General features: G+C 64.0%; 109 protein-coding genes and 1 pseudogene (2 of these 110 cut by a window edge). 60 read left to right on the top strand and 50 right to left on the bottom strand.

Annotated elements, in window-relative coordinates:
- The 9 genes from N551_RS0130915 to urtA all read right to left on the bottom strand — a co-directional run.
- Positions 1-48 carry the 5' portion of an HD domain-containing protein gene (locus tag N551_RS0130915; RefSeq protein WP_027570213.1) on the bottom strand. The gene continues 492 nt to the left of window position 1, outside the view, so only the first 48 of its 540 coding nucleotides appear in the window; it begins with the start codon at positions 46-48; its stop codon lies off the left edge, out of view.
- A gap of 57 nt (positions 49-105) precedes the next feature.
- Positions 106-411 carry an urease subunit beta gene (locus tag N551_RS0130910; protein WP_007599812.1) on the bottom strand — a complete coding sequence of 102 codons (306 nt, stop codon included), beginning with the start codon at positions 409-411 and terminating at the stop codon, positions 106-108.
- Between the two features lie 9 nt (positions 412-420).
- A complete protein-coding gene (locus N551_RS0130905; RefSeq protein ID WP_027570212.1) occupies positions 421-723 on the bottom strand; it encodes an urease subunit gamma in 303 nt (100 codons plus the stop codon).
- 33 nt (positions 724-756) lie between these two features.
- Positions 757-1587: an urease accessory protein UreD gene (locus tag N551_RS0130900; RefSeq protein WP_027570211.1), complete on the bottom strand. Its 831-nt coding sequence runs from the start codon at positions 1585-1587 to the stop codon at positions 757-759.
- Between the two features lie 31 nt (positions 1588-1618).
- Positions 1619-2314, bottom strand: a complete 696-nt coding sequence (gene urtE, locus N551_RS0130895) for an urea ABC transporter ATP-binding subunit UrtE (RefSeq protein ID WP_007599806.1) — start codon at positions 2312-2314, stop codon at positions 1619-1621.
- A gap of 3 nt (positions 2315-2317) precedes the next feature.
- On the bottom strand, positions 2318-3079 hold the full coding sequence (gene urtD, locus N551_RS0130890; protein WP_027515450.1) for an urea ABC transporter ATP-binding protein UrtD: 762 nt from the start codon (positions 3077-3079) through the stop codon (positions 2318-2320).
- The gene (gene urtC, locus N551_RS0130885; RefSeq protein WP_027570210.1) at positions 3076-4254 is read right to left on the bottom strand and encodes an urea ABC transporter permease subunit UrtC; all 1179 of its coding nucleotides are present in this window, start codon (positions 4252-4254) and stop codon (positions 3076-3078) included. The genes urtD and urtC overlap by 4 nt, the downstream gene beginning before the upstream one ends.
- On the bottom strand, positions 4251-5858 hold the full coding sequence (gene urtB, locus N551_RS0130880) for an urea ABC transporter permease subunit UrtB (RefSeq protein ID WP_027570209.1): 1608 nt from the start codon (positions 5856-5858) through the stop codon (positions 4251-4253). Before urtB ends, urtC begins: the two co-directional genes overlap by 4 nt.
- An 84-nt stretch (positions 5859-5942) precedes the next feature.
- Entirely contained in the window at positions 5943-7265 is a 1323-nt protein-coding gene (gene urtA, locus N551_RS0130875) for an urea ABC transporter substrate-binding protein (protein ID WP_027570208.1), read from the bottom strand.
- Between the two features lie 479 nt (positions 7266-7744).
- Here urtA and N551_RS0130870 point away from each other — a divergent pair, with 479 nt between their 5' ends.
- From N551_RS0130870 to N551_RS0130860, 3 genes are all read left to right on the top strand, one after another.
- Positions 7745-9340 carry a DEAD/DEAH box helicase gene (locus tag N551_RS0130870; protein WP_051462975.1) on the top strand — a complete coding sequence of 532 codons (1596 nt, stop codon included), beginning with the start codon at positions 7745-7747 and terminating at the stop codon, positions 9338-9340.
- Between the two features lie 23 nt (positions 9341-9363).
- Positions 9364-9651 carry a translation initiation factor IF-1 gene (infA, locus tag N551_RS0130865; RefSeq protein WP_007599789.1) on the top strand — a complete coding sequence of 96 codons (288 nt, stop codon included), beginning with the start codon at positions 9364-9366 and terminating at the stop codon, positions 9649-9651.
- 270 nt (positions 9652-9921) lie between these two features.
- Positions 9922-10134: a cold-shock protein gene (locus tag N551_RS0130860; RefSeq protein WP_007599788.1), complete on the top strand. Its 213-nt coding sequence runs from the start codon at positions 9922-9924 to the stop codon at positions 10132-10134.
- 77 nt (positions 10135-10211) lie between these two features.
- Here the strand turns inward: N551_RS0130860 and N551_RS0130855 are convergent, their stop codons facing one another.
- From N551_RS0130855 to N551_RS0130840, 4 genes are all read right to left on the bottom strand, one after another.
- Positions 10212-10862 carry a TadE/TadG family type IV pilus assembly protein gene (locus N551_RS0130855; RefSeq protein ID WP_027570206.1) on the bottom strand — a complete coding sequence of 217 codons (651 nt, stop codon included), beginning with the start codon at positions 10860-10862 and terminating at the stop codon, positions 10212-10214.
- 5 nt (positions 10863-10867) lie between these two features.
- Positions 10868-11440 (bottom strand): TadE/TadG family type IV pilus assembly protein, encoded by a 573-nt coding sequence (locus tag N551_RS0130850; RefSeq protein WP_027570205.1) that lies wholly within the window; start codon positions 11438-11440, stop codon positions 10868-10870.
- 261 nt (positions 11441-11701) lie between these two features.
- Positions 11702-12199: a pilus assembly protein N-terminal domain-containing protein gene (locus tag N551_RS0130845; RefSeq protein ID WP_027570204.1), complete on the bottom strand. Its 498-nt coding sequence runs from the start codon at positions 12197-12199 to the stop codon at positions 11702-11704.
- A 152-nt stretch (positions 12200-12351) separates the two neighbouring features.
- The gene (locus N551_RS0130840; RefSeq protein WP_027570203.1) at positions 12352-13179 is read right to left on the bottom strand and encodes a sterol desaturase family protein; all 828 of its coding nucleotides are present in this window, start codon (positions 13177-13179) and stop codon (positions 12352-12354) included.
- 260 nt (positions 13180-13439) lie between these two features.
- Between N551_RS0130840 and N551_RS0130835 the strand changes: the two genes are divergently transcribed.
- From N551_RS0130835 to N551_RS0130790, 10 genes are all read left to right on the top strand, one after another.
- Positions 13440-13604, top strand: a complete 165-nt coding sequence (locus tag N551_RS0130835; RefSeq protein ID WP_007599783.1) for a Flp family type IVb pilin — start codon at positions 13440-13442, stop codon at positions 13602-13604.
- A 73-nt stretch (positions 13605-13677) separates the two neighbouring features.
- Positions 13678-13818, top strand: a complete 141-nt coding sequence (locus N551_RS39110) for a hypothetical protein (RefSeq protein ID WP_197031224.1) — start codon at positions 13678-13680, stop codon at positions 13816-13818.
- Positions 13819-13940: 122 nt separating this feature from the next.
- Positions 13941-14465, top strand: coding sequence for a prepilin peptidase (locus tag N551_RS0130825; protein ID WP_027570202.1), 525 nt, complete (start codon positions 13941-13943; stop codon positions 14463-14465).
- A gap of 127 nt (positions 14466-14592) precedes the next feature.
- A complete protein-coding gene (gene cpaB, locus N551_RS0130820; protein ID WP_027570201.1) occupies positions 14593-15390 on the top strand; it encodes a Flp pilus assembly protein CpaB in 798 nt (265 codons plus the stop codon).
- An 11-nt stretch (positions 15391-15401) separates the two neighbouring features.
- Positions 15402-16877, top strand: coding sequence for a type II and III secretion system protein family protein (locus N551_RS0130815; RefSeq protein WP_027570200.1), 1476 nt, complete (start codon positions 15402-15404; stop codon positions 16875-16877).
- Between the two features lie 17 nt (positions 16878-16894).
- Positions 16895-17632: a CpaD family pilus assembly protein gene (locus N551_RS0130810; RefSeq protein WP_027570199.1), complete on the top strand. Its 738-nt coding sequence runs from the start codon at positions 16895-16897 to the stop codon at positions 17630-17632.
- Positions 17629-18897, top strand: a complete 1269-nt coding sequence (locus N551_RS0130805; protein WP_027570198.1) for an AAA family ATPase — start codon at positions 17629-17631, stop codon at positions 18895-18897. Before N551_RS0130810 ends, N551_RS0130805 begins: the two co-directional genes overlap by 4 nt.
- A gap of 21 nt (positions 18898-18918) precedes the next feature.
- Entirely contained in the window at positions 18919-20382 is a 1464-nt protein-coding gene (locus N551_RS0130800; RefSeq protein ID WP_027570197.1) for a CpaF family protein, read from the top strand.
- Positions 20383-20398: 16 nt separating this feature from the next.
- Positions 20399-21376, top strand: coding sequence for a type II secretion system F family protein (locus tag N551_RS0130795; protein WP_027570196.1), 978 nt, complete (start codon positions 20399-20401; stop codon positions 21374-21376).
- Positions 21377-21385: 9 nt separating this feature from the next.
- Positions 21386-22360 (top strand): type II secretion system F family protein, encoded by a 975-nt coding sequence (locus N551_RS0130790; protein ID WP_027570195.1) that lies wholly within the window; start codon positions 21386-21388, stop codon positions 22358-22360.
- 60 nt (positions 22361-22420) lie between these two features.
- On the opposite strand, the gene N551_RS0130785 is transcribed toward N551_RS0130790, so the two are convergent.
- The 3 genes from N551_RS0130785 to N551_RS39800 all read right to left on the bottom strand — a co-directional run bounded on the left by N551_RS0130785 (position 22421) and on the right by N551_RS39800 (position 25361).
- Positions 22421-23278, bottom strand: coding sequence for a tetratricopeptide repeat protein (locus N551_RS0130785; RefSeq protein WP_051462989.1), 858 nt, complete (start codon positions 23276-23278; stop codon positions 22421-22423).
- Between the two features lie 91 nt (positions 23279-23369).
- Positions 23370-24872, bottom strand: a complete 1503-nt coding sequence (locus N551_RS0130780) for a metallophosphoesterase (RefSeq protein ID WP_027570193.1) — start codon at positions 24870-24872, stop codon at positions 23370-23372.
- A gap of 285 nt (positions 24873-25157) precedes the next feature.
- Positions 25158-25361 carry a hypothetical protein gene (locus tag N551_RS39800; protein ID WP_018454690.1) on the bottom strand — a complete coding sequence of 68 codons (204 nt, stop codon included), beginning with the start codon at positions 25359-25361 and terminating at the stop codon, positions 25158-25160.
- A 203-nt stretch (positions 25362-25564) separates the two neighbouring features.
- Here N551_RS39800 and N551_RS0130770 point away from each other — a divergent pair, with 203 nt between their 5' ends.
- Positions 25565-26938, top strand: coding sequence for a M17 family metallopeptidase (locus tag N551_RS0130770; RefSeq protein WP_027570192.1), 1374 nt, complete (start codon positions 25565-25567; stop codon positions 26936-26938).
- Positions 26931-27785, top strand: a complete 855-nt coding sequence (locus tag N551_RS0130765) for a C40 family peptidase (RefSeq protein WP_027570191.1) — start codon at positions 26931-26933, stop codon at positions 27783-27785. The genes N551_RS0130770 and N551_RS0130765 overlap by 8 nt, the downstream gene beginning before the upstream one ends.
- Positions 27786-27791: 6 nt before the next feature.
- Here N551_RS0130765 and N551_RS0130760 read toward each other — a convergent pair whose 3' ends face one another.
- The 6 genes from N551_RS0130760 to N551_RS0130735 form a co-directional block, all read right to left on the bottom strand.
- Positions 27792-29429, bottom strand: coding sequence for an ABC transporter ATP-binding protein (locus N551_RS0130760; protein WP_027570190.1), 1638 nt, complete (start codon positions 29427-29429; stop codon positions 27792-27794).
- 4 nt (positions 29430-29433) lie between these two features.
- Positions 29434-30615: an ABC transporter permease gene (locus N551_RS0130755; protein ID WP_027570189.1), complete on the bottom strand. Its 1182-nt coding sequence runs from the start codon at positions 30613-30615 to the stop codon at positions 29434-29436.
- Positions 30615-31724 (bottom strand): microcin C ABC transporter permease YejB, encoded by a 1110-nt coding sequence (locus N551_RS0130750; RefSeq protein WP_007605353.1) that lies wholly within the window; start codon positions 31722-31724, stop codon positions 30615-30617. Before N551_RS0130750 ends, N551_RS0130755 begins: the two co-directional genes overlap by 1 nt.
- Positions 31721-33601 carry an extracellular solute-binding protein gene (locus N551_RS0130745; RefSeq protein WP_027570188.1) on the bottom strand — a complete coding sequence of 627 codons (1881 nt, stop codon included), beginning with the start codon at positions 33599-33601 and terminating at the stop codon, positions 31721-31723. The genes N551_RS0130750 and N551_RS0130745 overlap by 4 nt, the downstream gene beginning before the upstream one ends.
- A gap of 14 nt (positions 33602-33615) precedes the next feature.
- Entirely contained in the window at positions 33616-35517 is a 1902-nt protein-coding gene (locus N551_RS0130740) for an extracellular solute-binding protein (protein WP_027570187.1), read from the bottom strand.
- Between the two features lie 208 nt (positions 35518-35725).
- Positions 35726-36280 (bottom strand): cytochrome c family protein, encoded by a 555-nt coding sequence (locus N551_RS0130735; protein WP_027570186.1) that lies wholly within the window; start codon positions 36278-36280, stop codon positions 35726-35728.
- 219 nt (positions 36281-36499) lie between these two features.
- On the opposite strand from N551_RS0130735, the gene N551_RS0130730 reads away from it, so the two are divergent.
- Together N551_RS0130730 and N551_RS0130725 are read left to right on the top strand one after the other, a co-directional pair.
- Complete coding sequence (locus N551_RS0130730) at positions 36500-37240, top strand: 3-deoxy-manno-octulosonate cytidylyltransferase (RefSeq protein WP_027515424.1); 741 nt, start codon at positions 36500-36502, stop codon at positions 37238-37240.
- A 21-nt stretch (positions 37241-37261) separates the two neighbouring features.
- Positions 37262-38107, top strand: a complete 846-nt coding sequence (locus N551_RS0130725) for a prephenate dehydratase (protein WP_027570185.1) — start codon at positions 37262-37264, stop codon at positions 38105-38107.
- A gap of 45 nt (positions 38108-38152) precedes the next feature.
- On the opposite strand, the gene N551_RS0130720 is transcribed toward N551_RS0130725, so the two are convergent.
- Positions 38153-39166, bottom strand: coding sequence for an LLM class flavin-dependent oxidoreductase (locus N551_RS0130720; RefSeq protein ID WP_027570184.1), 1014 nt, complete (start codon positions 39164-39166; stop codon positions 38153-38155).
- A 395-nt stretch (positions 39167-39561) separates the two neighbouring features.
- Here N551_RS0130720 and metF point away from each other — a divergent pair, with 395 nt between their 5' ends.
- The 6 genes from metF (at position 39562) to N551_RS0130695 (ending at position 46838) form a co-directional block, all read left to right on the top strand.
- The gene (metF, locus tag N551_RS0130715) at positions 39562-40482 is read left to right on the top strand and encodes a methylenetetrahydrofolate reductase [NAD(P)H] (protein WP_027570183.1); all 921 of its coding nucleotides are present in this window, start codon (positions 39562-39564) and stop codon (positions 40480-40482) included.
- Between the two features lie 6 nt (positions 40483-40488).
- Positions 40489-44352 (top strand): methionine synthase, encoded by a 3864-nt coding sequence (gene metH, locus N551_RS0130710; RefSeq protein ID WP_027570182.1) that lies wholly within the window; start codon positions 40489-40491, stop codon positions 44350-44352.
- A gap of 53 nt (positions 44353-44405) precedes the next feature.
- The gene (locus N551_RS38485; protein WP_155810035.1) at positions 44406-44654 is read left to right on the top strand and encodes a hypothetical protein; all 249 of its coding nucleotides are present in this window, start codon (positions 44406-44408) and stop codon (positions 44652-44654) included.
- A 212-nt stretch (positions 44655-44866) separates the two neighbouring features.
- Positions 44867-44998: a hypothetical protein gene (locus N551_RS39610; protein ID WP_256379063.1), complete on the top strand. Its 132-nt coding sequence runs from the start codon at positions 44867-44869 to the stop codon at positions 44996-44998.
- Positions 44999-45054: 56 nt separating this feature from the next.
- Positions 45055-45747: a hypothetical protein gene (locus tag N551_RS0130700; RefSeq protein WP_245287899.1), complete on the top strand. Its 693-nt coding sequence runs from the start codon at positions 45055-45057 to the stop codon at positions 45745-45747.
- Positions 45748-45830: 83 nt separating this feature from the next.
- Positions 45831-46838, top strand: coding sequence for a DUF3592 domain-containing protein (locus N551_RS0130695; protein ID WP_155810034.1), 1008 nt, complete (start codon positions 45831-45833; stop codon positions 46836-46838).
- A 197-nt stretch (positions 46839-47035) separates the two neighbouring features.
- Here N551_RS0130695 and N551_RS0130690 read toward each other — a convergent pair whose 3' ends face one another.
- On the bottom strand, positions 47036-47665 hold the full coding sequence (locus N551_RS0130690; RefSeq protein WP_027570179.1) for a glutathione S-transferase family protein: 630 nt from the start codon (positions 47663-47665) through the stop codon (positions 47036-47038).
- Positions 47666-47822: 157 nt separating this feature from the next.
- On the opposite strand from N551_RS0130690, the gene N551_RS0130685 reads away from it, so the two are divergent.
- Together N551_RS0130685 and N551_RS0130680 are read left to right on the top strand one after the other, a co-directional pair.
- On the top strand, positions 47823-48770 hold the full coding sequence (locus N551_RS0130685; protein ID WP_051462987.1) for a threonine/serine dehydratase: 948 nt from the start codon (positions 47823-47825) through the stop codon (positions 48768-48770).
- Between the two features lie 10 nt (positions 48771-48780).
- On the top strand, positions 48781-49218 hold the full coding sequence (locus N551_RS0130680) for a DUF6636 domain-containing protein (protein ID WP_035963334.1): 438 nt from the start codon (positions 48781-48783) through the stop codon (positions 49216-49218).
- Between the two features lie 139 nt (positions 49219-49357).
- On the opposite strand, the gene N551_RS0130675 is transcribed toward N551_RS0130680, so the two are convergent.
- From N551_RS0130675 to N551_RS0130635, 9 genes are all read right to left on the bottom strand, one after another.
- Positions 49358-49951: an N-acetyltransferase gene (locus tag N551_RS0130675; RefSeq protein WP_027570176.1), complete on the bottom strand. Its 594-nt coding sequence runs from the start codon at positions 49949-49951 to the stop codon at positions 49358-49360.
- 191 nt (positions 49952-50142) lie between these two features.
- Positions 50143-52590, bottom strand: coding sequence for a penicillin acylase family protein (locus N551_RS0130670; RefSeq protein WP_027570175.1), 2448 nt, complete (start codon positions 52588-52590; stop codon positions 50143-50145).
- Positions 52591-52708: 118 nt separating this feature from the next.
- Positions 52709-54214: a glycerol kinase GlpK gene (glpK, locus tag N551_RS0130665; RefSeq protein ID WP_027570174.1), complete on the bottom strand. Its 1506-nt coding sequence runs from the start codon at positions 54212-54214 to the stop codon at positions 52709-52711.
- A gap of 250 nt (positions 54215-54464) precedes the next feature.
- Positions 54465-55238, bottom strand: a complete 774-nt coding sequence (locus tag N551_RS0130660; protein ID WP_027570173.1) for an SDR family NAD(P)-dependent oxidoreductase — start codon at positions 55236-55238, stop codon at positions 54465-54467.
- 126 nt (positions 55239-55364) lie between these two features.
- Positions 55365-56507, bottom strand: a complete 1143-nt coding sequence (gene pimD, locus N551_RS0130655; protein ID WP_027570172.1) for a pimeloyl-CoA dehydrogenase small subunit — start codon at positions 56505-56507, stop codon at positions 55365-55367.
- A 132-nt stretch (positions 56508-56639) separates the two neighbouring features.
- Positions 56640-57830 (bottom strand): pimeloyl-CoA dehydrogenase large subunit, encoded by a 1191-nt coding sequence (gene pimC, locus N551_RS0130650; protein ID WP_027570171.1) that lies wholly within the window; start codon positions 57828-57830, stop codon positions 56640-56642.
- 155 nt (positions 57831-57985) lie between these two features.
- Positions 57986-59173, bottom strand: a complete 1188-nt coding sequence (locus N551_RS0130645; RefSeq protein WP_027570170.1) for an acetyl-CoA C-acyltransferase — start codon at positions 59171-59173, stop codon at positions 57986-57988.
- On the bottom strand, positions 59170-60864 hold the full coding sequence (pimA, locus tag N551_RS0130640) for a dicarboxylate--CoA ligase PimA (RefSeq protein WP_027570169.1): 1695 nt from the start codon (positions 60862-60864) through the stop codon (positions 59170-59172). Before pimA ends, N551_RS0130645 begins: the two co-directional genes overlap by 4 nt.
- 206 nt (positions 60865-61070) lie before the next feature.
- On the bottom strand, positions 61071-63167 hold the full coding sequence (locus N551_RS0130635) for a 3-hydroxyacyl-CoA dehydrogenase NAD-binding domain-containing protein (protein WP_027570168.1): 2097 nt from the start codon (positions 63165-63167) through the stop codon (positions 61071-61073).
- A 128-nt stretch (positions 63168-63295) separates the two neighbouring features.
- Here N551_RS0130635 and N551_RS0130630 point away from each other — a divergent pair, with 128 nt between their 5' ends.
- The 10 genes from N551_RS0130630 (at position 63296) to N551_RS0130585 (ending at position 75526) form a co-directional block, all read left to right on the top strand.
- Positions 63296-64162, top strand: coding sequence for an IclR family transcriptional regulator (locus tag N551_RS0130630; RefSeq protein ID WP_007599713.1), 867 nt, complete (start codon positions 63296-63298; stop codon positions 64160-64162).
- Between the two features lie 66 nt (positions 64163-64228).
- The gene (locus tag N551_RS0130625; RefSeq protein WP_007599710.1) at positions 64229-65026 is read left to right on the top strand and encodes an ABC transporter ATP-binding protein; all 798 of its coding nucleotides are present in this window, start codon (positions 64229-64231) and stop codon (positions 65024-65026) included.
- Positions 65023-65736 (top strand): ABC transporter ATP-binding protein, encoded by a 714-nt coding sequence (locus N551_RS0130620; RefSeq protein WP_007599709.1) that lies wholly within the window; start codon positions 65023-65025, stop codon positions 65734-65736. The genes N551_RS0130625 and N551_RS0130620 overlap by 4 nt, the downstream gene beginning before the upstream one ends.
- Positions 65737-65748: 12 nt before the next feature.
- Positions 65749-66627, top strand: coding sequence for a branched-chain amino acid ABC transporter permease (locus N551_RS0130615; protein ID WP_007599708.1), 879 nt, complete (start codon positions 65749-65751; stop codon positions 66625-66627).
- A 2-nt stretch (positions 66628-66629) separates the two neighbouring features.
- Positions 66630-67646: a branched-chain amino acid ABC transporter permease gene (locus N551_RS0130610; RefSeq protein WP_026233593.1), complete on the top strand. Its 1017-nt coding sequence runs from the start codon at positions 66630-66632 to the stop codon at positions 67644-67646.
- Positions 67647-67677: 31 nt separating this feature from the next.
- Positions 67678-68913 carry an ABC transporter substrate-binding protein gene (locus N551_RS0130605; protein ID WP_027570167.1) on the top strand — a complete coding sequence of 412 codons (1236 nt, stop codon included), beginning with the start codon at positions 67678-67680 and terminating at the stop codon, positions 68911-68913.
- Between the two features lie 120 nt (positions 68914-69033).
- The gene (locus N551_RS0130600) at positions 69034-70260 is read left to right on the top strand and encodes an ABC transporter substrate-binding protein (protein WP_027570166.1); all 1227 of its coding nucleotides are present in this window, start codon (positions 69034-69036) and stop codon (positions 70258-70260) included.
- 239 nt (positions 70261-70499) lie between these two features.
- Positions 70500-71729: an ABC transporter substrate-binding protein gene (locus tag N551_RS0130595; RefSeq protein WP_027570165.1), complete on the top strand. Its 1230-nt coding sequence runs from the start codon at positions 70500-70502 to the stop codon at positions 71727-71729.
- Between the two features lie 194 nt (positions 71730-71923).
- Complete coding sequence (locus N551_RS0130590; RefSeq protein ID WP_027570164.1) at positions 71924-73207, top strand: glycerate kinase; 1284 nt, start codon at positions 71924-71926, stop codon at positions 73205-73207.
- A gap of 222 nt (positions 73208-73429) precedes the next feature.
- A complete protein-coding gene (locus N551_RS0130585) occupies positions 73430-75526 on the top strand; it encodes a bifunctional diguanylate cyclase/phosphodiesterase (RefSeq protein ID WP_027570163.1) in 2097 nt (698 codons plus the stop codon).
- A gap of 58 nt (positions 75527-75584) precedes the next feature.
- On the opposite strand, the gene N551_RS0130580 is transcribed toward N551_RS0130585, so the two are convergent.
- Positions 75585-76106, bottom strand: coding sequence for a MarR family winged helix-turn-helix transcriptional regulator (locus N551_RS0130580; RefSeq protein ID WP_027570162.1), 522 nt, complete (start codon positions 76104-76106; stop codon positions 75585-75587).
- Between the two features lie 176 nt (positions 76107-76282).
- Here N551_RS0130580 and N551_RS0130575 point away from each other — a divergent pair, with 176 nt between their 5' ends.
- The 3 genes from N551_RS0130575 to N551_RS0130565 are packed head-to-tail and all read left to right on the top strand — an operon-like array spanning position 76283 to position 79828.
- Positions 76283-77323 carry a branched-chain amino acid ABC transporter permease gene (locus N551_RS0130575; RefSeq protein ID WP_027570161.1) on the top strand — a complete coding sequence of 347 codons (1041 nt, stop codon included), beginning with the start codon at positions 76283-76285 and terminating at the stop codon, positions 77321-77323.
- Between the two features lie 7 nt (positions 77324-77330).
- Positions 77331-79100, top strand: coding sequence for an ATP-binding cassette domain-containing protein (locus tag N551_RS0130570; RefSeq protein ID WP_051462974.1), 1770 nt, complete (start codon positions 77331-77333; stop codon positions 79098-79100).
- A complete protein-coding gene (locus N551_RS0130565) occupies positions 79097-79828 on the top strand; it encodes an ABC transporter ATP-binding protein (RefSeq protein ID WP_027570159.1) in 732 nt (243 codons plus the stop codon). Before N551_RS0130570 ends, N551_RS0130565 begins: the two co-directional genes overlap by 4 nt.
- Before the next feature lie 131 nt (positions 79829-79959).
- Here the strand turns inward: N551_RS0130565 and N551_RS0130560 are convergent, their stop codons facing one another.
- Positions 79960-80595 carry a pyridoxamine 5'-phosphate oxidase family protein gene (locus N551_RS0130560; protein WP_027570158.1) on the bottom strand — a complete coding sequence of 212 codons (636 nt, stop codon included), beginning with the start codon at positions 80593-80595 and terminating at the stop codon, positions 79960-79962.
- Positions 80596-80714: 119 nt separating this feature from the next.
- Between N551_RS0130560 and N551_RS0130555 the strand changes: the two genes are divergently transcribed.
- On the top strand, positions 80715-81599 hold the full coding sequence (locus N551_RS0130555) for a LysR family transcriptional regulator (protein WP_027570157.1): 885 nt from the start codon (positions 80715-80717) through the stop codon (positions 81597-81599).
- A gap of 5 nt (positions 81600-81604) precedes the next feature.
- On the opposite strand, the gene N551_RS0130550 is transcribed toward N551_RS0130555, so the two are convergent.
- Both N551_RS0130550 and pobA read right to left on the bottom strand, forming a co-directional pair.
- On the bottom strand, positions 81605-82024 hold the full coding sequence (locus tag N551_RS0130550) for a PaaI family thioesterase (protein WP_007599679.1): 420 nt from the start codon (positions 82022-82024) through the stop codon (positions 81605-81607).
- Positions 82025-82261: 237 nt separating this feature from the next.
- On the bottom strand, positions 82262-83431 hold the full coding sequence (gene pobA, locus N551_RS0130545) for a 4-hydroxybenzoate 3-monooxygenase (protein ID WP_027570156.1): 1170 nt from the start codon (positions 83429-83431) through the stop codon (positions 82262-82264).
- Positions 83432-83645: 214 nt separating this feature from the next.
- Here pobA and N551_RS0130540 point away from each other — a divergent pair, with 214 nt between their 5' ends.
- From N551_RS0130540 to N551_RS0130490, 11 genes and pseudogenes are all read left to right on the top strand, one after another.
- On the top strand, positions 83646-84662 hold the full coding sequence (locus N551_RS0130540; protein WP_027570155.1) for a TRAP transporter substrate-binding protein: 1017 nt from the start codon (positions 83646-83648) through the stop codon (positions 84660-84662).
- A gap of 126 nt (positions 84663-84788) precedes the next feature.
- Positions 84789-85298, top strand: coding sequence for a TRAP transporter small permease (locus N551_RS0130535; protein ID WP_007599673.1), 510 nt, complete (start codon positions 84789-84791; stop codon positions 85296-85298).
- Positions 85299-85300: 2 nt separating this feature from the next.
- A complete protein-coding gene (locus N551_RS0130530; protein WP_027515392.1) occupies positions 85301-86620 on the top strand; it encodes a TRAP transporter large permease in 1320 nt (439 codons plus the stop codon).
- Between the two features lie 11 nt (positions 86621-86631).
- Positions 86632-87093, top strand: a complete 462-nt coding sequence (locus N551_RS0130525) for a DUF3237 domain-containing protein (protein ID WP_027570154.1) — start codon at positions 86632-86634, stop codon at positions 87091-87093.
- Positions 87094-87167: 74 nt separating this feature from the next.
- A pseudogene (locus N551_RS37550) lies at positions 87168-87452 on the top strand (type II toxin-antitoxin system RelE/ParE family toxin).
- Positions 87453-87455: 3 nt separating this feature from the next.
- The gene (locus tag N551_RS0130515; protein ID WP_027570153.1) at positions 87456-87755 is read left to right on the top strand and encodes an addiction module antidote protein; all 300 of its coding nucleotides are present in this window, start codon (positions 87456-87458) and stop codon (positions 87753-87755) included.
- A gap of 181 nt (positions 87756-87936) precedes the next feature.
- Positions 87937-88746, top strand: coding sequence for a crotonase/enoyl-CoA hydratase family protein (locus N551_RS0130510; RefSeq protein ID WP_027570152.1), 810 nt, complete (start codon positions 87937-87939; stop codon positions 88744-88746).
- On the top strand, positions 88743-90629 hold the full coding sequence (locus N551_RS0130505; RefSeq protein ID WP_027570151.1) for a feruloyl-CoA synthase: 1887 nt from the start codon (positions 88743-88745) through the stop codon (positions 90627-90629). Before N551_RS0130510 ends, N551_RS0130505 begins: the two co-directional genes overlap by 4 nt.
- A 25-nt stretch (positions 90630-90654) precedes the next feature.
- The gene (locus tag N551_RS0130500) at positions 90655-91416 is read left to right on the top strand and encodes an SDR family NAD(P)-dependent oxidoreductase (protein ID WP_027570150.1); all 762 of its coding nucleotides are present in this window, start codon (positions 90655-90657) and stop codon (positions 91414-91416) included.
- A 10-nt stretch (positions 91417-91426) separates the two neighbouring features.
- Positions 91427-91858 (top strand): thioesterase family protein, encoded by a 432-nt coding sequence (locus tag N551_RS0130495; protein ID WP_027570149.1) that lies wholly within the window; start codon positions 91427-91429, stop codon positions 91856-91858.
- Positions 91859-91936: 78 nt separating this feature from the next.
- The gene (locus N551_RS0130490; RefSeq protein ID WP_027570148.1) at positions 91937-93088 is read left to right on the top strand and encodes an ABC transporter substrate-binding protein; all 1152 of its coding nucleotides are present in this window, start codon (positions 91937-91939) and stop codon (positions 93086-93088) included.
- Between the two features lie 216 nt (positions 93089-93304).
- On the opposite strand, the gene N551_RS0130485 is transcribed toward N551_RS0130490, so the two are convergent.
- Both N551_RS0130485 and N551_RS0130480 read right to left on the bottom strand, forming a co-directional pair.
- Positions 93305-94033, bottom strand: coding sequence for a glutathione S-transferase family protein (locus N551_RS0130485; protein ID WP_027570147.1), 729 nt, complete (start codon positions 94031-94033; stop codon positions 93305-93307).
- A 38-nt stretch (positions 94034-94071) separates the two neighbouring features.
- Positions 94072-94377 (bottom strand): hypothetical protein, encoded by a 306-nt coding sequence (locus tag N551_RS0130480; protein ID WP_027570146.1) that lies wholly within the window; start codon positions 94375-94377, stop codon positions 94072-94074.
- Between the two features lie 112 nt (positions 94378-94489).
- Between N551_RS0130480 and N551_RS0130475 the strand changes: the two genes are divergently transcribed.
- A complete protein-coding gene (locus tag N551_RS0130475) occupies positions 94490-95188 on the top strand; it encodes a YafY family protein (protein ID WP_027570145.1) in 699 nt (232 codons plus the stop codon).
- Between the two features lie 13 nt (positions 95189-95201).
- Positions 95202-95525 carry a YkgJ family cysteine cluster protein gene (locus tag N551_RS0130470; RefSeq protein ID WP_027570144.1) on the top strand — a complete coding sequence of 108 codons (324 nt, stop codon included), beginning with the start codon at positions 95202-95204 and terminating at the stop codon, positions 95523-95525.
- On the opposite strand, the gene N551_RS0130465 is transcribed toward N551_RS0130470, so the two are convergent.
- Both N551_RS0130465 and N551_RS0130460 read right to left on the bottom strand, forming a co-directional pair.
- Positions 95522-95920 (bottom strand): hypothetical protein, encoded by a 399-nt coding sequence (locus N551_RS0130465; protein ID WP_007599645.1) that lies wholly within the window; start codon positions 95918-95920, stop codon positions 95522-95524. The two genes, N551_RS0130470 and N551_RS0130465, sit on opposite strands and share 4 nt — an antisense overlap.
- A gap of 276 nt (positions 95921-96196) precedes the next feature.
- Positions 96197-96544, bottom strand: a complete 348-nt coding sequence (locus N551_RS0130460; protein WP_018458457.1) for a DUF3307 domain-containing protein — start codon at positions 96542-96544, stop codon at positions 96197-96199.
- 401 nt (positions 96545-96945) lie between these two features.
- Between N551_RS0130460 and N551_RS0130455 the strand changes: the two genes are divergently transcribed.
- From N551_RS0130455 to N551_RS0130440, 4 genes are all read left to right on the top strand, one after another.
- On the top strand, positions 96946-98391 hold the full coding sequence (locus N551_RS0130455) for a TAXI family TRAP transporter solute-binding subunit (RefSeq protein ID WP_027570142.1): 1446 nt from the start codon (positions 96946-96948) through the stop codon (positions 98389-98391).
- 122 nt (positions 98392-98513) lie between these two features.
- Positions 98514-98732 carry a hypothetical protein gene (locus N551_RS0130450; protein ID WP_007605264.1) on the top strand — a complete coding sequence of 73 codons (219 nt, stop codon included), beginning with the start codon at positions 98514-98516 and terminating at the stop codon, positions 98730-98732.
- Positions 98733-98844: 112 nt separating this feature from the next.
- A complete protein-coding gene (locus N551_RS0130445; protein ID WP_027570141.1) occupies positions 98845-99954 on the top strand; it encodes a cyclic nucleotide-gated ion channel in 1110 nt (369 codons plus the stop codon).
- 30 nt (positions 99955-99984) lie between these two features.
- Positions 99985-100770: an enoyl-CoA hydratase/isomerase family protein gene (locus N551_RS0130440; protein ID WP_027570140.1), complete on the top strand. Its 786-nt coding sequence runs from the start codon at positions 99985-99987 to the stop codon at positions 100768-100770.
- On the opposite strand, the gene N551_RS0130435 is transcribed toward N551_RS0130440, so the two are convergent.
- Positions 100771-101205 carry a DUF6157 family protein gene (locus N551_RS0130435; RefSeq protein WP_027570139.1) on the bottom strand — a complete coding sequence of 145 codons (435 nt, stop codon included), beginning with the start codon at positions 101203-101205 and terminating at the stop codon, positions 100771-100773.
- Between the two features lie 17 nt (positions 101206-101222).
- Positions 101223-101867, bottom strand: a complete 645-nt coding sequence (locus N551_RS0130430) for a glutathione S-transferase family protein (RefSeq protein WP_027570138.1) — start codon at positions 101865-101867, stop codon at positions 101223-101225.
- An 83-nt stretch (positions 101868-101950) separates the two neighbouring features.
- Between N551_RS0130430 and N551_RS0130425 the strand changes: the two genes are divergently transcribed.
- Positions 101951-102970 carry a YafY family protein gene (locus N551_RS0130425; RefSeq protein WP_027570137.1) on the top strand — a complete coding sequence of 340 codons (1020 nt, stop codon included), beginning with the start codon at positions 101951-101953 and terminating at the stop codon, positions 102968-102970.
- A gap of 99 nt (positions 102971-103069) precedes the next feature.
- Entirely contained in the window at positions 103070-103303 is a 234-nt protein-coding gene (locus N551_RS0130420) for a hypothetical protein (RefSeq protein ID WP_027570136.1), read from the top strand.
- A 77-nt stretch (positions 103304-103380) separates the two neighbouring features.
- Here the strand turns inward: N551_RS0130420 and N551_RS0130415 are convergent, their stop codons facing one another.
- The 3 genes from N551_RS0130415 to N551_RS0130405 form a co-directional block, all read right to left on the bottom strand.
- Entirely contained in the window at positions 103381-104319 is a 939-nt protein-coding gene (locus N551_RS0130415) for a fatty acid desaturase (RefSeq protein WP_027570135.1), read from the bottom strand.
- Positions 104320-104334: 15 nt separating this feature from the next.
- Positions 104335-105351 (bottom strand): alpha/beta fold hydrolase, encoded by a 1017-nt coding sequence (locus tag N551_RS0130410; protein ID WP_027570134.1) that lies wholly within the window; start codon positions 105349-105351, stop codon positions 104335-104337.
- Between the two features lie 153 nt (positions 105352-105504).
- Positions 105505-106305 carry an MBL fold metallo-hydrolase gene (locus N551_RS0130405; protein ID WP_027570133.1) on the bottom strand — a complete coding sequence of 267 codons (801 nt, stop codon included), beginning with the start codon at positions 106303-106305 and terminating at the stop codon, positions 105505-105507.
- 192 nt (positions 106306-106497) lie between these two features.
- Between N551_RS0130405 and N551_RS0130400 the strand changes: the two genes are divergently transcribed.
- Positions 106498-107700 (top strand): MFS transporter, encoded by a 1203-nt coding sequence (locus N551_RS0130400; RefSeq protein WP_027570132.1) that lies wholly within the window; start codon positions 106498-106500, stop codon positions 107698-107700.
- Positions 107701-107844: 144 nt separating this feature from the next.
- On the opposite strand, the gene N551_RS0130395 is transcribed toward N551_RS0130400, so the two are convergent.
- Positions 107845-108852 carry an NAD(P)-dependent alcohol dehydrogenase gene (locus N551_RS0130395; RefSeq protein ID WP_027570131.1) on the bottom strand — a complete coding sequence of 336 codons (1008 nt, stop codon included), beginning with the start codon at positions 108850-108852 and terminating at the stop codon, positions 107845-107847.
- Between the two features lie 16 nt (positions 108853-108868).
- Positions 108869-110482: an acyl-CoA synthetase gene (locus tag N551_RS0130390; protein ID WP_027570130.1), complete on the bottom strand. Its 1614-nt coding sequence runs from the start codon at positions 110480-110482 to the stop codon at positions 108869-108871.
- A 212-nt stretch (positions 110483-110694) separates the two neighbouring features.
- On the opposite strand from N551_RS0130390, the gene N551_RS0130385 reads away from it, so the two are divergent.
- The gene (locus N551_RS0130385; protein WP_027570129.1) at positions 110695-111897 is read left to right on the top strand and encodes an ABC transporter substrate-binding protein; all 1203 of its coding nucleotides are present in this window, start codon (positions 110695-110697) and stop codon (positions 111895-111897) included.
- A 49-nt stretch (positions 111898-111946) separates the two neighbouring features.
- On the opposite strand, the gene N551_RS0130380 is transcribed toward N551_RS0130385, so the two are convergent.
- Positions 111947-112435 carry a DUF2059 domain-containing protein gene (locus tag N551_RS0130380; protein WP_027570128.1) on the bottom strand — a complete coding sequence of 163 codons (489 nt, stop codon included), beginning with the start codon at positions 112433-112435 and terminating at the stop codon, positions 111947-111949.
- Positions 112436-112481: 46 nt separating this feature from the next.
- On the bottom strand, positions 112482-113605 hold the 3' portion of the coding sequence (locus N551_RS0130375; RefSeq protein ID WP_027570127.1) for an OpgC domain-containing protein. Its footprint extends 94 nt past the window's final position; 1124 of the gene's 1218 nt are visible here — the last part of the coding sequence; the start codon falls outside the window, past its right edge; it ends in the stop codon at positions 112482-112484.

The raw sequence follows: 113605 nt of genomic DNA, 5'->3' as shown, positions 1-113605 counted from the left end.
CGCGGCGAGTTCGGCGGCTTCGGAGATGAGGCGGACAGGTGACAGCATGGCAAAGTCCTCCGTTTTCGCCTCAACCGTGGCGCGCCACGCTCGTTCCTGTGGATTTCACAGCTTCCCCATCACGTCGCCGCGGAAGCCGTAGATGGTCTTCTTACCGGCCACCGCGACGAGCTGAACGTCGCGGGTCTGGCCCGGCTCGAAGCGAACGGCGGTGCCGGCGGCGATGTCGAGGCGCATGCCGCGGGCTTTCTTGCGATCGAACTTCAGCGCCGGGTTGGTCTCGAAGAAATGATAGTGCGAGCCGACCTGGATCGGGCGGTCGCCGGTGTTGGCGACCGTCAGCGTCACGGTCTTGCGGCCGGCATTGAGCTCGATCTCGCCGTCCTGGATGAAGAGTTCGCCGGGAATCATGCTTCTCTCCTACCTGATCGGTTCGTGCACGGTGACGAGCTTGGTGCCGTCCGGAAAGGTCGCCTCGACCTGGATGTCGTGGATCATCTCAGGGATTCCCGGCATCACCTGCTCGCGGGTGAGGACCTGCGCGCCCGCCTGCATCAGCTCGGCGACGGTGCGGCCATCGCGCGCGCCCTCGAGGATGAAATCGGAGATGAGCGCGATCGCCTCCGGATGGTTGAGCTTGACGCCGCGATCCAGCCGGCGGCGGGCCACGATCGCCGCCATCGAGATCAGAAGCTTGTCCTTTTCGCGGGGAGACAGGTTCATGCGAAATCTCTTCCGTTCAACACTTTCAGCCGATCAATTGAGCCAGAGCCGCGGCAACGCCGCACCGGTGCGCGCCAATACGGCCATCATGTCCGCGCGCAGCCGCGCCGCATCTTGGGCACAGAACCGTGCCATTGCAAAGCCATTCCAGGCGGATATCCCGACCTCGCCGGCGAAGGATTCCGAGGCCTCGCGGAGACGCTCGATCAGGGGCTCGTCGCCGGGCACGATCAGCGCCGTGCCGATCGCAGCGCCGCCCTTGGCCACCGCCGATCGCGCAAGCTTTGCGCCGATATTGCCGTCGAGCCTGACGGTCTCGGCAAACACTAGCTTGCCGCCGCGACGCAGCCGCCAGTGGTCGACGAACTCGCCTTGCTCCATTCGTTCGCCCATGGCGGTACGGCCGAACACCACGATCTCGCACAGCAGAAGCGAGGCAGTCGCATCGAGGTCAATGTCGAAGCGGCGCCGCACGCGCGCCCGGTCGAACAGGATCGTCTCCTGCGGCAGCCAGCCGAGATGGGCGCCCGCGGCAACCTTCAGCGCTATATTGAGCTCCGCCGCCCGCCCTGGCGCGCGGTAGACCTTTTCCGCGGCTGCCGTCGTCAGCGTCAGCTTCGAGCCATCTGCGGCCGCGATCTCGATGTCGAAGCGATCGCCGCCCGCAACGCCGCCGGCCGTGTTGACGAACACGCCGGAGAGACCCTCGTCCTCCGGCGAAGGGAAGCGCACGCGCAGCGAGCCGGACTCATGCAAGATCCCGCGACGTGTCACACCGTCGCGCACGTGGACGTCGAAGCGCACCGCGCCGCGGGCACGGTTGGCGTCGAACACCGAAGATGTCGCTAAAACGTCGCTGCGCATCCGCCTCCCCAGCCGGTCGCGGCAGAATGGCCTACAGCGCCATCTGGCGGCTGATTTCGCTCGCGTCGAGATTGGAGCGGTCGCAGGTGAACTTCACCGCGCCGCGATCCATCACCGCAAAACTGTCGCCGAGTTCGCAGGCAAAGTCGAGATATTGTTCGACCAGCACGATGGCGATGTTGCCGAGATTGCGCAGATACGAGATGGCTCGGCCGATGTCCTTGATGATCGAGGGCTGGATGCCCTCGGTCGGCTCGTCGAGCAGCAGCAGCTTTGGCCGCATCACCAGCGCGCGCCCGATCGCGAGCTGTTGCTGCTGGCCGCCGGAGAGATCGCCGCCGCGCCGGCCGAGCATGGATTGCAGCACCGGGAACAGCGAGTACACGTCGTCCGGAATGTGCTTGTCCTCGCGCCTGAGCGGGCCGAAGCCGGTCTTGAGATTTTCCTCGACCGTCAGAAGCGGAAATATCTCGCGCCCCTGCGGCACGAAGCCGATGCCCTTGCGCGCGCGCTCATAGGGCTTCAGGCCCGTGATATCGTTGCCGTCGAGCACGATCGCGCCCGAGGAAATCGGGTACTGCCCGACCATGGCGCGCAGGAGCGAGGTCTTGCCGACGCCGTTGCGCCCGAGCACGCAAGTGACCTTGCCGGGCTCGGCCGCGATCGAGACACCGCGCAGCGCCTGCGCCGCGCCGTAGAACAGGTTGATGTCCTTGACCTCAAGCATCGCTCACCGCCCCAGATAGACTTCGATGACCCGCTCGTTGGACGAGACCTGGTCGATGGTGCCTTCCGCGAGCACGGTCCCCTCGTGCAGGCAAGTGACCTTGACGCCCAGCTCGCGCACGAACGTCATGTCGTGCTCGACCACCATCACGGTGTGGGTCTTGTTGATTTCCTTGAGCAGCTCGGCGGTGAGATGCGTCTCGACGTCGGTCATGCCAGCGACGGGCTCGTCGACGAGAAGCAGTTTCGGATCCTGTGCGAGCAGCATGCCGATCTCGAGCCACTGCTTCTGGCCGTGGCTGAGGCTGCCGGCGAGACGGTTGCGGGCATCGGTGAGGCGGATCGTCTCCAGCACCTTGTCAATCTGCTCGGACTCCGCCCGGCTGCCGCGCCAGAACAGCGTACCCTTGACGCTGTGGTCGACATTGAGCGCGAGCAACAGATTGTCCTGCACGGTCTGGCTCTCGAACACGGTCGGCTTCTGGAATTTGCGGCCGATGCCGAGCTCGGCGATGCGGGTTTCGTCCAGCCGCGTCAGGTCGGTGACGCCGTCGAACAGCACGGTGCCTTCGTCAGGTTTGGTCTTGCCGGTGATGATGTCCATCATCGTGGTCTTGCCGGCGCCGTTCGGGCCGATGATGGCGCGCATCTCGCCGGGCTCGAGCGTCAGCGAGAGGTTGTTGATGGCGTGGAAGCCGTCGAACGAGACGTGCACGCCGTCGAGATAAAGCATTGCGGAGGTGGCGCGGGTGTCCATGACGTTCATTGAGCTTCCTCCGCCATTTTAGGTTCGGTGACGCCGTCTTCGGCCGCGGCGCTCGCAATGATCGCGGCGTCGCGCCTTTCCTTCGACGAGTCCCACCAGGCGTTGAAAGTGCCCACGATGCCCTTGGGCAGCAGCAGCGTCACCAGGATGAACATGGCGCCCAGCATGAACAGCCAGTAAGGCGCGAGCATGCCGGAGGTGAAGAACGTCTTTGCGTAGTTGACGACGACGGCGCCAAGCGCAGCGCCGACCAGCGTACCGCGGCCGCCGACGGCGACCCAGATCACTGCCTCGATCGAATTGCCCGGCGCGAATTCGCTTGGGTTGATGATGCCGACCTGCGGCACATAGAGCGCGCCGGCGACGCCGGCCATGCAGGCCGACACCGTGAACACGAACAGCTTGTAGGATTCGACGCGATAGCCGAGGAAGCGCGTGCGCGATTCCGCATCGCGCACGGCGATCAGTACTTTGCCGAGCTTGGACGAGACGATGGCGCGGCAGATCAGGAAGCCGGCGATCAGCGCCAGGCAGCTCAGCGCGAACAGCGCAGCACGCGTGCCCTCGGCCTGCACGTTGAAGCCCAAAATGTCCTTGAAGTCGGTCATGCCGTTGTTGCCGCCGAAGCCGAAATCGTTGCGGAAGAAGGCGAGCAGCAGTGCATAGGTCATCGCCTGCGTGATGATCGACAGATACACGCCCGTGACGCGGGAGCGGAAGGCGAGCCAGCCGAAGCAAAAGGCGAGCAGCCCCGGCACGATCAGCACCATCAGCGCGGCAAACCAGAACATGTCGAAGCCGTGCCAGTACCAGGGCAGCTTCGAATAGTTCAGGAACACCATGAAGTCCGGCAGGATAGGGTTGCCGTAGACGCCGCGGCTGCCGATCTGCCGCATCAGGTACATGCCCATCGCGTAGCCGCCGAGCGCGAAGAAGGCGCCGTGGCCGAGCGAGAGGATGCCGCAATAGCCCCAGATCAGGTCGATCGAGAGCGCCAGGATGGCGTAGCAGACATATTTGCCCCAGAGCGCGACCAGATAGGTCGGCACTTGCAGGAACGAGCCCGCGGGCAGCAGCAGGTTGGAGAGCGGGATGAGGATGCCGCAGGCCACGACGACGGCAAGGAAGATCGTCGCGCCGCGGTCCAGCGATCGCGTCAGCATGTGAGGGGTCATGCTTCCACCGCACGGCCCTTGAGCGCGAACAGGCCGCGCGGCCGCTTTTGAATGAATAGGATGATGAGAACGAGGATGGCGATCTTGCCGAGCACGGCGCCGGCGACCGGCTCCAGGAATTTATTGGCGATGCCGAGCGTGAAGGCGCCGACCAGCGTGCCCCAGAGATTGCCGACGCCGCCGAACACCACGACCATGAAGCTGTCGATGATGTAGCTCTGGCCGAGATTGGGGCTGACATTGTCGATCTGAGACAGCGCCACGCCGGCGATGCCGGCAATGCCCGAGCCGAGGCCGAAGGTCAGCGCATCGACACGCGAGGTCGCGATGCCCATCGAAGCCGCCATGCGGCGGTTCTGCGTGACCGCGCGCATCTCGAGCCCGAGTGCGGTGTAGCGCAGCATCGCGAGCAGAATGACGAACACCGCGAGCGTGAAGACAAGGATCCAGAGCCGGTTATAGGTAATCGTGATCTGGCCGAGCTCGAACGCGCCGCTCATCCAGGAGGGGTTGCCGACCTCGCGGTTGGTCGGGCCGAACATGGTGCGCACGGCCTGCTGCAGCACCAGCGACAGGCCCCACGTCGCCAGCAGCGTCTCCAGCGGACGGCCATAGAGAAAGCGGATGATGCTGCGCTCGATCACGACGCCGAGCGCGCCCGCCACCAGGAAGGCGAGCGGTACCGCGATCAGCAGCGAATAGTCGAACAGGCCGGGATAGCGGGTGCGGATCACCTCCTGCACCACGAAGGTGGTGTAGGCTCCGATCATCACCATCTCGCCATGGGCCATGTTGATGACGCCCATCACGCCGAACGTGATGGCAAGCCCGATCGCGGCAAGCAGCAGCACCGAACCGAGCGAGAGGCCGTACCAGGCATTCTGCACCATCGACCAGACCGCGAGCGAACTCTGGATCGAGCCGATTGCGCTCGCGGCAGCCTTGGTCACCGAGGCCGGCTGGTCGCCCATGCCGGTGAGCAGCGCCATCGCCTCCTGGTCGCCGCGCGCCTTGATGGTGGCAACGGCTTCGAGCTTCTCGACCTCGGTGGCATCAGGCTTGAACAACAGGATCGCCGCGCGGGCGTCGCCCAGCGCGGCCTTGACGGATCGGTTGGTTTCCTTGGCGAGCGCGCCGTCGACGGCTTCGAGCGACGTCTCCTCATGCGACTTGAAGACGGATTGCGCCGCCTGGAGCCGCGCTCCGATGTCGGGTGACTGCAGCGTCAGACTACCGATCGCGGCATCGACGCTGCGGCGCAGGCGGTTGTTGAGGCGGACCGCGCTTGCACTGTCGGGCACACTGGCCACGGCCTGACCGGTCGCAGCATCGATCGACTTGCCGTCGGCGCCGGTAACGTAAACTTTCTTGCTGTCCGGATCGGCCATCAGCCGGCCGTCCTGGAGCGCGCTGATGATCGGAAAGGCCAGCGTATTGCCGCTGCTCGCGACCACGCCGATCGCCTCTTCCGTGTCGGAATAATCGTCGTTGGCGAATTTGGCGACCGCATCTTCGAACGGACCAGCCAAGGCCGGCAGTGCGAACGCGATCAGGAACAACGAGAGCAGGAGCGAACAGAGGCGGGCGGACAAATTGGCTGGCACTGTGAAAGACCCCGGCAGAAAAGGGTGGAGAAGGCGGCCGGATCGCCGCCTTCTCCGATCATGCAATGAAGTGTCAGATTCGGATCAGGAACCCGAACCGAGGCACTTGTTGCTCTTGGTGTTGAAGTTGCCGCACTTCTTGCCGACCCAGTCGCCGACCAGGTCCTTGGAGCCGTCGAGCTCCTTCGACCAGGCGTCGCCCGCGACAAGACCCGGGGTCTTCCACACCACGTCGAACTGGCCGTTGGCTTTGATTTCGCCAATGAACACCGGCTTGGTGATGTGATGGTTCGGAAGCATCTTTGAGGTGCCGCCGGTCAGGTTCTTGGCTTCGATGCCCGGGAGCGCGTCGATCACCTTGTCCGGATCGGTCGACTTCACCTTCTCGACCGCCTTGACCCACATGTCGAAGCCGATCACGTGCGCTTCCATCGGATCGTTGGTCACGCGCTTCGGATTCTTGGTGTAGGTCTGCCACGCCTTGATGAACTTCTCGTTCTCCGGCGACTTGATCGACTGGAAGTAGTTCCAGGCCGCGAGATGGCCGAGCAGCGGCTTGGTGTCGATGCCGGCGAGTTCTTCCTCACCCACCGAGAACGCGACGACCGGGATGTCCTTCGCCTTGATGCCCTGGTTGCCGAGCTCCTTGTAGAAAGGAACGTTGGCGTCGCCGTTGATGGTCGAGACCACGGCGGTCTTCTTGCCGGCCGAGCCAAACTTCTTGATGTCGGCCACGATCGTCTGCCAGTCGGAATGACCGAACGGCGTGTAGTTGATCATGATGTCTTCCTGGGCGACACCCTTGGACTTCAGATAGGCTTCCAGGATCTTGTTGGTGGTGCGCGGATAGACGTAGTCGGTGCCCGCGAGCACCCAGCGCTTCACCTTCTCGTCCTTCATCAGATAGTCGACGGCGGGGATCGCCTGCTGGTTCGGCGCGGCACCGGTGTAGAACACGTTGCGCTCGCTCTCCTCGCCCTCGTACTGCACGGGGTAGAACAGGATGCTGTTCAGCTCCTTGAACACCGGGAGCACCGACTTGCGCGACACCGAGGTCCAGCAGCCGAACACGACCGAGACCTTGTCCTTGGTGATCAACTCGCGCGCCTTCTCGGCGAACAGCGGCCAGTTCGAAGCGGGATCGACGACGACGGCTTCGAGCTTCTTGCCGTTGACGCCGCCCTTCTTGTTCTGCTCGTCGATCAGGAAGAGGATGGTGTCCTTCAGCGTGGTCTCGCTGATGGCCATGGTGCCGGAGAGAGAATGAAGCACGCCGACCTTGATGGTGTCGTCCGCGGCTTTCGCACCGGAAATGGAAGCCAGACCAAGCATCAGTCCGGCGGTCGCGGCGAGAACGCCACGGCGGCTAAATGGCGCCGCTATATCGTGAGTGGATTTGCTATGCATGAGTGTCTCATCTCCCTGACGCAGACGTGAAAAACGCTGCGAAACGGCCCCAACGGCCGCCTGCGATTAACGGATTCGCAAGAACCGTGCCATGGATTAGACACATATTATGCCGTTGATTTTGCTGGCGAAATCGACAGAAAAGCAAGCATCGCCATAGCCGCGTCGCCTAAACATTGAGCAATTCAAATGTATGCGAATGCGGCAGGCAGGCTATTTTCTAAGCAAATTTCCCGCTCTGGCTAAATTTCCGGCATAACTATTTCTGCACCGCGATCGCCATTTGTGGTGCGCCTGCCTTGAAAGCGCCGCCTCAATGTTCCATATGGGGGGCGAGGTCTCTTGCGAATCAGAGACCGTTGCGAGCCGCGTGTTCTTAAGCCCTTACGGGCGTCTGGCTTGCCCCATCCCATCAAGCCATCCGACACCCCAAACACGCAGGTGTCCCTCTCGACACCCTTTTGCGCGCGCCGCGCCGAATGCGCCGGGCGCCCGCTTTTGACATGGAAAGAACCCACCTTTTGACTTCGTTTCAGGATTTCGGCCTCGCCGAACCCATCGCTCGTGCTCTCACCGAAGAGAACTACGTCACCCCCACCCCCATCCAGACCCAGACGATTCCGACCGCGCTGACCGGCCGCGACGTCGTCGGCATCGCCCAGACCGGAACCGGCAAGACCGCGTCCTTCGCGCTGCCGATCCTGCACCGCCTGCTCGAGAATCGCATCAAGCCGCAGCCGAAGACGACCCGCGTCCTGGTGCTGTCGCCGACCCGCGAACTGTCCGGCCAGATCCTCGACAGCTTCAACGCCTATGGCCGCCACATCCGCCTGTCCTCGACCCTCGCCATCGGCGGCGTGCCGATGGGCCGTCAGGTCCGCTCGCTGATGCAGGGCGTCGAGGTGCTGGTCGCCACCCCCGGCCGTTTGCTCGACCTCGTGCAGAGCAACGGACTGAAGCTTGGAAGCGTCGAATTCCTCGTGCTCGACGAAGCCGACCGCATGCTCGACATGGGCTTCATCAACGACATCCGCAAAATCGTCGCCAAGCTGCCGATCAAGCGGCAGACGCTGTTCTTCTCGGCCACCATGCCGAAGGACATCGCCGAGCTGGCCGACGCCATGCTGCGCGACCCTGCCCGCGTCGCGGTGACCCCGGTCTCCTCGACCGTGGAGCGCATCCAGCAGCGCATCATCCAGGTCGACTTCTCCGCCAAGCCGGCGTTCCTCGCCCAGCTGTTGAAGCAGGAGCAGGTCAACCGAGCCCTGGTCTTCACGCGCACCAAGCACGGCGCCGACAAGGTCGTTAAGACACTCGAGAAGGCGGGGATCCCCGCCAGCGCCATCCACGGTAACAAGTCGCAGAACCATCGCGAACGGACGCTTGCCCAGTTCCGCACCGGTGAAATCCGCACGCTGGTCGCCACCGATATCGCCGCCCGCGGCATCGATGTCGACGGCATCACCCACGTCATCAATTTCGACCTGCCCAACGTGCCGGAGACCTATGTGCATCGCATCGGTCGCACCGCGCGCGCGGGTGCCGAGGGTACCGCGATCTCACTGGTCGCAGGCGGCGAGGAGCTGAGCTATCTCCGCGATATCGAGCGGCTGATCAAAGTGGCGCTGCCGCGTGAGGATCGCCGCACCGACGCCGGCCGCCGGGATGCGGGCCCTCCCCCGCAGCAGCAACGACAGGGTCGGCCGGGCCGCCCGGGCCAGCGTCCGCAAGGCGCAAGGTCTGGTGAGGGACGCCACGGTGACGGTCGCCGTGCCGACGAAAGGCATGCGGACGGGCGCCACCACAGTGCCGCCAAGCAGGGCGACGGAAGACCCGGCGAGGGACGGCATGGCGACGCCAGGCGTGCTGACGCACGGCCCGGCAGTGGCCCGAAGGCTTCGAAGGCTCCTCGTCGCGACCACACCGGCGGCAAGGTGCATTCTTCGCCAAACGGCCGTCCGGAACAGCGTTCCGCGCATAGCGCCGGGGCGTCTGATGGGATACAAGGCGTTGCCTTTTTGCGCCGCGAGAGTCGGCCGAACGGCCAACCGAACCGCAAACCCCATTCGCACTAGCCGTCCACGACCTGGAGAAATTCATGGCTAAGGAAGAGCTGATCCAGTTCGAAGGACTGGTCACAGAAATCCTCCCCGACGCGCGCTACCGCGTGCAGCTCGACGCCGGACACGAGATCGTCGCCTACACTGCCGGCAAGATGAAGAAGAACCGCATCAAGACTCTGGCGGGCGACCGCGTGACGGTTGAGATGTCGCCCTATGACCTCGAAAAGGGCCGGCTGATTTTCCGCCACAAGGACGAACGTCCGAGCGGGATGGGCGGACCTCCGCGCCCCGGGCAGCGCGGCGGCCAGTTCCGCCGCCGCTAGTCGGGGTCTCAGCGCGCGAGCGCGGACCTGAAGTTCCGACCTGTATGCTGATCCGCCGTGAACATCACGGCGGATCAAAAAATCGTGCACGTCAGCATTGTTTTGAGGTTCTGTTTCCAATAAAATGAGTTAATCGATTTTCGGCCGGACGACATTAGCATCCACCGGTACAGCCGGTTCAGACACGCTGACGACCCTTCCAAAAATTCGATCTAACCTGTCCGCGCGAGCGGGCTCTGACATTGTGTTATCTGAGAAGGGACTACCCCCATGAGCATGGGAACCGTGAAGTGGTTTAACGCGACCAAAGGCTTCGGCTTCATCCAGCCCGACGATGGCGGCCAGGACGTGTTTGTCCACATCAGCGCTGTGGAGCGTGCAGGCTTGGGCACGCTGCGCGAAGGTCAGAAGATCTCCTACGAGATCGTGGCCGACCGCCGTTCCGGCAAGTCGGCAGCGGACAACCTCCGTTCCGCCGGTTGAGCCTACCGCTTACGGCCCCGATCGGCTCGAGCGAACAAGTTAAAAGAAAAGGCCGGGCACAATGCCCGGCCTTTTTTCTAGTTCAGGGGGCACGGCAGCGACGGTACGCCGTTGTAAGGAACGCAGGTGACCTGGCGCGGCCGCGTGTAGGAGACATCGCTCAGCGTGATGCCCGACTTCAGAACAAATTTGACAGAAGGCGTGTAGAGGTAACTCGCCTCGCTGTAAATGAGGTAGGTCTTCGGGATCAAGAGCGTCGACGGAATCATCGAGGTGACCGTGGTACCAGCAACCAGAGCCGAGGGCGGTGCCGTCAGCGTGGCCTGCGTCGCACCGTTGGCAATGGTGGCGGACTGACTCCATTTAATTTTGGCGACGCTGCTCGAGTCGATATAGATCTGAAGAACCGTGCCGTTCACGAGCGTAGCGTCGTAAGGCATGATCATCGAAATGCTTGCCGTGAACGTGTCCTGCAAGTCGCCAGGGTCGAGCGACGTTGACTGCGACGTCAAATCGGACAGTGTCCGTGCAATCATTGTGACTTTGCGATCAATCGCCACGGCCGATGAAAATTCGACGGTACCGAAGAACATCACCAGCATCAGCGGCACGATGACCGCGAATTCGGTCGCCGCGAGCGCGCGCTTGTCGGCGACGAAGTCACGCACGAATTGACCGGTATTCCTCCAGATATGCGCAATCGGCTGCATCGGCTTGCTCGAATCCATCTGTCTCAAAAAGGTTCGTTCTTGAAGGCCGCGGTCGCGACCAGCAGCCGTTTGTTGCTGCAGCCCATGTTGAAGCCAAGGCCGGTGACGATGAGCGGCCACTGATAGAACAGGCGCACCACGACGACCTGGCCGGCGGCCCCGGCATTGTACTGCACGCCGGCCGGGTTGAAGCTGCAGGAATTGCCGTAGCTGGTGAGGCTTAGTGCTCCGAACGAGTTCGTACTCACAACGTCGATGTAGAGCTTGGTGCAATCAAAGAGCGCTGGGATCTGGCTGCAGACGTAAGCCTTGAACGTCGTTTGCGAGCAGGGCGTGCTCACGCCGGACACCGCGCAGGCCGCCACCGAACCGGATTGCGCCTGCCCCGTCAGCAACACCCGCGCGGAATTCTGGCTGGCGCTCTCGAGCACCTGGGTCGCCAAGAACATCAGCGCCGTCTCGATGATGGCGAACAGCAGCGCGAAGAACATCGGTGCGACCAGCGCGAACTCGACGGCTGCGGAGCCGCGGCGACTGCCGCGAAACCGGCGCAGCATGGCGAGGAGCGTGAACCTCGTAGGTGCAGGCGAAGGCATCAAATTCCCCAGCAGCAGCAGCAATCATCTGCCATGTTCAATAGCGGAAACTGATTGTTTAAGTGTTTCAGGCGATCCGCACCCGGCGACCCGGGCCATTAGGGGCGCGTTAACCGTGAACGACCCAGGCCAAGGAGACGAGAGCATTGAGACGAGCATACGGAGAGAGAAACTCATGCGCCCGCATCGGCCCGGGGCGATCCTTGCCCCGGCAAACCCGCCAATCAAACTCGCTGGTTGGTCTTACTTAGTTGGTCTTACTCAGTTCGTCTTGGCGCCCGCACCAGCATTGCCGCTGGCCGTGCTGCTCAACGAACCGGCCTGACTCATCGTGTTGTTGAAATAGGTGTCGCTGTCGCCGAGCGTCACGCGACGCTGGCAAACCGGCATGCAGCTGTAGGACTCGCGCTCGATCCCGCGATAGACGGTGACGAGCCGATCGCTCGGACCTTCAACCTGGATCTGGCGATCGACCAGGATCTCGCCGCCTCGGTCGAGCGCGATGAAATTGGTGGCGCCATAGCCCTTGCCGGTCACGACGATCATGCCACCGGGCTGGAGCGTGACGTCGGCAATCATGGGATTGCCGACCACGATGGTCGCCACCTTGCCAGGCAACCGCACCAGCTTGGCCTGATCGACATTCACGGCTATGGCATCTGCGGTCGGCTCAGCAAGGCCAGCAGCCGGCGATGCCAGCACCGCGGCCGCAACCAGAAGACAGACGCGCGCATGACGGCGCAGCAGTTGTTTACGCATACTCTTACCCCCGGGACGTCACAAACCGGCAGAAGCAATCAGATAACAGCCGAGCCGGTGCCCGACCCGGCTAACCTGCCCTCAATTCGTGAACGTTCCGCAAATTCGCCGACTATTGTTTGAACGGACTGGCATTTCGCGGCCCCGAGAACCTAGCGGCGGAACGGATAGGCAAGCTGCCCTCCGATCTCCTTCGGCATGGTGGCTTCATCCTTGCCGTAATCCTGCGGCAATTGCCCCTCGGGCATCCGGAAAGTGCCGAACAGCACATCCCAGATCGGGAACGTGCCGGCAAAATTGGTGTCGCCGCCCTCTGCGAGCGAGGTGTGGTGCCAGCGATGGAACACCGGCGTCGCCAGCACATATTTGAACGGCCCGAAGGTCCAGTTGAGGTTGGCGTGCACGAAGGCCGAATGGAAGGTCGTGAACGGGGCGAGCCAGACCATGGCATTCGGCGAAATGCCGGCCATCAGCAGCACGACGTCGACCGCGATCGTACCGAGCACGAGATTGACGGGATGGAAGCGGGCCGCGGAAATCCAGCTGATCTCCTCCGAGGAGTGATGGATCGCGTGGTACTTCCAGAACCCGCCGCCGTGGAACAGCCGGTGCAGCCAGTACAGCATGAAATCGGACAGGACCAGGAACAGCACGGCCTGGACCCAGAGCGGCAATAGCGACAGCGGGCCGTGGCCATTGTCGTAGAAGGCGATGAGTTCGTCGGCATCATGGATGTTGAAGACGAAGCTCGCACCGACGATCAGAAGGCTGATCCGCATGACGCGTGCGAACACCGGAACGACAAACCAGTAGCAGATGTCCGTGACGATCTCCCGCTTGCGCCACCAGGGCACGCCGGGATTGCAGGCCCAGACGTGCTCGAGCACGGTGAAGACCACCGCGAGCGCGAAAGTCGTGGGGATCACCTTCGCGATGGTCTCGCCGAGCATCAGGGCGATTTCCATGGGCAGGCTCGACATTGTCGCCTCTCTTGCGAATTGCTGGTCCCGCCTACGCGTACTCCCTCAAATTTAAGGGACGGTGAAGCCGGAACTGCGCTTGCTGCACATCCGGAACTGGAACGATTGCAGCTGGCTGCCTTAAGGCGAAATTCACTCTGGCCAGCGGCAGGCGGGTTTGCCCGATCGAATTAACTCTCCCGAAAGAGCTCGGATCTCATGGTCATTGGGTCAAGCACAACGCCGAACGAGGCGATCCCACCCCAGATGGAGTTTTGTTCATGAAGAACCTGATTGCGCGTTTCGCGAAAGATGAATCCGGCGCCACCGCCATCGAATACGGCCTGATCGCCGCCGGCATCGCGCTGGCCATCATCACCGTCGTCAACAATCTCGGCACCACGCTGAACGCCAAGTTCACCTCGATCAGCAGCTCGCTGAAGTAAGCGATCGACGAACGACGGCAAAAGCCCCGGGCCTCCGGGGCCTTTGTTTTTCAGACGGCGAGTTCCAGTGGCGTTGAGCAAGTACAGAACCGATGCCGCGGTCGCGGCAAACGCGGCGGAGGCCGCGCAGACCGGCTCGCCGGCTTACTGGGTCTGCCTGGCCCTGCTGCTTGCGACCGTCGCGCTCGCCGCACGCATCGCCTCCCTCTGGTGAGCACGCCTTCGGCTGGCTCCGCCCATCGAAACGGCTGCCGCCGTTTTCGGTTTGTTTAGCACTGCCGGCTAGAATCCGGCGACGCCAGCTCCGCGGCAAACCCAGGCCTCAAGACGCAACCCATGATCCTCGACCTTGCGCGCCTTCTGCTCTTCCCTGCCCTGATGGCGTTTGCCGCCGCGAGCGATCTCTTCACGATGACGATCTCTAACCGCGTATCGCTGGCGCTGGTCGCCGGCTTTTTCGCGCTCGCTCTCGCCGGTGGCATGGCACCTTACGAGATGCTGAGCCATGTCGGCTCAGGTGCGCTCGTCCTGGTCGTGGCTTTCACCTGTTTTGCGATGGGCTGGGTCGGCGGTGGCGATGCCAAGGTCGCGGCCTCCGTCGCACTCTGGTTCGGGTTCGCACAGCTGATGAACTTCCTGCTCTACGCCTCGCTGTTCGGCGGGGCGCTGACGCTGCTCCTGCTCCAGTTCCGGCAGTGGCCGCTGCCTTATGGGCTGGCGGGCCAGGCCTGGCTCGCGCGGCTGCACGCCAAGGAGAGCGGCATTCCCTACGGCATCGCGCTCGCAATGAGTGCGCTGATGGTCTACCCGGAGACCGAATGGGTGAAGGCGATCGACCTCGCTCACCTCGCATTGCGCTGAACGCATCGGGTCAACCCGGCGTTAAGGCGATTTAGATACGCCTCATTAACCATGCTTTGACGAATAGCTGGTCAACTGCCGATTACGGCGGCGTCAGCGTCGCGGCGTTTGTTGGAAAGTGAAGCGTATGAATAGGGCACGCATTGTCGTCCTGACGGTCGCCATCTGCGCCGGCGGTGTCGCCGCGTATCTGGCGAGCGGCTCGGACAATTCTGCGCCGCCTCCGGCTCCGGTCGCGCAGCTTCCCACCGTCGACGTCCTGGTCGCCAAGAACGACATCGGCCTCGGCCAGACCGTCAAGCCGGAAGACGTGCAATGGCAGACCTGGCCGTCCGCGACCGCCAGCACCACCTTCATCCGCCGCAACGAGCGCCCCGAGGGGGTAACCCAGGTCACCGGCTCGATCGCACGATCTCCCTTCATCCAGGGTGAGCCGATCCGCGACCAGAAGCTGGTCAAGGCCGAAGGCTCCGGCTTCATGGCGGCAATCCTGCCCACCGGCATGCGGGCGATTTCGACCGAGATCTCGCCGGAAACCGGCGCAGGCGGCTTCATCCTCCCCAACGACCGCGTTGACGTGCTTCTGACGCGCCGTCTCAAGAATCCGGACCAGAGCAGCGGCGCCCCTGATGTGATCACGTCCGAGATCATCCTGGCCAATATCCGCGTCCTGGCCATCGACCAGGCGCCGAAGGAGAAGGACGGGCAGAACGCGGTGGTCGGCAAGACCGTCACCCTCGAGCTCAATCCTGCGCAGACTGCGACGCTCTCCTCCGCACGCCAGAGCGGCACGCTGTCGCTGGCGTTGCGCAGCATCGTCGACGTCAAGCTCAGCGAGATCACGCTCGATGATTCCGCGCAGAAGCGCGATGGCATTTCGATCATTCGGTACGGTATCCCAAGCTCGACGGCGAAGGCACGATGAGGACTGTCGATATGAAATGCAGGGCGAACTTGGCGACGATGCGAACCTCTGTGGTCCGCGCCCTGTCGTTTTCGGCCACCGTCGCGCTCGCGCTCAACCCGGTGCTGACCCCTGTGGTTGCCGCCGACTATCGCCCTGTGGCGCAGGCTGCGGCCGACGGTCAGATGAACGCGCGATTCCTCTCGCTCGGCATCGGCAAGTCGATCGTGATCGACCTTCCGCGTGACATCAAGGACGTGCTCGTCGCCGATCCCAAGATCGCCAATGCGGTCGTCCGCTCGGCGCAGCGCGCCTACATCATCGGCGCCGCGATCGGCCAGACCAACATCGTGTTCTTCGATTCCGCCGGCCAGCAGATTGCGGCCTATGACATCGCCGTCAAGCGCGACCTCAACGGCGTGCGGGCCGCGCTGAAGCAGGTCCTGCCGAACTCAGACATCCAGATCGACGGGCTAGGCGACGGCATCATCCTGACCGGCTCGGCCGCGAATCCCGCCGAAGCCCAGCAGGCCAACGACCTCGCCGTGCGCCTCGCGGGCGGCCCCGAGAAGGTCGTGAACTCGATCGTGGTCCGCGGCCGCGACCAGGTCATGCTCAAGGTGACCGTCGCCGAAGTGCAGCGCAGCATCATCAAGCAGCTCGGAATCGACCTCACCGCCAACCTCAGCTACGGCACCTCGGTCGTCAGCTTCAGCAACTCCAATCCGTTCACGGCTCTCGGCAAGAACCTCGTCGACGGCAACAACCTGACCACCAAGTTCGGCGGGGCCCCGTCGGTGCAGGCCACCCTGCGTGCGATGGAAACCGCGGGTGTGATCCGAACGCTGGCCGAACCGAATCTGACCGCGATCTCCGGTGAATCGGCAACATTCATCGCCGGCGGTGAATTCCCGGTGCCTGCCGGCTACGCGTGCGACCCTACCACGCACGTTTGTACTACCCAGATCAGCTTCAAAAAGTTCGGCATCTCGCTCAACTTCACCCCCGTCGTTCTCACCGAGGGAAAGATCAGCCTGCGGGTGATGACCGAGGTCTCTGAGCTCTCCAACGAAAACGCGATCACGCTGTCCCAGGCCGTGACCTCGACCTCGGTCAACTCGCTCACGGTGCCCTCGATCAAGACCCGCCGCGCAGAAACCTCCCTGGAAATTCCCTCCGGAGGTGCGATGGCTATGGCCGGCCTGATCCAGCAGCAGACCAAGCAGGCCGTCAGCGGACTGCCGGGCCTGATGCAGCTCCCGGTCCTCGGCACGCTGTTCCGCAGCCGCGACTTCGTCAACAACGCGACCGAGCTGGTCGTGATCGTGACGCCCTATATCGTTCGCGCAGTTGCGCAAAAGGATCTGTCGCGGCCGGATGATGGCTTCTCCGCGCCTGCGGATCCGCAGGCCGAACTGCTCGGCAACATCAACCGCATCTACGGCGTGCCCGGCCGGACCGAACCGGCCAAGAACTACCGCGGCACCTACGGCTTCATCACCGATTGAGGCGGAACGGGGACTTCATGAAGATCACTAGACCACCCCAGATTCGCAGGCGCGCCATCCACCTCGGCGGCGCGCTCGTCGGCATGGCGCTCGCCCTTGGCGGCTGCCAGCATGACGAAGCGGTCACCGCCTCCATTCCCGACAACTACAAGCAGCGCCATCCGATCGCCATCGAGGAGCAGAATCGCTCCATCGTCGTCTTCGTCGGCCATGCCCGCGGCGGCTTGACCGCCGCCCAGCGCGCCGACGTGATGGGCGTCGCGTCGGCCTGGATGCACGAAGGCACCGGCGCGATCCAGATCGACGTGCCGTCCGGCACGCCCAACGCGCGTCCGGTCGCGGACACCATGCGTGAAATCCAGGCGATCCTGTCAGCGGCAGGCGTTCCGCCGCGCGGCGTCAGCGCCCGTTCTTACCAGCCGGAAGACAAGCGCTTCCTGCCGCCGATCCGGCTCACCTATTCCAAGATCGCCGCGGTCGCGGGTCCCTGCGGCCTGTGGCCGGAAGACATCGGCCCTTCGATGAAGAACAAGAGCTGGTTCGAGAACAAGGAATATTACAATTACGGCTGCGCTTATCAGCGCAACCTCGCGGCGATGGTCGACAATCCGTCAGATCTCGAGCAGCCGCGGCCCGAAACGCCGTCCTACACGCCGCGGCGCACCGCCGCGTTCGAGAAGTATCGCAAGGGAATGCCGACGGCGGTCGCCTATCCTGAGGCCGACAAGGCCAAACTCAGCGACACCGGCAAATGATCAGCTACGCTCGCCAGCCCCAAGAAGAGCAGTCCGAGGCATCGCTCCCGCCGGCCGAGGAGCATATTGCGCCTGCGCCCCGCGTTTCCGTCCAGGCTTTCTGCGAGACCGTGGAAACGGCCGCTGCCGTGCAGTCGGCCGGCGAAGATCGCCGTCTCGGCAAGGCCCATCTGAAGATCCAGATGGGCGGTATGGCGGCTGCGGTCGAAGCCTACCGCTCGGCACCCACGCCGAACGTGATCGTGCTCGAAAGCGACGGCCGCAACGACCTCCTGGGCGGGCTCGATCATCTCGCAACCGTCTGTGACGCCGGCACCCGCGTGGTCGTGATCGGCCGCATCAACGACGTCATGCTCTACCGCGAGCTGGTGCGCCGCGGCGTCAGCGACTACGTGCTCGCGCCGGTCGGCGCGATCGACGTCGTGCGCTCGATCTGCAACCTGTTCTCGGCGCCGGAAGCCAAGGCCGTCGGCCGTATCATCGCCGTGGTCGGCGCCAAGGGCGGCGTCGGCGCGTCAACCATCTCCCACAACGTCGCCTGGGCGATCGCCCGCGATCTCGCGATGGATGCGGTCGTCGCCGACCTCGACCTCGCCTTCGGCACTGCTGGGCTCGACTATAACCAGGATCCGCCGCAGGGTATTGCCGACGCCGTGTTCTCGCCCGATCGCGTCGATACCGCCTTCATCGACCGCCTGCTGTCGAAATGCACCGACCACCTCAGCCTGCTGGCGGCGCCGGCGACGCTCGACCGGGTCTATGATTTCGGCGCCGACGCCTTCGATGCCGTGTTCGACACGCTGCGCTCCACCATGCCCTGCATCGTGCTCGACGTTCCGCACCAATGGTCGGGCTGGACAAAACGCGCCCTGATCGGAGCGGACGACATCCTGATCGTGGCGGCACCCGACCTCGCCAATTTGCGCAACACCAAGAACCTGTTCGATCTCCTGAAGGCCGCGCGCCCGAACGACCGTCCGCCGCTCTATTGCCTGAACCAGGTCGGCGTGCCGAAACGGCCCGAAATCGCCGCGGCGGAGTTCGCCAAGGCGATCGAGAGCCAGCCAGTCGTCTCGATCCCGTTCGAGCCGCAGATCTTCGGCTCGGCGGCCAATAACGGCCAGATGATCGCGGAGATCTCGGCCAATCACAAATCAATCGAGATGTTCCTTCAGATCGCCCAGCGCCTGACCGGCCGCAGCGAAACGAAAAAGCAAAAGTCGTCCCTGCTTTCACCCCTGATTGAGAAGTTGCGGGGAAAATAGGTCGCCGCATGGAGTTTTTAAGTGTTCGGTAAGCGTAGCGGAACAGACACCGACCCTCGGGCCTCGAAGCCCGGTGCCGTGTCGTCAGAGCCTGCCCAGGCTTCGGCGCCCGCTGTGTCGCGCGTGCCGCCGCCGCCGGCCGTCACCTCTCCGCCGCTTGCCCCGGCGAAGCCTGCGCCGACCATGGAAGCCCGCCGCTCGGACAATTATTACGAGGTCAAGGCGACCATTTTCGGCGCGTTGATCGAGGCCATCGACCTCGCCCAGCTCGCCAAGCTCGATTCGGAGTCCGCGCGCGAGGAAATCCGGGACATCGTCAACGAGATCATCGCGATCAAGAACATCGTGATGTCGATCGCCGAGCAGGAAGAGCTGCTCGACGACATCTGCAATGACGTCCTCGGCTACGGTCCGCTGGAGCCGCTGTTGTCGCGCGACGACATTGCCGACATCATGGTCAACGGCGCCGACACTGTCTACATCGAGGTCGCCGGCAAGATCCAACGCACCGGTATCCGCTTCCGCGACAACCAGCAGCTCCTCAACATCTGCCAGCGTATCGTCAGCCAGGTCGGCCGGCGCGTCGATGAATCCTCGCCGATCTGCGACGCGCGCCTGGCCGATGGCTCCCGCGTCAACGCCATCGTGCCCCCGCTGTCGATCGACGGCCCCACGCTCACCATCCGCAAGTTCAAGAAGGACAAGCTGACGCTCGATCAGCTCGTCAAGTTCGGCGCAATCTCGCCGGAGGGCGCGGAAATCCTCCAGATCATCGGCCGCGTCCGCTGCAACGTGCTGATCTCCGGCGGTACCGGCTCGGGCAAAACCACGTTGCTCAACTGCCTGACCAACTACATCGAGCACGACGAGCGTGTCATCACCTGCGAAGACGCCGCCGAACTCCAGCTCCAGCAACCGCACGTGGTCCGACTGGAAACCCGCCCGCCCAACATCGAGGGCGAGGGCCAGGTCACCATGCGCGAGCTGGTACGCAACTGCCTGCGTATGCGTCCCGAGCGGATCATCGTCGGCGAAGTCCGCGGACCCGAAGCGTTCGACCTGCTCCAGGCCATGAACACCGGCCATGACGGCTCGATGGGCACGCTGCACGCCAACAATCCTCGCGAGGCGCTATCGCGCTGCGAATCGATGATCACGATGGGCGGCTTCTCCCTGCCTTCACGCACCATCCGCGAGATGATCTGCGCCTCGATCGACGTCATCGTCCAGGCCGCGCGCCTGCGCGACGGTTCGCGCCGCATCACCCACATCACCGAGGTGATGGGCATGGAAGGCGACACCATCATCACCCAGGACGTCTTCCTCTACGACATGGTCGGCGAGGACGCCAACGGCAAGATCATCGGCCGGCATCGGTCGACCGGAATCGGCCGTCCGAAGTTCTGGGAACGCGCCCGCTATTACGGCGAAGAGAAGCGCCTTGCCGCGGCGCTCGACGCCGCAGAAGTGGCGCCCACGACGTGAGCAGGTCAGCGCAGCCATGAACATGCAAGTCCTTGCCCTCGCCTTCCTTGCCACCGCCGCCGTCGGCGGCCTCGCCTGGGTCTTCCTTTATCCTATGCTCTCCGGAGAACGGAAGGCCGAGAGCCGCCGCGCCTCGATCTCGCGGGCAGAGGCGCCCACGGCCCGCGCGGCCGAGAAGACGCAGCGCTCGCGCCGCGAGCAGGTCGAAACTTCGCTCAAGGATCTCGAGGCGCGGCGCCAGCAGGAGAAGAGCGTACCGCTCAGTGTTCGCCTGTCGCAGGCCGGCCTCGACTGGGCGCCGCAGAAATTCTGGATCGTGTCCGCCGTCGTGGCGGGCGTGCTGTTCGCACTCGCCTTGTTCATCGGCGGCGGCCTGCTCGGTGCCGCCGGACTCGCTTTTGCCGGCGGCTTCGGTCTGCCACGCTGGGCGCTGGGCTTCCTGAAGAGGCGCCGCGAAGCCAAATTCCTGAAGGCGCTGCCCGACGCGGTCGACGTGATCGTCCGCGGCATCAAGGCGGGCCTGCCGCTGTTCGAATCGATCAAGGTCGTCGCCGCCGACGCGCCAGAGCCGCTACGCTCGGAGTTTCTGTCCATCATCGAAACGCAGGCGATCGGCATGCCGCTCGGCGAGGCCTGCACGCGACTTTACGATCGGATGCCGCTGCCCGAGGCCAATTTCTTCGGCATCGTCATCTCGATCCAGCAGAAATCGGGCGGCAACCTCTCCGAAGCACTCGGCAACCTCTCCAAGGTGCTGCGCGACCGCAAGAAGATGAAAGAGAAGATCCAGGCGATGTCGATGGAAGCCAAGGCCTCGGCCGGCATCATCGGCTCGCTGCCGCCGATCGTGATGTTCCTCGTCTATCTCACAACGCCGGGATACATCTCGATGCTTTGGACTCATCCCACCGGCCAGCTCATGCTGGTCGGCTGCGTCGTCTGGATGTCGATTGGCATCATGGTGATGAAGAAGATGATCAATTTCGACTTCTGATGGTGCCTTATGGTAGAGTTCCTCGTTGCGAAACTTCACGACGTCCACTTCATGACGATGCTGCTGGCCGCCGTTGCCGCCAGCGCCACAGTCTATACGCTGGTGATGCCGCTGTTCGCTGGCGAAGGCCTTTCCAAGCGCATGAAGGCGGTAGCGAACGAACGTGAGCGCATCCGGCAGCGCGAGCGCGAGCGCCTCCACAAGAGCGAAAAAGTCTCGCTGCGCCAGACGCCGAAGCAGCTCGTCTCGAAGGTCGTCGATGACTTCAACCTGACCAAATGGCTCGCGCAGGAAGCTGCGCGGGACAAGCTCATCATGGCGGGCTATCGGGGCCAGGCGCCCTACATCACCTTCCTGTTTGCCCGCCTGGTTGCCCCGATCGTGCTGTTCGTCGGTTCGGTCGTCTACGTGTTCCTGATCGCGCATATGCAGCAGTCGATGCCGATCAAGATCGGCATCTGCGTCGGCGCGGCCTATCTCGGACTCCAAGCGCCGATGCTGTTCCTCAGGAACGCGATCTCCAAGCGCCAACTCTCGATCAAGCGCGCCTTTCCCGACGCGCTCGACTTGCTCCTGATTTGCATCGAATCCGGCATGTCGATCGAGATGGCGTTCCGGAAGGTCGCGGTCGAAATCGTGGGCCAATCGATCGCGCTGTCGGAGGAGTTCACCCTGACCACGGCCGAGCTGTCCTATTTGCAGGATCGCAAGGTCGCCTACGAGAACCTCGCGCGGCGCACCGGGCTCGAGGGCGTCAAGTCGGTATGTCTCGCGCTCCAGCAGGCGGAGCGTTACGGCACCCCGCTCGGCCAATCCTTGCGGGTGATGGCGCAGGAAAACCGCGACATGCGCATGAACGAGGCCGAGAAAAAGGCCGCGGCACTGCCGCCGAAGCTGACGGTACCAATGATCCTGTTCTTCCTGCCGGTGCTGTTCGTCGTCATTCTCGGACCGACGGGCATCAAGGTCACCGAGATGCAATGACGTTAGACGCGGACCGCGCAAGGTCCGCGGCTGCCTTCAAGATTGGACGATCACGTCTGATCAGTCGGGCTGGCCGAGCGAGGCGACCGGAGTCCGCTTCGGCGCCCCCCGCTTGACGTCGCTGCGGGTCAGCATTTCCTTGAGATAGGCGACATTGGCCGCAGCCTGGTCCGGCGGCAGGTCCGCCTTCACGATGGTCTCCGCTTCGGCGAAGCGGCCCTGGAGACCGACGACCAGACCGAGATTTTGCCGCACCCGCGCGTTTGCGCGCGGCGAGGCATAGGCTTGCCGCAGCGCGTCTTCGGCCTTCGGCAGATCTCGCGACAACATGTAGGACAGGCCGAGATTGGAGAGCACGCCGGGATCGCCAGGCGCAATCTTGAGCGCGCTCGCGTAATAGGAACGCGCTTCCTCGTGACGGCCCATCTGATCGAGCGCGGTCCCCTGCACCGAGAGCAGCCGCCAATCCGGGTTGTCGGGCGAATGCGCCTTCGTCAGCACGTCGAAGGCTTGCTGGAAATTGCCGTTGTCGGAGAGCGCGCGGCCGTATTGGGCCATCAGCGCCCTGTTGCCGGGATTGGCGATGGTCGCCTGCTCGAGCACGGCGGCGGCCTGGGCGTGCTGGCCGTTGGCGCGCAGGGCCTGGCCGTAGGCGAGCGCCGCGTCGGCGTCCTTGGGATTGGCACGATAGCGCTCGCCATAGACTTCGGCAGCGCGCGCGGGATCGGTGGGAGCGGCTTCCGCCCGCGACCCGACCGAGCCCGTGACGTCGGAGAGTTTCGACATTGCCGTGCAGCCGCCGAGGCCCATGGCCACCGCCGCGACCAGCGAGGTGGACGCAAGAAGCCGGGCAAGACTGAGCCGTCCAAGATTGAGCCGTCCAAGACTGAACCGTTCAAGACCGAACCGTTGACGCATGACGCTTTGACTCTCGAGCCGATTGATCGAGCCGAACACGCCAGCAATAGACTGTTAACCCTAACGGCCGGTTAATTCCCTGCCGCGTCCCTCACCGCGGCGCCTGCGGCGGCACCTCGCCGCCGAGGCCCAGATCGAGGCCCAGCGCCTTCACCTGCTCGTTCAGGTCTCGCAGCAATTGCAGTCGTTGCCGCGTTTCGATCTCGACATCGATGCCCGGCCGCGCCACCCTCGGCAATTCGCGCCGAAGATCGTCACGATTGACCAGACGCCTCGCGCGGAGCTCGTCGAGCTGAACGTCGTCGATGCCGAGCACATTTGCAGATTGCTCGACCAACCGACGCAGCAGCGATGTCACCACGGCCACTGCGTCGAGGTCATGCTTGCGTGCGGATCTCGAGAACTTGCTGTCGAGATCGGCCCAGGCGTGAGAGGTCACGAGATAGACGTGGAGCAAATCAGCCCAATCCACCTCGCCGTCGGCATAGAAGGCGCGGCGCAACAGGAGCCGGCGGGCGAATGCCGCGACCCGATCCCGTTTCAGCGTCGTGCATGCGTCGATCTCGATGCCCGACTGGACGGCCGGATCTCGGGAAAACTCGCGCCCGGCCGGCAGCCTGACGACGCCGTGCGGCAGGTTGGAATCGAGCGGCCTGAAGACACCATCCTTGCGCGGACGTGAGTAGCGGGCGATCGCGAAGCGATACTCGGTGCGGTCGCCATGGGACATCGGGCCGAAATGGATGACGTTGAAGCCGGCATCGTCACCGGCCTGCCCGGTCGATGATGGACAGGACAGGACGTAGATCGTGCGCCAGAATGCTTCATCGCTCTCACTCGACGTAGCGCGCGGATCGGGAATCGAATAGCGCGTCAAGCCTTCGACATGCCGGTGTCCGTGCAGAACCAGATCGACGTTGAGCGATGTCGCCGCTTCGAGGAAGGTCGCGGGCGCGGCGAGATACATCAGCGGCTCGTCGGGCACGCCGAGAAACCGCTTTCCTTCTCCGGTCGCCTGCGGCAGTGGATGATGGTGCAGCGCCAGCACGCGCACCAGGTTTTCAACCGGCTCGGCATAATCGGCGCGGCCGCCCGACCCGAGGCTGCCCGCGAGTTCGACGCTCAGCCGCGAGGAATCCGAGACCAGGGCGTGATAGGCGCTCTGGTCGACGTTGCCGCTCGCGAGCGTCGTGAGGCTCGCGCGGTTCGAATCCAGCAGCAGCAGATCGAGACCGGCCTGACGGTAGTAGACGCTCTTCGAGGTCCGCGGCAAATGCAGGTAATCATAGACGTCGTGGCGGCCTGCACGCTGGCTCGGGCGCTTGACGTCGTGATTGCCGGCAATTGCCTGAATGTCGGTGAACAGCCCGGTCTGCCGGAAGGACGTAATGACGGCGAGCGCTTCGTCGAGCGCAGGCGGCGTCGGGTCGTCGACGATATCGCCGGTGATCAACAGGATGCGATCGGGAACATCCGCGAAGTCCGCCATCCTCTCGCGAATTGCGGCATTGAGCGTCTCGATCGTCGCAAGCAGCCGACCAGACCCGTCCAGATGCAGGTCGGAAATCTGTACGATGACGAACGATCTATCCATTTTGCGTCGCTTATTTGCGAATGCCGCGCCGCGCAAACGATAAGAGAAATGCCTTCGACGATCAGGTTCCGTTCGGTATCAGCCCGAGCCATGATGAGCCGGGGTAAGTAGCGACCGCATGCCTCGTTGTTGCGCTCGCCACGTGCAGAACCGCACGACACAATCTAAAATATTGGCCAATAATGCCACAACCGCAGCGCTAGTAAAGCCCTGCGGCCGCTCGCGTGAACGGCGGTCCTCGGCATGAGATACGGGGCCCGCCCGATGGTGGTTTCGTTCACCAGATCAATATTCGATGGCGAGCCGCTTGCGGATTTCGTCAATGCGCTTGTCCAGTGCATCGAACCGCGCGTGAACGGAGCGGTCGTGGAGATAGAAGACGTAACCACCGGCGAGGAACGCGAATATCCAATGATGATGCTCGACATAGCCAAAAATCGCCTCGACCGCCTGGCCGATGAATGTGACCACGCTCCACACAAATTCCATTGCATTTCCTCCCGGCCGGCTTTGTCGTCGGCCGCCGGAGATCTCCGCACCTGACGGCCCGTTGCCGGAACCTAGCATGGCCCCCTTGCTGCGAGTAGCGGATCGCTCAACGATGGCAGCAAAGCTGATTGCAGCGGCGGCGAAACTCTGCGAAATCTCGTCCGTTCGTATGACCCGCTCGATCTGACGATCCGGACCCGCCAATGCCTTCTGTCTTCGAGACGTCGCCTACCGCCATTCCGATCACCTTCGTCACCAAGTCGAGCTGGGATCAGGTCGCCGAGCGGCTACCGGCGGCGCAACGCCAGTTCGCCACTGCGAGCGCCTTTACCGCAAAGCCGGGCGGCTATCTCGCGCTGCCCGCGCCCGATGGCGCGATCGCGCAAGTGCTGTTCGGGCTCGAGGACGAAGGTGCAACATCGCTCGACCTGTTCCGACCGGGCGCCCTGCCCGGCCTGCTGCCGCCGGGCGTCTATCGCTTCGCCAATGCACCGCACGATGCACGGCTCGCCGCACTCGCCTTCGCACTCGGCAGCTACCGCTTTGCCCGGTACCGCAAGGCGGATCGCCCCGACGTCCGTCTCGTGCCACCCGACGGCGTCGACGCGACCGAGATCAACCGCATGGCGGACGCCGCAATGCTGGCGCGCGACCTCATCAACACGCCGGCCAACGACATGGGGCCGGAGGAGCTTGCCGCAGCCGCGCAGGATCTCGCCGCCGAATTCGGTGCAAGCTTTGCCTGCACCATCGGTGATGAGCTGAAGACGAATTTTCCGCTGATCCACGCCGTCGGCATGGCCTCAGACCGCGCGCCGCGGCTGATCGACATCGGCTGGGGCGACCCGGCGCATCCCAAGGTGACGCTGGTCGGCAAGGGCGTCTGCTTCGACACCGGCGGGCTCGACCTGAAGCCTTCGAGCGGCATGCTGATCATGAAGAAGGACATGGGGGGCGCCGCCAACGTGCTGGCGCTGGCGCGCATGGTGATGGATGCGAAGCTGAAGGTGCGGCTGCGCGTACTGATTCCGGCCGTGGAGAACGCGGTGGCGGGCAATGCCTTCCGCCCGCTCGACATCTTCACCTCGCGCAAGGGCATCACGGTCGAGATCGGCAATACGGACGCGGAGGGACGGCTGGTGCTCGCCGACGCGCTGGCGCTGGCGGACGAGGAAAAGCCGGACCTGCTGATCGATCTCGGCACGCTGACGGGAGCGGCACGCGTCGCGCTGGGGCCGGATTTGCCGCCGTTTTACACCAACGATGAGATGCTTGCCGCCGACGTCGCACGATGCGCGGTGAAGGAGAACGATCCGCTGTGGCGCATGCCGCTGTGGCCGCCTTACGATGCGTGGCTGGACTCCAAGACCGCCACCATCACCAACGCACCATCAGGCGGCTTTGCCGGCTCGATCATCTGCGCACTGTTCCTGCAACGCTTCGTCGAACACGCCAGGAGCTGGCTGCATGTCGACATCTATGGCTGGACACCGTCGGCGAAGCCCGCACGCCCCGAGGGCGGCGAATGCCAGGCCGCGCGCGCGATCTACACATTGTTGAGCGAGCGTTATGCGTGATCCTGGGCGAGATCCAAGGCTGACACCCGCGCGCGGCGACCTCGCCGCAAAATACCTCGAAGGCAAGGTGCAGGCGGATCGTTTCGTCACGGGCGAGGAATTCGAGACAGTCGAGGCGATCGCGCCCGTGCGCGAACAGCCGTCGTCGAACGCAATGCTGATGACACAAGCGTTGCGCGGCGAGCGCGTCACGGTCTACGACCGCAACGGCGAAGGCTGGGCGTGGGGTCAGCTCTCCAGTGACGGCTATGTCGGATGGCTGCCGGATGCAGCGCTGATGAAGCCCTCGGCCGCCCCGACCCATATGGTCAGCGCGCTACGAACCTTTGCCTTCCCCGGTCCCGCGATCAAGCTGCCGCCCGTAGACACCCTGGTGATGGGATCGAAGATCGCGGTTGCACGCGAGGACGGCAGCTTCGCCGTGACGCACGACGGACACTATCTGCCCAAGACCCATCTCGTCCCGCTCGGTCATCGCGAGCCGGATTTCGTCGCCGTCGCCGAGCGTTTCGTCGGCACGCCCTATCTCTGGGGTGGCAAGAGCAGCCTTGGCGTCGATTGCTCCGGCCTCGTCCAGATCTCGCTGACATCGGCGGGCATCGGCTGCCCACGCGACAGCGACATGCAGCAGGCCGGCCTCGGCCGCGCGCTGGAGCCGCATGAGCAGAGCAAGCCACAACGCGGCGATCTCATCTTCTGGAAGGGGCATGTCGCGATCGTCCGCGATGGCGGCACCATGGTTCACGCCAATGCGCATCACATGGCAACGGTGATCGAGCCGATCGAGCCGGCCATCGCACGGATCAAGCAAGCCGGCAGCGAGGTCACCGCGATCAAGCGGCTCTGACGGACGCTACGTCGCCGCCGAACCGTTCCCGGCCGTCTCCAGCCGGAACGCCGCCGCAAACAGCGCGCGCGTGTAATCCGTCTTCGGATTCTTGAAGAGCTCGGCGGCCTGGCCTTCCTCGACCACCTTGCCGCCACGCATCACGATCAGATGGCTCGCGAGCGAGGCGACGACGCGTAGGTCGTGCGAGATGAACATGTAAGTGAGATCGCGACGGCGCTGCAATTCACGTAGCAGATCGACCATCTGCGCCTGAATCAGCATATCGAGCGCACTGGTCGGCTCGTCCAGCACGACGAAATCCGGCTCCAGCACCACCGCCCGCGCGATGCTGATGCGCTGGCGCTGGCCGCCGGAGAATTCGTGCGGATAACGGTTGCGGGTATCCGGCTTCAATCCGACGTCCTCGAGCGCCTTGACGACGCGCTCCTCACGCTCGCCGCGCGAGAGCTGCGGCTGATGCACGGTGAGGCCTTCCGCGACGATGTCGGCGACCGACATGCGCGGGCTGAGCGAGCCGAACGGATCCTGAAACACGATCTGCATGTCGCGCCGGAACGGCCGCATCTCCTTGAAGCGGAGACCCTGGATATCTTTTCCCAGGAACACGATACGTCCGTTCGAGGAGATCAGCCGCAGCAATGCGAGCCCCAGCGTGGTCTTGCCCGAGCCGGACTCGCCGACGACGCCGAGCGTCTCGCCTTTGCGCACGGCGATGCTGACGCCGTCCACCGCCTTGATGTGGCCGACCGTCTTGCGCATCAACCCGCGCTTGATCGGAAACCAGACTTTCAGATCGTCGGCCGACATCACCACCGGCGCATCTGGCTGCGGCGGCGCGGGATCCGGCTTCGGCTCCGCGGCGAGCAGGTCGCGCGTATAGGGATGCTTCGGGCTCTTGAAGACCTGCCCGACCGGCCCCTGCTCCACGATCTCGCCGCCCTTCATGACGCAGACCTGGTCGGCGATGCGGCGCACGATGCCGAGATCGTGGGTGATGAAGAGCAGGCTCATGCCGAGCCGGCCGCGGATCTCTGCGAGCAGCGTCAGGATTTGCGCCTGCACGGTGACGTCGAGCGCCGTGGTCGGCTCGTCCGCGATCAGCAGGTCCGGCTCGTTGGCGAGCGCCATCGCGATCATCACGCGCTGGCGCTGGCCGCCGGAGAGCTGGTGCGGATAGCTCTTCAGCCGCGTTTCTGGCTCGGGAATGCCAACCTGCGTCAGCAATTCCAGCGTCCGCCTGCGCGCCTCGGCATTGCTGGTCGGATTGTGCAGCTGGATGATCTCGCCGATCTGCGCCTCGATCGTGTGCAGTGGGTTGAGCGAGGTCATCGGCTCCTGGAAGATGATCGAGATGTCGCTGCCGCGAATCTCCCGCATCTCCTGCTCCGACCGGTCGATCAGTTCCTGGCCCTTGAAGTGGATGCTGCCCGAAGGATGCGAGGCGTTCGGATATGGCAACAGCTTGAGAATCGAGAGCGCGCTGACCGACTTGCCGGAGCCGGACTCGCCGACCAGCGCCAGGCACTCGCCGCGCCTGATCTGGAACGAGACCTTGTCGACCGCGAGCGTGGTGGCGCCGCCCTGGTGGAAAGCCACCGAGAGGTCGCGCACGCTGAGCAGAGGCTGGTTGATCGCGTCCATTGGCTTACCTGAACGTCTTGCGCGGATCGAACGCGTCGCGCACGGCCTCGCCGATGAAAATCAAGAGCGACAGCATGATCGCGACCGAGAAGAAGCCGGAGAAACCGAGCCAGGGCGCCTGCACGTTGGACTTGCCCTGCGACAGCAGCTCGCCGAGCGACGGCGAGCCGGGCGGCAGTCCGAACCCCAGGAAGTCGAGCGCCGTCAGCGTCATCACCGAACTCGACACGATGAACGGCAGGAATGTCATGGTCGCGACCATCGCATTCGGCAACAGATGCCTGAACATGATGACCTTGTTCGACACGCCGAGCGCCCGCGCCGCCTGGATGTACTCGAAATTGCGCCCGCGCAGGAATTCCGCGCGCACAAGCCCGACCAGCGATACCCAGGAAAACAACAGCAGGATGCCGAGAAGCACGAAGAAACCGGGCACCAGCACCGACGACAGGATCAGCAGCAGATAGAGCGAAGGGATCGCGGTCCATATCTCGATGAACCGCTGGAACAACAGGTCGATCCAGCCGCCGAAATAGCCCTGCACCGCGCCGGCCGCGATGCCGACGACGGAGGAGACGATGGTCAGGCAGAGGCCGAACAGCACCGAGATGCGGAAGCCGTAGATCAGCCGCGCCACCACGTCGCGGCCCTGGTCGTCGGTGCCGAGCCAGTTGTATTCGAGATCGCGGCAGCTCTTGAGGCCCTTCTTCTCGACGACGGGCTTGCACTGCGCTTCCGTCAACATCCAGGTCGGCCGCGACGGCGCCGGCGTCGGCAGATCGAGATTGTGGGTGTCGTAGGAATAGCGGATCAGCGGCCAGACGATGCTGCCGCCCTTCTCCCTAATCAGCTTCTGCAAGTAGGGATCGCGATAGTCGGCCGCCGTTTCGAAGTCGCCGCCGAAAGTGGTTTCCGAATAGGTGACGACGGACGGCCAATAGAGGTGGCCATCATATTTGATCAGGAACGGCCGATCATTGGCGATCAGCTCGGCGAATAGCGACACCACAAACAGGATCAGGAAGATCCAGAAGGACCAATAGCCGCGCCGGTTCGCCTTGAAATTCTGCCACCGGCGCCTGTTGAGCGGCGATGGCACGAACGGTTTGCGCGTGATCGGCACGGCACTGCCGAGCGGCGACTTCGCAGTGGTTTCGATCGGCGTGGTGGGGGCGGCCAGTGTCATCAGACCTCCCGCGCCTCGAAATCGATCCGCGGATCAATCCACATATAGGTCAGGTCAGAGATCAGGTTAATCACGAGGCCGACAAGCGAGAAGATGAAGAGCGTGCCGAACACCACGGGGTAGTCGCGGTTGAGAACGCTTTCGAAACTGAGTAGTCCCAGTCCGTCCAGCGAGAAGATGGTCTCGATCAGAAGCGAGCCCGAGAAGAAGGCGTGGATAAAGGTGCTGGGAAAGCCGGCGATGACGATCAGCATCGCGTTGCGGAAGACGTGACCGTAAAGCACCCGGTTCTCGCTGCAGCCCTTCGCGCGCGCGGTCATCACATACTGCTTGCGGATCTCGTCCAGAAAGGAGTTCTTGGTCAGGAACGTCATGGTGGTGAACGCACCGAGCCCCATGGCGATCAGCGGCAGTGTCAAATGCCAGAAGTAGTCGATGATCTTCCAGTACCACGGAAACTGCGACCAACCGTCCGACGTCAGTCCGCGCAGCGGGAACCAGTTGAAGAACGAACCGCCGGCAAACAGGATGATCAGGAGGATCGCAAACAGGAAGCCGGGTATGGCATAGCCGAGCACGAGCACGCTCGATGTCCAGGTGTCGAAGCGCGTCCCATCCCTGACCGCCTTGCGGATGCCGAGCGGAATCGAGATCAGGTAAGTGAGCAACGTCAGCCAAATGCCGAGCGAGATCGAGACCGGCAACTTCTCCTTGACGAGCTGGAGCACGCTGACATCGCGAAAATAGCTCTTGCCGAAATCGAAGCGGGCGAAATTCCAGACCATCAGCGCGAAGCGCTCAGGGGCCGGCTTGTCGAAGCCGAACTGCACTTCCAGCTTTTTGATGAAGTCGGGATCGAGGCCTTGCGCGCCGCGATATTTCGAATTGATGGCGTCGCCGCCGGCCCCCAACTGCCCCGGGGCGCGCTGCGCAAAGTCGCTGCCGCCCGAAATGCGCGAGGTCCCGCCGGTGTCGGCGCCCGAGAGCTGCGCGATCACGCGCTCGACCGGCCCGCCCGGCGCGAACTGTACGACAATGAAGGAGACGAAGAGGATCCCGAGCAAGGTCGGGATCATCAGCAGGATGCGGCGGGCGATATAGGCGCTCATGGCTGTTTCGCCTGCTCGAGCTTGGCAGCCTTGCCGCCGTCGTGCCACCAAATATCGGGGGCGCCAACGCCGTTGGCATAACGCGGCGGCTTCTGCGGATGGCCGAATTGGTCCCAATAAGCAAGCCGGTGCGTCTTGTTATACCATTGCGGCACCCAATAACGGCCGGCGCGAAACAGGCGATCGAAGGCGCGGCAAGCTATGGTCAAGTCCTCGCGGCTGTCGGCCGCCATGATCTTCTCGATCATGGCATCGATGGCCGGGCTGGCGACGCCCGCGAGATTGTACGAGCCCTTCGTTGCCGCGACCTGCGACGAGAAGAACGCGCGCATGGCGTCGCCCGGCGTTGCGGACATGCTGAAGCGTTGGATCGTCATATCGAAGTCGAAATCTTCCTGGCGCGCCTTATGTTGTACGGCATCGACGAGGCGCACGCTCGCTTCGATGCCGAGCGTCGCGAGATTCTTGATGTAGGGCCCATGGTGCGGCTGGAACGAAGCCTCGTCCAACAGGAATTCGATCCTGAAGACCTCACCGTTCGGCAGCATCCGCTTGCCGTCCTTGATCGGCAAGCCGGCATCGCTGAGCAGTTGCTGCGCCTTTCGCAAGAGGCTGCGATCCTGCCCGGAGCCGTCCGAGACTGGCGGCGTGAACGGTGCGGCGAACACCTCGTCGGGAACCTGGCCGCGAAACGGCTCCAGCAGCTTCAGCTCTTCCGGCGGCGGAGGCCCATCGCTCGCCATGAGGTCCGAGTTCTGAAATGGCGATACCGTGCGGGTATAAGCACCGTACATGATGGTCTTGTTGGTCCACTCGAAGTCGAAGGCGTCGATCAGTGCCTCACGCACGCGAGGATCCCTGAATTTTTCGCGCCGCGTGTTGATGAACCATCCTTGCGCGCCGGACGGCGTGTCGTCGGGCACGACCTCCATCTTGACCCGACCGTCCTTGACCGCGGGGAAGTCATAGCGGGTCGCCCAGATACGAGCAGTGAACTCTTCGCGGTAGAGATAGTTCTTGCCGGTGAAACCTTCAAAAGCGACATCGCGGTCGCGGTAGAATTCGTAGCGCACGACGTCAAAATTGTAGCTGCCGCGACAGGGGGGCAGATCGGCAGCCCACCAATCCTTGACGCGCTCGTATTCGATGTAGCGGTTGACCTCGAACTTGCCGACCTTGTACGGCCCCGAACCCAACGGGATCTCCAGAGACGTTTCGTCGAACGGACGGGAGGCATAGTAGGCTTTCGAGAAGATCGGCAGACTCGCCACATAGAGCGGCACGTCACGCGCGCGTCCCTTGGCGAAGGTCACGACCAGCGTCACCTCGTCGATCGCTTCCGCGCTGACCATGTCGCGCATCTGCACGATGATGAGCGGATGGCCCTTGGCCTTCAGCGACGTCAGCGAAAACGCCGCGTCGTGCGCGGTCAGCTTGGTGCCGTCGTGGAATTTCGCCTCGGGCCGCATCGTGAAGCGATAGACCAGCTTGTCTGCCGATATATTTACAGACTTGGCGGCAAGCCCGTACATCCCGTCCGGTTCGTCATTGGCGCGCAGCATCAGCGGCGCAAAGGTCATGTCCATGCCCTGCGCGCCATCGCCTTTGAGGATGAAGGCATTGAGCGAGTTGAAGGTCTGGTAGGACTGGTTGTAGGCGCGCACCGACGGGATCAGCGAGAAGGTGCCGCCCTTGGGCGCGTCGACATTGACGTAGTCGAAGTGATGGAAGTCGGCGGGATATTTGAGGTCGCCGAAGGCCGACATGCCGTGGGCCTCTGCAGGCATCTCGGACGCTGTCGCGCCCCGGAGCCAAGCGGCGCTGAACGCGCCACCGGCACCCAAGGCCAGCACATGCCGGCGTGAAAGCTGCGCCATGCGAGAAATGCCCTTCACGACTTCTTTGCGATCCGCGCCGCTTTGTCTGCGTCGTACCACCAGACGAACGGGAAGCCGGACAGACCGTATTTGGGCAATTCCGCCGGCCGGCCGAAGCGGTCCCAGCGCGCGGTGCGCACCTTTGGATAATTCCACTGGGGCACGACGTAGTGATTCCACAGCAGCACCCGATCCAGCGCCTTGGTCGCCGCAACCAGATCGTCGCGACCCTTGGCGTAGATCACGCGCTCGATCAGCTTGTCGACCGCCGGGTTCTTGATGCCGGTAATATTGCGCGAACCCGCAATGTCGGCCGTCTTCGATGACCAGAACTCGCGCTGCTCGTTGCCCGGCGACTGCGACTCGGGCCAGGGGTTGGTGACGATGTCGAAATCCCACTCCCGCGTCCTGTTCTCGTACTGGGTGGGATCCACCGTCCGCACGCTGACGGCAATGCCGAGCCGTTCCAGCGACGGCTTGTAGAACAGCGTGATCCGCTCGAAGCTTGGATCTGAGTTCAGCAATTCCAGGGAGAACTGGGCGCCGGTCTTGATGTCGATCAGCTTGCGCTCGCGCACCTCGTAGCCGGCTTCCTTGAACAGGCGCAGCGCCTCGCGCAGATTGTCGCGAACGGCTTCCGGACTGCCGCCGACCGGGTTGGTGTAGGCCGTCGTGAAGACTTCGGGCGGGACCTCGGCGCGGACTGTCTCGAGTATCTCGAGCTCCTTGCCCTGCGGCAGCCCGGTCGCCATCAGCTCATCAATGCCATCGAAATAACTGCTGATGCGCTTGTACTGGCCGTAGAAGATCTGCTTGTTCATCTCCTCGAAGTCGAAGGCGTAATTGAGCGCGCGTCGCACGCGCGGATCCTTAAACTTGGCGCGGCGCAGGTTCGGCACGAAGGCCTGCATGACGCCCGAGCTGCGATTGGCGAACTCCTCGAGGATCACGCGCTTTTCGGTGACGGCCGGGAAGTCGTAGGCTGTCGCCCAATTCTTTGCGCTGTTCTCGGTGCGCCAATCCACCTGATCGGCCTTGAAAGCCTCGATCGCCACGGTGGCGTCGCGGAAATACTCATAGCGCAGCTCGTCGAAATTATTTCGGCCCACATTGGCGGCGAGATCGCGCCCCCAATAATCCTTGACGCGCTCCAGCGCGATCGACCGCCCGGCAACGAATTCCTTGACCCGGTAGGGGCCCGAACCCAGCGGCACTTCGAGCGTGGTGGCGGAGACATCGCGCTTGCGGCCCTGCGCGTCGGTGCCCTCCCACCAATGCTTCGGCAGGACCGTGAGCTGCCCAACGATCTGCGGCAATTCGCGGTTGCCCGGCGCGTCGAACACGAACTTTACCTCACGCTCGCCGACCTTCTCGGCTTTCACCACATGGCTGTAATAGGCCGAGTACTGCGGGTGGTGCTTCTTGAAGGAATCGAGCGAGAAGATCACGTCGTCCGCGGTAACCGGCTTGCCGTCGTGCCATTTGGCTTGCGGCCGCAAGCGGTAAGTCACGAAGGAGAAATCATCCGGATGGCTGACGGCCTCGGCCAGCGCGCCGTATTCGGTCGAGACTTCGTCGAGCGAGGCCGTCGTGAGGGATTCGTAGATGAATGCCACGGCACCGGCGACTTGCCCCTTCACACCGGAGACGACGATATTGAAATTGTCGAATGTCCCGACGGCGATCTGGCGCGCGACGCCGCCTTTTGGCGCTTCCGGATTGACGTAGTCGAAGCGCTTGAAGTCCGCAGGGTATTTGACCTGTCCGAACAGCGACAGCGCGTGCCGCCAAGTCGGCTCGCTGGCGGATTGCGCGTGTGCCACGCCGACGCCGGAAAGGCCCCCTACGGAACCAAGGGCGGGGAGCGTTGCGGCAGCGGTGCCAGTGAGCAGGAGATCGCGTCGGGTAATGGCCAAATCAACATTCCTGTCTTGAAGGAGGCTACTCCTTTAAGGTCCCAATATAGGCGAGGTTTCGACGGAATATGTTGCTTTTTCCTCATCTTGGAAGCCCGGCTGGCCGATCGCTGCGGCCAAACGCCCCGATAACAACGCCGCGAGGCCCGGATAAGCAAACGGCCGGGCTTTGAGCCCGGCCGCGTACCAAGATCGAAATCGACAGGCCTTACTTCGCCGCGGTCGGCAGCGGCTTCGGGCTGTCGGAGAGACTGTTCAGGTAAGCGATCACGTCGGCGCGCTCGCTATCCTTCGGGATGCCGGCAAAGCCCATCGCGGTGCCCGGGACAGCCGCCTTGGGATTGGCGATGAACTTGTTGAGCGCATCGAAGTCCCAGGTGCCGCCCTTGGCCTTCATCGCAGCCGAGAAGTTGAAGCCGCCGCGGCCTTCGCCAACATGGTCGCCGACGACGCCGTAGAGGTTCGGACCGACACGGTTCGGGCCGCCCTTCTCGAACGTGTGGCAGGCGCCGCACTTCTTGGCGGCGGAGGCGCCCTTCTCGACCGAGGCGGTCTGGAGCAGCTTTTCGATCGGTTCGGCGGCCGCGGGGGCAGCGCCGCCTTCCTTGCCGTGACCGGCGTCTTCCTTCACCGCGATCTCGAAGCCCGGCTTTTCCGGCATCTTAGGCGAGAACAGCGCACTCGCGGTGAAGCTCGTCACCAGCAGAAGGAGACAGGTGCCGAGCACGGCACCGAGAATCTTGTTCAGTTCGAAAGAGTCCATTGCCGGCCAGGCCCCACACCGCAAGAAGGATCGAGCGGCCCAATGCGGCCGCCAGGACGAGCCTCGGAGAATCAACGTTCCTTTATTGTTTCCCCGAGTTTTGCCATTGAGATATCGGTTTGCCCGGGGTCTGGCAACCCGTATAAGCGAGCGGGCTTCACGCCCGTCCCCACCCCATTTCTCGGCGCGGAAAACGCCCCGTTTCCAGGCCCTTGAACCATGATCGATCCCCGCATCCTGGTGCTGATTCCAGCCCGCATGGCCGCCACCCGCCTGCCCGGCAAGCCGCTCGCCGATATCGCGGGGCAGCCGATGATCGTGCACGTGATGCGCCGCGCCGAGGCCGCCGGGATAGGCCGGGTCGCGGTCGCAACCGACACCGCGGAGATCGCGTCCGTCGTGACCGCCCATGGCGGCGAGGCCGTGATGACCCGCCCGGAGCACCCGTCCGGCTCCGACCGCATCCACGAGGCCATGCAGAAGCTCGATCCGGACGGCAAAGCCGAGATCGTGGTCAATCTCCAGGGCGATTTCCCGACCATCACGATCGACAACATCCGCGAGGTGCTGCCGCCGCTGCAAGACCCTGTCGTGGACATCGCAACGCTGGCTTCGCAGATCCACACCGAGGAGGAGGACCTCGCGCCCAGCGTCGTGAAGGCGATCGGGACCTCGCTCGGCGGCAGACGCATGCGCGCACTTTATTTCACCCGCGCCACCGCGCCGACCGGCGACGGGCCGCGCTACCACCATATCGGCCTCTACGCCTATCGCCGCGCCGCGCTGGAGCGCTACGTCTCACTGCCGCCTTCGCCGCTGGAATTGCAGGAGAAGCTCGAGCAGCTCCGGGCGCTTGAGGCCGGAATGCGCATCGACTTCACCATTGTCGATACCGTGCCCCGCGGGGTCGACACGCCGGCGGACCTGGAAACCGCCCGCAGCATCCTTTCCAAATCCTGAGCCGCTGTTACAAGGCCGAGCATGAGCAAGCTGAAAATCGCATTCCAGGGCGAGCCTGGCGCCAATTCCCACATCGCCATCGTCGAGGCCTATCCCGATGCCGAGCCGATGCCCTGCGCCACCTTCGAGGACGCCTTGTCGGCGATCGCGTCGGGCGAAGCCGATCTCGGCATGATCCCGATCGAGAATTCGGTCGCAGGCCGCGTCGCCGACATCCATCATTTGCTGCCGGCCTCCGGCCTCTTCATCATCGGCGAATGGTTTCTGCCGGTCCGGCATCAGCTGATGGCGGTGAAGGGGACCAGGCTCGAGGACATCAAGAGCGTCGAGAGCCACGTGCACGCGCTCGGCCAATGCCGGCGCATCATTCGCAAGCTTGGCATCAAGCCGATCGTGCACGCCGATACCGCCGGCAGCGCCCGCGACATTTCCGAGCGCAACGACAAGACCGTCGCCGCGATCGCCTCGCGCCTGGCCGCAAAGATTTACGGCCTCGACATTTTGGCCGAGGACATCGAGGACGAGGCCCACAACACCACGCGCTTCGTGGTGCTCGCGCGCGAACCGAAATGGGCCGCACAGGGCTCCGGTCCGCTGGTCACGACTTTTGTGTTCCGGGTGCGCAATTTGCCGGCCGCGCTCTACAAGGCGCTCGGTGGCTTTGCCACCAACGGCGTCAACATGACCAAGCTCGAGAGCTACATGGTCGACGGCAATTTCTTCGCCACCCAGTTTTACGCCGACGTCGACGGCCACCCTGATGACAAGGGCCTCGCTTTCGCGATCGAGGAGCTGAAATTCTTCTCGCGCGAATTCCGCATCGTCGGCGTGTATCCAGGCCACCCGTTCCGCGCGACGATGGAATAGTCTCGTGTCCCGGACGCGCGAAGCGCGAGCCGGAGCACGAGAGCCTTATCCGACCGCCTTAAGCCCGAACGCCTCCGCCAGCAGCGAATACGATTTCTTTCGCGCCTCGTGATCATAGACGGCGGTGATCACCATCAACTCGTCCGGCTTGCTTGCATCGATCAGTGGCTGAAGCGTCCTCTGCACCGTCGCCGGGTTACCGACGAACAGGCGCGAGCGGTTGCGCCGGATCGAGGTGCGCTCCGAGTCGGTATAGGGATAGGCCAGCGCCTCTTCGACGCTCGGCAACGGAAGATACTGGCCGCGGTCGCGGCGCAGGCGGTTGAGGTCGAAAGATGCGGCGAGCTTTTCGGCTTCGTCATCCGTGTCGGCTGTGATGACGGCGACCGCGAGGATCGCGCGCGGGCTCGAACTCCAGGCCGAGGGCTGAAAACGATTGCGATAATGCACCATCGCATCGATCGCATCGTGGGATGCAAAATGATGGGCGAATGCGAAGCCCATGCCGACCTGCGCGGCGAGCTCGGACGAATAATCGCTGGAGCCGAGCAGCCAGATCGGCGGCAACGGCGTATCGTCGGGCATCGCGACAACGTCGTGGTAGGGATGGCCCGAGGGGAATTCCCGGGTCTGCCACAGGATCAATTCGTGCAGCCGCTCGAGGAAATCGTCGCCTTCGCGGCGATCGAGCCGACTGCGCAGCGCATAGGCTGTGGCACCGTCGGTGCCGGGGGCGCGGCCGAGGCCGAGATCGATGCGACCCGGAAACAGCGCCTCCAGCATCTTGAAGCGCTCGGCCACGACCAGCGGCGCGTGATTGGGCAGCATCACGCCACCCGAGCCGACACGGATGTGCTTCGTCACCGCCGCGATCTGCCCGATCATCACGTCGGGCGCCGGGCTCGCGACGGAGGCGAGGTTGTGATGCTCGGCAAGCCAGTAGCGGACATAGCCGAGCCCGTCGGCATGGCGCGCCAGGTCGATGCTGTTGCGCAGTGCCGCGGCCGGCTTTGTGCCTGTTGTGACGACGGAGAGGTCGAGAACTGAGAGCGGGATCATGGCGCGTTAACGTAATGGAGAGCGGCGCAGCGGCAATGGGCAGGGCGCGCAGGTCTGACGTGCAGGCCGCGGGCTCGCGCGCCGGACCGCGCCACAGTGTTGGGACGAACACTAGTCTGATAACATGTCCTTCACACTGCCCACTTCAGAAATTTGCGCCAAATGGCCACTGATTCTGATTATATAACTGATATTACTATCGTTATAGCTGAATACCATCGTCCCACCTCGACTTCAAAGGCATCACACCAGCTACAATATTAACAAAAGTGGGCTACTTCCCATCTGCGATGGGCTGTCGTGCGCGGCCGCTTTGGCTTATCTTGACCTCTCCCAATGTAGACCTGACCGCCGGCCGCCAACGACCCGGCGCGCCCTTGGAGTGAGTGGTGCCCATGACTGACGCGACGATGCCTGCCCACACCGACGGGCAAGACGGGTACCTGAAGCGGCCTGCGATTTCCTTCGAGTTCTTTCCGCCCAAGACGGAAGATATGGAGCGCAATCTCTGGGACACCATCAACCGGCTGGCCCCGCTCGACCCGAAATTCGTCTCGGTGACCTATGGCGCCGGCGGCTCGACCCGTGAGCGCACCCACGCGACCATCTCGCGCATCCTGAAAGAAACCGCGCTGCTGCCGGCCGCGCATCTGACCTGCGTCGGCGCCTCGCGGGGCGAGATCGATGAGATCGTCGACCGCTACCACGAGGTCGGCGTCCGCCACATCGTGGCCTTGCGCGGCGATCCCGCGGGCGGCATCGGCACGGCCTATTCCAGCCATCCCGACGGCTACCAGAGCTCCGCCGACCTCGTCGCCGGCATCAAGAAGCGGCACGGCGATATCGAGGTATCGGTCTCGGCGTACCCCGAGAAGCACCCGGAGGCGCGCGACTTCGACGATGACATCGACACGCTGCAGGCCAAGGTGGATGCGGGTGCGACCCGCGCGATCACGCAGGTGTTCTTCGATAACGACCTCTATTTCCGCTATCTCGACCGCGTGCAAGCGCGCGGGATCAACATCCCGATCGTGCCGGGCATCATGCCCATGCATAATTTCAAGCAGGCTCGCAATTTCGTCACCCGCAACGGCACCTCCGTGCCGGACTGGATCGCCGCGAAGTTCGAGGGCCTCGATGAAGACGCCGAGACCCGCAAGCTGGTGGCGGCCACCGTCGCCGCCGGCCAGGTGCAGAAGCTGGCGAAGCACGGCGTCGACACCTTCCATTTCTACACCATGAACCGCGCCGATCTCGTGTTCGCGATCAGCCATTTGCTCGGCATCCGCGCCAAGAGCGCGCAGAAGGCGGCTTAAGACAGCATGACCGTATCCACCTCTCCCAAGCGAACCGCCCTGCTCAACGCCGCGCGCGAGCGCATTCTCGTGCTCGATGGCGCCATGGGCACGATGATCCAGAACCTCCAGTTCGACGAAGCCGCCTTCCGCGGCGAGCGCTTCAAGACCTTCCATCGCGATTTGCGCGGGAACAACGATCTCCTGATCCTGACCCAGCCGCAGGCGATCGAGGACATCCACGCCGCCTATTTGCGTGCCGGTGCCGACATCGTCGCCACCAACACCTTCTCCACGACCTCGATCGCGCAGGCCGATTACGATCTCGCCGACATCGTCTACGAGATGGCGCGCGAAGGCGCCCGCCTCGCCGGCAACGCCGCACGCCGCGTCGAGGCCGAGGACGGCAAGCCGCGCTTCGTCGCCGGCGCCATCGGACCGACCAACCGCACCGCCTCGATCTCGCCCGACGTGTCCAATCCCGGCTACCGCGCCGTCACGTTCGACGATCTGCGCAAATCCTATGGCGAGCAGATCAACGGCATGCTCGACGGCGGCGTCGATCTGCTGCTGGTCGAGACGATCTTCGACACGCTCAACGCAAAGGCGGCGCTGTACGCGATCGCCGAGATCACGGAAGAACGCGGCATGGACATGCCGGTGATGGTGTCGGGCACCATCACCGACAAGTCCGGCCGTCTGCTGTCCGGCCAGTTGCCGGAAGCGTTCTGGCATTCGGTGCAACACGCCAAGCCCATCACCATCGGCTTCAACTGCGCGCTCGGCGCGGAAGATCTGCGCGCGCATATCGCCGATATCGGCCGCGTCGCCGACACGCTCGTTTGTGCCTATCCCAATGCAGGCCTGCCCAACGAGTTCGGCCAGTATGACGAGACCCCGGAATACATGGCGCGCCTGGTCGGCGAGTTCGCGCGTGACGGCCTCGTCAATATCGTCGGCGGCTGCTGCGGCACCACGCCGGACCATATCGCTGCGATTGCGGCTGCGGTCGCGCCGCACAAGCCGCGCATCGTGCCGGAGATCGAACCTCGCTTGCGGCTCTCCGGCCTCGAGCCGTTCATCCTGACCGACGCCATTCCTTTCGTGAACGTCGGCGAGCGCACCAACGTCACCGGCTCCGCCCGCTTCCGCAAGCTGGTCACCGCCGGCGACTACACCGCCGCGCTGCAGGTGGCGCGCGACCAGGTAGAGAACGGCGCGCAGATCATCGACGTCAACATGGACGAGGGCCTTCTGGACTCGGAAGCCGCGATGGTGACCTTCCTCAACCTCGTCGCCGCCGAGCCCGACATTGCCCGCGTCCCCGTGATGGTCGACAGCTCGAAGTTCTCGGTGATCGAGGCCGGCCTGAAATGCGTGCAGGGCAAGCCGGTCGTCAACTCGATCTCGATGAAGGAAGGCGAGGACAAGTTCATTCACGAGGCCAAGATCGCCCGCCGCCACGGCGCGGCCGTCGTGGTGATGGCGTTCGACGAGGTCGGCCAGGCCGATACGTTCGCCCGCAAGACCGAGATCTGCAAGCGCGCCTACGACATTCTCGTGAACCGCGTCGGCTTCCCGCCGGAAGACATCATCTTCGATCCGAATATTTTCGCGATCGCAACCGGCATCGAGGAACACAACAATTACGGCGTCGACTTCATCGAGGCGACGCGCTGGATCCGCAAGAATCTGCCGGGCGCGCATATCTCGGGCGGCGTGTCCAATTTGTCGTTCTCGTTCCGCGGCAACGAACCGGTGCGCGAGGCCATGCACTCGGTGTTCCTGTATCACGCCATCAAGGCCGGCATGGACATGGGCATCGTCAATGCCGGGCAGATGATCGTCTATGACGACATCGATCCCGAATTGCGCCAGGTGTGCGAGGACGTCATCCTCAACCGCGACCCCGGTGCGTCCGAGCGTCTGCTGGCGCTCGCGGAAAGATTCCGCGGCAACAAGACCCAGACCAAGGAAGCCGATCTCGCCTGGCGCGAATGGCCGGTGGCGAAGCGGCTGTCGCATTCGCTGGTCCACGGGATCACCGAGTTCATCGAGCAGGATACCGAGGAGGCCCGCAAGGCCTCGAAGCGCCCGCTCGACGTGATCGAGGGTCCGCTGATGGCGGGCATGAACGTGGTCGGCGATCTCTTCGGCGACGGCAAGATGTTCCTGCCGCAGGTGGTGAAGTCGGCCCGCGTGATGAAGCAGGCTGTCGCCTGGCTGATGCCGTTCATGGAAGAAGAGAAGGCACGCAATCTCGCCAACGGCATCGGTACGGAAGGCTCCTCGTCCGCCGGCAAGATCGTGCTCGCGACCGTCAAGGGCGACGTCCACGATATCGGCAAGAACATCGTCGGCATCGTGCTCCAGTGCAACAATTACGAGGTCATCGACCTCGGCGTGATGGTGCCCGCGGCCAAGATCGTCGAGACGGTGAAGGCGGAGAAGGCCGACATCGTCGGGCTGTCCGGCCTGATCACGCCCTCGCTCGACGAGATGGCGTTCTTCGCCGCCGAATTGCAGCGCGAAGGCCTCAAGCTGCCGCTCTTGATCGGCGGCGCCACCACGAGCCGCGTGCATACGGCGGTGAAGATCGACCCGAGCTATCGCGCCGGCCCCGTGGTGCATGTCAACGACGCCAGCCGCGCGGTTGGTGTTGCGTCTGCTCTGCTGTCGCCCGAGAGGCGCGAGGCCTATGCCGCCGAAGTCCGCGCTGAATACGCAAAAATCTCGGACGCGCATATGCGCGCCCAGGCCGACAAGAAGCGGCTGAAGCTGGCGACCGCCCGCGCCAACCGCGTGCCGGTCGACTTTGCCGCGAACAAGCCGGTGAAGCCGACCTTCCTCGGCACCAGGAGCTTCGACGACTACGATCTCGCCGAGCTGGTGCCCTATATCGACTGGACGCCGTTCTTCCAGACCTGGGAGCTCGCCGGGCGCTTCCCCGCCATCCTCGACGATGCCAAGGTCGGCGAGGTCGCGCGCTCGCTCTACGACGATGCGCGCAAGATGCTCGACCTGATCGTCAAGGAGAAATGGTTCCGCGCGCGCGCCACCGTCGGCTTCTGGCCGGCCAATGCGCAGGGCGACGACATCGTGCTCTATGCCGACGAGAGCCGAACCAGGACGATCGCGACGCTGCACACGCTGCGCCAGCAGCTCGAGAAGCGCGAGGGCCGTTTCAACGCGGCGCTGTCCGACTTCGTCGCGCCCGCCATCACCGGCGTGCCCGATTATGTCGGCGGCTTCGTCGTCACCGCCGGCATCGGCGAGGATGTGGTCGCCGACCGCTTCAAGATGGCCAATGACGACTACTCGTCGATCCTGTGCAAGGCGCTGGCCGATCGCCTCGCCGAAGCCTTCGCGGAGCGCATGCATGCCCGCGTCCGCCGCGAGTTCTGGGCCTATGCGCCGGACGAGACGCTCTCGACTGACGAGTTGATCCTCGAAAAGTACCAGGGCATCCGTCCCGCTCCCGGCTATCCCGCGCAGCCCGATCACACCGAGAAGGCCACGCTGTTCGAGCTGCTCGACGCCGAAAACACCGCCGGCGTGAAGCTGACCGAGAGCTTTGCGATGTGGCCGGGCTCCTCCGTGTCGGGGCTCTATCTCGCCAATCCCGAGAGCTACTATTTCGGCGTCGGCAAGATCGAGCGCGATCAGGTCGAGGATTATGCTGCGCGCAAGGGCATGAGCGTCGCCGAGACCGAGCGCTGGCTCGCGCCGATCCTGAACTACATCCCGGCGCGAGAGGGCACGGCCGACAAGGCGGCATTCGCGGCAACACCGGCCAACGACGAAACGTCGAAGGAGCTTGCCTCGCATCCGCCGGGCTGCACCTGCGCGGTGCACCTGGTCTGGCAGAAGAAGCGCGCGGGCGCGGGCTAGGCGCCCTCCAAACAAAAAACGAGAAATCAACCCCATGCACAGTAGGCATGGGGTTGAAAAAGCTCGACAAATTTCGCCCTTCCCGAAATGGCTTGCGGCGTCGGGCAAAACACCTGTATGAATGCATGATCGCCGACCGCGCCCATTTGATACTCGCTGCCTCGTCCGCCGCGATCATGAGCGCGCGCCACACGTTCGGTGTCGAACGTTCGGTGTCGTCATGGCGGAAGCCAGGACTCATGCCGAGTGACCCATCGGTGACGATCGCGGGCACTACCGAACGACGAATCTTCGCCAAATGACCAACTGGGGTGATGGGTCCTGGCTTTCCCAGAACAATATCGGTGAAGCAAATGCTCAGCCTGTACCGGAACGACGCAGCACATCGAACAGCTGCGGATGCGCCCTCGCAAGAATCGGCCGCTTGTGAACTCGTTCACTTGTCCGCTCAACCTTGGTTCGCTACTGTCTCGGCCTACTACCTTTAACCGACGATTTGCTTGGGATCGAACATATGAAGCAGTTCATTGCACCGTTCGTCGCCGCGATCGCTCTCGTCGTGCTACCCACGATTGCCGCGGCGGACTGTCCGAAAGGCTATGTGCCATGCGGCGAGAAAAATCAGTTGTGCTGCCCGGGAAAGTAACAAGCCGCAAATGGCTTTGGCTTGGTAGCGGAGTTTTTGTCGCGATAGCCCTCGTGATGGTCTCGGTCTACGCGGGATTCCCGCGCAAGAAGCAGACCATCACGGCCATCCTCTCCGAGACCGGATATTTCGAGGTGGTGCCGCCAAGCACGTTCGGCGGCCCCGGCACGATCAACACGATCGAGTATCTGAGCAATGGCCGGGTGGAGCTGCATCCGACTTGCGAGGTCGATCCGACGCTGCTCACCGGCAAGATTCAAAAATCGCGGACCGTCGACCGCGACCTGAAGCAGTCGCTCGAGAAAAAGCTCGACGTGTCGGCCCAGGTCAGGGACAAGCTGTCGGCCGTCGCCGGAATGCAGCAGGTCGAGACCGTCAACCTCAAGCTCGAGAACGCCAACATTCTGCTGATATCCGACGAGTCGCTGATCTCGGCCCGCAACGCCTTGCTGAAAGCCGAGTGTGAAGACGCGGTCACCCAGAACGTTTCGAGCGGCGGCGTCGTGTGCCAGACGCGGTCCGTGCTGGAGGCCGACGTCGTCTACGAGATCAAATATCACAACACTATTTCGATGGAGGAGCGGGCCAAACTGACATCCGAGATCGCGACGAAGCTCGATCTTGACGTCCATGAGGGGGCGAACGACAAGGTCTCCGGCTCTCAATTGTTTTTCGGCATCAGACTGTCGCCAAATCCGATCGTGATGCACTCTGCTTCGGGCGAGATCAAGCCCTGCACGAGGAGATAGGATCGGCGCCGCACCCCTGACGTGAACGCAAAGCGCGTTCGCCGCGACCAATGGCGGTCGCCGCCGAAGCGCAGGGGAATCGGATGCTGAACGCCCAACAATTGATGTGGACCCAGATTGCCGCCGGCATCGCGGTGCTGCTGTTTGGATTGACGCTGTTCAACCTGATCCGCATGCGAGGCCGGATGGTCGCGGCGCGGAGCTGGGACAAGGTGGAGGGCATCATCACGGTCTCCCGGGTCGACCAGCCAACGGCACACACCTCGGACGATCGGAACGACGCCAAGCCCATCATCCGCTACCGCTATCAGGCCGGCGGCCAGGAGCTGGAAGGCGACAAGGTCTTTGTCGGCGGCACCGTCATCACGACGAGGGTCCTGGCCGCAAAACTGACCGGACGTTATCCGGTCGGCGCCCATGTCGACGTCCACGTCGATCCGAAGCAACCGACCGAGGCGCTGCTGGAGCCCGCCGCCGCGCAGAACGTCGCGGCACTGGTGGCGTTCACGATGGTGTTCGGCATCATCGCCGCCACGCTGACCGCGCATTCGTTCGCAGGCCACGTGCTCTACGCCGACAAGGGCGTGCCGCTGTTCGCGTTCGCGGTGCCGATCATCGTGCTCGTGGGCGGGGTGTTCCTCGCCGCCGATTATGTCCGGACGCGCCGGCTGGCGAGCGCCAGCCTGCGCTGGCCGACCGCTGCCGGCAGGGTCACCCATTGCGACGTGATCGAGGAAATCGTCGAGGAGAAGACCGAGCACGACAATCGACCGACGACTTCAAAGCTCGTCCACCGCTATCAGGTCGACCTGCGCTACGCCTACAGGGTCGGCAAGCGCGACTTCATCGGCACCGAAGTCGATTGGAACGGCACCATGATCTCCGGGTTGCGCGAGGTCGCCGCAGAGGGCGCTGCGAAATACAGGCCCGGGAAGAGCGTCCAGGTCTATTACGATCCGGACCAGCCGGGGCAGGCCGTGCTGGAGCCCGCAAGCCGGAAAGGCGCGCTGGGTCCGCTGATCGGCGCCGCGGTCTGCGCGGTTGTCGGCGGCCTCTTCCTGACAATCCTGATCAAGGTCGGGTTCGCATAGCGGCGCCGCGACGCGTCGTCTGTCGATCGAGCGTAAAGGCGGCGCCACACTCTCCGTCATTGCGAGCGAAGCGAAGCAATCCAGACTCTTTCGGCCGGCGACAGACTGGATTGCTTCGTCGCTTCGCTCCTCGCAATGACGAGCTTGGGGCGCGAGCTTTCTATTCGGTCGGCGCCGCCGCCCGCACGCAAGCGGATTCACCCCTTCGGCGGTGACAGTGGCTGCACGATCTCCCGGAACGGCGCCAACGCTTCGCAAGCGTCGGCGTGAGCCGACAGCGCCCGATAGCGCGCGACGTCGAACAATTGCGGGTGCGCCTCGCGGGTGAAGCGGACGACGCAGGCGACCACAACGTCGGCATGGCCGATGCTTTCGCCCTGCCAATACGGCGTGGTCACCTTGGCGCGCTCGGCCTCCAGCGCTTTCAGCACGTCCGCGATCTGCGCTTCGCAACGCTGCACCCACAGCGCAAGCTGCTCCTTCCGCAACACGCGCTCGTAGAGCAGGCTGACCGCCTTGTCGCCGAGACCGGAGGCGAGCGCGCAGATGCGCAAATGATGCCGGCGCTCGGCGCCGGAGCGCGGCAGCATCGCCTTCTCCGGCCCTACCAATTCGTCGAGATAATCGAGGATGACCGTGCTCTCGATCAGCGCCTCGCCGTCGTCGAGCACCAGCGTCGGCACGCGGCGCAGCGGATTATAGGGCGCGATCTTGTCGGCGTCGCCGAAGGTCGACCACGGCCTGTGCTCGAAGGCGAGGCCGTACAGCCGCAGCGCAATCGCGACGCGGCGGACAAAGGGGGAATCGTATTGGCCGATCAGGAACATGGTTTTGCGCTCTTCTCTGGCTTTTAGACGAGGCAGGGCCGATCAGTTTCCATGGCAAGGCCGCAGTAGCGCAAGCAAAATCATGGAAGTGGAGCATTGCGCCGGATGCAACGGCGCCGCGACAGCGTCTGCCGGATGCGCTATCAAGGACGGCATCATGACAGCAACAATGGACATCAATCGGGAGCGGATCGCGGCGACCGAGGCCGTCATCCGTCCGCACATACGGCGCACGCCGCTCGTTGAGGCCGATCTCACCGATTTTGGCCTGCCGGCTTCGCCCGTCATTTTCAAGCTCGAGCTGTTGCAGCATTCCGGATCGTTCAAGGCGCGGGGTGCCTTTGCCAATTTGCTGTTGCGCCGGCTGCCGGAGGCCGGTGTCGTCGCCGCATCGGGCGGCAATCACGGCGCGGCGGTGGCTTATGCGGCGCAGCGGCTCGGCGTTCCCGCCACGATTTTCGTGCCCGACATCACCTCGCCGGCCAAGGCCGAGCGGATCAGAGGATATGGCGCGCAGCTCGTGGTCGCGGGCAGCCGCTATGCCGACGCGCTCGCCGCGAGCGAAACCCATGTCGCGCAGACCGGCGCCATGGCCGTGCATGCTTACGACCAGCTCGAGACCTTGCTCGGTCAGGGCAGCGTCGGCATGGAGCTGGAGCAGGATGCACCGGGCATCGACACGGTGCTGGTTGCAGTCGGCGGCGGCGGCCTGATTGGTGGTATGGCGGCCTGGAGTGCCGGCAGGACGCGCATCGTCGCGGTCGAGCCGGAGCAATCGCCAACGCTTCACGCCGCCTTCGCGGCAGGCGCGCCGATCGATGCGCCCGCGGGCGGCATCGCCGCCGACAGTCTCGCCCCGCGACGTGTCGGACAATTGATGTTTCCGATTGCGCGGGCCCATGTCGAGCGAGTCGTCCTCGTCGCCGACGACGCGATCAGGCAGGCGCAGGCGGCCTTGTGGTCGAGCCTGCGCCTGGTGGCCGAGCCTGGTGGCGCGGCCGCCTTTGCCGCCTTGCTCTCCGGCCGCTATCGTCCCTCACCCGGCGAGCGGGTTGCGGTCCTGGTTTGCGGCGCCAACACCACGGCAGTCAATTTCAACGGCTAGCGAGCTTCGCATGATCGGGTATCGCGGACTCATTTTGACGTCGATCCTGCTGACGTCGATCCTGCTTGCCCTGGCCGGCCACGGCGCCCGCGCGCAGGACCGCCCGATCGGCTTCCAGACGCCGTCGAAAAACATCGCCTGCCAGTTTTTCACCGACAACGGACAAAGCGTGCTCCGCTGCGACATCATGAACCTGGAGACGCGGCCGCGCCGTCCGGCGGATTGCGAGCTGGAATGGGGCAACGCCTTCGAGATGAGCGCGAAAGGAGCCGCAGGCCGCATCTGCGCCGGAGACACCATCATTGACCCGTCACTGCCCATGCTCGCCTATGGCGAGGTGTGGCAGCGCGCTGGGTTCACGTGTCGGTCGGAGCCGACGGGGCTGACGTGCTTCAACGCGATGCAGCGGGGGTTTTCGCTGGCACGGGTGAAGCAGGAGGTGTTTTGATCATGTAGCCCCCCATGGAGCGCAGCCGAATGCGGGGATACCGCCCCGGATTGCGCTGCGCTCCATCCGCTACGCTTCTGAGGCTGGATTGCTACGTCGCAAGGGCTCCTCGCAACGACGGTGGGGAGACAGCTGCGCACTATTCGATGATCGGCACATACCTCGCCGCCGTCCGCGGCACCGTTCCATCGAGGCGCGGGTCGTCGGCGATCTCGACCTGGCGGCGGAACGGGCGAAATCCTGACCGCTGGTAGAACGAAACGGCGGACGGATGGTCGAAGGTGCAGGTGTGCACCCAAACGCGGGACAGGTCGCGTGACCACGCGAGCTCAAGCGCGCGGTTCATCATAAAGCGGGCGGCACCACTGCCGATCAGTTTTGCGGTGACGCCGAAATACACGAGCTCGCACTGGCGGGCCTCGCGAAAGTCCAGCTCCAGCAGGCCTTCATCGTTGCCGTCCACGACAAGCGCATAGACCTCGACGCCCGGTGCATGGATGATTGCGGCGAGCTCGGCGTCGTTCATGCGCGCCCGCGAAAACCACAACCACTCCTCGCCGACGCGGCGATGGAGATCGCGATACCAATGAACCGCGGGGGTATCGAACTTGCGCAGGGTCCATGCGCCAAGGGGATCGCCACGCAGCGGCGGACGCGCGGTCATCTCGAGATGCGTGACGACGGCAGCGAGCTTGCCGGCGGGAATGTCGGAATAGCCGTCGGGGAGGACCATGGGATGCGTCCCTTTGAAGCTGAACGCCGGCCACACATTCCGGGTCGTCCTGGCGAAAGCCAGGACCCATTACCACAGCTGGTCGCTGTTGCGGCAGGCTAGGGCGACCAGAGGTCCAAGACAACTTAGCTCGGTGGTTATGGGTCCTGGCTTTCGCCAGGACGACGGCGGAGTTTGTGGATACGCCTCATTCACCGCGGGGTCAGCGTGATCGCTTCCGCCGTCGCCGCCTCCACCGCAGCGCGGCTATAGAGCAGCGGCACATACTGGCCCGTCGCCCACAGCGGCGCGAGGTCGCGATAATGGCCGCTAAAGGGATCGCCCGACTGGCCCGGCGTGTTGATGGTGCGGCTCGCATCCCAATTGCCGACGTCGAGCACCATGCGGAACGACGCGCCGGCGAACAGCTGATAATCGGTGCGGCGATAGGTGGCCGCGCGCGGCACGTTGGCGGCGCCGCCGTAGGCCAGCGGACCGACCGAGAGCTGAGCGGCCGTCGCCTTGTCGGCAAGCGGCATCAGCGCGTGGTCGAATTTCGCGACGTGCAGGCGGCCCCAGCGCCAGGTTGAGGAATCGGCCCCGAGCTTGGCCGCCACATCGGCCACCGCGGCGCCAAGGCTGTCGCGCAGGATCTGGTCGCGGGCGGCGGCGGGATCGGAGCCAAACGACGCGTCTGGAGATTCCAGGAACGCGACAAACGCCGAAATGCTGGACGCCTCGGGCGCGATCAGGTCGGCGGCCTTGGGCGCCGTGGTCTTCAACAGTACCGGTCCAAGATGATTGGCGATCCAGACCTCGAACAATGCGGCAGCGGCGCTGTCGGCGGCATCACGCGCATCCCACGGTTTGAGCAGTTCGAGGCCCTTTTTCACGTTAGCATCGTCCGAGGTGAGCGGCTGCAACAGCTTGACCAGCCGCCGCCCCAGCATCGTGGTGTCGTCGTTCTGCAGATCCATGGCGTCGGCCAGCGTCACCTTGCTGTTGGCCTGCAGCACCTCGGTGATGCGCTGCCAGCGCGCACTGTCCGCCCATTCGAAACCGACCTTGCGCTCGCTGACGGGATAATCCGCCGGCAGGTTCATCTGGTTGGCGGTGGCGAGAAAGCCCTGCTTGGGCTGATAGGCCTTGGGCAGTTCGTCGAGCGAGAGAAACCCCTGCCATTCGTAGCGGCCGTCGCCCGGCACCGGCATCAGGCCATCATAATTGGCGCGCCGCGGCGTCTTGCCGGCGGCAACCCAGCCAATATTGCCCTTGGTGTCCGCATAGACCTGGTTCTCCGATGGCGCGCCCCAGCGCCGCATGGCGCCGAGGAAACCGTTCCAATCCTTCGCGGTCATGTAGTCGGAGGAGCCGAAATAGGCCGAGGTGCCGGGCTCGAACCAGATCGAGCGGACGGCGAAGGCGCGCTTGTTGGCGTCGTCGACATAGATCACCGGACCATGCCGGGTGAATTTCAGCTCGAGATCGCGATCGCCTTCGCCTTTCACCTGCTCCTTCTCGTGCACGATGCGCATGTCCTCCCAGCCGCTGCCATAGCGGTACTGGTTGGGATTCTGCGGATTGAGCTCGTAGACGTAGAGGTCTTCCTGGTCGACGTTGAAGATGGTGAGACCGAAGGCGATGGTGCCGTTGTGACCGATCGAGATGCCGGGCAGCGCCGGCTCGCCCGCACCGATCACGGAGAGGCCGGGCGCATTGAGGCCGACGATATAGCGCAGCGACGGCACGCTGTGCTCGCGATGCGGATCGTTGGCGAGGATCGGCCGTCCCGTCGCGGTCCGCGACGCCGCGATCACCCAATTGTTGGAGCCGATGGTGTCGCGTTGCTGGTCGGCCTCGGTGAGGTACTTGTCCGGATCGTGCGCAAGCGCGGCCTGGCGATCTTTCGGCGCGGCAAAGGCGACCGGGCGCGTCGCCAGATCGTAAGGCGCCAGCACGGCCTTCGGCACGCTGCAGGGATCGAGACCATCCGGAACTTTCGTCGTCCACGCCGGCTCGAGCTTGACGCGAAAGCGATCGGCATCGAGGCCAGCCGCACAGGCGACCAACGAGCGCTTGACCTCGGAGGCGACATTGCGCGTTAAGCCGTGGCTGCGGATGCGGACGATGTCGTCCGCCGTCCATGGATCCGGCCTGGTGCCGGCGATCCTGAACTCGATCGGCAGCGGGCGCTTGCCCGCGCGCACATCGGCGACATAGGCGTTGACCCCGGCGACGAATGCCTCCGCATAGGTCTTCCCCTTCGGGCCGTAGGCCGCCCATTCCGCATTCATATCACCGCGATAAAGAAAGAGCCGCAGCGCCTTGTCCTGTTCGGCATAGGCCGCGCCGAAATCCTTTGCCAGCAGACCGAGCCCGCGCTTGCGCCAGAGATCGATCTGCCAGAGCCGGTCGCGCGCGGCGTTGAAGCCCTGCAAGAAAAACAGGTCATGCTCATTGCCGGCATAGATGTGGGGGATGCCCCAGACATCGACCAGGATCTGCGCGGGAGCGTTGAGACCGGCGACGTCGGTCTTGACCTGCCGCGCGCTTCCGAGCGGGTCCGGCTTCTCACGCGCAATGGCGGTCGAGGTGAGCAGCGCGGCGCAGATCGCTGCGCCATAAAGCTTCTGGATGACCCGGTTGAAATCCGTGTTCATTGTTGGTGCTCCCTTTGTTGCTGTTTCTTGTAGCCTGGATGGAGCGCAGCGTAATCCGGGAATCGTGCCATGGAGAACCCCGGATTTCGCTGCGCTCCATCCAGGCTACGAGATCCTCCTACCCGTCGCCCTCGTCGCTCGCGAGCACGCCCTTCACCGCCCTCGCCCAGCCCGCCAGCTTCCGCTCCCTTGTCGCCTGGCTCATGTTCGGCTTGAAGCGGTGCTCGAGGCGCCAGTTGTCGGCGAATTTGGTCGGCTCGGGATAGACGCCGGCCTGGAGGCCCGCGAGATAGGCGGCGCCCAGCGCCGTCGTCTCCTGGATCACCGGGCGATCGACCGGCGCATCGAGCAGGTCGGCGAGGCGCTGCATGGTCCAGTCGGACGCGGTCATGCCGCCGTCGACGCGGAGCACGACGCTTGCGGTTTCCGAGCTCGGCCAGTCCGCGCGCATTGCGGCCCAAAGGTCGAACGTCTGGTAGCAGACACTTTCGAGCGCGGCGTGGGCGAGCTCGGCCGGGCCGGTGTTGCGGGTGAGGCCGAACAGGGCGCCGCGGACGCGCGGATTCCAGTACGGCGCGCCCATGCCAACGAAGGCCGGCACCAGATAGACGCTCTGCATGGAGTCCGACTGATCGGCGAGCGGTCCGGTCTCGGCGGCGTGCTTGATGATGCCGAGGCCGTCGCGCAGCCATTGCACCGCCGAGCCCGCGACGAAGATCGAGCCTTCGAGCGCGTAGGTGCGTTTGCCACCGAGCTGGTAGGCGATGGTGGTGAGCAGCTTGTTCTTCGAGGCCACGGGCGTGGTGCCGGTGTTGAGCAGGGCGAAGCAGCCGGTGCCGTAGGTCGACTTCATCATGCCCGGACGGAAGCAGGCCTGGCCGATGGTGGCGGCCTGCTGGTCGCCGGCAATGCCGGAGATCGCAATCGCGCCGCCGAACAGGTCCGGCGTGCTCTCGCCGAAACGGGCGGAGGAATCCTTCACCTCGGGCAGCATTGAGCGCGGCACGCCGATGATCTCGAGCAGCTCGTCGTCCCACTCGCCGGTGTGGATGTTGAACAGCAGCGTGCGCGAGGCGTTGGTGGCATCGGTGGCATGCACCTTGCCGCCGGTGAGGCGCCACAGCAGATAGCAATCGACGGTGCCGAACATCAATTCGCCGCGCGCGGCGCGCGCCCGCGCGCCGGGGACGTGGTCGAGAATCCAGGCGACCTTGGTGCCGGAGAAATAGGGATCAATGATCAGGCCGGTCTTTTGCGAGATCACGGGCTCGCGGCCGTCGGCTTTCAGTCTCGCGCAGATGTCGGCGGTGCGGCGGTCCTGCCAGACGATGGCGCGGTGCACGGCCTGCCCGGTGGCGCGGTCCCACACCACGGTGGTCTCGCGCTGGTTGGTGATCCCGATCGCGGCGATGTCCTTTGCGCTGATGCCGGCCTGCGCGATCGCGTCGCGGCAGACCGTCACGGTCGAGGTCCAGATGTCCTCGGGCTCGTGCTCGACCCAGCCCGAGGCGGGGAAATGCTGCGGAAACTCGGCCTGCGCCTTCGCCGCAATGGAAATGTCGCCGCGAAACACGATCGCGCGCGAGGAGGTGGTTCCCTGGTCGATGGCAAGGACGAAAGACATGGAAGCACCCTTGGGGTTTGCTGGTCGTTTTCTTGGCGTTGTCCCGGGAGGGATCATTGTGTCGCGCCAAAGGGAGCGGATTAGGGCGGGAAGGTCAAGAAGGGCTCAGCTGTCGTCCCAGCGAAGGCCGGGACCCATACCGCGTGATCCATTGATTGCGCACGATGCCGATCCGGCACGACCAGACTTCGTCAAACCACTCCCTGTGGTTATAGGTCCCGGCCTTCGCCGGGACGACGAGCTGAGAGACCTACGCCGCCGCCGTGGTCACGCCGCCGTCGATGACGATGGTCTGTCCGGTCATGAAGCTCGACGCGTCGGAGGCGAGGTAGGCGACTGCGCCCGCGATTTCGTCGGGTTCGCCGATGCGGCGAAGAGGTGTGGTGGCGGTGCGGCGTTTCAGATTCGCTTCGTCTTCCCACAGCGCGCGGGCGAAGTCGGTCTTGATCAGGCCGGGCGCGATGCAGTTGACGCGGACGCCTTTCGGGCCCCATTCGCCGGCGAGCGAACGACACAGCGCGAAGTCGGCGGCCTTGGAGATGCCGTAGGCGCCGATCACGGTCGAACCGCGCAAGCCCCCGATCGAGGAGATGATGACGACGGAGCCGTTGCCACGCTCGGCCATCTGCGGTATCGCCAGCGCGGAGAGCCAGATGTTGCTCTTGACGTTGCTGCCCATGATCTTGTCGAAGGCCTCGTCGGTGATGTCGAGCAGCGGGCCGTAATACGGGTTGACCGCGGCATTGCAGACGAGGATGTCGATCTTGCCGTAGTGCTTGGTCGCACCCGCGATCAGCGCCTCGACCTCTTGCTTGCGCGCGATGTTGCAGGGGATGACGGTGGCGTCACCACCGGCCGCCTTGATGCCGTCGGCGACCTCCTGGCAGGCATCCGCCTTGCGCGAGGAGACCACCACTTTGGCGCCGAGCTTTGCGAGCAGTTCGGCAGAGGAGCGGCCGATGCCGCGGCTGGAGCCGGTGACCACGGCGACCTTGCCGGTGAGATCGAACGGGGTGTTTTTCATTATTGTTGCCTCGCTGGTTCAACGACCTCCGTCATTGCGAGGAGCGAAGCGACGAAGCAATCCAGAGATGCCGCCGAGGAGATCGTCTGGATTGCTTCGCTTCGCTCGCAATGACGGTGGTGGCGACTAGATCAGCCCGCCACCGTCCGCCACGCGGCGCTGGTGGTAGTCGGTGTCGCCGAACGAGTTCTCGATCATGGTCAGGCGCTTGAAGTAGTGGCCGATCTTCGCCTCCATGGTCATGCCGATGCCGCCGTGGAGCTGGATCGCCTGCTGTCCGACGAACTTCAGCGACTTGCCGATCTGCACCTTGGCCGCGGCGACGGCGTTGCTGCGCTCCTTGGCGTCCTCGAAATCAGCAGCCATGGTCGCGAACATCGACATCGATCGCGCCTGCTCGGCGGCGACGAACATGTCGGAGGCGCGGTGCTGGAGGCTCTGGAACGAACCGATCGCGACACCGAACTGCTTGCGCGTCTTGATGTACTCGACTGTTGTCTTCAGAGACTCGTCCATCAGGCCGACCGCTTCGGCGCAGAGCGCGATGCGGGCTTCGTCGACCACACGCTCGATCAGCGCGAGCGAATCGTCGGGATTGCCGAGCACGGCATCGGCACCGATCTCGACGCCGGTGAAGGTGATGTCGGCGGCGTGCAGACCGTCCTGGGTCGGGTACGATTTCCTGGCGACGCCCTTGGCGTTGGCCGGCACCAGGAACACGCCGATGCCGCTCTTGTCGCGGCGCTCGCCCCTGGTGCGCGCGGTCACGATCAGAGTATCTGCGTTCTCGCCGTTGAGCACGACGAACTTCTCGCCGTCGATGACCCAACCCTCGCCCTTCTTCTTCGCCGTCGTGGAGACGTCGAAGAGATCGTAGCGCGAGTTCTTCTCGAGCTGGGCAAAGGCGAGCGTCTTGCTGCCGTCGACGATGCCGGGCACATGCGCGGCCTTTTGCGCATCGCTGCCCGCATGGCGCAGGAAGCCGCCGCCGATCACGACGGTTGCGAGATAAGGCTCGAGCACCAGCGCCTTGCCGAGCGCTTCCATCACAATCATGGTCTCGACGCCGCCGCCGCCGAAGCCGCCATCGGCCTCCGCGAAGGGCAGACCGAGCAGGCCCTGCTCGGCGAGCTTGCCCCAGACGGTCCGGCTCCAGCCGCCCTTCTCCTTCATGTACTTCTTGCGGCTCTCGAAATCGTAGGAATCGGTCAAGAGGCCGTCGATGCTTTCCTTGAGAAGCCGCTGCTCCTCGTTCAGATCAAAATCCATATTCTTTGCTCTCCGGTATCGATGTCGTCATGCCCAGTCTTGTGCCGGGCATCCACGTTCTTTCGTGGCGCTAGGCGTAGATGGCCGGGTCAAGCCCGGCCATGACGGTGAGTGCGCGTTAATAGTGTACGATCACAGCCCCAGCACCGCCTTGGCGATGATGTTGCGCTGTATTTCGTTGGAGCCGCCGTAGATCGAGACCTTGCGGTTGTTGAAGTAGCTCGGCGCGATCTGGGCGGTCCAGTCCATGGCTTCGTTCGAGCCGTCGTCGCCGTGCACGTCGTAGGGCGCGGCGAACGGGCCGATCACTTCCATCAGCAGTTCGGTGGTGGTCTGCTGGATCTCGGAGCCCTTGATCTTCAGCACCGAGGAAGCCGGATTGGGCTTGCCCTTGCCGTGCTTGCCTTCGTCGGCGACGACGCGGAGCTGCGTCAGCTCGAGCGCCTTGAGTTCGATCTCGCAGGCCGCGAGCTTGTCGCGGAAGGCCGCGTCCTGGATGATCGGCTTGCCGCCGGATTCGACCTTACCGGCGAGATCGCGGATGCGGCGGAGCCGCTCCTTGGAGACGCCGACCCGCGCGATGCCGGTGCGCTCATTGCCGAGCAGGAATTTCGCGTAATCCCAGCCCTTGTTCTCCTCGCCGATCAGGTTCTCGTAGGGCACTTCGACGTCGTCGAAGAACACCTCGTTGACCTCAGCGCCGCCGTCGATGGTCTGGATCGGGCGCACGGTGACGCCCTTCGACTTCATCGAGAACACGATGAAGGAGATGCCCATCTGCTTCTTGGCGGACGGGTCGGTGCGGCACAGGCAGAAGATCATGTCGGCGTGCTGGGCGAGCGTGGTCCAGGTCTTCTGGCCATTGATGATCCACTTGTCGCCCTTGCGCTCGGCCTTGGTCTTCAGCGAGGCGAGGTCGGAGCCGGAGCCGGGCTCGGAGAAGCCCTGGCACCACCAATCGTCGACATTGGCGATGCGGGGCAGATACTGCTTCTTCTGCTCTTCATTGCCGAAGGTGTAGATCACGGGACCGACCATGCTGACGCCGAAGGCGAGCGGCTGCGGCGCCGGATAGGACTGCAGCTCTTCGTTGAAGATGTAGTGCTGCACGGAGGTCCAGCCGGTGCCGCCATATTGCTTGGGCCAGTGGCTGACGCCCCAGCCCTTCTTGTTGAGGATGCGCCACCACGTCACCATCTCGTCCTTCGAGAGGTGGCGGCCCTCGACCAGCTTGCGCCGCGTATCCGGCGGCACGTTGTCGCGGAAGAATGACCGCACTTCCTCGCGAAACGCCTGCTCTTCTTTCGTGAATGCGAGATCCATCGGATCCTCCTGTGAATGTGTCGTCCCGGCGAAGGCCGGGACCCATAACCACCGGCCTTCGTTGTCCTGCGAAGGCCATTGTTGTTCGTGCGCCAAACTCCTGCTGCGGAGTATGGGTCCCGGCTTTCGCCGGGACGACGGCTACTGGACCAGAACTACTGCAACACCTCAAAAAGCCCCGCCGCGCCCATGCCGCCGCCGACGCACATGGTGACGACCGCATATTTCGCCTTGCGGCGGCGGCCTTCGATCAGAGCGTGGCCGGTGAGGCGCGCGCCCGACATGCCGTAGGGATGCCCCACCGCGATCGCGCCGCCGTCGACGTTGATCTTGTCGGGGTCGATGCCGAGCTTGTCGCGGCAATACAGCACCTGCACCGCGAAGGCTTCGTTCAGCTCCCACAGGCCGATGTCGTCGACGGTGAGGCCATGACGCTTGAGCAGGCGCGGCACCGCGAACACGGGGCCGATGCCCATCTCGTCCGGCTCGCAGCCGGCGGAGACGAAGCCGCGGAAGATGCCGAGCGGGTTCAGCCCGCGCTTCGCCGCTTCCTTGTCGCTCATGATCACGCTCGCGCTGGCGCCGTCAGAGAGCTGGCTGGCATTGCCGGCGGTGACCGAAAAGCCTTCACCGCGCACGGCCTTGAGGCCGGCGAGGCCTTCTGCGGTGGTCTCGGGGCGCGGGCCCTCGTCCTGCGAGAGCGTGACGTCCTTGAACGAGACTGCACCGGTCGCCTTGTCGGTCACCGCCATCCTTGTGGTGATCGGCGCGAGCTCATCCTTGAACTTGCCGCCTTGCTGGGCCGCGGCCGTTCGGCGCTGGCTCTCCAGCGAATATTCGTCCTGCTTCTCGCGCGAGATGCCGTAGCGCTTGGCCACGATTTCGGCGGTGTCGATCATGGGCATGTAGACCTCGCCCTTGATCTCGAGCAGCGCCGGGTCTTGCGCATGGAAGCCGTTCATCTTGTCGTTCTGCACCAGCGAGATGGACTCGCCGCCGCCGCCGACCGCGATCTCCACACCGTCAAAAATCACCGAACGTGCGGCGAGCGCGATCGCCTGCAGTCCCGAGGCGCATTGCCGGTCGATGGTGGTGCCGGCGACCGTGACGGGGAGACCGGCACGGAGCAGCGCCTTGCGCGCGATGTTACCGCCGGTCGCGCCTTGCTGGAGCGCTGCGCCCATCACAACGTCCTCGATCTCCTTGGGGTCGACCTTGGCGCGCGCGACGGCCGCGCCGATGGCGTGGCCAAGCAGGGTCGCGCCCTCGGTAGCGTTGAGCGCGCCGCGATATGCCTTGCCGATCGGGGTGCGGGCGGTGGAAACGATGACGGCGTCGGTCAAGAGCGATCTCCTGATGCAAGTCGGGTGGCAAGTTGGGCGGATTGTGATGGTTTCTGCTGCTGGCGCAACTCATGGCGCGACAGCTTTCCGACCGGCGTGCGCGGCAGATCGTCGACGAATTCGACCTCCGCTGGCAATTCGTGCCTGCCGAGCTTGCCGGCGAGCTGCGCGCGCAGCTCGTCGAGCGAGAACGGCTTTGCGCCGGGCCTGAGCTTGATGAAGGCCTTTGCGGCCTCGCCGCGATACGAGTCGGGAATGCCGAGCACGATCACCTCGTGGACGCCTGACATGGTGTAGATCGCCTGCTCGATCATTTGCGGATAAACGTTGAAGCCGCCGGAGATGATCATGTCCTTCTTGCGGTCAACCAGGAAGAAATAGCCGTCGGTATCGACATAGCCGATGTCGCCGGTGAGGAAGCGACCGTCGACGAAGGCCTCCGCGGATCCTTCGGGCTTATTCCAGTAGCCTTTGGTGACGTTCGGGCCCTTGATGCGAATCTCGCCGACTTCGCCCGGCGGCAGCACCTTCGTGGGATCGCCCAGGGAAACGACGTCGAGCTCGATGCCGGGCAGCATCAGGCCGATCGAGCCGGGCTTATCGGGACCTGTAGGCGGATGGCCGGTGCCGGGCGAGCAGGTCTCGGTCATGCCCCAGCCGCTGCGGAGCTTCTTGCCGACCTTGCGTTCAAAGAAATTTGCGACCTCCACCGGCAGCGGCGCGCCGCCGGAGCCGATGGTGGCCAGCGAGGAGAAGTCGCGCTTGTCGAGATCGGGAAGGGCCGCGATCGCGATCCACATCGTCGGCACGCCGGGGAAATAAGTGGCGCGCCTGATTTCGATGTCGCGCATCACCGCTTCGACGTCAAAACGCTGATGCAGCGAGATCAGATTGCCGCGCCTGAGCGAGGACAGCAGCACGACTGTGAGCGCATAGATGTGGAACAGCGGCAGCACGCAGATCACGCGCTCGACGACGTCGCCACGCGTCGCGCGCGACGGCTTGCCCCAGACGTCGTAGATCGACACGGCCGAGGTGAGATTGCCGTGGGTCAGCATCGCGCCTTTGGGCAAGCCGGTGGTGCCACCGGTATATTGCAGCAGCGCGACGTCGTCGGCGCTCACTTGCGGCCACTCTGCCGGCGCGGTGGCGCCCTCGACAAAGGCCTTGAAGGTGACGATGCGGGGATCGCTGGGGATCGCAGCCTGCGGCGTGCCGACCTTACCCCAATTATTGTCCTCGCAGACCACCAGGCGGTCGATCAGGCCCTTCTCCAGGAATTTCAGCGCGGTCGGCAGCAGCGCCGCGAGGTTGGACGTGACGAGCAGGCGCGAACGGGAATCGGTGACCTTGTGCGTCAGCGCGATCTCGCCGTCGAGCGGTGAGAGATGCGCGACCCGGGCGCCGGCTTTCAGCGCGCCGAAGAAATTGACGGGATGGTCCGGCGTATTGCCGAGGAACAGCGCGACCGAACTGTTCTTGCCATAGCCGGCGCGCAGGAAGGCGGCGGCTGCGCGCTCGGCCATCGCGGCGAGCTCGGTGTAGCTGATCGGACGATCGCGAAACTCGAGCGCGGTGCGCGCACCGTAGTCAGCGGCGGCTTTCGACAGCAGGTCAGGGAGCGTGCCCTTGACGATGGCGTCGTCCCAACGCACGCCCTCGGGATAAAACTGTTCGCCGGGATGGGTCATTAACGGTTCTTACTCTGCAAACGTGAGGCCGGCACGGACAGACGGGCTCCCTTCCCCCTTGTGGGGAAGGGTTGGGGAAAGGGGGTGCCACGAACTCGGACGCCGCCCGGGGCTACCCCCCTCCCTGACCCTCCCCCACAAGGGGGGAGGGAACGGAGAGAGCCTTGCCCTGGCAAAGGTGTTCGCAGTCACCGAGCCCAATCCAATCACGCCGCTTTCGAGCCCGCCGCGAGCGAGGCGAAGGTCTTGCCTTCGGCCGCGAGCTTCTTCAGCAGTGGCGCGGGCTCGAGGCTCGGATCGTTGGTCGCCTTGGCATAGAAGGAGAGACGATCGGCGATGTGCTTGAGGCCGACGGTGTCGGCCCAGAACATCGGGCCGCCGCGGTAGATCGGCCAGCCATAGCCATAGAGCCAGACCACGTCGATATCGGACGGGCGCGCGGCGATACCTTCCTCCAGGATCTTTGCGCCCTCGTTGATCATCGGATACATCATGCGCTCGAGGATCTCGTCGTCACTGACGATGCGCTTCTTGCGGCCCATGCGCAGCAGCGTCTCATCGATCAGCTTCTCGACTTCGGGATCGGGCAGCGCCGAACGGGAGCCGGCTTCGTATTTGTAATAGCCCTTGCCGGTCTTCTGGCCGAAGCGCCCGGCTTCGCAGAGCGCGTCCGCGATCTCCGACTTGATGCCGCGGTCCTTGCGCGAGCGCCAGCCGATGTCGAGGCCGGCGAGATCACCCATCGCGAACGGCCCCATTGGCATGCCGAACTTCGTCACGACGGCGTCGACCTGCTGCGGAAGCGCGCCTTCGAACAGCAGCTTCTCGGACTGCTTGCCGCGCTGGGCCAGCATGCGGTTGCCGACAAAGCCGTCGCAGACGCCGACCACGGCCGGCACCTTTGCGATTTTGCGCGCGATCGAGACCGCGGTCACAAGGGCATCCGGCGCGGTCTTGTCGGCGCGCACGATCTCGCACAATTTCATGACGTTGGCGGGCGAGAAGAAGTGCATGCCGAGCACGTCCTGCGGACGCTTGGTCGACTTCGCGATCTCGTCGATGTTCAGGTACGAGGTGTTGGAGGCGAGCACAGCGCCCGGCTTGACGTACTGGTCGAGCTTGCCGAACACTTCTTTCTTGACCGCCATGGTCTCGAACACGGCCTCGATCACCAGGTCAGCATCACCGACGTTCTCGATGCCGACGACGCCGTTGATCAGCGCCATGCGCTTGGCGGGCGCATCCGCCGGGATGCCACCACGCGCAGCGGTCGCTTCCCAGTTCTTCTGCATGATGCCCATGCCGCGCTTGAGCTGCTCCTCGCCGGTCTCGATCAGGGTGACGGGAACGCCGGCATTGGCAAAGGACATCGCGATGCCGCCGCCCATTGTGCCGGCGCCGAGGATGGCGACGCGGTTCACGGGCCGTGGCTTGGTCCCCTCAGGAACGCCGGCGATCTTGCTGGCCTCGCGCTCGGCGAAGAAGGCATAGCGCTGCGCCTTGGACTGATCGCTGGCGACGAGCTTCAGGAAACCTTCGCGCTCCTTCTTGAGGCCTTCGTCGAACGGCAGGTCGATGGCGTAGCCGACGGCGTCAGCCGCCGCGAACGGAGCTTCCAGACCGCGCGACTTCTTGGTCATGGCGGCGACCGCGTTGGTGAAGATCGAGCGATCGACCTTGGCCGCCGCGATCTTGGAGTCGTCGTCACGCAGACGGCGCAGCGGACGCTTTTCAGCCAGCAGCTTTCGTACGAAGGCTTCACCTCCGGCGGCCGGGCCCTCGACGATCTCCTCGATCAGGCCGTTCTTCAGAGCTTCCGCCGCACCGATCGGATCACCGCCGACGATCATCTTGACCGCGAGCTCCGGTCCGACTGCGCGCGGCAGGCGCTGGGTGCCGCCGGCGCCCGGCAGCAGGCCGAGCTTCACCTCGGGCAGGCCGAGCTTGGCTTCCTTCACCGCGACGCGGAAATGACAGGCGAGCGCGACCTCGAGGCCGCCACCGAGCGCGGTGCCGTGGATCGCGGCCACGACCGGCTTCGGTGAATTCTCGATCTCGGAAAGCACGTCGTTAAGGGCGGGCGGCTTCGGCGGCTTGCCGAATTCGGTGATGTCAGCGCCCGCAATGAAGGTGCGGCCGGCGCAGGTCAGCACGATGCCCTTGATGGCGGGATCGGCGATTGCGGCCTTGATGCACTCCAGAATTCCGCCGCGAACCGCGGCGCTCAGCGCGTTGACCGGAGGGCTGTCGACCGTGACGATCCCGACTTCGTCATGACGCTCAAGCTTGACCACTTCGCTCACGGTGTCCCTCCTTGGTGGGGTAACTTTTGTTCAATTTCGCACTGCGGAATTTAATTCCGCATCTTGACGGCAGGGTTATTTTGAAGCACGTGGCTTGTCAACGACTCCGCGCAAGAAGCAGATCTGGGATGAAGCGTACAGGAAAGAAGACCGCGACCGATCGGAATTTCGTCGTCGCGCTTTCCCGCGGACTAGACGTATTGCGCGCATTCCAGCCCAGCGACGGACTTCTTGGCAATCAGGAAATCGCGGCCCGTACCAATTTGCCGAAGCCGACCGTTTCGCGGCTGACCTATACCTTGACCAAGCTCGGCTATTTGACGCCGGTTCCCCGCTTCGAGAAATATCAGCTTGCGCCGGCCGCGATGGCGCTCGGCTACGCCGCGTTGTCCAATCTCGGCGTTCGGCATTTGTCCGAACCGTTCCGCGAGGAAATGATGCGCGCGACCGGCGGAGCCGTTGCCGTCGGCGGCCGCGACCGTCACAGCATGATCTATTTCGGGCAAAGCCGCGGCAGCGAGACGGTCGGCGTTCAACTTGACGTCGGCTCCCGCGTGCCGATTGCAACCAGCGCGATGGGCCGCGCCTATTTCTGGGCGCTCGAGGAGAACGATCGGGCGGAACTGTCTCGTGTCTTGCGCGAACATTACGGCAGCCGCTGGCCAAAGATGCGCGACGGGCTGGAACGTTCCGGCGAGACGGTCGCGAAATACGGATTTGCGATTTCGGTCGGCGACTGGCACGACGACATCGGCGCCGCCGGCGTCGCACTCAGGCTCAACGACGGAACCGGCCCCTACGCATTCAATTGCGGCGCGCCGGCATTCCGCTTCACGGAAGAGCGTTTGATCAACGACATTGGACCGCGTCTGCTTGCGATGGTAAGGAACATCGAAGCGGCACTTGGGGGTCTGATGCCGCATTCCAAAAAAGACGTCAGCAAAAAGCTGAAATCAGGAGGGAAAGTTGCGCGTGTGGCCGAGGGGATCAGATAGCCTTTGTTGTCATCGAGAGCGGTTCACATCGCTCCTTCGCTCACCGAACAGAGTGGGCGAGACGAGATGACGCAGGCACAGCTCGCGCAGGGGACATCGCCCCTGCTCGCGGTTCGCGACGTCAGCGTCGTGTTCGGCGGCATCGTCGCGCTCAACGGTGTGTCCTTTGACATGCACAAGGGCCAGATCCTCGGTTTGATCGGCCCTAACGGCGCCGGCAAGACCACGCTCTTCAACTGCCTCTCGCGGCTGTACCAGCCGTCGTCCGGCGACATTCTGATGGAGGGCGCGAGCATCCTGACGCGCCCGCCGCACCGGATCGCGGAGATCGGCATCGGCCGCACCTTCCAGAACGTGGCGCTGTTTCCGAATTTGTCGGTGATGGACAATGTCCGCGTCGGCACCCATGCCCGCACCTCCAGCGACATCATCAGCGACTCGCTGCGGCTGGCCTGGGTTCGCCGCAGCGAGAGCGACGTCAACAAGAAGGTGCATGAGATCCTCGCCTATCTCGACCTCGAGGATGTCGCCCACACCGTCGTGTCGGGCTTGCCGTTCGGCACGCAGAAGCGCGTCGAGCTGGCGCGCGCGCTCGCTGCCGATCCGAAGATCCTGCTGCTCGACGAGCCCGCCGGCGGCCTCAACCACGAGGAAGTCTACGTGCTCGGCGACCTCATCCGCCGCATCCGCGACGAACGCCACATGACCGTGCTGCTGGTCGAGCATCACATGGGCCTCGTGATGTCGATCGCCGACCACGTCGTCGCGCTGAATTTCGGCAAGAAGCTCGCGGAAGGCACGCCGGCCCAGGTGCAGGCGGATCCCGACGTCATCAAGGCCTATCTCGGGAGCAAGGACCAATGACGACACTGCTCAACGTCAAGGACCTGCGCGCCTATTACGGCCAGGTCCAGGCGCTCCACGGCCTCTCCTTCTCGCTCAGCGAGGGATCGCTGACCACGCTGCTCGGGGCCAACGGCGCCGGCAAGACCACCACGCTGCGCGCGATCTGCAACATGGTGCGCTCGACCGGCGGCATCGAGTTCGACGGCAAGCCGCTGAACAACCGCTCCACCGAAAGCATCGTACGGTTCGGCATCGCCCATGTGCCGCAGGGCCGCGGCACCTTCACCACCATGACGGTGGAGGAAAACCTCCAGCTCGGCGCAATCACCCGCAAGGACAGCGCCGGCATCGTCTCCGACATCGAGCGCATGTATGCGCATTTCCCGGTGCTCAAGCAGCGGCATACCCAGCAGGCCGGCACGCTCTCGGGCGGCGAGCAGCAGATGCTCGCGGTCGCCCGCGCGCTGATGCTGCGGCCGCGGCTGATGCTGCTGGACGAGCCTTCGTTCGGCCTGGCGCCGCTGGTGGTGCGCGACCTGTTCGGCATCCTCGGCAAGATCAATCGCGAGGACAAGGTGTCGATCCTGGTGGTCGAGCAGAACGCCCAGCTCGCGCTCGAGCTCGCCGACCAGGCCTATGTGATCGAGACCGGACGCATCGTGATGTCGGGCAACGCCAAGGACATCGCGAACAACGAAGAAATCCGCAAATCCTATCTGGGTTACTGAGGAGCCGGCACGATGGAGCTGTTCACCAACCAAGTGCTGGCCGGCATCGCCACGGGCGCGATCTACGCCTGCATGGCGCTCGCCGTGGTCATGATCTACCAGGCGATCGACCATCTCAACTTCGCGCAGGGCGAGATGGCGATGTTCTCGACCTTCATCTCCTGGCAGCTGATGCAATGGGGCATTCCCTATTGGGCCGCCTTCGTGATCACGCTGGCATTGTCCTTCGTCGGCGGCATCGCGATCGAGCGCATCCTGTTCAAGCCGCTCGCCAAGGCGCCGGTGCTGACCAACGTCGCCGGCTTCATCGCGCTGTTCGCGATCATCAACTCCTCGGCCGGCCTGATCTGGGACTTCACCATCAAGCAGTATCCGACCCCGTTCGGCTCCTCGCCGTTCCTCGGCAGCCAGCTGATTTCGACCCACCAGGCCGGCATGATCGGCGTGACGGTGCTGCTGCTGCTCGGCCTCTACTTCTTCTTCCAGTACACCAAGATCGGCCTCGCCATGCGCGCGGCCGCCTCCGTACCTGAATCGGCCCGGCTGGTCGGCATCAACACGAGCTGGATGATCGCGCTGGGCTGGGGCATGGCGTCCGCGATCGGTGCGATCGCCGGCATGCTGATCGCACCGGTCGTGTTCCTTGAGCCCAACATGATGGGCGGCGTGCTGATCTACGGCTTCGCCGCGGCGGTGCTCGGCGGACTGACGAGCCCGTTCGGCGCCGTGGTCGGCGGCTTCCTGGTCGGTGTCTTCGAAAACCTCGCCGGCACCTACATTCCCGGCGTCGGCAACGAGTTGAAGCTCCCGATCGCGCTCGCGCTGATCATTTCCGTCCTGGTCGTCAAACCCGCTGGCCTGTTCGGCCGGCAAATCGTCAAGCGAGTTTGATCATGAGCGCTGCAGAAGACGTCGTCACGGAAGCCCCGGCCGTCGAGGCGGTTCCGAAACGGGCGATGACGCTGGGCACGGGCACCTCCCTGTTAGTGCTGGCGGTGCTGTTGATCGTGCCGGTGTTCGTCAAGAACTTCATCATCTTCCAGATGACGATGCTCCTGATCTACGGGCTCGCGGTGCTGGCCCTGAACATCCTGACGGGCGGCTCCGGCCAGTTCTCGCTCGGCCAGAGCGCCTTCTACGCCGTGGGCGCTTATACGTCGGCGGTGCTGATGGAGTACTTCAACGTCAACTATGCGCTGACAATTCCGATTTCCGCGGCGGTCTGCTTCGCATTCGGCTACCTGTTCGGCAAGCCGGCGCTGCGGCTATCGGGCGTCTATCTCGCGCTCGCGACCTTTGCGCTTGCCACCGCGATGCCGCAGCTGCTGAAGCTGAACTTCCTCGAGCACTGGACGGGCGGCGTGCAGGGCCTCGTCGTCACCAAGCCCGACGCGCCGTTCGGGCTGCCGATGTCGCAGGACACCTGGCTCTACTACTTCTCGCTCGCCGTCGTGCTCGCGATCTACATCTTCTCGGTAAACCTGCTGCGCTCCCGCTCGGGCCGTGCCTTCATGGCGATCCGCGACAACGAGATCGCGGCCTCCTCGATGGGCGTCAACGTCGCACTGTACAAGACGCTGGCCTTCGGCGTGTCCGCCGGCATCACCGGCGTTGCCGGCTCGCTTGGCGCCATCGCCGTGCAGTTCGTCGCGCCCGACAGCTACACGATCACGCTGGCGATCTCGCTGTTCCTCGGCATGGTCGTCGGTGGCGTCGGCTGGCTGCCCGGCTCGTTCGTCGGCGCAGCTTTCATCATCTTCGTGCCGAACATGGCGGAGGGCATCTCCAAGGGCCTCTCCGGCGCCGTATTCGGCGTACTCCTGTTCGCCGTCATCTACCTCGTGCCGCACGGCGCGAGGCAGATCGCGATCATGGGCCAGCAACTCGTCGGCCGGCTCAGAAAGAACTGACAACCCGTTGATTAAGCTAAGGAGACCCGAATTGTTTTTTGAAAGAACACTGCGAACCGCTGCGCTGGTGACGGCAACGGCGGTCATCACTCTCACCTCCGGCGCCGCATTTGCCCAGAAGAAATACGACACCGGCGCATCCGATACCGAGATCAAGATCGGCAACATCATGCCGTATAGCGGTCCGGCGTCGGCCTATGGCATCATCGGCAAGACCGAAGAAGCCTATTTCAAGATGATCAACGACAAGGGCGGCATCAATGGCCGCAAGATCAACTTCGTCACCTATGACGACGGCTATTCGCCGCCGAAGGCCGTCGAGCAGGTCCGCAAGCTGGTCGAGAGCGACGAAGTGATCGTCGTGTTCAACCCGCTCGGCACGCCTTCGAACAGCGCGATCCAGAAGTATTTGAACGCCAAGAAGATCCCGCAGCTGTTCGTCGCCACCGGCGCCACCAAGTGGAACGACCCGAAGAACTTCCCCTGGACCATGGGCTGGCAGCCCTCCTACCAGAGCGAAGCGCAGATCTACGCGAAATGGCTGTTGAAGGAGAAGCCGGACGCCAAGATCGCGATCCTTTATCAGAACGACGATTTCGGCAAAGACTACCTCAAGGGCACCAAGGACGGCCTGGGCGCCAAGGGCGCGTCCATGATCATCATGGAAGAGAGCTACGAGGTGTCGGAGCCCTCGATCGACGGTCACATCGTCAAGATCAAGGCGGCCAATCCCGACGTCCTGCTGATCTACGCGACACCGAAGTTCGCCGCCCAGACCATCAAGAAGACCGCCGAGCTGAGCTGGAAGCCGCTGCAGATCCTCACCAACGTGTCGATCTCGGTCGGCAGCGTGATGAAGCCGGCCGGCTTCGAGGCCTCGCAGGGCGTGTTGTCGGCAGCCTATGCCAAGGACTCCACGGACCCGCAGTGGGCCAACGACCCCGGCATGAAGAAGTGGAACGAGTTCGTCGACAAGTACATGCCGGGTGCCGACAAGTCCGACACCAGCATGGTCTATGGCTACGGCGCGGCGTCGACGCTGACCAAGGTCCTGGAAATGTGCGGCGACGATCTGACCCGGGCCAACATCATGAAGCAGGCGGCCTCGTTGAAGGATTTTGCACCGGACACCCTGCTGCCCGGCGTCAAGATCAACACCGGCCCCACCGACTTCGCCCCGATCGCACAGCTCCAGATGCAGCGCTTCAAGGGCGAGAAGTGGGAACTCTTCGGCGAGATCATCAGCGGCGACATCGCCACCGAGTGACACTCTGACGCTATAGTCCGACACGTCGAGAAGCCCCCGCGAACGATCGCGGGGGCTTTTTGTTGACGTCCCGCATCATTCTTGTTCAATGCGGCGGCGATCCGTTCCGGGTGGAGAAAGATGACTGCCGTTCGATTTCAGGTTGCGGGCGTTCTGGCCGCATTCGCGTTGTGCACTGCGATGGGCAACCCGGCCCTGGCGCAAAAGAAATACGACAGCGGCGCTTCCGATACCGAGATCAAGATCGGCAACATCATGCCCTATAGCGGCCCGGCCTCCGCCTATGCGGCGATCGGCAAGGCCGAGGAAGCCTATTTCAACAAGATCAATGCCGAGGGCGGCATCGGCGGCCGCAAGATCAAGTTTATCTCCTACGACGACGGCTATTCGCCGCCGAAGACGGTGGAGCAGGCCCGCAAGCTGGTCGAGAGCGACGGGGTGCTGCTGATCTTCGGCTCGCTCGGCACCTCCACCAACGGCGCCATCCGCAAATACATGAACGAGAAGAAGGTGCCGCAATTGTTCGTGGCGAGCGGCGCTTCGAAGTGGAACGATCCGAAGCAATATCCCTGGACCATGGGCTGGCAGCCGAGCTACGCCAGCGAGGCGCGCATCTACGCCAAGTACATCATGAAGGAGAAGCCGGACGGCAAGATCGGCGTGCTCTACCAGAACGACGATTTCGGCAAGGACTATCTGAAAGGACTGAAGGACGGCCTTGGGCCCAAGGCCTCGATGATCGTGCTGGAAGACAGCTACGACACGTCGGAGCCGGCAATCGACGAGCACGTCGTGAAATTGAAGGCCTCCGGCGCCGACATCTTCGTCAGCATCACCACGCCGAAATTTGCCGCACAGGCGATCAAGAAGGCGGCCGAGATCAACTGGCATCCGGTCCACATCATCTCCAACGTCTCGGCCTCGGTCGGCGGCGTGCTCGAGCCGGCGGGGCTCGAGATCTCGCAAGGGATCCTGTCGGCGAGCTACACCAAGGACGGCTCCGACCCGCAATGGAATGCCGACGGCGGCATGAAGAAGTTCTACAACTTCCTCGCCAAATACGATCCCAAGGCCAACAAGCTCGATGCCGGCGTGGTGTTCGGCTACGCCGCAGCCCAAACCATGGTGAAGGTGCTGCAGATGTGCGGCGACGATCTCACCCGCGACAACGTCATGAAGCAGGCGGCAAGCCTGAAGGATTTCGAGCCCGACACCCTGTTGCCCGGCATCAAGATCAACACCGCAGCGGATAATTTCGCCCCGATCGAGCAGCTCCAGATGATGCGGTTCAAGGGCCGGAAATGGGAGCTGTTCGGGGACGTCATCTCGAGCGAACTCGGCCACTGAAGCCGCGCAACTCAAACTCGCTCCTGATCGGCTCGTCAACTCAGACGGATGCACCTTCTCGCAGTCGCACACGCGCGCGCGCCCGTCCCTGACTACTAAAGAAGCAGCCCCTGCGACCCCGCCGCAGGGGCTTTCTGTTGTAGGCATCGGGTAAATCGTATTGAATTGCGGCTGCGTCACCAAGAACAGGCAACACAAGAAAAGGGACGCACACACACCAAGAGAATAGGGAGATAGGAATGCCCGCTGTCACCGGCAAACTTGCGGCCGCGTCACTGGCGCTCGCGCTCATTGCGGCCTCGGCCTCCACTGCATCGGCCCAGAAGAAATACGATACCGGCGCGACCGATACCGAGATCAAGGTCGGCAACATCATGCCCTACAGCGGACCGGCCTCCGCCTACGGCATCATCGGGCGGACGGAAGCCGCCTATTTCAAGAAGATCAACGACGAAGGCGGCATCAACGGCCGCAAGATCAACTACATCAGCTACGACGACGCCTATTCGCCGCCGAAGACGGTGGAGCAGGCGCGCAAGCTGGTCGAGAGCGACGAGGTGCTGTTCATCTTCAACTCGCTCGGCACGCCGCCGAACTCGGCGATCCACAAATACATGAACTCGAAGAAGGTGCCGCAGCTCCTGGTGGCCACCGGCGCCACCAAGTGGAACGATCCGCAGAACTTCCCTTGGACGATGGGGTGGCAGCCCAACTACCAGAGCGAAACGCAGATCTACGCGAAATGGCTGCTCAAGAACAAGCCGGACGCCAAGATCGCCGTGCTGTTCCAGAACGACGATTACGGCAAGGATTATCTCAAAGGTCTGAAGGACGGCCTCGGCGCCAAGGCCGCGTCGATGATCGTCATGGAGGAGAGCTACGAGACCTCCGAGCCGACCATCGACAACCACATCGTCAAGCTGAAGTCGACCGGCGCCGACGTCTTCATGAACATCACGACGCCGAAATTCGCGGCGCAGGCGATCAAGAAGGTGGCCGAGATCGGCTGGAAGCCGCTGCACTTCCTCAACAACGTCTCGGCCTCCGTCGGCAGCGTGCTCAAGCCCGCCGGGTTCGAGAACTCACAGGACATCATCTCCGCCGACTATCTGAAGGACATTTCGGATTCGACGTGGAACAGCGACCCCGGCATGAAGGACTTCGTCGCGTTCATGAACAAGTACTTTCCTGACGGCGACAAGCTCGATCACGGCACCATCGTCGGCTACGGCGTGGCGCAGACCCTGGTCCAGATCCTGAAGCAGTGCGGCGACGATCTCACCCGCGCGAACGTCATGAAACAGGCCGCCAGCCTGAAGGACTTCCGCACCGAAGTGCTGCTGCCGGGCGTGCAGATCAACACCTCGCCGACCGATTTCGCGCCGATCAGCCAGCTCCAGCTCGAGAAGTTCAAGGGCGAGAAGTGGGAACTGTTCGGCGACGTGATCAGCGCCGACGTCGGCGGCTAACCGGCTCGACCATACGACGACGAGAGCCCCCTGCGAGATGATCGCAGGGGGTTTTTGCTTGCGCGCCGATTATGATCACGCGATTGCACAATCGAATGATGACAAAGCCGGCTTACGCTTTGGCGCATGATGCGGTAGGCAGGTGAGCGGCGCGTTTGCCGCCAGTCTTTCCTGCCCGCTCAAGGCCCTTCGTCATGACCGACCGACGCCCCCTGCTCCGCGCGCTCTACGACGCCGCCGTTGCCGCCGCTCATCCGAGCACGATACTGGCGCCGCACCTGCGGCCCGCGCCAAGGGGACGCGTAATCTGTCTCGCCGCCGGCAAGGGCGCGGCCGCGATGGCCGCCGCCGCCGAGCGGCATTATCTCGACACGCTCGGGCTCGCACCGGAGCGCCTGGTCGGCATCGCCACCACGCGTCACGGCTACGGCGTGCCGACGCGCCGCATCCGCGTGGTCGAGGCCGGTCATCCCGTGCCTGACGAAGCCGGCCTGAAGGGCGCGGCCGATACGCTCGCGCTCGCGGCCGAGGCCGGGCCGGACGATTTGCTCCTGGTGCTGCTCACCGGCGGCGGCTCGGCGAACTGGATCGCGCCCGTCAACGGCATCAGCTTCGCGCAGAAGCAGGCGGTCAACAAGGCGCTGCTCCGCTCCGGCGCGCCGATCGGCGAGATGAATGTCGTGCGCAAGCATCTGTCGCGGATCAAGGGCGGGCGGCTGGCGCGCGCGGGCAAAAATGCCGCCGAGATCGTGACGCTTGCGATCTCCGACGTGCCGCATGACGATCCCTCCGCGATCGCCTCGGGTCCGACCGTGCCCGATCCGACCACGCTCAATGATGCGCGCGCCATCGTCGCCCGGTACAAGCTCGACATCGACGATGCCGTTCGCCGCGCGCTGGACGACCCCGCGAACGAAAGCTGCAAGCCGGGAGACGCCGCGTTTGCGCGCGCGCATTTCGAATTGATCGCACGTCCGAAGCAATCGCTCGACGCTGCGGTCAAACTCGCGCATGAGGCCGGTTACGAGACGATCGATCTCGGCGCCGACCTCGAAGGCGAGGCCCGCGATGTTGCCACCGATCACGCCAGGCTGGCGCTTCAGGCCCGCGCCCAGGGCAAGCGCGTCGCGATCCTCTCCGGCGGCGAGCTCACGGTCACCGTGCGGGGCAATGGCCGCGGCGGCCCGAACCAGGAATACGCGCTGGCGCTCGCCGCCCTCTTGAAGGACACGCCTGACATCTCCGCGCTCGCCGGCGACACCGACGGCGCCGATGGCGGTGCCGGCCATCCCACCGACCCCGCCGGCGCGCTGATCGACGCGGCGACATTCGCGAAGATGACGGCGCAGGGGCTGCAGCCGCAGGCCTATCTCGACAACAACGATGCGACGACGTTCTTCGAGGCGACGGGCGACCTGCTGCTGCCGGGTCCCACGCTGACCAATGTGAACGACATCAGGGTGATCCTGGTCGACTGACACGGCGGCATCGCCATCCCGCCGGCGCCGCGCGCGGTTCGGCGGGACGGCCTGGTTAACGATCTCTGAATTCTCGTCGGCGTCCTCTTTTCCAGGGGGCGGGCATCGCCGCCTTTAACCTCGCATTCGCCGCAGTTTCAGGAACATGTCCCGAAACTGGGCGTATTGTTGGGCTGATTCACCACCGCCTGCTCTAATCGCGTCGTCCCGGGGGCAACGCACATGGCGCAAAGTGATCAGGAGGTCGCAAGCATTGATCCGCTCGTGCTCGGCGAGCTGCTCAAGTGCGCCGCCAATAATCTGTGGCTTGGGATCATCCTCTTTGGCAGCGACCGCAGGGTCATTTTCTGCAATCCGCGCTACCGCGAGATGTACGCGCTCTCGCCCGAGCAGGTGCGCCCGGGAACGCCGATCAAGGACCTGATCCAGCATCGGCTCAAACTGGGCCTGAACATCGGCGGAGAAGCCGGCGCCTATGTCCGCGCCCGCACGGAAGGCTCGGTCGTCAGCGAGCAGACGGTCCAGCAGTTCGCCGACGGAAGAATCATCGCCTACACCATCCATCCCCTGCCCGACGGCGGCGGCATGGCGACGCACGAGGACATTACCGAGCGCGAAGAGCTCAGTGCGCGGCTGCAGGAGCGCAATTTTCAGTTCGACATTGCGATCAACAACATGTCGCAGGGACTTTGCTTCTTCAGCGCCGACCATCGGCTGCTCGTCTGCAACACGCACTATATCGAAATGTACGGCCTGCCGCCCGACCGCGTTCGTCCGGGCACGCCGCTCCAGGAGATCCTCGACCTGCGCTTCGAAGCCGGCAGCGTGCCGGCAATGACGCGGGAGGAATACGCCACATGGCGGACCGATGTCGCCACGTCGGCCGAGGCCATGGACAGCATCGTCGAGATGCGGAACGGGCGAACCTTCAAGATCAGGCACCGACCGATGCCCGATCTCGGATGGGTCGCGACGCACGAAGATATCACCGAGCAGCGCAAGGCGGAATTGCAGATCGCGCATATGGCGCACCACGACGCGCTGACGGACCTCGCCAATCGCGCCCTGCTCGGTCAGCGCCTCAAGCAGGCGCTCGAACAGGGCGGGATGTTCGCGATCCACCACATCGATCTCGACAAGTTCAAGGCCGTTAACGACACCCTGGGCCACCAGGCCGGCGACATCCTGCTGCAGGATGTCAGCCGCCGCCTCAAGCAGCTCGCGCGCGACAGCGATACGATCGCGCGCATGGGTGGCGATGAATTCGTCATCCTCCAGTCGCCGATTTCCGATTCGAACGAAGCGGACACGCTGGCGCGCGATGTTGTCAGCACCCTGAGTGCTCCGTTCGGGCTCGACGGACACCAGGCTATTGTGGGCGCGAGCATCGGGATCGCCATTGCGCCCGGCGACGGCTCGACGCCCGAGCAGCTCCTGCACAATGCCGATCTGGCCCTGTATCGCGCGAAAAGCGACGGCCGCGGCATGCACTGCTTCTTCGAGCCGGCCATGGGCGAAGAGGCGCAAAGCCGTCGCGCGCTGGAGCAGGACCTGCGCAACGGCCTTGCCGCCGGCGAGTTCGAACTGCACTACCAGCCGGTCGTGAAGACCGACGGCGGCGAGATCAGCGGCTTCGAAGCCTTGATCCGTTGGCGACATCCAGGGCGCGGACTGGTCGCGCCGAACAGCTTTATCGCGCTTGCGGAAGAGATCGGCCTGATCGTGCCGATCGGCGAATGGGTGATCCGGCAGGCCTGTGCCATTGCAAGCCGATGGCCGGACCATCTGCACGTCGCCGTCAACATCTCGGCGGTGCAATTCCGCCAGCCGGGCCTGACAGAGGTGATCGTCGGCGCGCTCGCGGCCTCCGGCCTCGATCCGCGGCGGCTGGAAATCGAAATCACGGAAAGCGTTCTGCTGCAGGACAGGCATGGGACGCTGACGACGCTGCACCAGCTCCGGGCGCTGGGCATCAAGGTCGCCATGGACGATTTCGGCACCGGCTATTCGTCACTGACCTATCTGCAATGCTTCCCCTTCGACAAGATCAAGATCGACCGGTCCTTCGTCAGCGGCGTGGAAAACAATGCGGCCTCCCTCAGCATCGTGCGAGCGGTGGCGGCGCTCGCGCGCGGGATGGGCATGACGACGACGGCGGAGGGCGTGGAGACCGAGGAGCAGCGGGACCGGATCGCAGCGGAAGGCTGCACGGAAATGCAGGGCTATTTGTTCAGCCCGCCCTTGCCCGCCATGGAAATCGAGCGCCGCTTCCTGTCCGCGGAAGCACCTGCCATGCCCGACCGGTTCGCTGCGGCATAACCGCCGCCAGTCCGCCCGCGATTCCGGGTTGATGCCCGGTCGCCGGGGCAGTCAACCGTCAAAACTCGTTGGCGATCTTCGAGAGCATCCCGAGCAGGGCTTCGCGGTTGGACGGCCCGAGCAGCTCGTTCAGCCGGGCCTCGTGCTTGGTGGCGACGAGCTTCTTGGCGCGGGCCAGTACGGCCTTGCCCTTGTCGGTCAGCACCAGGATGTGCGAGCGGCGGTCGTTGGTGGAGCGGATCCGCGCGCAAAGGTCGCGGCTCTCGAGATTGTCGAGCATGGCCACGAAATTCGGACGCAGGATACCGAGGGTGGAGGCGATCTCGGTCTGGTTACGGCCGGGGTTTTTCTCGACCAGCAACAGCACGGAAAACTGCGCCGGCGTGAGCTGGAGCGAGGCCATGCAGCGCAGGAAATTCTCGAACACCTTGAGCTGTGCCCGCTTCAGGACATAGCCGAGCTGCTCCGAGAGCTCGCCGAGCTGGAGGGCTTCGCCAGGCCCGTCGGCCGCATCCTTGCGGCCCTTGGCGGTCTCGGCGGGTTTTTCAGAGGACTTTTCAGCGCTTTTGGAAACGGTCATCGCCTCATGCTCGCAATCCCGTTAAGTTCGGGAGGATCGTTCGCCACCCTTGATGTTATATTTGATAATTGTTATGGACCATATCAAATATCGTCAGCGCTGTTCAATGGCTGTGAGCGGACCGTCCACCACAATCAGGGGACCGGTCCTGAATCTTTGAGGGGGAGCGTCCGGTCTTGAATACCACCATCATGCTGTTCCTGCTGCAGGACGGCATCACCAATGGCGCGATCTATGCGCTGCTCGGCCTGGCGCTGGTGCTGGTGTTCGCCGTCACCCGCGTCATCCTCATTCCCCAAGGCGAATTCGTCACCTATGGCGCGCTGACCTACGCCTCGCTGGCCGCGGGCCAGATGCCGGGCACGGCGAAACTCGCGCTCGCCCTCGGCGTTGGCGCCTTCGCGTTCGACCTGTTCGCCGCGCGCAAGGCGCTGCACGGACGCCTGGTGCTGCGCAGCGCCCTCACCAACATCGTCCTGCCGGCCATCGTGCTGGCGCTGACCGTCTACTACGCCGCCCAGAAGCCGCCGGTTGCGGTCTGCATCGCGCTGTCGCTGGTGATCGTGGCGATGATCGGCCTGTTTCTCTACCGCATCGCATTCCAGCCGCTGGCGCACACCTCGGTGCTGGTGCTGCTGATCGCCTCGGTGGGCGTCCACCTCGCGCTTCAGGGTTTGGGCCTCTTGTTCTTCGGCGCCGAAGGCCAGCGCGGACCTGCCGTGCTGTCCGGATCTTTCACCACCGGCGCGCTGCGCTTCACGGGCCAGAGCATCACGGTCTACGGCATCACCATCGCCTTCATCGTCGGGCTGTGGCTGTTCTTCGGGCTGACACTTTACGGCAAGGCGCTGCGCGCGACCGCCGTGAACCGGCTCGGTGCCCGGCTCGTCGGCATCCGCACCACGCTGTCCGGGCAGATCGCCTTCCTGCTGGCGTCCGTCATCGGCGCATTGTCGGGCATCATGATCGTGCCGATCACGACGCTCTATTACGACTCGGGCTTCCTGATCGGCCTGAAGGGCTTTGTCGCCGCCATCATCGGTGGGCTTGTCAGCTATCCCCTCACCGCGGTCGCGGCGCTGGTCGTCGGCATCGTCGAGGCGTTCTCGTCCTTCTATGCCTCCAACTACAAGGAGGTGATCGTTTTCATGCTCTTGATTCCCGTGCTGCTGCTGCGCTCGCTCGCGGCGCCTGCGGTCGAGGAAGAGAAGGACTGACGCCAAGATGCAGAGCCGGCTCCCCATCCTCATCTTCGCGCTGATCATGGCGGCGATCCCGTTCGTTCCTGGCATGCCCCCGTTCTGGATCGTGCTGCTGGACAATGTCGGCCTCACCGCCCTGGTCGCGATGGGCCTCGTGCTGCTGACCGGCGTCGGCGGCCTGACCTCGTTTGGACAAGCGGCCTTCGTCGGCTTCGGCGCCTACACCACCGCGGTGCTGTCGACGACCTACGGCATGTCGCCCTGGCTGACGCTGCCGCTGTCGCTGGTGGTCAGCGGATTGTTGGCGGTGCTGCTCGGCCTCGTCACGGTCCGTCTGTCCGGCCATTATCTGCCGCTCGGCACGTTGGCCTGGGGACTCGGCTTGTTCTATCTCTTCAGCAAGCTGGAGTTTTTGGGAAGAAACGACGGCATCTCGGCGATCCCACCGCTGTCGATCGGCTCGTTCAAAATGCTCTCGCCCGGTTCGATCTACTACGCGATCTGGGTTGCCGTAATCCTCTCGGCGCTGCTCACGATGAACCTGCTGGACTCCCGTACCGGCCGCGCCATCCGCGCGCTCCGGCGCGGCCATGTCGCGGCCGAGGCGTTCGGCGTGCACACGCCGCGGGCGAAAATGCTGGTGTTCATCCATGCCGCCGTGCTTGCCGGCCTCTCCGGCTGGCTCTACGCCCATCTTCAACGCGCGGTGAATCCGACGCCGTTCGGCGCGCAGGCGGGCATCGAATATCTCTTCATCGCCGTGGTCGGCGGCGCCGGCTATGTCTGGGGCGGCGTCCTCGGTGCGGCGCTCGTCGTGGTCCTGAAGGAAGTGCTGCAGAGCTACCTGCCGCTGATCCTGCCCGGCTCCGGCCAGGTCGAGACCATCGTGTTCGGCATCATGCTGGTGGCGCTGCTCCAGCTCGCACCCGGCGGCGTCTGGCCCTGGCTGATGTCGTTCCTGCCCCAGCGTACCAGTGGCAAGAAGCCGGACACTTCGCTGAAACTGGAGCAGCGCACCCGCTCGCCCGGCCAATCCAGCGTCCTGCTTCAGGTCGAGAAGGCGCGGAAGCAATTCGGCGGCGTGGTCGCGGTGAACAACGTCTCCTTCGACGTTCAGGCTCGCGAGATCGTCGCGCTGATCGGCCCCAACGGCGCAGGCAAGAGCACCACCTTCAACCTGATCACCGGCGTGCTGTCGGCCAGCTCGGGCTCGATCTCCGTGCTCGGCAACAAGGTGGACAGGGCGCCGCCGCAGGAGATCGTCAAGCTCGGCATCTCCCGCACCTTCCAGCACGTCAAGCTGGTGCCTGACATGACCGTGCTGGAAAACGTCGCAATCGGCGCGCATCTGCGCGGCCATTCGGGGCCGATTTCCTCAATGCTGCGGCTCGACCGCACTGATGAGGCAAAGCTGCTCGCCGAAGCCGCCCGCCAGATCGAGCGGGTCGGACTGGGCGAGCAGATGCATCAGCTCGCAGGCTCGCTGTCGCTGGGACAACAACGGATCGTCGAGATCGCCCGCGCGCTGTGCGTCGATCCGATGCTGCTGCTGCTCGACGAGCCGGCGGCCGGCCTGCGCCACATGGAGAAGCAGCAGCTCGCGACGTTGCTGCGGGAGCTGCGCGACGGCGGCATGAGCGTCTTGCTCGTCGAGCACGACATGGGCTTCGTCATGAACCTCGCCGACCGCATCGTGGTGCTCGATTTCGGCACCAAGATCGCGGAAGGAACGCCGGCCACGATCAAGACCAATCCCGAAGTGATCAAGGCCTATCTCGGAGTGGCGGCATGAGCGCGCTGTTGTCCGTCGCCGACGCCCATGTCGCCTATGGCAAGGTCGAGGCCGTGCGCTCTGTCTCGCTCGAAGTCGGCCAAAACCAGATCGTCACCATCGTCGGCGCCAACGGTGCCGGCAAGACCACGCTGCTGTCCGCCATCATCGGCATTTTGCCGCTGAAGGGGCGCGTTTCATTCGCAGGTCAGGATCTGTCGCGGCTCGACATCGAGGACCGCGTCGCCATGGGGCTTGGCCTCGTTCCCGAGCACCGCGAATTGTTCGTGACCATGAATGTCGAGGACAATCTCGAGTTAGGAGCCTTCCGCATCGAGAGAAGCAAGGCGAAAGCCTCGATGGAGCGGGTTTACACGCTGTTTCCGCGGCTCAAGGAGCGGCGCAAGCAGCTCGCCGGCACGCTCTCCGGCGGCGAGCAGCAGATGCTTGCGATGGGCCGCGCGCTGATGGGCGAGCCCAAGCTCCTGATGCTGGACGAGCCGAGCCTCGGCCTCGCCCCGATCATCGTCGCCGACATTTTCCGCATCGTCACCGAGTTGCGTGCCGCCGGCGTCTCCGTGCTGCTGGTCGAGCAGAACGCGCAGGCCGCGCTCAAGATCGCGGATCAAGCCTACGTCATGGAGCTCGGCGAGTTCGTGCTCAGCGGCAAGGCCAGCGACATCGCGGCGAATGAACGCGTCGCCGCCAGCTATCTCGGCTTCCAGCACGAAGGCGCGAGTGTGTTGTAAGTGCGCCGTGAACTCCTCTTCCCTTCTCCCCTTGCGGGAGAAGGTGGCGCGAAGCGCCGGATGAGGGGTATCCATCCAAACGGAAACCGCTTCATTCGCGGAGAGGCCCCCCTCATCCCGCGCAAGTCGCTCTAGCTTTCATTGGATGGTGAGTTCGCCTCCCCCTTCAGCGCCGCGACCTCCGCCTCCAGCTCCGCTATCTTCGTATCCCTCGCCGCCAGCGCCGCTGCCACATCGCCAGCGTCGAACTTCTGCGGGATGTGCTGCGGGCAGTTCGTATCCCACGCTTCGATCTTGAACAGGATCACCTGCTCCGGGCGCGCCCGATAGCCTTTCGGCATCAGCGATGTCGTCAGCGCCTCGTCGTCCTCGACCACGCGGGCCTCGCCCCAGATCTTCACTCGACGGCGATGGGTGTAGTCCATCACGAAGATGTAGGCCTTGGGATTTTCAGACAGGTTTCCCTGCGTGATGTATTGCCGATTGCCGGCGTAGTCCGCGAACGCGAGCGTCTGCTTGTCCAGCACCTTCAAAAAGCCCTTCGGGCCGCCGCGATGCTGAATGTAGGGCTGGCCGTCGGCAGAGGCCGTGGCGAGATAAAAGCTGTTGGCGTCGGCCAGGAACGCCGCGAGGTTCTCATCGACCTCGGTGCGCCAGCCGCGCTGCTCGGCATGCGCATAGCCTTCGCGTGATCCCTTTCGGGTCTGGATCGACTTCACCGCCGGCGTGAATGCCACGTCGCTGGCGTAGGTGTGAGTTGCCGTCATCGACCATCTCCTGAAATCCCGGCGCGTCCTTGCGTCTTCGCAAGCTAAAGTGGACTTTTCGCAGGCTAAAACAATCAGCCGGCTTGACACTTGATCATTGCGTTATATGCAATAATGCCATGGACCGCCTTGAAGCCATGCATGTTTTCGTCACCGTCGCCGATTTGCGCGGCTTCGCGCCGGCGGCACGAAAGCTGCGGCTGTCCCCCTCGGCGGTGACGCGGCTGATCGCGGCTCTGGAGGAGCATCTCGGGGCGCGGCTGTTGCAGCGGACCACCCGTCAAGTGACCCTGACCGACGTCGGCACGCGCTATCTCGAGCGCGCGCGTCGCATCCTCGCCGATGTCGAGGAGGCCGACGGCTCGGCACGGGAGGAGCGCAACCGGCCGAGCGGGCGGCTGGTGGTGTCGGCGCCGGTCGGCTTCGGCCGGCTCCATGTCGGGTCTGTCATGACCGCCTACCTCAAACGCTATCCCGAGGTCGCCTGCGAATTGCGGCTGTCGGACAACCTGGTCAATCTCGTGGAAGATGCCGTCGACGTCGCGGTGCGGATCGGCCATCTCGCCGACTCCTCGCTCGTCGCACGCCAGGTCGGCGAGATGCGGCGGATCGTGGTGGCGACGCCAGGCTATCTCAAGCGCCATGGCGAGCCGAAGACGCCGGAGGCACTGCTTACGCACCAGACCATCGCGTTCGGTCCATCCGCGAACTGGCGCTTCGTACAGAACGGCCACGACATCGAGGTGGCGCCGAATCCACGGTTCGCCAGCAACAGCGCCGACGCCGCCCTGCAATATGCCGAGGCCGGCGGCGGCGTGACCCGAGTGCTGGCCTATCAGGCCGCCGAAGGCTTGCGGCGCGGGCGGCTCAAGATCGTATTGGCGAACTACGAGCAGCCGGCGCTACCGATCCACATCGTCTACCCGACCTCGCGCCTGCTCTCCGCCAAGGTACGCGCCTTCGTCGATCTCGTGGTGGAGACTGCGGAGTGGAAATTCGGGTGACGCGCTCACCCCTTCTTCGGCACGACGCGAAAGGTGCCGCTGGCACGCGCGATCACGGCGCCGTCGGCCTTCGCGAGGCACTGCGCGAAACAGATCGTGCTGCCGGTCTTGATCGCCTCACCCTCGACTGCCAGCCATTGGCCGATCTCGCCGGCGCCGACATAGTCGACCGACAGCGAGATCGTGACCAACGAGGTGGTCCAGCCCGTCGCCTGCGCGCAGCTGTAGCCCATGGCGGCATCGGCCAGCGCCGCGATCAGGCCGCCATGGATCAGCCCGCGCGCGTTGGTGTGCGGTGTTGCCAGCCGCAATCCCACGGTGACGCCGTTGTCGGTCTTCCTGGAGTAAAGCGGCTCCCAGGGATCGGTGAGCGGGGCTTTGCGAAAGTGCGGCTCGAAGCCGGCGGGGATGTCGGTGCTGGTCATGTCCATCTCGCGTTGGTGGCTGCCGCCATTGAACGCGAGGGACGTGACGGTTGCATCACCTACAAAGTTTTAAACGACATTTGCGCGGGCGTTTGAAATGGACGGCGGCGTCGCCTCACCAGGACTGTCATCACCCGCGAAAGCGGGTGATCCAGTATTCCAGAGACGGCGACGTGATACGGAGAGGCCGCGGCGTACTGGATGCCCCGCCTTCGTGGGGGCATGACAGTGACCGTCCTAAAACGGCAGCCCCACGTAATTCTCCGACAGCGACGTCATCGCGGCCTGCGACTGCGTGACGTAGTCGAGCTCGGCGAGCTGGATGCGCGCGCCGATGGTGCCGGTGTCGGGGAATTTGTGCAGCATCGAGGTCATCCACCAGGAGAAGCGCACGGCCTTCCAGACCCGCGCCAGTGCCTTCGCCGAATAGGCATCAATGCCGGCGCTGGATTTTTCGTCGTAGAACTCGCGAAATGCGCTCGACAGATAATGCGCGTCGCTGGCCGCCAGGTTCAGCCCCTTGGCGCCGGTCGGCGGCACGATATGGGCGGCGTCACCGCACAGGAACATCCTGCCGAAGCGCATCGGCTCGGCGACGAAGCTGCGCAGCGGCGCAATGCTCTTCTCGATCGAGGGGCCCGTGACCAGGCTGTCGGCGGCGTCCTGGTCGAGCCGGCGCCTGAGCTCGTCCCAGAAGCGGTCGTCGGGCCATTGGTCGACATGGTCATCGAGCGCGCACTGCACATAGTAGCGGCTGCGTCTGGTCGAGCGCATGGTGCACAGCGCAAAGCCGCGGGCGTGGTTGGAATAGATCAGCTCGTGGCTGACCGGTGGCGTCTCGGAGAGGATGCCGAGCCAGCCGAACGGGTAGATGCGCTCGAACTCCTCGATCGCCGAAGCCGGAACGCTGGCGCGGCTGACGCCATGAAAGCCGTCGCAGCCGGCGATGAAATCGCAATCGATCGTGTGGGTGACGCCATCCTTCACGTAGGTTACGCGCGGGTGACTGCCGTCGAAATCGTGCGGCTGCACGTCCTTGGCCTCGTAGACTGAGGTGAGACCGGCGGCCGCGCGTGCATTCATCAGGTCGAGCGTGACCTCGGTCTGGCCGTAGATCATGACCGTCTTGCCGGTCGAAGCCTTCATGTCGATGCGGTGCCGGCGCCCCGAGAAGGCGAGTTCGATCCCTTCATGCACCAGACCTTCGGCATGCGCCCGCGCGCCGGCGCCGATCTGGTCGAGCAGCGCGACGGTCCCCTCTTCCAGGAGACCTGCACGGATGCGGCCGAGCACATAGTCCGGGCTCTGCCGCTCGAGAATGACATTGTCGATGCCGTAACCGTGCAGCAGTTGCCCAAGCAACAATCCCGCCGGCCCTGCCCCGATGATTGCGACTTTTGTCCGCAATACTTGCTCCTCCCGATCCTGTAGGCTTTCGGCGCGGCTCGCTTGTCGCAGCCGTCCGCGCACGATAATTATATCATATAACGGTTGGGCAAAAGGGAGTGCGCGGCGGCACGCCGCGCCAGTTCCGGCTTGAACGCGCCGGCCAATTAGATAACATGTTAATTAACGAGACCGGGCCATCGAAGCCCGCCGTCAAAAGAGGGAGAGACACGTGATGAGGAAAGCCTGTCTGGCGTTGCTGCTGGCAGCAAGCGTGAGCCCTGCGTTCGCGCAGGACAAGACCTTCGATTTGAAGATCTCGCACTGGGTGCCGGCCTCGCATCCGCTGCAGAAATCGCTGGAGGACTGGGCCGCCGCGGTCGAGAAGGATTCCGGCGGCACCATCAAGGGCAAGGTGTTTCCGGCCCAGCAGATGGGCAAGGCCTTCGACCATTACGACATGGCGCGCGACGGCATCGCCGACGTCACCTATGTCAATCCCGGCTACCAGCCGGGCCGTTTCCCGATCATCGGCGCCGGCGAATTGCCGTTCCTGATCTCGGATGCCAAGGGCGGCTCGATGGGGTTGGACGCCTGGTACCGCAAATACGCCGAGAAGGAGATGAAGGACGTCAAATACTGCCTCGCCTTCGTCCACTCGCCCTCCTCGTTCCATTCCAAGACCAAGAAGATCGTGATGCCGGAGGACGTGAAGGGCCTGAAGATCCGGCCCGCCCACGCCACCATGGCGAACTTCGTCACCTCGCTCGGCGGCACCAATGTGCAGTCCTCCGCGCCCGAAGTGCGCGACATCATCGAGCGCGGCGTCGCCGACGGCGTCACCTTCCCATGGGGCTCTCTCGTGCTGTTCGGCATCGACAAGGTAACAAAGTACGACATGGAGGCGCCGCTCTACACCACGACCTTCGTGTTCGTCATGAACAAGGACAAGTACAATGCGATGTCCGACAAGCAGAAGGCCGCGATCGACAAGAATTGCACGGTCGAGATGGCCGGTGTGGTCGGCGAGCACTGGGGCAAGTTCGAGGATGCCGGGATCGACAAGGTCAAGGCGGAGAGCGGTCACGAGGTCTACAAGCTGACGCCCGAGCAGACCGCCGCCTGGAAGAAAGCCGCCGAGCCCCTGGTGAAAACCTGGAGCGACGGCGCGAAGAAGGCCGGCGCCGATCCGGACGCGGCGCTTAGCGAGCTGAAAGCCTCGCTGAAGAAGTACAACGCGCTGGCGGAGTAGCTCTTCGTCGAAACACATGCGGCGGCGGGATGCATCTCGCCGCCGTTGTTCTGCAAGCGGGCCGAGACGCGAGGAGCGCGTCCTCTCCCTCTCCCGCCTGAGGATCACATCTCCTAGGAAGCTCACATGAAGCGCAGCTGGATGGATCGCGTTATCGATTCGATCGAATGGATCGCAGCGGCGTTCGTCGGCATCGTCGCGCTCGACATCTTCCTGTCGGTGCTGCTGCGCAACACGCTGAACTATGCGATCCCCGACAGCTTCGACATCGGTCGCATGCTGCTCGGCATCCTGATCTTCTGGGGTATCGCCGCCACCTCCTATCGCGGCACCCACATCACGGTCGATTTGGTCTGGGGCAATGTCGGGCCGCGCTACCAGCGCTGGATCGACGTGTTCGCGACCCTGGTGCTGCTGTTCGTCGTGACGGTGCAGACCTGGACGCTGTTCGACAAGGTCCGCGGCACCTACAACGACAACGTCCAGACCTTCGACATGCATATGCCGACCTGGCCGTTCTTCGCGATCGCCTGGATCGGCGACGTCTCGGCAGTGCTGTTGATCGCGATCCGCACCTACCGGTTGATCTTCCATCCCGAAGAAATGCACGACCCCAAGCTGAAGGCGACGGAGTAATCATGAGCACCGATGCCGTCGCCGTAATCGGCTTCGTTTCCCTGTTCGCCCTGATGCTGCTGCGCGTGCCGGTCGGCATGGCCATGGGCCTCGTCGGCGTCTCCGGCTTCTCCTATCTCGTCGGCGCCACGCCGGCGCTGAAGCTGGTCGGCCAGACCTCGATGCGCACGGTGACCGACTACACCTTCGGCGTCATTCCGATGTTCTTGCTGATGGGCTCCTTCGTCAGCAATTCCGGCATGAGCCGCGAGCTGTTCCGCGCCGCCAACGGCTTTGTCGGCCATTTGCGCGGCGGGCTCGGCATCGCTACCGTCGGCGCCTGCGGCGGCTTTGCCGCGATCTGCGGCTCCTCGGTCGCGACCGCAGCGACCTTCTCCGCGGTCGCTTATCCCGAGATGCGCCGCTTCGGCTATCCGCAATCGTTTGCCACCGGCGTGATCGCGGCCGGCGGCACGCTGGGCGCGATGCTGCCGCCCTCCACCGTGCTCGCCGTCTACGGCATCATCACCGAGCAAGACATCGGCAAGCTCTTCATCGCCGGCATCATCCCGGGCATCCTGGCGATGACCATGTACATGATCACGATCTTCCTGATCGGCTATTTCCGGCCGGACTTTCTGCCCAAGGGCAAGGTGCTGCCGTGGCGCGAGCGCTTCGCCGGCCTGAAGGACATCTGGGCGCCGGTGCTGCTGTTCGTGTTCGTGATCGGCGGCCTCTACGGCCTGCCCTATTTGCCGCGCTTCACGCCGACGGAAGCCGGCGGCGTCGGCGCTGCCGGCGCCTTCATCATCGGCGTGGCGACCGGCCGGCTCGACCGCGAGAAGATTCTGGCCTCGCTGCTGCAGGCGACGCGCACGGCGGCCGCCGTGTTCACCGTGCTGATCGGCGCCTTGATCTTCGGGTACTTCCTCACGGTGACGCAGACCCCCCAGAAGGTGACGGAATTTCTCACGGGCCTCGGCCTCGGCCCCTACGGCGTGCTGGCGCTGATCATGGTGATGTATCTCGTGCTCGGTTGCCTGATGGACGCCATGGCGATGATCATCCTCACCGTGCCGATCATCTTCCCCGTGATCATGCATCTCGGTTTCGACCCGATCTGGTTCGGCGTCATCATCGTCATGACGGTCGAGCTCGGCCTGATCCATCCGCCGGTGGGCATGAACGTCTTTGTCATCAAAAGCGTAGTGAAGGACGTGTCCTTCTCCACGATCTTCAGGGGCGTGATCCCGTTCGTTGCAACAGACCTCGTGCGCCTGGTGATCCTGATCGCCTTCCCGCTGCTGGCGACGTGGCTGCCGACGCGGATGATGGCCCATTGAGGGGTGAATCGATGACCACGCCGACGCTGGAAACCAAATACGTCTTCACCGTCACCGCACGCATCGGCGACGTCGTCACCGCCGGAGAGACCGGCATCGGAATTCGCCGCATCATTCCGATCATCGGCGGCGAGGTGACGGGCGCGATCACCGGCAAGGTGCTGCCGTTCGGCGCGGACTTCCAGACCATCCGCCCGAATGAGCTGATCGATCTCGAAGCGAAGTATGCGTTTGAAACCGACGACGGCGCCATCGTCTATGTCGAGAACAAGGGTATGCGCTTCGGCCCGGTCGAGCTGTTGCAAAAGCTCAAGCGCGGCGAGCCGGTCGACCCGAAGCAGATCTATTTCCGCACCGTGCCGAAGTTCGAGACCGGGCATGAGAAATACCGCTGGCTGATGGAGCACATTTTTGTCGGTTCAGCAGCGCGGCATGCGGATCGCGTGGTGATCGACGTGCATCAGGTGATGTGAACGCAGCGCGCCGCAAGCGCCGGCTAGTCCATTGACAATACGGCATCTGTAGCGTATACGCTACAGATGCCGACATCAAGAGAACCGACGATTCTCTGACTGGCTTAGAAACCTGCGAGACCGGAGAGCGAAGGCAAAAATCCTCGCCCGGATCGATCGGCTGGCGCTCGGCAATCCCGGAGACGTTGCTGCGGTCGGAGGCGGCATCAGCGAAATGAGAGTCCATGAGGGCGCCGGATACCGGATCTACTACGTTGCCCGAGGCGAGGAGATCATCGTTCTTCTTTGCGGAGGCGATAAAGGCTCAGCCAGGAGACATAGCGTTGGCAAAGAAGATCGCGAGCGAATTGGAGGTCTGAGCAATGGCAAAAGTGAAATCATTCGATGCTGCGGAGTACCTCGACAGCCCCCAGATGATTGCGGCCTATCTCACCGAAGCCTTTGAATCTGACGATCCGTCCGCAATAACGATGGCAATCGGTGCCGTAGCCCGTTCTCAGGGCATGGGCGCCATTGCCGAAAAGGCCGGTCTATCCCGTGAGAACTTGTATCGCTCGCTTGGCGGCGAGGCCAAACCCGAATTCGGCACTGTGATAAAAGTTCTCCACGCCATGGGTATCAATCTTGTGGCGCAACCTCAAAGTGGAACGAAGGCGGCGTAGCGACCGGATCGCATCGGCGTCCGTAATATCGATCCCAATCTTGCGCATCGGGCATTCGGGTACGGGCGCTGCACCCGGACTGTCGTCCCTTTTCCGGACTATGCATCGGCTTCTCCGCTGTCAGCCGTATTGACTCCCCCTGAATTCGTTATACAACATAACTATTCTGACAAGGACGCAAATGACACAGGGAAACGCCGAGACCGCTGACGCGGGCGCCTCCGGGCTTTTGAGGATCGAGCGGACGGACCGGGTTTTGACGGTCGGCCTGAATCGGCCGGCCAAGCGCAATGCGCTCAACGACGGCATCATCCTGGAAATCGGCGAGTGTTTTGCGTCCCTGCCCGAGGATATCGGCGCGGTCGTCATCCACGGCATCGGCGACCATTTTTCCAGCGGTCTCGATCTCTCTGAACTGACCGACCACGACGCCACCGGCGGCCTTCTCCATTCCCAGATGTGGCACCGGGTGTTCGACCGCATCCAGTACAGCCGGGTGCCCGTGATCGCGGCACTCAGGGGGGCCGTGATCGGCGGCGGGCTGGAGCTTGCCTGCGCGGCGCATATCCGTGTCGCCGAACCCTCGACCTATTTCGCGCTGCCGGAGGGGCAGCGCGGCATCTTCGTCGGTGGCGGCGGTTCGGTGCGCCTGCCGCGCCTGATCGGCGTCGCCAGGATGATGGACATGATGCTCACCGGCCGCGTCTATTCCGCGACCGAAGGCACCTCCTACGGCTTTGCGCAATATGTCACGGAAGCCGGCAACGGGCTCGGCAAGGCGATGGAGCTTGCGACCAAGGTCGCCTCCAACGCGCCGCTGACCAACTTCGCCGTGCTCCAGGCGCTACCGATGATCGCGGAGGCCAATCCGCAGACCGGCCTGTTGATGGAATCGCTGATGGCGACGGTGGCGCAGAGCGACAAGGAAGCCAAGCGCAGGATCCGCGAGTTCCTCGAACACAAGACCGCAAAGGTGAAGCCGAAATCATGAGCGCGCAGCCGTCGTCCTCTTCCAGCATGGAGCGCGGCGCGAGCACTTCCCCGCTGCGGCCCATTTCGTTCGGCGATCCCGTCGTGAATATCGAGCGCTGCGACGACGGCACGATTTACCTGCGGCCCAAACAGCCGCTCGGAGACTATCCGGCCCGCATCACCGACCGCCTGCATCACTGGGCGAGCGCGACCCCCGATCGCGTGTTCATGGCCGAGCGCGAAGGCGGCCGCGGCTGGCGCAAGATCAGCTACGCCGAGCTGCTCGCCGCGAGCCGGCACATTGCCTCAGGACTCATTGCGCGCGGGTTGTCGGCGGAGCGGCCGGTCGTCATCCTCTCCGGCAATTCGATCGACCATGCATTGCTGGCGTTCGGAGCGTTCTATGCCGGCATTCCGTTCTGCCCGGTGTCGCCGGCCTATTCACTGGTGTCGAAGGATTACGGCAAGCTCTCCTACTTGATGAAGCTGCTGACGCCCGGCCTCGTCTTCGCCGAGGACGCCGACAAGTTCGCCGACGCCCTCGCAGCCAACGTCTCGCTCGGCACCGAGATCGCCGCGTCCTACGGCCATGTGCCGGGCCGCGACGTCACCTTGCTCGCCGACCTCATGGCAACGCCGATCCGCGGCGATCTGGACGAGGTCCACGGCAGGATCGGCCCCGACACCATCGCGAAATTCCTGCTGACGTCGGGCTCGACCGGCAACCCCAAGGCAGTCGTCAACACCCAGCGCATGATCTGCGCCAACCAGGTGATGCTGCGCGAGACGCTCGCCTTCCTCAAGGACGAGCCGCCCGTCATCATCGACTGGCTGCCCTGGAATCACACTTTTGGTGGCAACCACAATATCGGGTTGACGCTCTACAATGGCGGCTCGATGTATCTCGACGCCGGCAAGCCGGTGCCTGGAGGCATCGAGGAGACCGTGCGCAATCTCCAGGAGATATCGCCGACGGTCTATTTCAACGTCCCCAAGGGCTACGAGTCGCTGCTGCCTTATCTGCGCGACGACCAGGGCCTGCGCGCAAAATTCTTCGACCGGCTGCACGCAATGTTCTTCTCGGGCGCGGCCCTGTCGCCGTTCGTCTGGAACAGCCTCGACGAGCTCGCGGTGAAGGAAAAAGGCTATCGCGTGCCGATGCTGACCGGCCTCGGTGCAACCGAGACCGCGCCGTTCTTCATGTCGGTCAACCCGCGCACCAGCCGTTCCGGCCATGTCGGGCTTCCCGTATCCGGCAACGACGCCAAGCTGGTGCCGAACAACGGCAAGATGGAAGTTCGTTGCAAGGGGCCGAACGTGATGCCCGGCTACTGGCGCCAGCCCGACATCACCGCAAGTTCGTTCGACGAAGAAGGCTTCTACAAGCTCGGCGATGCACTCAAGCCCGTCGATCCCGATGATCTCAATGCCGGCTTCGATTTCGACGGCCGCATCGGCGAGGATTTCAAGCTCGGCAGCGGCACCTGGGTCAGTGTCGGCCCGTTGCGCGCGCGCTTCGTCGCGGCCTGCGCACCGCTGGTGCGCGACGTCGTCATCGCCGGCATCAACCGTGACGAGGTCTCCGCGCTCGTCGTGCTCGATCTCGACGGCTGCCGGCTGATCAACCCGACGCTGCCGACCGACGATCTCGTCGTCGCGACCCGCGACCGGCTGGTGCGCGAGGCATTTCGCGAACGGCTGACCCGCTTTCTCGGCGCGGCCACGGGATCCTCGACGCGGATCACGCGCGCGATCCTCATGGACACGCCGCTCTCGATCGACAAGGGCGAGGTCACCGACAAGGGCTCGATCAACCAGCGCGCGGTGCTCGAGCATCGCAGCCTGCTGATCGAGGAGCTCTACGCTGCCAATCCATCGGACCGTGTGATATCGGTCGGCTAAGAAATATCGCACCAGGGAGAACGCCATGTTGTTGAAGGATCAGGCTGTCATCGTCACCGGCGGCGCGTCGGGACTTGGTGCGGCGACCGCGCGAAAGCTGGCTGGCCAGGGCGCCAAGGTCGCGGTGTTTGATCTCAATGCCAAGCTCGCCGAGACTGTCGCCGCCGAGATCAAGGGCGTGGCTGTGGCTTGCGACGTCTCCGATGCCGCGTCCGCGGAAGCTGCGATCGCCCAGGCGACCAAAGCCCATGGACCCGCGCGCGTGCTGGTCAATTGCGCTGGCATCGGCGTTGCCAAGCGCGTCGTCGGCCGCGACGGCCCGATGGCGCTCGCCGATTTCGACAAGGTGATCAAGGTCAACCTGATCGGCACCTTCAACATGCTGCGTCTCGCCGCAAACGAGATGTCCAAGCTCGAGCCGCAGGCCACCGGCGAGCGCGGCGTCATCATCAACACGGCGTCCGTTGCCGCTTATGACGGCCAGATCGGGCAATCGGCCTATTCGGCCTCGAAGGGCGGCATCGTCGGCATGACGCTACCGATCGCGCGCGAGCTGGCGCAGTTCGGCGTCCGCGTGCTGACGATTGCGCCCGGCCTGTTCCTCACGCCGCTGCTCGCCAACCTGCCGCAGGAAGCCCAGGACTCACTCGCCGCCGCGATCCCGTTCCCGCGCCGGCTCGGCCACGCCGACGAGTTCGCGGCGCTCGCCCTGCACATGGTCGAGAATTCGTACCTGAACGGCGAAGTGGTGCGCCTCGACGGCTCGCTGCGCATGGCGCCGAAATAGGACGCGGCTTATGTTCGTGAACCGGCGCGACGTCCAGATCCAGTGGGGTGACTGCGACCCCGCCAACATCGTCTATTACCCGCGCTATTTCGCGATGTTCGACGATTCGACGTCGACCCTGTTCGAAGTCGCCGGCTTCTCCAAGCAGGACCTGGTCAAGAAATACGGCTTGGTCGGCATTCCCATGGTCGAGACACGCGCCAAGTTCTACATCCCCTCGACTTACGGCGACTGGATCACCATCGAAACGAAGATCGAGAGCATCAAGCGCTCGAGTTTCGAGGTGAAGCACAGCGTCTTCAAGGGCGAGGCGCTGGCGATCGAGGGTTTCGAGACCCGTGTCCTGGTCGGGCGCGACCCCGTTAACCCCGACAAACTGAAATCGGCACCGTTTCCTGCGGAAATGGTAGCCAAATTCACCGGGAGCGAGGCCCGGAGCTAAATCGCCACATCACCAAAAGAGGGGGCTGAATTACCCCCCGATTTCTGCTTTCAAAGAAACACATAAAGGGAGGAATAGATGAAACGCTTTTACCTGACCGCCGCCGTCACCGCGGCCGCGCTTGCACTGCCGGCCGTGCCCGCGCTGGCTCAGACCGCCGAGGTCACCATCGGCATCACCACCACCACGACCGGCCCGGGCGCAGCGCTGGGCATTCCCGAGCGCAATGCGCTTGAGTTCGTGCCAAAGGAGATCGGCGGCGTGCCGCTGAAGGTGATCGTACTCGACGACGGTGGCGATCCCACCACCGCAACCACCAACGCCCGCCGCTTCGTGACCGAATCCAAGGCTGATATCATCATGGGCTCGGCGCTGACGCCGCCGACAATCGCGGTGTCGAACGTCGCCAACGAAGCCGGCATTCCACATTTCGGCCTGGCGCCGTTCCCGATCACGCCGGAGCGCATGAAGTGGTCGGTGGCGATGCCGCAGCCGATCCCGATCGTGGGCAAGGTGCTGTACGACCACATGAAGGCCAAGGGCGTGAAGACCGTCGGCTATATCGGCTATTCCGACTCCTATGGCGACCTCTGGTTCAACGATTTGAAGGCGCAGGCCGTGCCGATGGGCATAACCATCGCCGACGAGGAGCGCTTCGCTCGCCCCGACACGTCGGTGACCGGACAGGTGCTGAAGCTCGTGGCAGCGAATCCCGATGCCATTCTGGTCGGCGCTTCCGGCACCGCGGCCGCGCTACCGCAGACGGAGCTGCGCGAGCGTGGCTATCAGGGCCTGATCTACCAGACCCATGGCGCCGCCAGCATGGACTTCATCCGCATCGCCGGCAAAGCGGCGGAAGGCGTGCTGATGGCCTCTGGTCCCGTCATGGATCCCGAGGACCAGCCGGACGAAGCTGCCACCAAGAAGCCGGGCCTCGCGCTCAACTCGGCCTATGAAGCCAAGTACGGCCCGAACAGCCGCAGCCAGTTCGCCGGTCACTCTTACGATGCGTTCGAGATTCTCAAGCGCATCATCCCGGCGGCACTCAAGACGGCGAAGCCCGGCACGCCGGAATTCCGCGAAGCGATCCGCCAGGCGCTGCTGTCGGAGAAGGAGCTTGCGGCGAGCCAGGGTGTCTACAATTTCACCGAGAAGGACCGCTACGGCCTCGACGAGCGCTCGCGCATCCTGCTCACGGTGAAGAACGGCAAGTACTCGCTGGTGAAGTAGACGCGGCGAAAACTAGAGACGACAGAGCCGGCCCGATGGGCCGGCTCTTTTTGTTTTGGCTGTATGAGCGAGCCGCACCTCCGGTGTCGCCCCCTCTCCCGCTTGCGGGAGAGGGTTGGGGTGAGGGTGCCTCCGCATTGGGATTGTCTGACGTCTACCGGCAAAGCCCCCAGAGGAGATAGCCCTCACCCGCCACGCTCTGCGGACGCGCTGTCGTCAAGCTGCCTGCCGCAGCGGGGTCCAGGCGAACTCCGGATAGTAAGTGTCCATCATCCGGTCGACATAAGCGGTGAGGTTCGAAAATCCTTCGGCGCGACGGCGCAGGGCGGATTCGAAGAACGGCGTCAGGATCCCGGCGAGTGCACCGAAGGCGGTGGCATCGACGCCGCAGGGTTTGTTGCCCATCAGATAGGACTTGTCACCGAGCTGCACCGAGAGCGCAAACAGCGAGCGCACGGCGAGATCGACGTCGTCATCGGGCGCGTGCCGTCCGAGCCCGGAGAGCAAATAGTTCTCGGCGACACGGAATTGCGCGTCCTCGCGCAACTTCTCGCGGTTGTGCTCCGGCGCGCCGTCGAAGAAATGCGCAGGCCCCTTGGCGAAGTTGACGGGGTCGACCCAGCGCGCCCCGACCAGCGCAAAATAAACGTGATGCTCGATCATGCGCTCGAACGCCCAAGCCTGTGCGCGTTCGGCAAGAGACAGCCCGGCGTCGAAATCGAAGCCGTAGCGGCGCTCGATATGGGCGCGGATGAAGGTGGAATCGGCCACCGCCTCGCCGCCATCGTCGATGAAAGGCAGCTGCCCCTTGGGAGAGGCGGGCGGCATCGCCCGCTCCTTGCGGTAAGGCAATCCCGCCATCTTGAGCTGCACCTCCGTCTTGGTGACGAAGGGGCTGATTTCCGGCAGGCCGAAGCCGGTGCCAAAGCCGTAAAGCGTGATCATGAAGGCTCTCCTGAAACCACCGAAAGAGTTGAGGGAACTTAACCGCGGGCTGCTGCCACCATGGTGGCAGCAGCCGTGATATCTTCTGCGAAACGGGCCCCTCGCCAGGCGCGGCCCATGACATGACGGACCAGCGCGTCCGCGGCCTGGACCAGGAAGCGAGCCACCATGGTCGCGAGCGCAAGGCGGAGGTCGACGACCATGAGATCAAGGGATACGAGGCGGCCGAACGCCCATACGTACCAAGCCCGGAGTTGCAAACGCAGGACTTGCAAAGGCTGGACCTGTAGAGGCTGGGTCCGCCACAGCGCAGCGGCCGGGCCGAAATGAGTTGGAATGATCATGGACAAATCCTCTTCAGTCGACGTGTTGACCCGGTGTAGAACTCCCCTGCTGCCAACATCCTGTCAGCAGCCGCGCGCCACCATCTGAAAAACCACCGACAAGAGACCAGTCATGAGACGCGCCGACCGGCTGTTTCAAATCATCCAGGTGCTGAGGCGCACGCGTAAGCCGCTGACGGCGGACGCCATCGCGGCCGAGCTCGAGACCTCGAAGCGCACGATCTATCGCGACATCGCCACGCTGATCGGCCAGCGCGTGCCCATCCGCGGTGAAGCCGGCATGGGCTACATCCTGGAAAAGGGTTTTGACCTGCCGCCTTTGATGCTGACACCCGACGAGATCGAGGCGGCGGTGCTGGGCGCGCAATGGGTCGCCGGCCATGCCGATCCCGCGCTGGCGCGCGCGGCTGAAGATCTGATGGCCAAGATCGCCGACACTGTCCCGGAGCGCCTGCGTCCCTTCGTGCTGGAGCCGGCAAGCCGGGCCCGGCCGAGCTGGAACAGGGAGCCCGACCGCCTGGACATGGCGCGCACACGCACCCAGATCCACGAAGGCAAGAAGATCATGCTGCGCTATCGCGACGAGCAGGGCCGCGCCAGCGAGCGCATGATCTGGCCGATTTCGATCGGCTATCTCGAAGCCGTGCGCCTGCTCGCGGCCTGGTGCGAGCTGCGCGGAGACTTCCGCAGCTTCCGCACCGACCGCGTGGTCGACGCGACCTATCCCGATGAGAGATATCCTGAAAGGCGCGACGTGCTGCGCGCAAAATGGCGGCAGAGCCTGGTCTGGGGCCCGCCCAAGGATACGTGAAGGACACGTGACGATGGACGAGAACGCCCACATCGACCTGTCGAGCTGCTGCCAGAGTTGCGGCGCCTGCTGCGGCTATTCGGCGAACTGGCCGCGCTTCTCGATCGAGAGCGACGAGGAGCTCGCCGCGATTCCCGAAGCGCTCGTCAACGACCGTCAATCCGGCATGCGCTGCGAAGGCGGTCGCTGTTCGGCGTTGCAGGGAGAGATCGGACAAGCGACCGCGTGCGGCATCTACGCAGTGCGGCCGGACGTGTGCCGCACGTGCATGCCGGGCGACGCCGAATGCGCGATGGCGCGACGGAAATTCGGGCTGCCAATGATCGCGAGCGTTTAGGCCGGGACGGCTTCGCTAATCTCGTCGTCGATCTCGTCGTCCAGCGGCGCGAGCACCGAGAGCGGCTTGGTCGACAGCGTGATCGGCTTGCGCCCACCGGACAGCGACGGCGAGGATTTCGCCGCGCCTTCGCGCGCAAGCGCGTAGAGCGTCGAACCGACACGGCCGCCGTTCTCGATCAGGTCGCGCTCGTTGCAGCTGCCTGCGATCGCGACCGCCAGCGAATGCAGATGGCTTCGGCGATAGCAGAACAGCGCCAGCCTGGCGCGCGCGTCAGGGGAAACACTTTCAACCAGCCTCGGCAGGCCACTCTCGCTGGCGCGGTACATCTCGCCAAGGAGTTCGTCGCGGACCGGGCACGAATCGCCTTCAAAGGTATCGCGGCTTGAAAACATTGCAGTTCTCCCTCGTCTGGGAAGATGCAGTGCAATTCTCTAATGAAAGGTTAACCACGCTGCCCGGTAGTCACCCGGGGTCCTTGCGCGTGGGCCGCGAATCAATGGGCTGGAAAGGGTTTTCTCTGTGGCCATCCTTCGAGACACCCGCCTTCGGCGGGCCCTCAGGATGAGGTCTGCTTCTGCTGAAAGATTCTCAGCCCTCGTGGCGAGGAGGCGCGAAGCGCCGTCTCGAACCATGCAGGCCCGCCAGCCACTCCAGACGGCCGCCAGCGCTCAGTTCGCCGCCATGAAGATGGAGAGGCCGAAGCCGGTCAGATGGTGCAGGGCCTGGTCGACACCGATCAAGGTCCAGAACCAGGGATGCGCAAGATCGACACCGAAATTGGCCGAGACGAGCCCCTTGGCGCGGTCGATCGTGATGTGGATCACGAAGTCGATCAGCGCCACAAACCAGAATTTCGGCGCCACGATCAGGATGAGCGGCAGCGCAACCGCAAGGTGAACCAGGCAGTGCACCAGGAGCGGCAGGGCCCAGCCGTGCTTCTGGTCCTTGCCATGCGCCATCCAGGCGGTCTGGAGGACGAAATCGGCGATGATGTGCTTGAACGTCAGCAGCAACATCCAACCAATGAGGGCTTCGACCGCAACCGCCGATGACAGGGGTGGAAACGACAAGGCGCCCTCGTTGACGTGACAAGAAGAGTTGGAGCGTTCAGCGCAATCTCTTCCTGGACCGGTCAAATCGCCGGGACCTGCGATTTATGACACCTCCCGCGGCGGAATGCAGCCGGGGGGAACCGAAAATCGCCAACTGTGGCTAACTGGTGATAGGATGACCAATCGCCGCGGCCGGGTTGAGTAAGGTTACCTTCGGCTCGGAATTTGCATTCCGCGGCCTGCGCGCTATCATTGCCGGCAGAGAATATCGTTCTTTTTTCAGACGTTTACGAATTACAGGGCGACCGCAGCGATCGCATCCGCGATGCCGCCCGCCACCGGAAGCATAAGGCCAGAGTGCTGCCATGAGTACTGAGGGCCCGACCTCATCGCCGATCGAGCCACCGCCCCGGCGACCCAAGGTGATCAAGACCAATCAGCAGCAGGTCTTCCTCTACGTCGTGCTGACCCTGCTGTTGTCGCTTGCCACCGTCTGGGGCGGCCGCATGCTGGTGCACAGTTCGGAAACGCTGACCTTTGCCGTCGGCGCCCCTAACAGCGACGAGGCGCTGTTCGCAGCCAAGCTCGCCGCCGTCCTGAAGAACAACGCCTCGCGCTTCCGGATCAAGATCGTCAACAACGCCGACAACGCCAAGGCGATCGCCCAGTTCGATCGCAAGCAGGCTGACCTCGCGGTGCTGCGCACCGACGCCAAGGTGCCGCTGCGGGCGCGCACGCTCGCGATCCTCGAGCACGATCTCGTGCTGCTGCTCGGGCCGGGAAACAAGAAGATCAAGTCGCTCGCCGAGCTGAAGAAGAAGAAGGTCGCCGTCCTCGCCGACAACGAATCATCGCTCGCCTTCGTCCGCGGCATCCTCGACATTCCCGACGGCGCGGACGCGGCGAGGATCCAGATGGCGCCACCGGGCGCAACGCTCGACAAGCTGTTCGCGCCGGCAAGCGGCTTTGGCGCGGTCGTCGCCATCGTCCACGCCTCGAGGGCGGTGCGGGACAAGGCGTATGAGCAGGTCGCCAGGCGCGGCGGCTTCACGCTGAATGCGATTGACGAGGCGAAAGCGCTGGCGCGCAGGATCCCCGGCATTTCCAGCGAGACGCTGACGGCGGGCACGCTGTCTGCATCACCGGAAATTCCCGACGACGATCTCGACACGATCGGGCTCGAATGGTTGCTGGTCGCCCAATCCCGGATGTCGCCGACGGCGGCCGGGGAGCTCGCGCGCAGCGTCTACGAGAACAAGTCCGCGCTCGGGCTCGACAGTGGCTTTGCCAGCAGAATCGAACCCGCCTCCGTCGAGAAGGACGCCTTCGTGATGGCGCATCAAGGGGCGGCCGACTACATCAACGACGACACCAAGTCGTTCATGGATAAGTACAGCGACCTGATGTATCTGGCCGCTGCCGCGCTCAGCGTCATCGGCTCGATCTTCGCCGCGATCTACGCCAAGATCACCCGGATCGCGCCGGAGAAGGCCAGCGAGCTTTCCACCGCCATCCTCGACATCGGCGAGCGGATCGAACACGCGCATTCGCTCGACCAGCTCGAATGTCTCCAGGACGAGCTGGAAGGCATCTTGCGCGGCGCGGTCATCGGCTTGCGAGACGGCACGATCAGTACCGACGGGCTCGATACCTTCAAGCTCGGCTACGAATTCGTCCGCGACGAGATCGGCATGCGCCGCGACTACCTCAAGCGCCATGCGGGCGAGGGCGAGAAGGCCGCTCAGGATGCGGCCCCTCCCCACCACGACGAGAGCAATGTCGTGGTGGTGAAGACAGCTCAGAGTGCCTGACCTATCGATTTGAAGATCTGCGGTGACGCTTGCCGGCACGTCCGCGAAGGACCGGGGGACCCTCGTCCGGGAACCGTCCCTGTCCACAACCGTTTGTTCTCGGATCAACCGGAGACCGCGCCATGCGTGCACTCCTCATCATCTTCCTGCTGGGAATGTTGGCCGCGGTTGGCTATTTCGCTTACTCCGCGATGGCGGTCGAGGGCGAGCCGATTCCAACGGAAGGCTATGTGGCGCTGGCGCTGGGGGCCGGGTTTTCCGTTCTTGTCGGCATCGGCTTGATGGTGCTGCTGTTCTTCAGCAGCCGTCGCGGCTACGACGAACCGCCGCATTTCAAGTAGCGGCACGTGGCCCGCGGCCGCGCCCGTCGTTGACGGCCTCGACCCGGGCAGGCACTTTGGCACCGAGGTTCCAGCCGGGGACCGCAAAGACAAAACCGAGCCGCCTTCCCGCATGTCCAAGCCGCTGATCTCCGCTCTGGCCCAGTTCGCGGCCGCCACGGCCGGCCGCAACATGACCAGGGCGGCCTATGTGGCCGTCGGCGTCGGCGTGCTCGGCATGGTGCTGCTGACGGTCAACCCGGCCTATGAGGCGGCACATCGCTGGGTCGATGCCCTGCTTTGGACCTGCCTCGTCTACTTCGTGTTCGAATGGGTGGTCCGGCTGCGCCATATGGCGCGACAGGGGCGCCTCGCACTCTACATGTCCTCCTCCGCCGGGCTGGTCGACGCGGTCGGTGCGTTGGCCGTGCCGGCCGCGCTGATTCTCGGAATCGAGCCCAGGACGGCGTGGCTGCTCAGCGTGCTCTGGGTGCTGAAGGTGGTACCGGGCATTCCCGGCCTGCGGCAGCTCCGCCGCGTGCTGGTGCTCGAATCGGGGCCGCTGCTCAGCGTGCTCGTGATCTTCCTGATGGTGGTCTTCCTGGCCTCGGTCGCCGAATATTTCCTGGAGCGGGACGTGCAGCCGCAGACGTTCGGCAGCGTCCCCGCCGCGCTGTGGTGGGCCGTCGCAACCCTGACGACGACGGGTTATGGCGACGTCGTGCCGGTGACGCCGCTGGGCCGCATGGTGGCCGCGCTGGTGATGATCTCCGGCCTCGGTGTGTTCGGCCTCTGGACCGGTATTTTGGCGACCGGCTTTGCCGCGGAGACCCGGCGCGACAATTTCCTCAAGACCTGGGAATCCGTCAGCAAAGTGCCGTTCTTCGCGGCGCTCGGACCGGCGGCCATCGCCGACGTCACCCACATGCTGCGAACCATGGAGCTGCCGGCGCGCACCATGATCATCCGCAAGGGTGCACAGGGCGATTGCATGTATTTCATCGCCGCGGGCGAGGTCGAGGTCGACCTGCCCGGCAAGAAGGTGCAGCTCGGCGATGGCGCGTTCTTCGGCGAGATGGCCTTGCTCGGCAACAATTTGCGCGGCGCCAATGTCTCGACCACCAAGGTGTCGCGGCTGCTCGTGCTCGACCTCGTCGACTTCCGCGTGCTGATGGCGCGGCATCCCGATCTCGCCGAGACCATCGATGCCGAGGCGAAGCGGCGCACGCTCGAAAACAAATAAATGGCGACAAGCAAATAAATGGAGACAAGAATGTCGGACATCACCGACGCAGCCACTGGCCCGCTGCTCGACCTCGTTGGTGCACGCGCCACCATCCGCCTCAATCGTCCCAAACACCTCAACCGGCTCCAGGCCGAGGATCTCGGCGAGCTGGTCAAACTGTTCGATCGGGTCGAGGCCGATCCTGCTATCCGCGTGCTGGTGTTGACCGGCACCGGGCGCGCCTTCTCCGCGGGCTATGATCTCAACTCGGTTGCCGAGCGCGCGGTCAGTGCGAACGAGCAGCAGAGCGCGGGCTCCGCCTTTGAGGTAGTCGTCAACCGGCTGGAGGATCTCGGCGTCCCCACGATCTGCCGGCTCAACGGCGGCGTCTATGGCGGCGCGACCGATCTCGCGCTCGCCTGCGACTTCCGCATCGGCGTGGATACCGCCGAGATGTTCATGCCCGCGGCACGCCTCGGGCTGCATTACTACAGCAGCGGCATCAAGCGTTACGTGACACGGCTCGGCGTCGACAATGCAAAAAAGCTGTTCCTGACCGCGCAAAAGATCAGCGCGCCGGAGATGCTGCGGATCGGCTATCTCACCGATATGGTGGCGGTCGAGTTTCTGGACGAGGAGGTCGATAGGCTCGCCAACATCCTCGCCGGCAACGCGCCGCAGGCGATGCGCGGCATGAAGCGCGCGATCAACGAATTCGCCCGCGGCGAACTCGACGAGCAAGGCGCCGACCAGCGCCACCGTGACAGCATGCGCGGCGACGAGATCAAGGAAGGCATCAAGGCCTTCGCGGAGAAGCGGCCGCCAATTTTCTGATCACGCCCGCTTCGACCGCATCGCCCGCACCTGCGTGAGCTTCGGATCGCGGGCAAGCGCCTGGTAGCGTTTGCTCTCGATGGGATAGAGCGCGACCCGGCCCCTGCTATCGGCATGAACGCCCCAGCCGAAGCGCTTGCCCAGGCTCGACGCCCTCATGCACGCCTGCCCTCGGGAGAAGAACACTTCACGGGCCGCCCGCTTCTCCGTTTCCGTCGCCTTCACGGCGAGTTCGCGTCCTGGCGCGGACGTCGCGAAGATCACGTCGTCGGACGTGTATTTGTAAGGCGCCTTCGCGATCATCCCGTATTGCAGGCACGCCACCGTCGGCTTTCCCGCGCGCAGCGGCGGCTCTTCGCCTGTGCGCGCAGGACAATCTTCAGCAACCTGGATGAAGGTGTTGAAGCAGTTGGTCGTGTGCATCGGCTTCGTCATCTTCAACCTTGGATCACTCAGCCCTGAAGCGCCGCAGCATGCTGCGCCGCCATCTCGGCATCCGCCGCGTTGATGCGCTGGAACGCCGGCCGCGAGGTCATGCGTTCGGCATAGCGGACGAACACGTCCTTTTTCGGCACAATGCCGAACATCATGGTCCAGCTGAACGCGACGCCCCACAGCACATCCGCGGCCGTCATGCGCTCGCCGAGCAGATACGGTCCCTTCGACAGCTGCGCCTCGAGCGCGCCGAGCATGGTGTCATAGTCGGCATAAGGCGATTGCGTGATCGGTGCCGGCTCGCGCTGCATGAACTTGTCGATCAGGGCCGGCTCGAACGAGGCGCCGTAATAGGCGATCCAGCGCAGATAGGGGCCGCGCAGCGGATCGTTCAGCGCGGGTGTGAGCTCGGCCTGCGGAAACAAATCGGCGAGGTAGATGGTGATCGCGACCTGCTCGGTCACAAGCTGCCCGCTGTGGTGGATCGCCGGCACCTTGCCGAGCGGGTTGATGGCGAGGTAGGCCGGCTGGCGCTGCTCGCCGGCCTTCATGTTGAGGACATGAAGATCATAGGGTGCCCCCAATTCCTCCAGCAGCACCCGCGTGCCGGTGGCGCGGCTTTGCGGCGAATAATATAGCGTGATGCGGTTCGGATCGGTCATGGCGGTCTCCATCTGGCCGGCTGGCAAATGGCATTGTAGCGGACCATACCTGACATCCTGTGTCAGGTATGGTTTAAGGGACCATGCGCGCGAGCCGGATGCTGTCGATCCTCACTACCCTCCAGGCCAGGGGGCAGGTCACCGCGACTGAGCTCGCGGAGGCCTGCGAAGTCTCGGTGCGCACGATCTACCGCGACATCGACGCGCTCGCGGCGTCCGGCGTCCCTGTCTATGCCGACCGCGGCGCGGAGGGCGGCTATCGCCTGCTCGATGGCTATCGCGTGCGGCTGAACGGTCTGTCGCAAAGCGAAGCGGAAGCGCTGTTCCTGGCGGGATTGCCGGGCCCGGCGGCAGCGTTCGGGCTGGATGCGGCGATGATCGCCGCACAGAACAAGCTGATGGCCGCGCTGCCCGCCAATTTGCGCGAAGACGCCGGACGGATGCAGGACCGTTTTCACCTCGACGCGCCGGGCTGGTTCGGCGAGGCGGAAGAACCCAAGCATCTGCGCACCATCGCTGCCGCGACCCTGCGCGGGACACTGATCAAGATCCGCTACCAGAGCTGGCGCGCCGAGAAGCAGCGTCGCGTCGCGCCGCTCGGTCTCGTGCTGAAAGGTGGCAGCTGGTATCTGGCAGGTCTGGTCGACGGCAGCGTGCGGACCTATCGCGTCGCGCGCGTGCTCGACTGCACGGCGCTCGACGATCGCTGTGAGCGGCCCGCCGGTTTCGATCTCGCCAACTATTGGCGGGACGCAACGCTGCGTCTCGAGGCCGAGATGCATCCCAATGTCGCGATCGTTCGGCTGTCGCCCTTCGGCGTGAAACTGCTCGACGCGCTGACCCAGCCTTACGTCAGGGCGCGCACGCAGCTCGAAGAGACCGCGGATGCAGACGGCTGGCGCATTGCCAGAGTGCCGACCGGCAAGACGTCATGGCATGCCGCCGCCGAATTGTTGCGGCTCGGGCCCGAGGCCGAAGTACTGGAGCCGGCCGATCTGCGCGAGAAGATGGCCGAGCTGACAGAAGCGATGGCCGTGCGCTATCGCGCGGCGCGGAAAGCAGGACGGCGGCGCAACGCACCGCGACCGACGAAACACTCCTGAAACACGATTCTCCCCTGCCTGCATGAACGCATCCGCGTTTCGGCTCGACCGAGATGCAGGGACACAACAACGGCCCCTGCGCCACACTGGAGAATGAAGATGTTTCGTAAGCTTGCACTTGGTCTGATCGCCGCCGGCTCGCTCGGCGTTGCCGCTCTCGCCCCCACCGCCGCGTCGGCCCACGGCTTCCACCATCACTGGGGTCCCGGCTGGGGCTTTGGCGGGGTCTACGTCAACAGCGGCGTCAACAATTGCTATCAGGAGCGCGTCGTCCAGACCCGCCACGGCCTGCGCGTCCGCGTCGTGAACGTCTGCGCGTACGGGATCTACTGATATCCCGCATTCACGACAAAGCCCCGATCGCACCGCGATCGGGGCTTTTGCACGTCAATTTTTTTCTACTAGCCGGCCTATCGATGTCGGCGAAACCAGGCCCAGGTCTCGCGCGTCGTTCTGATGTAGCCGCGGCCGCGGTGGACGATCTCGCCGTCGACGATCCCGTTCAGCTTCGGCAGCGCGTGGAACGGGATCGTGGGATAAGCGTGGTGCTCGACATGGTAAGGCATATTCCACGCAACCCATTTGACGATTGCGCCGGTGTAGGTGGTGCGGGTGTTCTGGAATGCGCTGCGGGTGCGCTCGCAGCCGGTGTGCTCGGCGTAGAGATAGGGCCGCAGGAAGAACTGCCCAATGATCAGCGGCACGATCCAGACCCAGAGCAGCAGCGCCGACGAGAACCACAGCGAGAGCACGAGCAGCAGCGCATAAACTGCGACGTAAGCGCGCGCCTCGGTGACGATGATGGTGCGTCTGTTCTCGGGGATCCAGGGCACGACGACCTTGCCGGTGACGGCATGGTCGAGCATCAACCGCAAGCGTCCGGCGACCTGAAGCAGGCCGCTATAGGCGATCGCGAGCTGCGTGTCCGATGTGGGCTTCACGCCGACGATCAGTTCGGGGTCCTTGTCAGGATCCTGGGTGTAGCGATGATGGTCCCAGTGAAACAGGCAATAATATTCGTAGGGCAATCCGATGATGAAGCCTGAGAGATAGCCGACCACGAGGTTGAGACCGCGGCTTTTGAACGCGGTCTTGTGTGCGGTCTCGTGCACAGCCATGAACAGGAAGGCGACGAGATAGCCTTGCACCGCCATCAGCGGCAGCGCCCAGAGCACGCCATGGCGTGAGGCGACCATCCAGATCAGCCCGCCGATCAGCAGGATCACGCCGTAATGGCCGAGGCTCTGCACGGCACCCCTGAGGTTGGACCGCACCGACAGTTCACGCAGCATCGCCGGCGCCAGCGGCTTCAGCCGATGGCCGGACTCTGAAACGGTTGCGTCGCTCATGATCGGATGCCTGCCCTACTTGCCGAGAAGCTCTGCGATCTCGGCCTTGATGAAGGCCCGATCGCGCGCATTGTTGACGGGGTTGCCGGCGCGATGGCCGTGCAGCGACGGGATCGGATGCAGCACCGCAGAGCGCGCATTGACCAGCCGGCCGAGTTCGTCCTCGTTGTCGCGGACGTCGAAATAGCGGTCGGTCGCACCGGGCATCAGCAACATGTGCGCGTTGATCGCACCGAGCGCGCGATCGAAATCGCCATCGAAGGTCGTGCAACGGCTGACATCGCCGTTCTGCCAGATGCCGATCTGCGCCAGGAGATCGTTGGCATCGCGCCGGGCAAACGCCGCGTCCCAGGTGCGGACGAGATAGTCGTCCAGCGAGGTGAAGCCTGCATCGCGCCAGATCTCGTCGCGATAGAAGCCGTGCGACATCGCCCAACCTGCGTAGACGCGCCCCATGGCGCGATAGCCCGCGACAGGCTTCTCGACGAAGCGGCCGTCGCGGAAGGCGGGATCGGCGGTCAGCGCGGCCTTCACGCTTTCCAGGAAGACGTAATTATAGGGCGCGCAGCGGGCACTGCCGCAGACAACGGCCGCCCGCTCGACCATATCGGGATGCAGCGCCGCCCAGTGATAGGCCTGCATGCCGCCCATCGACCAGCCATAGACCAGGGCAAGCTTCGAGATGCCGAACCGCTCGGTGAGCAGCCGGTGCTGGACCGCGATGGCATCGTGATAGGTCAGGATCGGGAACGGCGCGGCGGTATTCGACGGCGAGGACGACAGCCCGTTACCGAACAGATTCGGGATCACGATGAAGTACCGCGCGGGGTCGAGCACCCCGTCGGGGCCAATCAGCCACTCGGTGTCGGCGTGCTGCGCGCTGAACGAGGTCGGATAGAGAACCACGTTGTCCTTGTCCGGACTGAGCGTGCCGTAGGTCTTGTAGGCGAGCTTGAGCGAAGGGACGACGGCCCCGGACCGGAGCGCGACGTCGCCGGCCTCGAAAATCTCGTAGTCGCGCCCTGCCGTCATCGACCGAACTCCCGCTCACGCGGCAAGCGCGCCGCGGAAACAGCGATGCATCGATCATGCCGTCCCGCAGACGCATCGTCGCGTCACGCTTAATAACTGTACTTATAGTCCATTTATTATGGACCAGCAAGATAAATCCGGTCGCGCGCCAGCTCAGGCGATGGCGGCCAGATAGCGCGCGACAGAGGCCGCGAATGCGGCCTTGGCGCTTGCGGCGATGTTGCGGCCCCACCAGGCGCCGTAGATGCGATCGAAGGCCAGCGGCTCGACGGCAGCCGCAATCCGTCGCACCGCGGCGGCATTGAGTGGCATGTAGTTCGGATAGGAGTACATGAAGCTGACGAAGCGGCGATCCATCGTGACCTGCGCGATATCGCCGGTGAGTAGCGCGCCCTTGCCGTCCGCACCGCTCGCGTGATGCAGCATGGCGGCGCCGGCGAAATGACCGCCGGTGCGCAGCAGCAGCACATCGTCGGAGATGCGATGGCTGTCGCCGGTCCAGTGCACGATCGCCGCATGCGGACGCGTCACCCATTGGCGATCATCGGCGTGCAAATAGACCGGCACCCCGCCAAACGCCTCGCTCCAATCGGCGAGCGCGCCATAGTAATGCGGATGCGAGATCGCGATCGCCTTCAGGCCGCCGAGTGACCGCACATGCGCGATCGCCTCCGGCGTCGCCAGCGGGACGCAGTCCCACATCAGCCAGCCGTCCGCGAGCGGCACCAGCAGCGCGCGCTGGCCGATGGCAAAGCTTGGCTCGAGCGCGAGGCCGGTCAGGCCGAGATCGTCGCGCCAGACCATGCGGTGACGTTCCGAGAGCGCCTCGCGCGTGAGGAAAGTCTGGCCCTTCCACCCGACGTATTGCCGTTCGTCCTCGCAAATTTCACAGGACGTTGGCGGATTTTCGCCCGGAAATTGCGCGCCGCAGGTTTCGCAGGTCCAGAGGGGCATGCCGTACTCCCGACAGAGACGATCCAACGTCAATAAGGAATTGCTGGCGGTGACCGCAAGCCCCACCGACCGGGCGAGACCTGGAACCAACCCGATCAGCGCTCGTTAAACTCTCGTCCGTGCCAGATCGATTGGCTGAAAGGATCATGTCCCACCCGCCGTATCCCGGCTGAGACCACGTTTTTGGTATCGATGACATCGCGGTCCCCCTCCTCGTCTCGTATCTGGCCCCTGTTCGCTCTCAACTTCTTCATGGCCGACATGCAGTCGGGCATTGGCCCGTTCGTCGGCGTCTTCCTCCAGGAGCGCGGCTGGGCCAGCGGATTGATCGGCACCGCGATGACGATCGGCAATGTCGCGGGCATGCTGATCACGACGCCGATCGGCGGCTTCATCGACGCCAGCCGCAACAAGCGCATGTGGGTTGTGATTCCCGGCATGTGCGTGGTGCTCGCCTCCGCGATCATCCTGATCTCGCAGAATTTCTGGGCGGTGACATTCTCGCAGGTCGCACAATCGCTGGCGAGCGCTGCGATCGTGCCGGCGGTAACCGGCATCACGCTCGGCATCGCCAAGCAGAAGGGCTTCAACGCGCTCAACGGCCGTAACCAGGCGTTCAACCACGCCGGCAACATGGTCGGCGCCGCGCTGTCGGGCTATCTCGGTTACAGGTTCGGCTATGTCTCCGTGTTCGTGCTGGCGGCAATCTTCGGCGCCATCGCGATCGCTTGCGTGATGATGATCCCGGCCAAGGCGATCGACGATCGCGCCGCGCGCGGCAGCAAGGAGGACGATCCCGACAGCGCGCCGGACGCGCTCACGATGCTGCTCAAGCACCGCGCGCTGCTCGTGCTGGCACTGGCGCTCGCGCTATTCCATCTCGGCAACGCCGCCATCGTGCCGCTCTATAGCCTGGCGGCGGTCGCCGAAGGCCAGGCCAACGGCCCGAGCTTCGTCGCGACCACCGTGGTGATCGCACAAGGCGTCATGGTCATCACCTCGCTGATCGCCATGAAGGCGGCGAGCAAGCGCAACTACTGGCCTATCATCCTCGTCTCCTTCATGTTCCTGCCCATCCGCGGCGTGCTCGCCTTCTTCGTCACGGGATGGTGGGGCGTCGTGCCGATGCAGGTGCTCGACGGCATCGGCACCGGGCTCCAGACGGTTGCCGTCCCGGGCATGGTCGCGCGCTCGCTCAACGGCACCGGCCGCATCAATCTCGGCCAGGGCGCCGTCATCACCGTGCAGGGCATCGGCGCGAGCCTCAGCCCCGCGCTGGGCGGCTGGATCGCGCAATGGATCGGCTACGGCCCGACCTTCCTGCTGCTCGGCGGTTTTGGCCTCGCGTCCATGGCACTGTGGTTCGCGTTCGGCGCGGCTGTAAAGAAGTATTGAGGCGAGCCTTCTCAGCCGTCATTGCGAGGAGGGAAGCGACGAAGCAATCCAGGCTGTCTCTGCGGAAAGATACTGGATTGCTTCGCTGCGCTCGCAATGACGATGTAGGACGAGTTGCGCGCTGCAGCTCTCGCCGAATTCCGCTCAACCAAACTCCACCACGATCTTGCCGAAATGGCTGCCTTGCTGCATCAACCGCAACGCGTCGGGCACGGCATCGAAGGCAAAACTGCGGTCGATCACCGGCTTCATGCCATTGCGGCTAATCGCTGCCGTCATACCCTCGAACATACGGCGGCTGCCGACAGAGAGGCCGATGACGTGCAAATTCTTGGAGAACAGGCTTGGAATCGCGATCTTCTGCGAGAAGCCGGAGAGCACGCCAATCACCAGAATGGTACCGCCGATCCGCGCCGCCTCGAGTGACTGCGAGAACGTATCCTTGCCGCCGACCTCGACGACGTGGTCGACGCCGCCGCCGGTCCACTCTGCCGCGGCCTTGCCCCACTCAGGAACCGAGCGATAGTTGATCGTGTGATCGGCGCCGAGCGCACGAGCGCGTTCGAGCTTCTCGTCACTCGATGACGTTACGATCACGCTCCCGCCTGCAAGTTTGGCAAATTGCAATGCGAAGATCGACACGCCGCCGGTACCCTGCACCAGAACGGTGTCGCCGGGCTTCACCTTGGCTTCCTCGAACAGTGCGCGCCAGGCGGTTAGCCCGGCGCAAGGCAGCGTCGCCGCTTCCTGGAAAGAGAGATGCGACGGAATGCGGCTGACACCCTCCGCGTCCAGCAACATGACTTCCTGCAACACACCCGGACGCGTGCCACCGAGCGCGTAGCGCCGGCTCGCGGCTGAAACCGCTCCGTCGATCCACGATTGGAAGAACATCGGGCAGACGCGGTCCCCGACTGCTACGCGGGAAACGCCGTCGCCGGCGGCGATCACCTCGCCGGCGCCATCGGAGAACGGGATCAGCGGCAATCTGGTGACGCCACCCTTGCCCTGCACCGTGAGCAGATCGCGATAATTCAGCGATGCCGCCCGCATGCGCACCGCGACCTGCCCCGGACCGGGCTTGGGCTCGGGTAGATCGGCGAGCTCCATTCCCTCGATCGACCAGTCCCGCGCGATTTGCCAGACTTTCATGGTCGGGCGCTCCGCGTCAGGTCCCAAAATTCTTCTGGATCGCCTTGTCGAGCGTTTCGCTGCCGACGAAGCGCTGGCGCAGCTCGCGCTTGAGCAGCTTGCCGCTCGGGTTCTTGGGCAGGGCATCGACGAAGATGACGCGCTTGGGCACCTTGAAATGCGCCATCTGGCCGGCGCAATGCCTGATGACGGACTCCTCGTCGAGCTTCTCGCCGCTCTTGACCACGACGATCGCAGTCACCGCCTCGATCCAGCGCGGATCGGGCAGGCCTACCACCGCAACCTCCGACACGGCAGGGATGCGGTAGACCATCTCCTCGACCTCGCGGCTGGCGACGTTTTCGCCGCCCGTCTTGATCATGTCCTTGACTCGATCGACCACGGTGATGTGGCCCTCGTCATCGACGGTGGCGAGATCGCCGGAGTGAAACCAGCCGCCGGAGAACGCCGCCGCCGTCTTGACCGGATCGTTGTAATAGCCGGAGAGCAGATGCGGCGAGCGGTGCACGATCTCGCCGACCTCGCCGACCTTCACATCCTCCATTGAAGTATTGACCACGCGGGTCTCGACATTGAGCACGGGCTTGCCGGCAGAGCCGGCCTTGGGCAGCTGGTCCGCGGGACCCAGCACGGTCGCGAGCGGCGCGATCTCGGTCTGGCCGTAGAAATTCCAGAATTTCACGCTGGGCAGGCGGCGCTGAAGCTCGAGCAACACCTCCACCGGCATGATCGAGGCGCCGTAATAACCCTTCTGCAAGGTCGACAGATCCGTGTTGTCGAAATTGGGCGAGCGCAGCATCGCGATCCAGATCGTCGGCGGCGCGAAGAACGACGTGATCCTGTGCGTCTGGATCAATGACAGAATGTTGTCGGCGGTCGGCTTGCCCGTGATCACGCCGGAGGCGCCGAGATAGATTTGCGGCCCCAGGAACACGTCGAGCTGCGCGCAATGATAGAGCGGAAGCGCGTGCAGGAATTTGTCGTCCACGCTCATGCCGCCGTCGATGATGCAGCTGACATACTGCCACATCACCGCTTCATGGGTCAGCATCGCGCCCTTGGGCAGCGACTCCGTGCCGCTGGTGTAGACGATCTGTGCGAGATCGCGGCTGTCGACCGACGCCTCGAGGTACGAGCCGTCTGGGCTGAGGAGATCGTCGAAGCTGGTGAGGCCCGCGGGCGCCGTGGCAGGATCCTCACCCGGCAGCCAGATCATCTTCTCGACCGCGCAATCCCTGGCGCTGGCCGCGCGCGCGGACTCGACGAAATCAGGGCCGGCCGCGAGCAGCTTTGCGCCGGAGCTCTTCAGGATGAAATTGATCTCGTCCGGATTGAGCATGAAGTTGATCGGCACCAGCACCGCGCCGATCCGGGCCAATGCGAACCGGAGCGCCGCAAAGGCGTACGAATTGCGCGAGAGCACGGCGAGGCGGTCACCCTTTTTCACGCCGAGGCCAAGCAGGCCGCGGCCGAGCCGATTGCAGATCGCGTCCATCTCGGCAAAGGTCCAGCTCACGTGGCCGCAGCTCACCGCGAGCTTGCCCGGATCGCGGCCCGCTGCGCGGCGCAGAAGGTCGCCGATGGAATGCTCGCGGGCCTTCGAGATGGTGGCTGCGATATCGCCGGTCATTTCCGTTCCCCTGGATTTTTTCTCGTCGTGAGGGCCGCCTGAGCACAGGTCAGGCCACCGCATTCACCCGCTTCTTGTTCTCTGCAAAAGCGTAGTCGGGGCAACCGGCCGCGTCAAATCATCCAGCGTGCGCGGCGCCGTTACGCAAGAGTTGACGCTTCAGGGGGGCAAATCTAGCCTCGTGCACCAACGATAGAGTTTGGGGAAATGCCATGTGCCGAATTATGCGTGCCGCCCTAGCGGCCGGATTGACTGCGTTTCTGATCAGCCCGTCTCTCGCCCAGCAGGCGCCGCTCAAGATCGGCGTGCTCTCCGACTTCTCCTCGGTCTATTCCGACATCGGAGGCCAGGGGAATGTCGAGGCCACCAAAATGGCGATCGAGGATTTCGGCGGGCAGATGTTCGGCAAGCCTATCGACATGGTCAGCGCCGATGTGCTGAACAAGCCCGATGTCGCCTCGACCATCGCGCGAAAGTGGTGGGAGACCGAAGGCGTCGATATGATCATCGACCTGCCGACATCCGCCACCGCGCTCGCGGTGATGGAGCTGTCGAAGCAGTACGAGAAGATCATGATCGTGACGGATGCGGCGAGCTCCGACATTACCGGAAAGTCCTGCTCGCCCTACACCGCGCACTGGACCTACGATACTTATTCCAACGCGCACACGGTTGGCAGCGCCATCGTCAAGAACGGCGGCGACAGCTGGTTTTTCCTCACCGCGGATTATGTGTTCGGCCATTCGATCGAACGCGACACCGGCGACGTCGTGAGGGCCGCGGGCGGCAAGGTGCTCGGCAGCGTCAAGCATCCGCTAAACACCGCGGACTTCTCCTCCTTCCTGCTCCAGGCCCAGGCCTCCAAGGCCAAGATCATCGGGCTTGCGAACGGCGGCGGCGACACCATCAACGCAATCAAGCAGGCCGGTGAGTTCGGCATCGTCGCCGGCGGCCAGAACCTGGCTGCGATCGTGATGTTCATCTCCGACGTGCACAGCTTAGGGCTGAAGCTCGCGCAGGGACTGATCATCACCGAGGCCTATTACTGGGACCTCGACGACAAGACCCGCGCTTTCGGCAAGCGTTTCATGGAGCGCGTCAAGCGCATGCCGACGATGAACCAGGCGGCGACCTACAGCGCGACGCTGCACTACCTGAAGGCGGTGCAGGCCGCCGGCACAAGGGACACCAAAACCGTCATGGCCAAGATGCGCGAGTTGCCGGTGAAGGATGCCTTCACCGACAACGGCAGCTTACGCGAAGACGGCCGCATGGTGCACAGCATGTACCTGTTCCAGGTGAAGAAGCCCGAGGAGTCCAAGGGCCCGTGGGACTACTACAAGCTGCTCGCCGAAGTCGCTGCCGACCAGGCCTTCCGGCCCCTGAAGGACGGCGGCTGCCCTCTTGTGAAGTGAGCCAGCAGGACGGACAAGGTATAGGGTCGCGAGCCCTGTCGGTATAAGCTCAGAGCTTGTGCCCCTTCTGGCGCAGCGCCTCGATCAGGCGCTGCTTCAACTCGTCGGCCGTCTTCTGGCCGACGTCCTGGCCGATCTGCGCGCTTGCCTGCGCCAGCGCATCCGACTTCTCCAGAAGCTTCTTCCCGGCCGGCTGGACATAGAAAGCCTCGATCTGACGCAGCTCGTCGATGCTGAAGCTCTGGGCATAGAGGGCTGAGACCTGATCGACCATCGACTTGAGGGCCGGGGTGTAGATCTCGGAACCGGGTGCCGTCACCGCGTCATAGTCGCGCTCGATCTCCGGCCTGTCCTGCGCGACCACGGGCCTCAGCTTGAGCAGGAGTTGCGGCAACAGCGCGCGATACTGGTCCGCGATCTTCAAGGTGACCACGAGCTTGCGCGCCGCGCTCATCGCCTCCGGCGACGGTGCTTGCGCCGACGCACCACAAATCAGGAGCAGGAGGGCGCCGGCGATCATCAACACAAGTCTGGACATGAACTTCTCCGTTGGATCTCTCCGCCAAAATACAGGCCGGCGAACCTCAATGACCCGCGGGCGCCACGGCAGACCTGTCCGCGGGCGCGCTTTCCAGGACGGTGTCGGCCTCCTCGATCTCCGTCACCTTCACGAACAGGTTCGGCACCCGTCCGGCCCGGTCGAGCAGCCAGGCGGCTGCGATCATGATGACGATGCCGACGACGGAGACCGCGAGCTGCTCCCAGACCCCCTTGGTGTATTGCGTCAGGATCCAGTGCGCCGAGAACGACAGGAAGACGCCGAGGCAGAAGATCGGCAGCGAATGCTGGCCGCAGAGGATCACAGGGCGCAGCCATGCCCCGTGCAGGGTCCGCCATTTACGCGAGATGAGATGCGTCACCCAGATCGCCAGCGCCAGGAAATGCGTGAAGCGCAGCATGTCGAGGTCGGTCTTGTCGATCGGGTAGATCGCCTTGATCATCCATTTCGGGATCAGGGCTTCGAGCACGGGGACGTGCCAGGTCATCACGATCAGCAGCGCGAAGGCGAGCCAGGTCGCGGCCAGCGCCATCGCCGCCTTGGACCACACCCATGTCGCGATCTTGTCGATCTGGCCGATGCCGCACCAGGCCGCGAACACGAACATCAGCTGCCAGCAGAACGGGTTGAAGTACCAGTGCGTGCCGGGCGGATAGGAGGCGACGTTCCAGTCGAACCAGCGCGCCAGCACGTAGAGCACCACGGACGCGGCGAGCGTCAGGTTCGGCCGCCGCACCAGGCACCACACGATGAAAGGCGAGGCGAACACCAGCGTGATGTAGAGCGGCAGCACGTCGAGATTGACCGGCTTGTACTTCAGGAGGATCGCCTGCCCGATCAGCTCGTCCGGATGCGACAGGAAATTGAACACGTTGAACTCGTGCTCGTACATCGGATTGTCGAAGCGGCGCGCAGTGCGGGCGATCTGCGCCGTGAACAGCAGGAACAGCATGATGTGGGCGACATACATCTCGATCGCGCGCCGCCACAGCCGCTTCAGCGCGGCGGCAAACCAGCCGCCCGCGACGATCGGGCCGTAGATCCAGCCGACCAGATAACCGGAGATGAAGACGAAGAATTCGGCGGCGTCGCTGAAGCCGTAATTGCGCAAGGTCAGCCAGGCCACGACGTCGTGCGGGATGTGGTCGA

This window comes from Bradyrhizobium sp. URHA0013 (genome assembly GCF_000518345.1).
Taxonomy (GTDB): domain Bacteria; phylum Pseudomonadota; class Alphaproteobacteria; order Rhizobiales; family Xanthobacteraceae; genus Bradyrhizobium.
The sequence above is the reverse complement of the archived record's forward strand: the minus strand, read 5'-3'. Positions and strand labels throughout refer to the sequence as shown.

Coding starts and splice junctions, on each gene's coding strand:
- N551_RS0130910 (WP_007599812.1), bottom strand. CDS start 411: ATGATTCCCGGCGAACTCTTCATCCAGGACGGCGAGATCGAGCTCAAT.
- N551_RS0130905 (WP_027570212.1), bottom strand. CDS start 723: ATGAACCTGTCTCCCCGCGAAAAGGACAAGCTTCTGATCTCGATGGCG.
- N551_RS0130900 (WP_027570211.1), bottom strand. CDS start 1,587: ATGCGCAGCGACGTTTTAGCGACATCTTCGGTGTTCGACGCCAACCGT.
- urtE (WP_007599806.1), bottom strand. CDS start 2,314: ATGCTTGAGGTCAAGGACATCAACCTGTTCTACGGCGCGGCGCAGGCG.
- urtD (WP_027515450.1), bottom strand. CDS start 3,079: ATGAACGTCATGGACACCCGCGCCACCTCCGCAATGCTTTATCTCGAC.
- urtC (WP_027570210.1), bottom strand. CDS start 4,254: ATGACCCCTCACATGCTGACGCGATCGCTGGACCGCGGCGCGACGATC.
- urtA (WP_027570208.1), bottom strand. CDS start 7,265: ATGCATAGCAAATCCACTCACGATATAGCGGCGCCATTTAGCCGCCGT.
- N551_RS0130870 (WP_051462975.1), top strand. CDS start 7,745: ATGCGCCGGGCGCCCGCTTTTGACATGGAAAGAACCCACCTTTTGACT.
- infA (WP_007599789.1), top strand. CDS start 9,364: ATGGCTAAGGAAGAGCTGATCCAGTTCGAAGGACTGGTCACAGAAATC.
- N551_RS0130860 (WP_007599788.1), top strand. CDS start 9,922: ATGAGCATGGGAACCGTGAAGTGGTTTAACGCGACCAAAGGCTTCGGC.
- N551_RS0130855 (WP_027570206.1), bottom strand. CDS start 10,862: ATGGATTCGAGCAAGCCGATGCAGCCGATTGCGCATATCTGGAGGAAT.
- N551_RS0130850 (WP_027570205.1), bottom strand. CDS start 11,440: ATGCCTTCGCCTGCACCTACGAGGTTCACGCTCCTCGCCATGCTGCGC.
- N551_RS0130845 (WP_027570204.1), bottom strand. CDS start 12,199: ATGCGTAAACAACTGCTGCGCCGTCATGCGCGCGTCTGTCTTCTGGTT.
- N551_RS0130840 (WP_027570203.1), bottom strand. CDS start 13,179: ATGTCGAGCCTGCCCATGGAAATCGCCCTGATGCTCGGCGAGACCATC.
- N551_RS0130835 (WP_007599783.1), top strand. CDS start 13,440: ATGAAGAACCTGATTGCGCGTTTCGCGAAAGATGAATCCGGCGCCACC.
- N551_RS0130825 (WP_027570202.1), top strand. CDS start 13,941: ATGATCCTCGACCTTGCGCGCCTTCTGCTCTTCCCTGCCCTGATGGCG.
- cpaB (WP_027570201.1), top strand. CDS start 14,593: ATGAATAGGGCACGCATTGTCGTCCTGACGGTCGCCATCTGCGCCGGC.
- N551_RS0130815 (WP_027570200.1), top strand. CDS start 15,402: ATGAAATGCAGGGCGAACTTGGCGACGATGCGAACCTCTGTGGTCCGC.
- N551_RS0130810 (WP_027570199.1), top strand. CDS start 16,895: ATGAAGATCACTAGACCACCCCAGATTCGCAGGCGCGCCATCCACCTC.
- N551_RS0130805 (WP_027570198.1), top strand. CDS start 17,629: ATGATCAGCTACGCTCGCCAGCCCCAAGAAGAGCAGTCCGAGGCATCG.
- N551_RS0130795 (WP_027570196.1), top strand. CDS start 20,399: ATGAACATGCAAGTCCTTGCCCTCGCCTTCCTTGCCACCGCCGCCGTC.
- N551_RS0130790 (WP_027570195.1), top strand. CDS start 21,386: ATGGTAGAGTTCCTCGTTGCGAAACTTCACGACGTCCACTTCATGACG.
- N551_RS0130785 (WP_051462989.1), bottom strand. CDS start 23,278: ATGCGTCAACGGTTCGGTCTTGAACGGTTCAGTCTTGGACGGCTCAAT.
- N551_RS0130780 (WP_027570193.1), bottom strand. CDS start 24,872: ATGGATAGATCGTTCGTCATCGTACAGATTTCCGACCTGCATCTGGAC.
- N551_RS39800 (WP_018454690.1), bottom strand. CDS start 25,361: ATGGAATTTGTGTGGAGCGTGGTCACATTCATCGGCCAGGCGGTCGAG.
- N551_RS0130770 (WP_027570192.1), top strand. CDS start 25,565: ATGCCTTCTGTCTTCGAGACGTCGCCTACCGCCATTCCGATCACCTTC.
- N551_RS0130765 (WP_027570191.1), top strand. CDS start 26,931: ATGCGTGATCCTGGGCGAGATCCAAGGCTGACACCCGCGCGCGGCGAC.
- N551_RS0130760 (WP_027570190.1), bottom strand. CDS start 29,429: ATGGACGCGATCAACCAGCCTCTGCTCAGCGTGCGCGACCTCTCGGTG.
- N551_RS0130755 (WP_027570189.1), bottom strand. CDS start 30,615: ATGACACTGGCCGCCCCCACCACGCCGATCGAAACCACTGCGAAGTCG.
- N551_RS0130750 (WP_007605353.1), bottom strand. CDS start 31,724: ATGAGCGCCTATATCGCCCGCCGCATCCTGCTGATGATCCCGACCTTG.
- N551_RS0130745 (WP_027570188.1), bottom strand. CDS start 33,601: ATGGCGCAGCTTTCACGCCGGCATGTGCTGGCCTTGGGTGCCGGTGGC.
- N551_RS0130735 (WP_027570186.1), bottom strand. CDS start 36,280: ATGGACTCTTTCGAACTGAACAAGATTCTCGGTGCCGTGCTCGGCACC.
- N551_RS0130730 (WP_027515424.1), top strand. CDS start 36,500: ATGATCGATCCCCGCATCCTGGTGCTGATTCCAGCCCGCATGGCCGCC.
- N551_RS0130725 (WP_027570185.1), top strand. CDS start 37,262: ATGAGCAAGCTGAAAATCGCATTCCAGGGCGAGCCTGGCGCCAATTCC.
- N551_RS0130720 (WP_027570184.1), bottom strand. CDS start 39,166: ATGATCCCGCTCTCAGTTCTCGACCTCTCCGTCGTCACAACAGGCACA.
- metF (WP_027570183.1), top strand. CDS start 39,562: ATGACTGACGCGACGATGCCTGCCCACACCGACGGGCAAGACGGGTAC.
- metH (WP_027570182.1), top strand. CDS start 40,489: ATGACCGTATCCACCTCTCCCAAGCGAACCGCCCTGCTCAACGCCGCG.
- N551_RS39610 (WP_256379063.1), top strand. CDS start 44,867: ATGAAGCAGTTCATTGCACCGTTCGTCGCCGCGATCGCTCTCGTCGTG.
- N551_RS0130700 (WP_245287899.1), top strand. CDS start 45,055: ATGGTCTCGGTCTACGCGGGATTCCCGCGCAAGAAGCAGACCATCACG.
- N551_RS0130695 (WP_155810034.1), top strand. CDS start 45,831: ATGCTGAACGCCCAACAATTGATGTGGACCCAGATTGCCGCCGGCATC.
- N551_RS0130690 (WP_027570179.1), bottom strand. CDS start 47,665: ATGTTCCTGATCGGCCAATACGATTCCCCCTTTGTCCGCCGCGTCGCG.
- N551_RS0130685 (WP_051462987.1), top strand. CDS start 47,823: ATGACAGCAACAATGGACATCAATCGGGAGCGGATCGCGGCGACCGAG.
- N551_RS0130680 (WP_035963334.1), top strand. CDS start 48,781: ATGATCGGGTATCGCGGACTCATTTTGACGTCGATCCTGCTGACGTCG.
- N551_RS0130675 (WP_027570176.1), bottom strand. CDS start 49,951: ATGGTCCTCCCCGACGGCTATTCCGACATTCCCGCCGGCAAGCTCGCT.
- N551_RS0130670 (WP_027570175.1), bottom strand. CDS start 52,590: ATGAACACGGATTTCAACCGGGTCATCCAGAAGCTTTATGGCGCAGCG.
- glpK (WP_027570174.1), bottom strand. CDS start 54,214: ATGTCTTTCGTCCTTGCCATCGACCAGGGAACCACCTCCTCGCGCGCG.
- N551_RS0130660 (WP_027570173.1), bottom strand. CDS start 55,238: ATGAAAAACACCCCGTTCGATCTCACCGGCAAGGTCGCCGTGGTCACC.
- pimD (WP_027570172.1), bottom strand. CDS start 56,507: ATGGATTTTGATCTGAACGAGGAGCAGCGGCTTCTCAAGGAAAGCATC.
- pimC (WP_027570171.1), bottom strand. CDS start 57,830: ATGGATCTCGCATTCACGAAAGAAGAGCAGGCGTTTCGCGAGGAAGTG.
- pimA (WP_027570169.1), bottom strand. CDS start 60,864: ATGACCCATCCCGGCGAACAGTTTTATCCCGAGGGCGTGCGTTGGGAC.
- N551_RS0130630 (WP_007599713.1), top strand. CDS start 63,296: ATGAAGCGTACAGGAAAGAAGACCGCGACCGATCGGAATTTCGTCGTC.
- N551_RS0130625 (WP_007599710.1), top strand. CDS start 64,229: ATGACGCAGGCACAGCTCGCGCAGGGGACATCGCCCCTGCTCGCGGTT.
- N551_RS0130620 (WP_007599709.1), top strand. CDS start 65,023: ATGACGACACTGCTCAACGTCAAGGACCTGCGCGCCTATTACGGCCAG.
- N551_RS0130615 (WP_007599708.1), top strand. CDS start 65,749: ATGGAGCTGTTCACCAACCAAGTGCTGGCCGGCATCGCCACGGGCGCG.
- N551_RS0130610 (WP_026233593.1), top strand. CDS start 66,630: ATGAGCGCTGCAGAAGACGTCGTCACGGAAGCCCCGGCCGTCGAGGCG.
- N551_RS0130600 (WP_027570166.1), top strand. CDS start 69,034: ATGACTGCCGTTCGATTTCAGGTTGCGGGCGTTCTGGCCGCATTCGCG.
- N551_RS0130595 (WP_027570165.1), top strand. CDS start 70,500: ATGCCCGCTGTCACCGGCAAACTTGCGGCCGCGTCACTGGCGCTCGCG.
- N551_RS0130590 (WP_027570164.1), top strand. CDS start 71,924: ATGACCGACCGACGCCCCCTGCTCCGCGCGCTCTACGACGCCGCCGTT.
- N551_RS0130585 (WP_027570163.1), top strand. CDS start 73,430: ATGGCGCAAAGTGATCAGGAGGTCGCAAGCATTGATCCGCTCGTGCTC.
- N551_RS0130580 (WP_027570162.1), bottom strand. CDS start 76,106: ATGACCGTTTCCAAAAGCGCTGAAAAGTCCTCTGAAAAACCCGCCGAG.
- N551_RS0130570 (WP_051462974.1), top strand. CDS start 77,331: ATGCAGAGCCGGCTCCCCATCCTCATCTTCGCGCTGATCATGGCGGCG.
- N551_RS0130565 (WP_027570159.1), top strand. CDS start 79,097: ATGAGCGCGCTGTTGTCCGTCGCCGACGCCCATGTCGCCTATGGCAAG.
- N551_RS0130560 (WP_027570158.1), bottom strand. CDS start 80,595: ATGACGGCAACTCACACCTACGCCAGCGACGTGGCATTCACGCCGGCG.
- N551_RS0130555 (WP_027570157.1), top strand. CDS start 80,715: ATGGACCGCCTTGAAGCCATGCATGTTTTCGTCACCGTCGCCGATTTG.
- N551_RS0130550 (WP_007599679.1), bottom strand. CDS start 82,024: ATGACCAGCACCGACATCCCCGCCGGCTTCGAGCCGCACTTTCGCAAA.
- N551_RS0130540 (WP_027570155.1), top strand. CDS start 83,646: ATGAGGAAAGCCTGTCTGGCGTTGCTGCTGGCAGCAAGCGTGAGCCCT.
- N551_RS0130535 (WP_007599673.1), top strand. CDS start 84,789: ATGAAGCGCAGCTGGATGGATCGCGTTATCGATTCGATCGAATGGATC.
- N551_RS0130530 (WP_027515392.1), top strand. CDS start 85,301: ATGAGCACCGATGCCGTCGCCGTAATCGGCTTCGTTTCCCTGTTCGCC.
- N551_RS0130525 (WP_027570154.1), top strand. CDS start 86,632: ATGACCACGCCGACGCTGGAAACCAAATACGTCTTCACCGTCACCGCA.
- N551_RS0130515 (WP_027570153.1), top strand. CDS start 87,456: ATGGCAAAAGTGAAATCATTCGATGCTGCGGAGTACCTCGACAGCCCC.
- N551_RS0130510 (WP_027570152.1), top strand. CDS start 87,937: ATGACACAGGGAAACGCCGAGACCGCTGACGCGGGCGCCTCCGGGCTT.
- N551_RS0130505 (WP_027570151.1), top strand. CDS start 88,743: ATGAGCGCGCAGCCGTCGTCCTCTTCCAGCATGGAGCGCGGCGCGAGC.
- N551_RS0130500 (WP_027570150.1), top strand. CDS start 90,655: ATGTTGTTGAAGGATCAGGCTGTCATCGTCACCGGCGGCGCGTCGGGA.
- N551_RS0130495 (WP_027570149.1), top strand. CDS start 91,427: ATGTTCGTGAACCGGCGCGACGTCCAGATCCAGTGGGGTGACTGCGAC.
- N551_RS0130490 (WP_027570148.1), top strand. CDS start 91,937: ATGAAACGCTTTTACCTGACCGCCGCCGTCACCGCGGCCGCGCTTGCA.
- N551_RS0130485 (WP_027570147.1), bottom strand. CDS start 94,033: ATGATCACGCTTTACGGCTTTGGCACCGGCTTCGGCCTGCCGGAAATC.
- N551_RS0130480 (WP_027570146.1), bottom strand. CDS start 94,377: ATGATCATTCCAACTCATTTCGGCCCGGCCGCTGCGCTGTGGCGGACC.
- N551_RS0130475 (WP_027570145.1), top strand. CDS start 94,490: ATGAGACGCGCCGACCGGCTGTTTCAAATCATCCAGGTGCTGAGGCGC.
- N551_RS0130470 (WP_027570144.1), top strand. CDS start 95,202: ATGGACGAGAACGCCCACATCGACCTGTCGAGCTGCTGCCAGAGTTGC.
- N551_RS0130465 (WP_007599645.1), bottom strand. CDS start 95,920: ATGTTTTCAAGCCGCGATACCTTTGAAGGCGATTCGTGCCCGGTCCGC.
- N551_RS0130460 (WP_018458457.1), bottom strand. CDS start 96,544: ATGTTGCTGCTGACGTTCAAGCACATCATCGCCGATTTCGTCCTCCAG.
- N551_RS0130455 (WP_027570142.1), top strand. CDS start 96,946: ATGAGTACTGAGGGCCCGACCTCATCGCCGATCGAGCCACCGCCCCGG.
- N551_RS0130450 (WP_007605264.1), top strand. CDS start 98,514: ATGCGTGCACTCCTCATCATCTTCCTGCTGGGAATGTTGGCCGCGGTT.
- N551_RS0130445 (WP_027570141.1), top strand. CDS start 98,845: ATGTCCAAGCCGCTGATCTCCGCTCTGGCCCAGTTCGCGGCCGCCACG.
- N551_RS0130440 (WP_027570140.1), top strand. CDS start 99,985: ATGTCGGACATCACCGACGCAGCCACTGGCCCGCTGCTCGACCTCGTT.
- N551_RS0130435 (WP_027570139.1), bottom strand. CDS start 101,205: ATGACGAAGCCGATGCACACGACCAACTGCTTCAACACCTTCATCCAG.
- N551_RS0130430 (WP_027570138.1), bottom strand. CDS start 101,867: ATGACCGATCCGAACCGCATCACGCTATATTATTCGCCGCAAAGCCGC.
- N551_RS0130425 (WP_027570137.1), top strand. CDS start 101,951: ATGCGCGCGAGCCGGATGCTGTCGATCCTCACTACCCTCCAGGCCAGG.
- N551_RS0130420 (WP_027570136.1), top strand. CDS start 103,070: ATGTTTCGTAAGCTTGCACTTGGTCTGATCGCCGCCGGCTCGCTCGGC.
- N551_RS0130415 (WP_027570135.1), bottom strand. CDS start 104,319: ATGAGCGACGCAACCGTTTCAGAGTCCGGCCATCGGCTGAAGCCGCTG.
- N551_RS0130410 (WP_027570134.1), bottom strand. CDS start 105,351: ATGACGGCAGGGCGCGACTACGAGATTTTCGAGGCCGGCGACGTCGCG.
- N551_RS0130405 (WP_027570133.1), bottom strand. CDS start 106,305: ATGCCCCTCTGGACCTGCGAAACCTGCGGCGCGCAATTTCCGGGCGAA.
- N551_RS0130400 (WP_027570132.1), top strand. CDS start 106,498: ATGACATCGCGGTCCCCCTCCTCGTCTCGTATCTGGCCCCTGTTCGCT.
- N551_RS0130395 (WP_027570131.1), bottom strand. CDS start 108,852: ATGAAAGTCTGGCAAATCGCGCGGGACTGGTCGATCGAGGGAATGGAG.
- N551_RS0130390 (WP_027570130.1), bottom strand. CDS start 110,482: ATGACCGGCGATATCGCAGCCACCATCTCGAAGGCCCGCGAGCATTCC.
- N551_RS0130385 (WP_027570129.1), top strand. CDS start 110,695: ATGTGCCGAATTATGCGTGCCGCCCTAGCGGCCGGATTGACTGCGTTT.
- N551_RS0130380 (WP_027570128.1), bottom strand. CDS start 112,435: ATGTCCAGACTTGTGTTGATGATCGCCGGCGCCCTCCTGCTCCTGATT.